This window comes from Streptomyces albireticuli (assembly GCF_021228125.1).
GTDB classification, from domain to species: Bacteria; Actinomycetota; Actinomycetes; order Streptomycetales; family Streptomycetaceae; genus Streptomyces; species Streptomyces albireticuli.
Genome location: NZ_JAJQQS010000017.1, coordinates 1 through 112,352 on the forward strand (window position 1 = coordinate 1; position 112,352 = coordinate 112,352).

Annotated in this window: 103 protein-coding genes, 1 tRNA gene and 1 pseudogene (1 of these 105 running past the window's edge); 35 read left to right on the forward strand and 70 right to left on the reverse strand. The window is 72.7% G+C overall.

What is annotated here, in order from left to right:
- Positions 1–554: 554 nt before the first annotated feature.
- Both LUZ64_RS26660 and LUZ64_RS26665 read right to left on the reverse strand, forming a co-directional pair.
- Positions 555–1,055 (reverse strand): hypothetical protein, encoded by a 501-nt coding sequence (locus LUZ64_RS26660; RefSeq protein ID WP_095578844.1) that lies wholly within the window; start codon positions 1,053–1,055, stop codon positions 555–557.
- A 43-nt stretch (positions 1,056–1,098) separates the two neighbouring features.
- The gene (locus LUZ64_RS26665; protein WP_232390363.1) at positions 1,099–1,464 is read right to left on the reverse strand and encodes an SH3 domain-containing protein; all 366 of its coding nucleotides are present in this window, start codon (positions 1,462–1,464) and stop codon (positions 1,099–1,101) included.
- Positions 1,465–1,598: 134 nt separating this feature from the next.
- Between LUZ64_RS26665 and LUZ64_RS26670 the strand changes: the two genes are divergently transcribed.
- A complete protein-coding gene (locus LUZ64_RS26670) occupies positions 1,599–3,869 on the forward strand; it encodes a serine/threonine-protein kinase (RefSeq protein WP_095578845.1) in 2,271 nt (756 codons plus the stop codon).
- 383 nt (positions 3,870–4,252) lie between these two features.
- Here the strand turns inward: LUZ64_RS26670 and ilvD are convergent, their stop codons facing one another.
- From ilvD to LUZ64_RS26690, 4 genes are all read right to left on the reverse strand, one after another.
- Complete coding sequence (gene ilvD / locus LUZ64_RS26675; protein ID WP_095578846.1) at positions 4,253–6,118, reverse strand: dihydroxy-acid dehydratase; 1,866 nt, start codon at positions 6,116–6,118, stop codon at positions 4,253–4,255.
- A 373-nt stretch (positions 6,119–6,491) separates the two neighbouring features.
- Positions 6,492–7,133, reverse strand: coding sequence for a TetR/AcrR family transcriptional regulator (locus tag LUZ64_RS26680; RefSeq protein ID WP_095579691.1), 642 nt, complete (start codon positions 7,131–7,133; stop codon positions 6,492–6,494).
- Positions 7,130–7,954, reverse strand: a complete 825-nt coding sequence (locus tag LUZ64_RS26685; RefSeq protein ID WP_211304957.1) for a sugar phosphate isomerase/epimerase family protein — start codon at positions 7,952–7,954, stop codon at positions 7,130–7,132. Before LUZ64_RS26685 ends, LUZ64_RS26680 begins: the two co-directional genes overlap by 4 nt.
- A gap of 272 nt (positions 7,955–8,226) precedes the next feature.
- A complete protein-coding gene (locus LUZ64_RS26690) occupies positions 8,227–9,159 on the reverse strand; it encodes a Ppx/GppA family phosphatase (protein WP_095579689.1) in 933 nt (310 codons plus the stop codon).
- A 99-nt stretch (positions 9,160–9,258) separates the two neighbouring features.
- Between LUZ64_RS26690 and LUZ64_RS26695 the strand changes: the two genes are divergently transcribed.
- A complete protein-coding gene (locus LUZ64_RS26695) occupies positions 9,259–10,053 on the forward strand; it encodes a DUF3109 family protein (RefSeq protein WP_372472035.1) in 795 nt (264 codons plus the stop codon).
- Positions 10,054–10,568: 515 nt separating this feature from the next.
- On the opposite strand, the gene LUZ64_RS26700 is transcribed toward LUZ64_RS26695, so the two are convergent.
- Positions 10,569–12,209 (reverse strand): BACON domain-containing protein, encoded by a 1,641-nt coding sequence (locus LUZ64_RS26700; protein WP_232390364.1) that lies wholly within the window; start codon positions 12,207–12,209, stop codon positions 10,569–10,571.
- Between the two features lie 549 nt (positions 12,210–12,758).
- Here LUZ64_RS26700 and radA point away from each other — a divergent pair.
- Together radA and disA are read left to right on the forward strand one after the other, a co-directional pair.
- Positions 12,759–14,192, forward strand: coding sequence for a DNA repair protein RadA (gene radA, locus LUZ64_RS26705; RefSeq protein ID WP_095579437.1), 1,434 nt, complete (start codon positions 12,759–12,761; stop codon positions 14,190–14,192).
- A gap of 129 nt (positions 14,193–14,321) precedes the next feature.
- The gene (disA, locus tag LUZ64_RS26710; RefSeq protein WP_095579438.1) at positions 14,322–15,452 is read left to right on the forward strand and encodes a DNA integrity scanning diadenylate cyclase DisA; all 1,131 of its coding nucleotides are present in this window, start codon (positions 14,322–14,324) and stop codon (positions 15,450–15,452) included.
- A gap of 219 nt (positions 15,453–15,671) precedes the next feature.
- Here the strand turns inward: disA and LUZ64_RS26715 are convergent, their stop codons facing one another.
- A complete protein-coding gene (locus LUZ64_RS26715; RefSeq protein ID WP_143593033.1) occupies positions 15,672–16,496 on the reverse strand; it encodes a hypothetical protein in 825 nt (274 codons plus the stop codon).
- 184 nt (positions 16,497–16,680) lie between these two features.
- Between LUZ64_RS26715 and LUZ64_RS26720 the strand changes: the two genes are divergently transcribed.
- Complete coding sequence (locus tag LUZ64_RS26720; protein ID WP_095579441.1) at positions 16,681–17,262, forward strand: phosphatase PAP2 family protein; 582 nt, start codon at positions 16,681–16,683, stop codon at positions 17,260–17,262.
- 216 nt (positions 17,263–17,478) lie between these two features.
- Here LUZ64_RS26720 and LUZ64_RS26725 read toward each other — a convergent pair whose 3' ends face one another.
- Genes LUZ64_RS26725 through LUZ64_RS26735 form a run of 3 tightly spaced genes read right to left on the reverse strand, consistent with a single transcriptional unit; the run spans position 17,479 to position 20,522 of the window.
- Complete coding sequence (locus LUZ64_RS26725) at positions 17,479–18,093, reverse strand: pyridoxamine 5'-phosphate oxidase (protein WP_232390365.1); 615 nt, start codon at positions 18,091–18,093, stop codon at positions 17,479–17,481.
- 18 nt (positions 18,094–18,111) lie between these two features.
- Positions 18,112–18,768, reverse strand: a complete 657-nt coding sequence (locus LUZ64_RS26730; protein WP_095579442.1) for a response regulator — start codon at positions 18,766–18,768, stop codon at positions 18,112–18,114.
- Positions 18,769–18,773: 5 nt separating this feature from the next.
- Positions 18,774–20,522 carry a sensor histidine kinase gene (locus LUZ64_RS26735; RefSeq protein WP_232390366.1) on the reverse strand — a complete coding sequence of 583 codons (1,749 nt, stop codon included), beginning with the start codon at positions 20,520–20,522 and terminating at the stop codon, positions 18,774–18,776.
- Positions 20,523–20,878: 356 nt separating this feature from the next.
- Between LUZ64_RS26735 and LUZ64_RS26740 the strand changes: the two genes are divergently transcribed.
- The 5 genes from LUZ64_RS26740 to cseC all read left to right on the forward strand — a co-directional run bounded on the left by LUZ64_RS26740 (position 20,879) and on the right by cseC (position 25,301).
- On the forward strand, positions 20,879–21,802 hold the full coding sequence (locus tag LUZ64_RS26740; protein WP_095579444.1) for an iron-sulfur binding domain-containing protein: 924 nt from the start codon (positions 20,879–20,881) through the stop codon (positions 21,800–21,802).
- 259 nt (positions 21,803–22,061) lie between these two features.
- Positions 22,062–22,610 carry a SigE family RNA polymerase sigma factor gene (locus LUZ64_RS26745; protein WP_087926908.1) on the forward strand — a complete coding sequence of 183 codons (549 nt, stop codon included), beginning with the start codon at positions 22,062–22,064 and terminating at the stop codon, positions 22,608–22,610.
- Positions 22,598–23,254, forward strand: a complete 657-nt coding sequence (locus LUZ64_RS26750) for an LppP/LprE family lipoprotein (RefSeq protein ID WP_232390367.1) — start codon at positions 22,598–22,600, stop codon at positions 23,252–23,254. Before LUZ64_RS26745 ends, LUZ64_RS26750 begins: the two co-directional genes overlap by 13 nt.
- 7 nt (positions 23,255–23,261) lie before the next feature.
- Complete coding sequence (gene cseB, locus LUZ64_RS26755) at positions 23,262–23,969, forward strand: two-component system response regulator CseB (RefSeq protein WP_095579445.1); 708 nt, start codon at positions 23,262–23,264, stop codon at positions 23,967–23,969.
- Positions 23,970–23,999: 30 nt separating this feature from the next.
- Entirely contained in the window at positions 24,000–25,301 is a 1,302-nt protein-coding gene (gene cseC / locus LUZ64_RS26760; protein WP_095579446.1) for a two-component system sensor histidine kinase CseC, read from the forward strand.
- Positions 25,302–25,504: 203 nt separating this feature from the next.
- Here the strand turns inward: cseC and LUZ64_RS26765 are convergent, their stop codons facing one another.
- Together LUZ64_RS26765 and LUZ64_RS26770 are read right to left on the reverse strand one after the other, a co-directional pair.
- Complete coding sequence (locus tag LUZ64_RS26765) at positions 25,505–25,966, reverse strand: VOC family protein (RefSeq protein ID WP_095579447.1); 462 nt, start codon at positions 25,964–25,966, stop codon at positions 25,505–25,507.
- Between the two features lie 178 nt (positions 25,967–26,144).
- Positions 26,145–26,876: a M23 family metallopeptidase gene (locus LUZ64_RS26770; protein WP_095579448.1), complete on the reverse strand. Its 732-nt coding sequence runs from the start codon at positions 26,874–26,876 to the stop codon at positions 26,145–26,147.
- Between the two features lie 376 nt (positions 26,877–27,252).
- Between LUZ64_RS26770 and LUZ64_RS26775 the strand changes: the two genes are divergently transcribed.
- Both LUZ64_RS26775 and LUZ64_RS26780 read left to right on the forward strand, forming a co-directional pair.
- Positions 27,253–27,606, forward strand: coding sequence for a trypco2 family protein (locus tag LUZ64_RS26775; RefSeq protein WP_095579449.1), 354 nt, complete (start codon positions 27,253–27,255; stop codon positions 27,604–27,606).
- A 68-nt stretch (positions 27,607–27,674) separates the two neighbouring features.
- Positions 27,675–30,002, forward strand: coding sequence for an NACHT domain-containing protein (locus LUZ64_RS26780; RefSeq protein ID WP_143593034.1), 2,328 nt, complete (start codon positions 27,675–27,677; stop codon positions 30,000–30,002).
- 137 nt (positions 30,003–30,139) lie between these two features.
- On the opposite strand, the gene LUZ64_RS26785 is transcribed toward LUZ64_RS26780, so the two are convergent.
- Positions 30,140–32,665, reverse strand: a complete 2,526-nt coding sequence (locus LUZ64_RS26785) for an ATP-dependent Clp protease ATP-binding subunit (RefSeq protein ID WP_087926914.1) — start codon at positions 32,663–32,665, stop codon at positions 30,140–30,142.
- 490 nt (positions 32,666–33,155) lie between these two features.
- Between LUZ64_RS26785 and LUZ64_RS26790 the strand changes: the two genes are divergently transcribed.
- Positions 33,156–33,818: an SCO3374 family protein gene (locus LUZ64_RS26790; protein WP_232390368.1), complete on the forward strand. Its 663-nt coding sequence runs from the start codon at positions 33,156–33,158 to the stop codon at positions 33,816–33,818.
- Here the strand turns inward: LUZ64_RS26790 and LUZ64_RS26795 are convergent.
- The 12 genes and pseudogenes from LUZ64_RS26795 to LUZ64_RS26850 all read right to left on the reverse strand — a co-directional run bounded on the left by LUZ64_RS26795 (position 33,749) and on the right by LUZ64_RS26850 (position 43,178).
- A complete protein-coding gene (locus LUZ64_RS26795; protein WP_087926915.1) occupies positions 33,749–34,087 on the reverse strand; it encodes a histone-like nucleoid-structuring protein Lsr2 in 339 nt (112 codons plus the stop codon). The two genes, LUZ64_RS26790 and LUZ64_RS26795, sit on opposite strands and share 70 nt — an antisense overlap.
- A gap of 172 nt (positions 34,088–34,259) precedes the next feature.
- Positions 34,260–34,778 (reverse strand): amino-acid N-acetyltransferase, encoded by a 519-nt coding sequence (locus LUZ64_RS26800; protein WP_095579451.1) that lies wholly within the window; start codon positions 34,776–34,778, stop codon positions 34,260–34,262.
- Between the two features lie 9 nt (positions 34,779–34,787).
- Positions 34,788–35,183 carry a BlaI/MecI/CopY family transcriptional regulator gene (locus tag LUZ64_RS26805; RefSeq protein ID WP_087926917.1) on the reverse strand — a complete coding sequence of 132 codons (396 nt, stop codon included), beginning with the start codon at positions 35,181–35,183 and terminating at the stop codon, positions 34,788–34,790.
- Between the two features lie 152 nt (positions 35,184–35,335).
- Complete coding sequence (locus tag LUZ64_RS26810; RefSeq protein ID WP_095579452.1) at positions 35,336–35,515, reverse strand: hypothetical protein; 180 nt, start codon at positions 35,513–35,515, stop codon at positions 35,336–35,338.
- 66 nt (positions 35,516–35,581) lie between these two features.
- Entirely contained in the window at positions 35,582–36,298 is a 717-nt protein-coding gene (locus tag LUZ64_RS26815) for a hypothetical protein (protein ID WP_095579453.1), read from the reverse strand.
- A gap of 244 nt (positions 36,299–36,542) precedes the next feature.
- Positions 36,543–37,214: a hypothetical protein gene (locus LUZ64_RS26820; protein WP_095579454.1), complete on the reverse strand. Its 672-nt coding sequence runs from the start codon at positions 37,212–37,214 to the stop codon at positions 36,543–36,545.
- Between the two features lie 109 nt (positions 37,215–37,323).
- Positions 37,324–38,121 (reverse strand): type III pantothenate kinase, encoded by a 798-nt coding sequence (locus tag LUZ64_RS26825; protein ID WP_087926920.1) that lies wholly within the window; start codon positions 38,119–38,121, stop codon positions 37,324–37,326.
- Positions 38,121–39,029 (reverse strand): carboxylating nicotinate-nucleotide diphosphorylase, encoded by a 909-nt coding sequence (nadC, locus tag LUZ64_RS26830; RefSeq protein ID WP_232390391.1) that lies wholly within the window; start codon positions 39,027–39,029, stop codon positions 38,121–38,123. Before nadC ends, LUZ64_RS26825 begins: the two co-directional genes overlap by 1 nt.
- Before the next feature lie 117 nt (positions 39,030–39,146).
- Positions 39,147–40,850: pseudogene (locus LUZ64_RS26835) on the reverse strand (L-aspartate oxidase); the annotation flags it as partial.
- Positions 40,847–41,713: a pantoate--beta-alanine ligase gene (gene panC / locus LUZ64_RS26840; RefSeq protein ID WP_095579456.1), complete on the reverse strand. Its 867-nt coding sequence runs from the start codon at positions 41,711–41,713 to the stop codon at positions 40,847–40,849. The gene panC and the pseudogene LUZ64_RS26835, both read right to left, overlap by 4 nt.
- Positions 41,710–42,630 carry a Rossmann-like and DUF2520 domain-containing protein gene (locus tag LUZ64_RS26845; protein ID WP_095579457.1) on the reverse strand — a complete coding sequence of 307 codons (921 nt, stop codon included), beginning with the start codon at positions 42,628–42,630 and terminating at the stop codon, positions 41,710–41,712. Before LUZ64_RS26845 ends, panC begins: the two co-directional genes overlap by 4 nt.
- Positions 42,631–42,797: 167 nt before the next feature.
- Positions 42,798–43,178, reverse strand: a complete 381-nt coding sequence (locus tag LUZ64_RS26850; RefSeq protein ID WP_232390369.1) for a hypothetical protein — start codon at positions 43,176–43,178, stop codon at positions 42,798–42,800.
- 99 nt (positions 43,179–43,277) lie between these two features.
- On the opposite strand from LUZ64_RS26850, the gene LUZ64_RS26855 reads away from it, so the two are divergent.
- Positions 43,278–44,360 carry a DUF5937 family protein gene (locus tag LUZ64_RS26855; RefSeq protein WP_095583302.1) on the forward strand — a complete coding sequence of 361 codons (1,083 nt, stop codon included), beginning with the start codon at positions 43,278–43,280 and terminating at the stop codon, positions 44,358–44,360.
- Between the two features lie 239 nt (positions 44,361–44,599).
- On the opposite strand, the gene LUZ64_RS26860 is transcribed toward LUZ64_RS26855, so the two are convergent.
- Positions 44,600–45,274 carry a response regulator gene (locus tag LUZ64_RS26860; protein WP_095583179.1) on the reverse strand — a complete coding sequence of 225 codons (675 nt, stop codon included), beginning with the start codon at positions 45,272–45,274 and terminating at the stop codon, positions 44,600–44,602.
- Positions 45,275–45,494: 220 nt separating this feature from the next.
- Complete coding sequence (locus LUZ64_RS26865) at positions 45,495–46,688, reverse strand: sensor histidine kinase (protein ID WP_095583185.1); 1,194 nt, start codon at positions 46,686–46,688, stop codon at positions 45,495–45,497.
- 121 nt (positions 46,689–46,809) lie between these two features.
- Between LUZ64_RS26865 and LUZ64_RS26870 the strand changes: the two genes are divergently transcribed.
- Entirely contained in the window at positions 46,810–47,826 is a 1,017-nt protein-coding gene (locus tag LUZ64_RS26870) for an SAM-dependent methyltransferase (protein ID WP_095583180.1), read from the forward strand.
- Between the two features lie 127 nt (positions 47,827–47,953).
- Entirely contained in the window at positions 47,954–49,048 is a 1,095-nt protein-coding gene (locus LUZ64_RS26875) for an NADH-quinone oxidoreductase subunit D (RefSeq protein WP_095583186.1), read from the forward strand.
- Between the two features lie 123 nt (positions 49,049–49,171).
- Here LUZ64_RS26875 and LUZ64_RS26880 read toward each other — a convergent pair whose 3' ends face one another.
- The 4 genes from LUZ64_RS26880 to LUZ64_RS26895 form a co-directional block, all read right to left on the reverse strand.
- Positions 49,172–50,326: a hypothetical protein gene (locus tag LUZ64_RS26880; RefSeq protein ID WP_308251440.1), complete on the reverse strand. Its 1,155-nt coding sequence runs from the start codon at positions 50,324–50,326 to the stop codon at positions 49,172–49,174.
- Between the two features lie 226 nt (positions 50,327–50,552).
- Positions 50,553–51,533, reverse strand: a complete 981-nt coding sequence (locus LUZ64_RS26885) for an ABC transporter substrate-binding protein (protein ID WP_095583182.1) — start codon at positions 51,531–51,533, stop codon at positions 50,553–50,555.
- Between the two features lie 52 nt (positions 51,534–51,585).
- Positions 51,586–52,299: an ABC transporter permease gene (locus tag LUZ64_RS26890; protein ID WP_095583187.1), complete on the reverse strand. Its 714-nt coding sequence runs from the start codon at positions 52,297–52,299 to the stop codon at positions 51,586–51,588.
- On the reverse strand, positions 52,299–53,024 hold the full coding sequence (locus tag LUZ64_RS26895; protein ID WP_095583183.1) for an ABC transporter permease: 726 nt from the start codon (positions 53,022–53,024) through the stop codon (positions 52,299–52,301). The genes LUZ64_RS26890 and LUZ64_RS26895 overlap by 1 nt, the downstream gene beginning before the upstream one ends.
- Before the next feature lie 128 nt (positions 53,025–53,152).
- On the opposite strand from LUZ64_RS26895, the gene LUZ64_RS26900 reads away from it, so the two are divergent.
- Positions 53,153–54,346, forward strand: coding sequence for an ABC transporter ATP-binding protein (locus LUZ64_RS26900; RefSeq protein WP_095583184.1), 1,194 nt, complete (start codon positions 53,153–53,155; stop codon positions 54,344–54,346).
- Positions 54,347–54,500: 154 nt separating this feature from the next.
- Here the strand turns inward: LUZ64_RS26900 and LUZ64_RS26905 are convergent, their stop codons facing one another.
- The 6 genes from LUZ64_RS26905 to LUZ64_RS26930 all read right to left on the reverse strand — a co-directional run bounded on the left by LUZ64_RS26905 (position 54,501) and on the right by LUZ64_RS26930 (position 59,856).
- Positions 54,501–54,995, reverse strand: a complete 495-nt coding sequence (locus LUZ64_RS26905; protein ID WP_095578765.1) for a DUF3180 domain-containing protein — start codon at positions 54,993–54,995, stop codon at positions 54,501–54,503.
- A gap of 71 nt (positions 54,996–55,066) precedes the next feature.
- Positions 55,067–55,660: a 2-amino-4-hydroxy-6-hydroxymethyldihydropteridine diphosphokinase gene (folK, locus tag LUZ64_RS26910; RefSeq protein WP_095578726.1), complete on the reverse strand. Its 594-nt coding sequence runs from the start codon at positions 55,658–55,660 to the stop codon at positions 55,067–55,069.
- Positions 55,657–56,016, reverse strand: a complete 360-nt coding sequence (gene folB, locus LUZ64_RS26915; RefSeq protein WP_087926934.1) for a dihydroneopterin aldolase — start codon at positions 56,014–56,016, stop codon at positions 55,657–55,659. The genes folK and folB overlap by 4 nt, the downstream gene beginning before the upstream one ends.
- Positions 56,017–56,456: 440 nt before the next feature.
- The gene (locus LUZ64_RS26920; RefSeq protein WP_095578727.1) at positions 56,457–56,930 is read right to left on the reverse strand and encodes a nuclear transport factor 2 family protein; all 474 of its coding nucleotides are present in this window, start codon (positions 56,928–56,930) and stop codon (positions 56,457–56,459) included.
- Positions 56,927–57,856, reverse strand: coding sequence for a dihydropteroate synthase (folP, locus tag LUZ64_RS26925; RefSeq protein ID WP_095578728.1), 930 nt, complete (start codon positions 57,854–57,856; stop codon positions 56,927–56,929). Before folP ends, LUZ64_RS26920 begins: the two co-directional genes overlap by 4 nt.
- 149 nt (positions 57,857–58,005) lie before the next feature.
- A complete protein-coding gene (locus LUZ64_RS26930; RefSeq protein WP_095578729.1) occupies positions 58,006–59,856 on the reverse strand; it encodes a phosphatidylglycerol lysyltransferase domain-containing protein in 1,851 nt (616 codons plus the stop codon).
- 169 nt (positions 59,857–60,025) lie between these two features.
- Between LUZ64_RS26930 and LUZ64_RS26935 the strand changes: the two genes are divergently transcribed.
- Positions 60,026–61,135: an alpha/beta hydrolase gene (locus tag LUZ64_RS26935; protein ID WP_095578730.1), complete on the forward strand. Its 1,110-nt coding sequence runs from the start codon at positions 60,026–60,028 to the stop codon at positions 61,133–61,135.
- A 13-nt stretch (positions 61,136–61,148) separates the two neighbouring features.
- Here LUZ64_RS26935 and folE read toward each other — a convergent pair whose 3' ends face one another.
- From folE to dacB, 6 genes are all read right to left on the reverse strand, one after another.
- On the reverse strand, positions 61,149–61,754 hold the full coding sequence (folE, locus tag LUZ64_RS26940) for a GTP cyclohydrolase I FolE (protein ID WP_095578731.1): 606 nt from the start codon (positions 61,752–61,754) through the stop codon (positions 61,149–61,151).
- 136 nt (positions 61,755–61,890) lie between these two features.
- Entirely contained in the window at positions 61,891–63,885 is a 1,995-nt protein-coding gene (gene ftsH / locus LUZ64_RS26945) for an ATP-dependent zinc metalloprotease FtsH (protein ID WP_095578732.1), read from the reverse strand.
- 261 nt (positions 63,886–64,146) lie between these two features.
- Positions 64,147–64,686 carry a hypoxanthine phosphoribosyltransferase gene (gene hpt, locus LUZ64_RS26950; protein ID WP_087930515.1) on the reverse strand — a complete coding sequence of 180 codons (540 nt, stop codon included), beginning with the start codon at positions 64,684–64,686 and terminating at the stop codon, positions 64,147–64,149.
- 92 nt (positions 64,687–64,778) lie between these two features.
- Positions 64,779–65,801 carry a tRNA lysidine(34) synthetase TilS gene (gene tilS / locus LUZ64_RS26955; protein WP_095578733.1) on the reverse strand — a complete coding sequence of 341 codons (1,023 nt, stop codon included), beginning with the start codon at positions 65,799–65,801 and terminating at the stop codon, positions 64,779–64,781.
- Positions 65,802–65,991: 190 nt separating this feature from the next.
- The gene (locus LUZ64_RS26960; RefSeq protein ID WP_095578734.1) at positions 65,992–67,143 is read right to left on the reverse strand and encodes an Rv3626c family coenzyme F420 biosynthesis-associated protein; all 1,152 of its coding nucleotides are present in this window, start codon (positions 67,141–67,143) and stop codon (positions 65,992–65,994) included.
- Positions 67,144–67,216: 73 nt separating this feature from the next.
- Positions 67,217–68,617: a D-alanyl-D-alanine carboxypeptidase/D-alanyl-D-alanine endopeptidase gene (gene dacB, locus LUZ64_RS26965; RefSeq protein ID WP_308251441.1), complete on the reverse strand. Its 1,401-nt coding sequence runs from the start codon at positions 68,615–68,617 to the stop codon at positions 67,217–67,219.
- A 152-nt stretch (positions 68,618–68,769) separates the two neighbouring features.
- Between dacB and LUZ64_RS26970 the strand changes: the two genes are divergently transcribed.
- The gene (locus LUZ64_RS26970) at positions 68,770–69,267 is read left to right on the forward strand and encodes an inorganic diphosphatase (RefSeq protein WP_095578736.1); all 498 of its coding nucleotides are present in this window, start codon (positions 68,770–68,772) and stop codon (positions 69,265–69,267) included.
- 219 nt (positions 69,268–69,486) lie between these two features.
- On the opposite strand, the gene LUZ64_RS26975 is transcribed toward LUZ64_RS26970, so the two are convergent.
- A complete protein-coding gene (locus LUZ64_RS26975; protein WP_372472030.1) occupies positions 69,487–71,166 on the reverse strand; it encodes a threonine/serine exporter family protein in 1,680 nt (559 codons plus the stop codon).
- A gap of 145 nt (positions 71,167–71,311) precedes the next feature.
- Entirely contained in the window at positions 71,312–72,004 is a 693-nt protein-coding gene (locus tag LUZ64_RS26980) for a DedA family protein (protein ID WP_095578738.1), read from the reverse strand.
- 225 nt (positions 72,005–72,229) lie between these two features.
- Here LUZ64_RS26980 and LUZ64_RS26985 point away from each other — a divergent pair, with 225 nt between their 5' ends.
- Positions 72,230–72,595, forward strand: coding sequence for a YbjQ family protein (locus LUZ64_RS26985; protein WP_087926947.1), 366 nt, complete (start codon positions 72,230–72,232; stop codon positions 72,593–72,595).
- A gap of 162 nt (positions 72,596–72,757) precedes the next feature.
- On the forward strand, positions 72,758–73,384 hold the full coding sequence (locus tag LUZ64_RS26990) for a Uma2 family endonuclease (RefSeq protein ID WP_232390371.1): 627 nt from the start codon (positions 72,758–72,760) through the stop codon (positions 73,382–73,384).
- A 165-nt stretch (positions 73,385–73,549) separates the two neighbouring features.
- Here LUZ64_RS26990 and LUZ64_RS26995 read toward each other — a convergent pair whose 3' ends face one another.
- From LUZ64_RS26995 to LUZ64_RS27010, 4 genes are all read right to left on the reverse strand, one after another.
- On the reverse strand, positions 73,550–74,146 hold the full coding sequence (locus tag LUZ64_RS26995) for a PadR family transcriptional regulator (protein ID WP_095578740.1): 597 nt from the start codon (positions 74,144–74,146) through the stop codon (positions 73,550–73,552).
- A gap of 79 nt (positions 74,147–74,225) precedes the next feature.
- On the reverse strand, positions 74,226–74,783 hold the full coding sequence (locus LUZ64_RS27000) for a DinB family protein (protein WP_095578741.1): 558 nt from the start codon (positions 74,781–74,783) through the stop codon (positions 74,226–74,228).
- 180 nt (positions 74,784–74,963) lie between these two features.
- Positions 74,964–76,421: an aldehyde dehydrogenase family protein gene (locus LUZ64_RS27005; RefSeq protein ID WP_095578742.1), complete on the reverse strand. Its 1,458-nt coding sequence runs from the start codon at positions 76,419–76,421 to the stop codon at positions 74,964–74,966.
- Positions 76,422–76,508: 87 nt separating this feature from the next.
- Complete coding sequence (locus tag LUZ64_RS27010; RefSeq protein ID WP_095578743.1) at positions 76,509–77,372, reverse strand: Sco1979 family transcriptional regulator; 864 nt, start codon at positions 77,370–77,372, stop codon at positions 76,509–76,511.
- Positions 77,373–77,685: 313 nt separating this feature from the next.
- On the opposite strand from LUZ64_RS27010, the gene LUZ64_RS27015 reads away from it, so the two are divergent.
- Positions 77,686–78,180 carry an ATP-binding protein gene (locus LUZ64_RS27015; protein ID WP_211304911.1) on the forward strand — a complete coding sequence of 165 codons (495 nt, stop codon included), beginning with the start codon at positions 77,686–77,688 and terminating at the stop codon, positions 78,178–78,180.
- Positions 78,181–78,309: 129 nt separating this feature from the next.
- Here LUZ64_RS27015 and LUZ64_RS27020 read toward each other — a convergent pair whose 3' ends face one another.
- The 5 genes from LUZ64_RS27020 to rpmG form a co-directional block, all read right to left on the reverse strand.
- Complete coding sequence (locus LUZ64_RS27020; protein ID WP_232390372.1) at positions 78,310–78,549, reverse strand: DUF397 domain-containing protein; 240 nt, start codon at positions 78,547–78,549, stop codon at positions 78,310–78,312.
- Positions 78,550–78,713: 164 nt separating this feature from the next.
- Complete coding sequence (rpsR, locus tag LUZ64_RS27025; protein WP_087926953.1) at positions 78,714–78,956, reverse strand: 30S ribosomal protein S18; 243 nt, start codon at positions 78,954–78,956, stop codon at positions 78,714–78,716.
- 12 nt (positions 78,957–78,968) lie between these two features.
- Entirely contained in the window at positions 78,969–80,183 is a 1,215-nt protein-coding gene (locus LUZ64_RS27030) for a CobW family GTP-binding protein (protein ID WP_095578745.1), read from the reverse strand.
- Positions 80,183–80,437, reverse strand: coding sequence for a type B 50S ribosomal protein L31 (locus LUZ64_RS27035; protein WP_095578746.1), 255 nt, complete (start codon positions 80,435–80,437; stop codon positions 80,183–80,185). Before LUZ64_RS27035 ends, LUZ64_RS27030 begins: the two co-directional genes overlap by 1 nt.
- 5 nt (positions 80,438–80,442) lie before the next feature.
- Positions 80,443–80,607, reverse strand: coding sequence for a 50S ribosomal protein L33 (gene rpmG, locus LUZ64_RS27040; protein WP_087926956.1), 165 nt, complete (start codon positions 80,605–80,607; stop codon positions 80,443–80,445).
- A gap of 74 nt (positions 80,608–80,681) precedes the next feature.
- On the opposite strand from rpmG, the gene rpmB reads away from it, so the two are divergent.
- A complete protein-coding gene (gene rpmB, locus LUZ64_RS27045; RefSeq protein ID WP_095578747.1) occupies positions 80,682–80,918 on the forward strand; it encodes a 50S ribosomal protein L28 in 237 nt (78 codons plus the stop codon).
- Positions 80,918–81,223 carry a 30S ribosomal protein S14 gene (gene rpsN, locus LUZ64_RS27050; protein WP_095578748.1) on the forward strand — a complete coding sequence of 102 codons (306 nt, stop codon included), beginning with the start codon at positions 80,918–80,920 and terminating at the stop codon, positions 81,221–81,223. Before rpmB ends, rpsN begins: the two co-directional genes overlap by 1 nt.
- Before the next feature lie 153 nt (positions 81,224–81,376).
- On the opposite strand, the gene LUZ64_RS27055 is transcribed toward rpsN, so the two are convergent.
- Positions 81,377–81,712, reverse strand: coding sequence for a UBP-type zinc finger domain-containing protein (locus LUZ64_RS27055; protein ID WP_095578749.1), 336 nt, complete (start codon positions 81,710–81,712; stop codon positions 81,377–81,379).
- Between the two features lie 90 nt (positions 81,713–81,802).
- On the opposite strand from LUZ64_RS27055, the gene LUZ64_RS27060 reads away from it, so the two are divergent.
- The 3 genes from LUZ64_RS27060 to LUZ64_RS27070 all read left to right on the forward strand — a co-directional run bounded on the left by LUZ64_RS27060 (position 81,803) and on the right by LUZ64_RS27070 (position 85,287).
- Entirely contained in the window at positions 81,803–83,488 is a 1,686-nt protein-coding gene (locus tag LUZ64_RS27060; RefSeq protein ID WP_095578750.1) for a bifunctional 3'-5' exonuclease/DNA polymerase, read from the forward strand.
- A gap of 190 nt (positions 83,489–83,678) precedes the next feature.
- Complete coding sequence (locus LUZ64_RS27065) at positions 83,679–84,704, forward strand: rod shape-determining protein (RefSeq protein ID WP_095578767.1); 1,026 nt, start codon at positions 83,679–83,681, stop codon at positions 84,702–84,704.
- A gap of 127 nt (positions 84,705–84,831) precedes the next feature.
- Positions 84,832–85,287 (forward strand): tellurite resistance TerB family protein, encoded by a 456-nt coding sequence (locus LUZ64_RS27070; RefSeq protein ID WP_095578751.1) that lies wholly within the window; start codon positions 84,832–84,834, stop codon positions 85,285–85,287.
- 63 nt (positions 85,288–85,350) lie between these two features.
- Here LUZ64_RS27070 and LUZ64_RS27075 read toward each other — a convergent pair whose 3' ends face one another.
- Entirely contained in the window at positions 85,351–86,448 is a 1,098-nt protein-coding gene (locus LUZ64_RS27075) for a type III polyketide synthase (RefSeq protein WP_095578752.1), read from the reverse strand.
- 10 nt (positions 86,449–86,458) lie between these two features.
- Positions 86,459–87,667 carry a cytochrome P450 gene (locus tag LUZ64_RS27080; protein ID WP_095578753.1) on the reverse strand — a complete coding sequence of 403 codons (1,209 nt, stop codon included), beginning with the start codon at positions 87,665–87,667 and terminating at the stop codon, positions 86,459–86,461.
- 425 nt (positions 87,668–88,092) lie between these two features.
- Between LUZ64_RS27080 and LUZ64_RS27085 the strand changes: the two genes are divergently transcribed.
- Genes LUZ64_RS27085 through LUZ64_RS27100 form a run of 4 tightly spaced genes read left to right on the forward strand, consistent with a single transcriptional unit; the run spans position 88,093 to position 91,023 of the window.
- A complete protein-coding gene (locus tag LUZ64_RS27085) occupies positions 88,093–88,278 on the forward strand; it encodes a hypothetical protein (RefSeq protein WP_095578754.1) in 186 nt (61 codons plus the stop codon).
- On the forward strand, positions 88,275–89,009 hold the full coding sequence (locus LUZ64_RS27090; RefSeq protein ID WP_095578755.1) for a hypothetical protein: 735 nt from the start codon (positions 88,275–88,277) through the stop codon (positions 89,007–89,009). Before LUZ64_RS27085 ends, LUZ64_RS27090 begins: the two co-directional genes overlap by 4 nt.
- Positions 89,006–89,932, forward strand: a complete 927-nt coding sequence (locus tag LUZ64_RS27095; protein ID WP_095578756.1) for a DUF6895 family protein — start codon at positions 89,006–89,008, stop codon at positions 89,930–89,932. Before LUZ64_RS27090 ends, LUZ64_RS27095 begins: the two co-directional genes overlap by 4 nt.
- Positions 89,929–91,023: a serine hydrolase domain-containing protein gene (locus LUZ64_RS27100; protein ID WP_095578757.1), complete on the forward strand. Its 1,095-nt coding sequence runs from the start codon at positions 89,929–89,931 to the stop codon at positions 91,021–91,023. Before LUZ64_RS27095 ends, LUZ64_RS27100 begins: the two co-directional genes overlap by 4 nt.
- Here the strand turns inward: LUZ64_RS27100 and LUZ64_RS27105 are convergent.
- Both LUZ64_RS27105 and LUZ64_RS27110 read right to left on the reverse strand, forming a co-directional pair.
- Positions 90,925–91,827 (reverse strand): LysR family transcriptional regulator, encoded by a 903-nt coding sequence (locus LUZ64_RS27105; protein WP_095578758.1) that lies wholly within the window; start codon positions 91,825–91,827, stop codon positions 90,925–90,927. The two genes, LUZ64_RS27100 and LUZ64_RS27105, sit on opposite strands and share 99 nt — an antisense overlap.
- A gap of 231 nt (positions 91,828–92,058) precedes the next feature.
- Positions 92,059–92,838, reverse strand: coding sequence for a thioesterase II family protein (locus LUZ64_RS27110; protein WP_095578759.1), 780 nt, complete (start codon positions 92,836–92,838; stop codon positions 92,059–92,061).
- Positions 92,839–93,041: 203 nt separating this feature from the next.
- Here LUZ64_RS27110 and LUZ64_RS27115 point away from each other — a divergent pair, with 203 nt between their 5' ends.
- The 3 genes from LUZ64_RS27115 to LUZ64_RS37270 all read left to right on the forward strand — a co-directional run bounded on the left by LUZ64_RS27115 (position 93,042) and on the right by LUZ64_RS37270 (position 95,049).
- Positions 93,042–93,899 (forward strand): metallophosphoesterase family protein, encoded by an 858-nt coding sequence (locus tag LUZ64_RS27115; RefSeq protein ID WP_095578760.1) that lies wholly within the window; start codon positions 93,042–93,044, stop codon positions 93,897–93,899.
- On the forward strand, positions 93,896–94,627 hold the full coding sequence (locus LUZ64_RS27120; protein WP_095578761.1) for a 4'-phosphopantetheinyl transferase family protein: 732 nt from the start codon (positions 93,896–93,898) through the stop codon (positions 94,625–94,627). Before LUZ64_RS27115 ends, LUZ64_RS27120 begins: the two co-directional genes overlap by 4 nt.
- 299 nt (positions 94,628–94,926) lie before the next feature.
- Complete coding sequence (locus LUZ64_RS37270) at positions 94,927–95,049, forward strand: hypothetical protein (RefSeq protein ID WP_267897154.1); 123 nt, start codon at positions 94,927–94,929, stop codon at positions 95,047–95,049.
- A 116-nt stretch (positions 95,050–95,165) separates the two neighbouring features.
- Here LUZ64_RS37270 and LUZ64_RS27125 read toward each other — a convergent pair whose 3' ends face one another.
- Both LUZ64_RS27125 and LUZ64_RS27130 read right to left on the reverse strand, forming a co-directional pair.
- The gene (locus tag LUZ64_RS27125) at positions 95,166–96,482 is read right to left on the reverse strand and encodes a sugar transferase (RefSeq protein ID WP_095578763.1); all 1,317 of its coding nucleotides are present in this window, start codon (positions 96,480–96,482) and stop codon (positions 95,166–95,168) included.
- Entirely contained in the window at positions 96,482–97,012 is a 531-nt protein-coding gene (locus LUZ64_RS27130; RefSeq protein ID WP_095578764.1) for an RNA polymerase sigma factor, read from the reverse strand. Before LUZ64_RS27130 ends, LUZ64_RS27125 begins: the two co-directional genes overlap by 1 nt.
- 631 nt (positions 97,013–97,643) lie before the next feature.
- Here LUZ64_RS27130 and LUZ64_RS27135 point away from each other — a divergent pair.
- Positions 97,644–97,958: a hypothetical protein gene (locus tag LUZ64_RS27135; RefSeq protein ID WP_232390373.1), complete on the forward strand. Its 315-nt coding sequence runs from the start codon at positions 97,644–97,646 to the stop codon at positions 97,956–97,958.
- A gap of 54 nt (positions 97,959–98,012) precedes the next feature.
- Here the strand turns inward: LUZ64_RS27135 and LUZ64_RS27140 are convergent.
- From LUZ64_RS27140 to LUZ64_RS27175, 8 genes are all read right to left on the reverse strand, one after another.
- Positions 98,013–98,086, reverse strand: a tRNA-Thr gene (locus LUZ64_RS27140).
- A 97-nt stretch (positions 98,087–98,183) separates the two neighbouring features.
- Complete coding sequence (locus LUZ64_RS27145; protein WP_095584037.1) at positions 98,184–99,878, reverse strand: alpha/beta hydrolase; 1,695 nt, start codon at positions 99,876–99,878, stop codon at positions 98,184–98,186.
- Positions 99,879–100,125: 247 nt separating this feature from the next.
- Positions 100,126–101,343 carry a DNA polymerase III subunit delta' gene (locus tag LUZ64_RS27150; RefSeq protein WP_095584036.1) on the reverse strand — a complete coding sequence of 406 codons (1,218 nt, stop codon included), beginning with the start codon at positions 101,341–101,343 and terminating at the stop codon, positions 100,126–100,128.
- Between the two features lie 203 nt (positions 101,344–101,546).
- Positions 101,547–105,239: a dTMP kinase gene (tmk, locus tag LUZ64_RS27155; RefSeq protein WP_095584035.1), complete on the reverse strand. Its 3,693-nt coding sequence runs from the start codon at positions 105,237–105,239 to the stop codon at positions 101,547–101,549.
- A 361-nt stretch (positions 105,240–105,600) separates the two neighbouring features.
- On the reverse strand, positions 105,601–108,477 hold the full coding sequence (gene topA / locus LUZ64_RS27160; RefSeq protein WP_095584034.1) for a type I DNA topoisomerase: 2,877 nt from the start codon (positions 108,475–108,477) through the stop codon (positions 105,601–105,603).
- 258 nt (positions 108,478–108,735) lie between these two features.
- Positions 108,736–110,265: a DUF7059 domain-containing protein gene (locus LUZ64_RS27165; RefSeq protein ID WP_095584033.1), complete on the reverse strand. Its 1,530-nt coding sequence runs from the start codon at positions 110,263–110,265 to the stop codon at positions 108,736–108,738.
- A gap of 176 nt (positions 110,266–110,441) precedes the next feature.
- Positions 110,442–111,014 (reverse strand): small secreted protein, encoded by a 573-nt coding sequence (locus LUZ64_RS27170; protein WP_095584032.1) that lies wholly within the window; start codon positions 111,012–111,014, stop codon positions 110,442–110,444.
- Between the two features lie 229 nt (positions 111,015–111,243).
- On the reverse strand, positions 111,244–112,352 hold the final stretch of the coding sequence (locus LUZ64_RS27175) for a sodium-translocating pyrophosphatase (protein WP_095584031.1). Its footprint extends 1,285 nt past the window's final position; 1,109 of the gene's 2,394 nt are visible here — the last part of the coding sequence; its start codon lies beyond the right edge, outside the window; the stop codon is at positions 111,244–111,246.

The window sequence follows — 112,352 nt, forward strand, 5'->3', positions numbered from 1 at the left end:
ATAGTCTGGCGTTGACTTTTGGCACGCTGTTGAGTTCTCAAGGAACGGACGCTTCCTTTGTACTCACCCTCTCGGGCTTTCCTCCGGGCGCTTCCCTTCGTTGTTTCCAACCTTACCAGATCCGTTTCCGTCTCTGGCCCCCTGCTGGAGCGGGGTCCCACCGTCTCGCTTTCGCTTTCCGGCGGTTCCGACTCTATCAGATCCTTTTCCGTTCCGTTTCCGGTCCGAATTCGTTTCCGATTCCCCGTCGGCGGGGATTTGTTTCGCGCCTTTCGGCGTGATCACTACTTTACCGGATTCCCCCGGTGGTTCCTAATCGGAACCCGGTCCCGAATTCCGGCATGCCGAAATCGATCCCGTTCAAGGGCCGTGCAGTAGAGATTGCCGCCAGTGAGGCGTGAAGTGCCGCCTCGCCGTCCTCGCGGACGCCGTGGCAACTCGGAGAACTCTACACGAGCTCCAGGGGTGCTCCGCCCCGGGTGGGCCCGGCCCCCGCCCGGTCCCCGCCCGGCCCCTGCGGGCTCTCGGCAAGCTCCCGGGCCCGGCTCCCCCGCCTAGCTCTTGCGCTTCTTCTTCCGGGCCGCCGGGTTCCCCGTACGGGTGGTGCGGCGGCGCTCGTAGCGCGCGGCGGCCTCCTCGTACTCCTCGCGGCGCAGCTTCTCGCCGGGGGCCTCGGTGAGGGTGCGGAGGGCGTACGCGAGCAGGGATCCGATGAAGCCGATCATCATCATGCTCTGTGTCGACCGCTCGGCCGCGGCGTCCGCCGGGCCGGCGGAGCGGCTGCCGAACCGCTCCCAGGTGCGGCGGAACGCCAGCGCGCTGCATACGGCGAAGGCCACGACCACGAGCATGTTGACGAGGCTGCCGACCTCGGCGACCGCCAGGCCCTCGTAGCCGAAGCGCAGGACGAACGCGCCCGCCGCCGCGGCGACCAGCGCGCCGAGGCCCGCGCCGACGCGGCGCAGCGCGTATCCACCGTCGTGGTTCACCCAGGTCGTGCCGAAGAACCTGATCGGTTCCGGCTGCGGCCCGGCCGCCTCGTGCTCATCGCTCATACGTCGATTATCGCCGTCGGCCCCGGACCGCCCCGGGCGCCGCTCAGGAACAGCGGATGGCCACGAAGCCGTCGCTGCCCGTCTTCACATACGCGTCCGACACGTACTGGCCGGGCGCGATGCTGTCCCAGACGTCGGTGGTGCCGTACGGGCCGGAGACCGTCTCGCCGCGGGTCTGGCAGCGGATCGGCACCCGGGAGTTCTCGCCGAGCACCTTGACGATCTGGCTGCCGGTGTTCGGGCCACGGCGGACGTTGACCTGGACGCCGGGCGCGACCGGGTAATAGATGGTGCCGGCGGACTGCACGGAGAGAGCCGCGGGCCGCTGAGCCCCGCCCGCACCGGCCGCCTCGGCCGCGCCGTCGGACACGCCTGACTCGCTGGACTCGTTGATCTCGCCGACGGCCATCAGGCCCTCCCCCGTACTGGTCGAATGTCATGTGCAGGCTAGCAAGGCGCGGCATGCCTCCCCGGTTTCGACAGGCCCATCGATTAGGCTCCGGAAGCCGCCGCACGCGGCCGAAAACACACGGGGGTGGGGGAATGCCGCCGCTGCGCAGGACCGGGGCGGACCCGGAAGCGGAGGATCCGGGGTACGCCGGCCAGTACCGGCTGGAAGGGCGACTCGGCTCCGGCGGCATGGGCGTGGTCCACCTGGCGCGCTCCGCTTCCGGACTGCGGCTCGCGGTCAAGGTCGTACACGCCGAATACGCGGTGGACCCCGAGTTCAGGGCGCGTTTCCGCCAGGAGGTCGCGGCCGCCCGGCTGGTCAGCGGGGCCTTCACCGCGCCCGTCGTGGACGCGGACCCGGACGGCGTACGGCCGTGGATGGCGACGCTCTACATTCCCGGTCCCACCCTTTCCGAGCGGGTCAAGCGGAGCGGTCCGCTCGGCGGGGACGAGGTACGGCGGCTGGCGGCGGGCCTGGCCGAGGCGCTGCGGGACATCCACCGGGCGGGCGTGGTGCACCGTGACCTCAAGCCGAGCAATGTGCTGCTCGCCGAGGACGGCCCGAAGGTCATCGACTTCGGCATCTCCCGCCCGTACGACAGCGAGCTGCGCACCGAGACCGGGAAGCTGATCGGCACTCCGCCGTTCATGGCCCCCGAGCAGTTCCAGCGGCCGCGCGAGGTGGGGCCCGCGGCGGACGTGTTCGCGCTGGCGTCGCTGCTGGTGCACGCGGCGACGGGACGCGGGCCGTTCGAGTCGGAGAGCCCGTACATCGTGGCGTACCAGGTGGTGCACAACGAGCCGGATCTGACCGGGGTGCCCGAGGACCTCGTTCCGCTCATCCGCGCCTGCCTGGCCAAGGACCCCGGCGAGCGGCCCACACCGGACGCGATCATGGCGCGGCTGCCGCACGCGGGCAACGGCGACGCCGGGAGTGTCAGGGGTGCCGATACGTTCCCCCACACTTCCCTGCTCTCTCCCGGCTCTCCCGCACCGCGCGACTCCGAACGCACTCACGTGCGCGCCGCCACGGCCGCCCGTCCGGACGCCGTCCCCGGGCCCGCACCGGCCACCGGCCGGTCCCGGCGCCGTCGCGCGCCCTGGATCGTCGCCGCGGCCGTGGTCCTCTCGGCCCTGGCCGGGGGCGGGTACTGGCTGCTGCGCGGGACCGACGATCCGGACCGGCCGCTCCAGACGCGGCCCACCGCGGCGGGCGCGGACTGGAAGCCGTGGGCGACGTCCGTCCCCGGGGACGCCTCGGGTGACGGCCGGGTGCGGGCCGGGTTCTGCGCCTACGGGGAGGCCGCGCTGTACTGCTCGGCGCCCGGGGTGCAGGCGGCCCGTATCGACGCGGCCGGTGGCCAGGTCGTCTGGCGGCGGCCGGTCGAGGACGGGAAGCCCGGCCGGGGCGCGGCGCCGGCCGGTACCGAGCGGTCCGGTGGGCTCGCGCCGCCCGCCCCCGTCGTGTCGGGCGGCCTGGTGCACGTGACGACGCCGGACGGCAGCCGGCTCACGGCGCTCGACCCGGCGACGGGCGAGCCGCGCTGGACGCGGAACGTCTCGGTGTACGGCGGGCGGGTCTACCACGCGGGCGACACCGTGCTCCTGGTCTCCGCGGACGGCACCGTGACCGCCGTCGACGGCGCCACGGACCGGCAGCTGTGGAGCCACCGCCTGCCCGGGCACGCCAAGCCCGTCTTCTCCTCCTACGGCGGCGGAACCGCCTACGCCGTCTCCCCGGCGGGCGCCGGCGGCGGGCACCGGACCCAGGTGCTCGCCCTCGACGCGCGGCGCGGTACGACGCTGTGGCAGCGGACGGCGGACGGGGACCTGACCACCGTCGGCGTGGGCCCGCGCGACGCGCTGTACCTGACGGCCGCCGACTCCGACAACCGTGTCTCGGCCGTCGTCCGGTACGACCCGGCCGACCGGAGCGAGCGGCGGGTCCCGCTGGGCACGCCGCTGAACGCCACGAGCGCCGTCGCGTACGGCGACGCGGTCTATCTGCTGTCCACGGACGGCGGCCTGACGGCGGTCGGGACGACCGCCGAGGCGGCGAAGGAGATGAAGGGGGCGAAGGGCCCGGGGCAGCTGTGGCGGCTGGATACGGCCGTGGCGAACGGTTCGGCGCTCGTCGCCACCGACCGGCGGCTGTACTTCTCCGCCGCCGACGGCCGGCTGCTGGCCGTGGACGCGGGCCGGGGCGCGCTGCTCGGGCAGACTGCGCCCCGCCTGACCAAGGCGGGCCGGGGCTATCTCGATCTGCTGCCGGCGCCGGTCGCGGCGGACGGGAAGGTGTTCGGGGCGGCGCCGGACGGGACCGTGTTCGCGGTGAGCGACCACGATCCGGCCGGCTGGCGCTGACCCGGCGGTGGGGCCGGAGGCCCCGTACCGCCCGGGGCTCACCCGGTCGCGACGGGAGGCCCCTGCCCGGACGGAGCGCACGCGGGTGCGCACGCGGGAGACGCACCGGCGCCCACGGCGGCCTGACCGCGCGCACGCGGGCGCGCCCACGGGAGACGCCCTCGCGGTCGGGAGCCGTGCGGACGGCTACGGGAGCCGTCCCCGCCGTCCGGAGTACAGGTGGGCCGCGGGGGGATGTCCCCGCGGCCCGAGGCTGACATCAGCGGCCCCGGCGGTCCGGTCGGCTCCGGCTCACCGGGAGGGCCCGTACGTCCCGCGGGACGTCCCGCGGGACGTACGGGGAGCGGGACCGTCGGGCCCGATCCCCGGCGCCCGTCGTCCCGTCAGCCTCCCGTCAGCCCGTCCAGACGGCTGACGTCCCGCACCGCGCCCTTGTCCGCGCTGGTCGCCATCGCCGCGTAGGCCCGCAGCGCCGCCGAGACCTTGCGGTCACGGTCGCGCGGCGCGTACCTGCCGCCGAGCGCCTCGCGGCGGGCCGCCAGCTCCTCGTCGGGGACGAGGAGCTCGATGGAGCGGGCCGGGATGTCGATACGGATCCGGTCGCCGTCGTGGACCAGCGCGATCGCGCCGCCGGAGGCCGCCTCGGGCGAGGCGTGGCCGATGGAGAGGCCCGAGGTGCCGCCGGAGAAGCGGCCGTCGGTGACCAGGGCGCAGGACTTGCCGAGGCCGCGGCCCTTGAGGAAGGACGTCGGGTAGAGCATCTCCTGCATTCCGGGGCCGCCCCTGGGGCCCTCGTAGCGGATGACGACGACGTCGCCCTCCTTGATCTCCTTGCGGAGGATCTTGTCGACGGCCTCCTCCTGCGACTCGCAGACCACGGCCGGGCCCTCGAAGGTCCAGATCGACTCGTCGACGCCGGCCGTCTTCACGACGCAGCCGTCGACCGCCAGATTGCCCTTGAGGACGGCGAGGCCGCCGTCCTTGGAATAGGCGTGGGCCGCGTCGCGGATGCAGCCTCCGGCGGCGTCCGTGTCCAGGGAGTCCCAGCGCTCGGACTGGGAGAAGGCGGTGGCGGAGCGGACGCAGCCGGGCGCCGCGTGCCACAGCTCGACGGCCTCGGCCGACGGCGAGCCGCCGCGCACGTCCCAGGTGCCGAGCCAGTCCTTGATGCCGGGCGAGTGGACGGTGTGCACGTCCTCGTTGAGCAGCCCGGCGCGGTAGAGCTCGCCGAGGATCGCGGGGATGCCGCCGGCGCGGTGCACGTCCTCCATGTAGTACGTGCCGCCGGGGGCGACGTTGGGCGCGACCTTGGCCAGGCAGGGCACCCGGCGCGAGACCGCGTCGATGTCCTTCAGGTCGTAGTCGAGACCGGCCTCCTGCGCGGCGGCGAGGAGGTGGAGGATCGTGTTGGTCGAGCCGCCCATGGCGATGTCGAGTGCCATGGCGTTGTCGAAGGCGGCGCGGGTGGCGATGTTGCGCGGCAGGACCGACGCGTCGTCCTGCTCGTAGTAGCGCTTGGTGATCTCGACGACCGTGCGGGCCGCGTTCTCGTACAGCGCCTTGCGGGCGGTGTGGGTGGCGAGGACGGAGCCGTTGCCCGGGAGGGAGAGGCCGATGGCCTCGGTCAGGCAGTTCATGGAGTTGGCCGTGAACATGCCGGAGCAGGAGCCGCAGGTCGGACAGGCGTTCTCCTCGATGCGGAGGACGTCCTCGTCCGAGACGTTCTCGTCGACCGCGTCCACGATGGCGTTGATCAGGTCGAGCTTGCGGACGGTGCCGTCGACGAGGGTGGCCTGGCCGGCCTCCATCGGGCCGCCGGAGACGAAGACGACGGGGATGTTGAGGCGCAGGGCGGCCATCAGCATGCCCGGGGTGATCTTGTCGCAGTTGGAGATGCAGATCAGGGCGTCGGCGCAGTGGGCCTCGACCATGTACTCGACGGAGTCGGCGATCAGGTCGCGGGAGGGCAGGCTGTAGAGCATGCCCGCGTGGCCCATGGCGATGCCGTCGTCGACCGCGATGGTGTTGAACTCGCGGGGCACCGCGCCCGCCGCCAGGATCGCGTCGGAGACGATCCGGCCGACCGGTGCGAGGTGGGTGTGGCCGGGGACGAACTCGGTGAAGGAGTTGGCGACCGCGATGATCGGCTTGCCGATGTCACCGCTCGCTACGCCCGAGGCCCGCATAAGGGCGCGGGCGCCCGCCATGTTGCGGCCGTGGGTGACGGTGCGGGACCTCAGCTCGGGCATCCTGCTCGACTCCTCGAAGTGTGTCGGCGCCGTGTATGGCGTCTTTCGAGCCTACGCCCGGGACTCAGGGGGTGGACGGAATTTCCGCGATGTGAGACGGGTGGGGATGGGCGGGTGCGGGTGGGTGGGTGGGGTGCCGCTGCGCGGGGCCTTTCCCCAGCCCCGCCCCTTCCCGGAACCGGAGGCTTCGCCCCCGGGCCCCCTTCCGCGCTGACGCGCGGTGTCCTCAAGCGCCGGACGGGCTGAATCCGCCCGGTTCCGGGCGACAACTCAGCCCGTCCGGCGCTTGAGGACCGGGGCCCGGGGCGGAGCCCCGGTTCGGGAAGGGGCGGGGTGGGGAACAAGGCCCCGCGCAGCGCCCCCGGCCCGCGCCCTACCGCTGCCCGGCTCCGCCCGCCCCCGCCAGATGCCGCTGCACCGCCGGTGCCACTATCGCCACGACCTCCTCCAGATCCGCCGAAGCCAGCGGCTCCACCTTGATGACGTGCCGCAGCATCGCGACCCCGACCAGATGCGCCGCCGCCAGCTCGGAGCGCAGCCGGGGGTCGGGCAGGTCGAGTTCCCCGGCGATGCGGGCCATCAGCCGGGTGGTGACGAGCTCGCGGAAGACCGTGGCGGCGGTCTCGTTGGCGACGGCGGAGCGGACGATCGCGAGGAGGGGTTCGCGGGTGGCCGGGTTCTCCCAGATGCCGAGGGTGAAGCGGGTGAGCCGCTCGCCCAGGGTGTCGCGGTCACCCTTACGGAAGATGTCGGCCGCTTCGAGCGCGGGCGCGAAGTCCGTCTCGACGGCGGCGGCGAAGATCTTCTCCTTGGGGCCGTAGTAGTGGTGGACGAGCGCCGGGTCGACGTCCGCGCCCCGGGCGATGGCGCGGATGGACGCCTTGTCGTAGCCGCGCTCGGCGAATTCCGCGCGGGCCGCCGTAAGGATGCGCTCACGGGCGCCGGGCCCTCCGGTGTCCGTACGGACGGGACGGCCGCGCTTCTTCGGGGCACCGGCGGCGGAGGCGGCGGTCATGCGCGCGGGACACCGGTCGGGGAAGCGAGGTGCAGACGGGTGAAGGCGAGGGCCTCGGCGAGGTCGGCCTCGCGCTCGGCGGAGGACATGGCGCGCCGGGTGTTGACCTCGATGACGACATGGCCGTCGAAGCCTCCGACCGCGAGGCGCTCCAGGATCTCGGCGCAGGGCTGCTTGCCCCGGCCGGGCACGAGGTGCTCGTCCTTGGCGGAGCCGTTGCCGTCGGCGAGGTGGATGTGGGCGAGCCGGTCGCCCATCCGGTCGATCATCTGGAGGGCGTCCGTGCGGGCGGTCGACGTGTGCGAGAGGTCGACGGTGAAGTGGCGGTAGTCGTCCTTGGTGACGTCCCAGTCGGGGGCGTAGGCGAGCATCTCGCGGTCGCGGTAGCGCCACGGGTACATGTTCTCGACGGCGAACCGGACGTCCGTCTCGTCGGCCATCCGCCACAGGCCCTGGACGAACTCCCGCGCGTACCCCCGCTGCCAGCGGAAGGGCGGGTGGACGACGACGGTGCTCGCGCCGAGCTTCTCGGCGGCCGCGCGGGCGCGCTGGAGCTTGACCCAGGGGTCCGTGGACCAGACCCGCTGGGTGATCAGCAGGCAGGGCGCGTGCACGGCGAGGATCGGCACCCGGTGGTAGTCGGACAGGCGGCGGAGCGCCTCGATGTCCTGGCTGACGGGGTCGGTCCACACCATGACCTCGACGCCGTCGTAACCCAGGCGCGCGGCGATCTCGAAGGCCGCCGCCGTCGACTCCGGGTAGACCGAGGCGGTGGACAGCGCGACCTTCGCATCCGGGATGCGCACCACTGGCTCTGTCACGAGGGACAGCGTACGACCGCCTTCCGCGCGGCGTGGCGGGTGGCTCCCATGTGGCGGAACCGCTACCGGTCGGCCGTAAGGCGTCTGCGAGGAGCGGTGGGAGACGGTCCGCAGGCCGGTCAGGGGCCGTCGGAGGACGACCTCGGACGCTCGTGGAGTGGCCGGAAACCGTACGGTCGCGGGCTTACGGGTCCGGGCTTACGGGTCCGGGCACGGTCCCGTACTGACGGGTCCGGGCGTACGGGTCCGGACTCACGGTCCCCGCCGTCCGGTCAGTCGGTGGGCAGGTGGTCGAGCCTGCGCAGGATGACGCCCTCGCGCAGTGCCCAGGGGCAGATGCCCAGCTCGTCGATGCCGAAGAGGTCCATCGCCGCCTCGGCGACGAGCGCGCCGGCCAGCAGCTGGGGCGCGCGGCCGGCGGACACGCCGGGCAGCGTGGTGCGCCGTTCGACGGTCATCCCGGCGAGCTTGGGCACCCACTCCTCCAGGGCCTTGCGGGTGAGCGAGCGGGTGACGTAGACGCCTTCGACGGACCGGGGGGCGCCCGCGATCCGGGCGAGCTGTTTGAAGGTCTTGGAGGTGGCCACGGTGCGGTCGGGGCCGCCGAGCCGGGCGAAGTCGCCGACGATCCGGGCGATCTGCGCCCGTACGTGCCGGCGCAGGGCCCGTATGTCGGTGGGGTCGGGCGGGTCGCCGGGGAGCCAGGCGGAGGTGAGCCGGCCGGCGCCCAGGGGCAGCGAGGCGGCCGCGTCGGGTTCCTCGTCGAGGCCGTAGGCGATCTCCAGGGAGCCGCCGCCGATGTCGAGGACGAGGAGCTTGCCCGCCGACCAGCCGAACCACCGCCGGGCGGCCAGGAACGTCAGCCGGGCCTCCTCCTCGCCGCTCAGGACGGTGAGGGTGACACCGGTCTCCTTCCGGACCCGGGCCAGCACGGTGTCCGCGTTGGACGCCTCGCGGACGGCGGAGGTGGCGAAGGGGAGGACGTCCTCGCAGCCCTTGTCCTCGGCGGCCTGGAGGGCGTCCCGGACCACGGCGACGAGGCGGTCCATGCCCACGTCGCCGATCGCGCCGCCGTCGTCGAGGAGCTCCGCGAGGCGCAATTCGGCCTTGTGGGAGTGGGCGGGCAGCGGGCAGGCCCCGGGGTGCGCGTCCACGACCAGCAGATGGACGGAATTCGAACCCACGTCAAGGACACCGAGTCTCATGGCCTGAACGCTACTGCGACGCCCGGGGGCGCATAGGCTTGAGGGGTGGCAAAGACGAAGAAGGCGAAGCCGGGCAAAAAGCGCGAGAAGGCCGTCGAGATCTCCAGGAACCAGGTCGCCGGGAAGCAGGCGTCGGCGGGCCCGGGGGTCTCCGACGAGGTCGGGCTCGACTTCGCCCGCGCCTGGGTCGAGTTCCCGGACCCCGCCGACGACGAGCAGGTCTTCCGCTGCGACCTGACCTGGCTCACGTCCCGCTGGAGCTGCGTCTTCGGCAGCGGCTGCCAGGGCATCCAGGCGGGCCGCGCCGACGACGGCTGCTGCACCCTGGGCGCGCACTTCTCGGACGAGGACGACGAGCGGCGCGTCGCGGGGTTCGTGGAGCGCCTCACGCCGGAGATGTGGCAGTTCCACGAGGTGGGTACGGACAGCGGCTGGACGCAGCTGGACGAGGACGGCGAGCGGCAGACGCGCCGCTGGCAGGGCTCGTGCATCTTCCAGAACCGGCCGGGCTTCGCGGGCGGCGCGGGCTGCTCGCTGCACATCCTGGCGCTGAAGGAGGGCCGGGAGCCGCTGGAGACGAAGCCGGACGTCTGCTGGCAGCTGCCGGTGCGCCGTACGTACGACTGGATCGACCGGCCGGACGACACGCGGATCCTCCAGGTCTCGATCGGTGAGTACGACCGCCGCGGGTGGGGTCCGGGCGGGCACGACCTGCACTGGTGGTGCACGTCCGCGACATCGGCGCACGGAGCGGGCGAGCCGGTCTACGTCACGTACCGGCCGGAGCTGACGGAGATGATGGGCAAGGAGGCGTACGCCCGCCTGGTCGAGCTCTGCGAGGAGCGGATGGCCTCGCTGCTGCCGATGGCACCGCACCCGGCGGACCCGCGCTGACGCGGTCCGGCCTCGGGCCGGCGCACGGCGGCCTTCCTTGGGCGGGCGCGGGCACACCCTCGTGGGCGGGCGCGGGCACACCCTGAACACGCCCCGACCGGAGAGGCCGCGCGCGCCGAGGCGGATCCGCGCTGACGCCACCCGGCTTCCGGCTTCCGGCTTCCGGCTTCCGGCTTCCGGCTTCCGGCGGACGCACGGCGGCTTCCCATGGGCGGGCACGGGCACGCCCTGAACCGCCCCGACCAGACGTACCGCGCGGCCGGCACGCCCCCGCGCCCGGCGGACCCGCTCTGAAGTCACCCGGCTCCCGGCGGACGCACGGCGGTGGCCCCCAGGAGCGGGCGCGGGCACGCTCTGAACCCGACCGGACGCGTGCCGCACGCACCCGGCCGGACCCGCGCTGCGGTCGCCCGCCGAGGCTACGGGCCCCCCGGCAGCGGCTCCGGCTCCGGCGCGGAGTGGGAGAGGCACCGGCCACGCCCACCGAGCCCCCGTCGACGCACCGCCGACCCCCGTCACGGGGCCGGGCTCGGCCCCGGTGCCGATGGTGCCGGGTCCGGCGGAGGTGGTGACGGTCGCGGTGGGCTCGGGGAGGGCTCCGGGGCGCTGCCCCGGCCCTCGATCGTGACCGTCGAGCCGCCCGGCGCCACGGCCACGCGGGCGCTCCAGCGGCCGGCGGGCTCGCTCGTGTGGTCGACGGTGACGACGACCGTGAGGGACTGCCCGGGGCGCAGCACGCCGCCGGTGCGGCTCAGGCGCAGCCAGGGCGCGTCGGTCGTCATCGACCACACGACCGGCTCGCCGCCGCTCGCCCTGAGGGTGATGAGTGTGGTGGTGCCGCTGGGCTGCGCCTCCAGGGTCAGCCTGCCGGGGCCCGGCACCGGCGGGGGCGGCGGGCCGCCGGGCAGGGGGGCGGTGCTCGCCCCGGCCGGTGGCGAGGCGCTGCCGGAGGGCGGGGCGGGCACCGGTCTGCCGTCCGGCCCGATCACGGAGACGGAGAGGTCGGCCGCCCGGGGCCCGGCCAGCGACAGCGAGCCGACGGTCTTCCGGGCCGGGCCCGTCCCGTCGAACGGGTACTGGGCCGTGCCGCCGGTCTCCTCGGCGGAGACCGAGGCGGGTTCCTGGCTCTCCCCCGTCTCCGGCGCCCCCCGGTAGGCGGCCCACAGGGCCAGCACCGGGGCGGCGACGACCGTCGCGACGACCGTGGTCGTGAGGGCCCTGCTGCGCAGCCGCCCGCGCCGGGCGGCCCGGTCCTTGGGGTCCTGGGGGAAGCCTCTGCGGTCGAAGCGCGGGGTGGGCGGGGCGGCGGAGCCGCGCTGCCGGTAGGCGGCCAGGGCGTCCAGCATCGCGGCGTGCACGGCGGCCACGGGCGCTTCGACGACGGGCAGGGCGGCGGACGACGCGGCCGTGCCGGGCCAGGGCTCGCCGGCGGTGGCGCGCTCGGCGGTGCGGCGGCAGTCGGCGCAGTCGTCGACGTGGCGCACGAGCTCGCGGCGGAGGGCCGCGCCCAGGAGGACCTGGGCGTCGCCGGAGAAGCGGGAGACGACCGGGCAGTGCCCCGACTCCACGACGGCCAGCGCCGTCCGGGTCCGCTCGACCTCGCAGGCCGCGCTGGAGAGCAGGCCCCGGGCGGCGTCGGGCTCCAGCCGGAGGACCGCGGCGACCTCCTGGGGCGAGAGGCCGTGCCGGACGGCCAGCTCCAGGGCCTCGCGCTGCTCCGCGGTGGTCCCGGCCGCCTCGGGCCAGGCGAGCAGGGCGAGCTCCTCGCGGCGGCCCCTGGGGGCGGCGACGGGCGCGGGGGCGTGGGCTTCGCCGGCCTTGGCGCCCTGGGCCATGAGGCGGCGCAGGCAGGCCCAGCGGGCGAGGGCGTAGAGCCAGGAGCGCCGCAGGCCGGTGTCGGTGCCGGCGCCTTCCGGGGAGCGGTCGGCGCGCCGCTCGGCGAGGGCGAGGACCTCGCCCAGGGCGGCGACGGCGGCGTCGTGCTCGCACAGCACGGACAGGCAGTAGGTGAACAGGCCGTCGACATAGGGCTCGTACGGGACAGGCGGCCGCTGGACGAGCGTTTCCTGGTCCGTGCGGGCGGCGCGCGGCGCACCGCGCTGGGCACGGTGCGCGCCGGTGGCGTGCGTAGGGTGCTCGGGCCTCCTGGTCATCATCCCGGCGACGGTAAGCGGGCCAGGGGGGCCTGCTCGCGCTGCGGACGCAGGATTAACCCGTTCGGGTGGTCTTCTCGCTCAAAAGAGGACAGGAGGACTTCATTCCGCATGTGCCGGGGCCGGACGTGGAAGCGGCCGCGCCACGAGGGCCCTGAGGAGTTGACCGGCCCGGATGCCACCGCGGCCCGCCGGGGCCACCGCGGCATGCCGGACCCCCGCGGCCCCCCACCAGGACCACCCGGGCTTTCGGGACCTCCGAGGTCCGCCGGACTGTCCCGGACCCAGCCCAGCCCAACCCAACCCCCAGCCCGTCCGATCCCACCGGACCCCCGTCAGGCCCCCGTCAGGCCCCGCCCGGGCGCCATCAGGGCTCCGGACGGTTCCCCACCGGTCCACCCGGCCCACTGGTCCACCCGGCCCGGCGGTCCGTACAGCCCGCCGGTCCGTAGGCCGCCACCGCTCCGTACAGCCCACCCGTCCCCACGTCCTACCGGTTCCGCCCGGACGCCGCGGCCGCCCGTGTCAGTGCCCACCGCTACGGTGACCCCCATGGCTGCCCGTACCCGCTCGTCCGCCAAGGACCGGCCCTCCTACCGCTGCACCGAGTGCGGCTGGACCACCGCCAAGTGGCTCGGCCGCTGTCCCGAGTGCCAGGCGTGGGGCACGGTCGAGGAGTCCGGCGCGCCCGCCGTCCGTACGACCGCGCCCGGCCGGGTCACCTCGGCCGCGCTCCCCATCGCGCAGGTGGACGGCCGGCAGGCCACCGCGCGCAGCACCGGCGTGGCCGAGCTGGACCGCGTGCTGGGCGGCGGCCTGGTGCCGGGGGCCGTCGTGCTGCTCGCGGGCGAGCCCGGTGTCGGCAAGTCCACGCTCCTGCTGGACGTCGCCGCCAAGGCCGCCTCCGACGAGCACCGCACGCTCTATGTGACGGGCGAGGAGTCCGCGAGCCAGGTCAGGATGCGCGCCGACCGCATCGGGGCGCTCTCCGACCATCTCTACCTGGCCGCCGAGACCGATCTGTCCGCCGTCCTCGGTCACCTCGACTCCGTGAAGCCGTCCCTGCTGATCATGGACTCGGTGCAGACGGTGGCCTCCCCGGAGATCGACGGCGCGCCCGGCGGCATGGCCCAGGTGCGCGAGGTCGCGGGCGCCCTTATCCGCGCCTCGAAGGAGCGCGGCATGGCCACGCTCCTCGTCGGTCACGTCACGAAGGACGGCGCCATCGCGGGCCCCCGCCTGCTGGAGCACCTGGTCGACGTGGTGCTGAGCTTCGAGGGCGACCGGCACGCCCGGCTGCGCCTGGTGCGCGGCGTGAAGAACCGCTACGGCGCGACGGACGAGGTCGGCTGCTTCGAGCTGCACGACGAGGGCATCGTCGGGCTGACGGACCCCAGCGGCCTGTTCCTGACCCGGCGCGACGAGCCGGTGCCCGGCACCTGCCTCACGGTGACCCTGGAGGGCCGCCGCCCCCTGGTGGCCGAGGTGCAGGCACTCACGGTCGACTCGCAGATCCCCTCGCCCCGCCGCACCACCTCCGGCCTGGAGACGTCCCGGGTGTCGATGATGCTCGCCGTCCTGGAGCAGCGCGGCAAGATCAGCGCTCTCGGCAAGCGCGACATCTACAGCGCGACGGTGGGCGGCGTGAAGCTGTCCGAGCCGGCGGCGGACCTGGCCGTGGCGCTCGCCCTGGCCAGCGCCGCCAGCGACACCCCGCTGCCGAAGAACCTGGTGGCCATCGGCGAGGTCGGGCTCGCGGGCGAGGTCCGGCGGGTCACCGGCGTGCAGCGGCGGCTGGCGGAGGCGGCCCGGCTGGGGTTCACGCACGCGCTGGTGCCGGGCGACCCGGGGAAGGTGCCCGGTGGGATGCGCGTCCTGGAGGTGGCCGACATAGGCGAGGCGCTTCGAGTGCTTCCCAAGCGGGTACCCCGGGAGAACCGGCGCAAAGCCGGGGCGGACGCACCGGCCGAGGAGAGCCCTCTCTGAACCGGAAGGGAGCCCTCTTTAATAGGCTGGGCGCCGGAATACGCCAGTAGACTTTGCCCTGGTCTCGCCCGTACGTACGGACAGCAGGGCGGCCTGCGGCACCGTTGACCTTGCGACCGGAGGAGTGCAGTGGCAGCCAACGACCGGGCATCGGGCCCCGGCAGGGCCGGGGGTGGCTCCGGTGGCTCCGGCGACGGGCTGATGCGCGCCTCGCTGAGCGCCGTGGCGCCCGGCACGGCCCTGCGCGACGGCCTGGAGCGCATCCTCCGCGGCAACACCGGCGGCCTCATCGTCCTGGGCATGGACAAGACCGTCGAATCCATGTGCACGGGCGGTTTCGTCCTCGACGTGGAATTCACCGCCACCCGGCTGCGCGAGCTGTGCAAGCTGGACGGCGCGCTGATCCTCGACAAGGACATCACCAAGATCGTGCGGGCGGGCGTCCAGCTCCTGCCCGACGCCTCGATCCCCACCGAGGAGACCGGCACCCGCCACCGGACGGCACAGCGCGTGTCCATCCAGTGCGGCTTCCCCGTCGTCTCGGTCAGCCAGTCGATGCGGCTGATCGCGCTCTACGTGGGCGGCGAGCGGCGCGTCCTGGAGGAGTCGGGCGCCATCCTCTCCCGCGCCAACCAGGCGCTGGCCACCCTGGAGCGCTACAAGCTCCGGCTGGACGAGGTCGCGGGCACCCTCTCCGCCCTGGAGATCGAGGACCTGGTCACCGTCCGCGACGTGACGGCCGTCTGCCAGCGCCTGGAGCTGGTCCGCCGGATCGCCACGGAGATCGCGGAGTACGTCGTCGAGCTCGGCACCGACGGCCGCCTCCTCTCCCTCCAGCTGGACGAGCTGATCGCCGGCGTCGAGCCGGAGCGCGACCTGGTCGTGCGGGACTACGTCCCCGAGCCCACCGCCAAGCGCACCCGCACGGTGGCCGAGGCACTGTCCGAGCTGGACGCCCTCACCCACCCCGAGCTGCTCGAACTGCCCATCGTGGCGCGCGCCCTGGGTTACAGCGGCTCCCCGGAGACGCTGGACTCCGCGGTCTCCCCGCGCGGGTACCGCCTGCTGGCGAAGGTGCCGCGGCTGCCCGGTGCGATCATCGACCGGCTGGTGGACCACTTCGGCGGCCTCCAGAAGCTGCTCGCCGCGAGCGTCGACGACCTCCAGACCGTCGACGGCGTGGGCGAGGCGCGTGCCCGCTCGGTCCGCGAGGGCCTCTCGCGCCTCGCGGAGTCCTCGATCCTCGAGCGGTACGTATAAGGGTTACGGCGTAAGCACTACGCGTAGCGAGGCGGGGTACGTCCGGCGAGCGGCGCGGGCGACATACGGCTGAGGCGGCCCATCGGGCCGCCTCACGTGTTTCCGGGTCGGTGCCGGTACGGCCCGGTCGTTACGGGACGGGCTGGTCAGCCCCCTGTTGTTCCCGGGATCAGGACCCGTCCGGGCCCGTCCGGACCCGTCACGCCCGTCGCCCGCCCGTCACGCCTTCTCCAGCTTGAACTCCAGCCGCTCGGTGACGCCCGCCACCTTGACCTCGACCCGGTAGGTGCCGGAGCCCGCCACGGCGTCGCCGGCCGGCGTCGCGCACTGCGGGGCGGTGCGCTTGCGGTCCCATTCCACCGTGCGCTTGGTCTCGCCCGAGCCGGGCAGCTCGACGAGCAGGGCACCGGCGCCCCGGGCGCAGTCGTCGGAGGACCAGACGTGGTCGTCACCGCTGCTGATCTTCATAAAGGCCGCGGGCGCGCCGAAGTTCACCTTGCAGGCACCGCCGCCGGTGTTCTTCACCACGATCTCGAACTTGGGCTTCTCGTCGGGGCCGTAGGCGTCCTTGACGCTGCGGACCGTCAGCCGCACCGCGCCTGACGCGCAGTCGGGCAGGGAGGAGCCGGCCGGGACCGTCCGGCCGTCGCCGCTGCCGAGGACACCGCCGCCACCGGAACCGCCCGTGCCACCGCCGCCACCGGTCCCGCCGCCGGCCGCGTGGTCACCTCCGGCACCACCGGAACCGCCGGCCCCACTGGAACCACCGGTGCCGCCGGAGCCGCCGCCCGAGTCGCCCCGTCCGCCGGGCCGTTGACTGATGTGCGGGCCCGAGGGCGTCGGGCCGGGCGTGATGGTGCTGTCGGCCGGCCCCTTGCCGTTCGAGCCCTTGCTCTGGTCGCCCCCGGAACCGCTATCACCCCCAAGGGTGACCATCCACAACACCACCAGGACGATGAGGCCGAGCAGGCCAAGCGCAACTGCCCTCCGCCGCCAGTAGATGGAGGAGGGAAGCGGCCCGATCGGATTGCGCAGTGATCCCACGCGAAGACTCTACGAGAGATCGGCCGGGGCACCAGCCCATACCCGCCGCACGGGTGCCTACTTTTCTCATGATCTGCCCGCGCGGAGGGGCCGTTCCGTTGTCGACACCTGACGAAAGTCAGGGTTGCCGTATGCCTATCGCCCGGTGTGGTGAGGAGGTGACGGTCCGTACGGTCCTGTGCCCATGGACAACGATCTCTACCTCGACATCACCGACTTCGCCCGCTCCACGCCCGGCTGGGTGCAGGACCTCGCGGAAGTGGGGACGGAGGCCGGGCTGTTGCTGCTGATGGCGGTGGCGGTCGCCGTCTGGTGGCGGGCCCGCCGGGGCGGCGCCCGCCAGGTCGCGCTGGCGCTGCTGGCACCGGTCACGACGGCGCTGGCGTACGGGATCAGCGAGGCCGTCAAGAGCGTCGTCGAGGAGGACCGGCCGTGCAGGGCGGTGGCGGGCGCGGTCGCCTCGCTCGCGCCCTGTCCGCCGCCGGGCGACTGGTCCTTCCCGAGCAACCACGCCACGCTCGCCGCGGGCCTCGCGGCCGGAGCCGCGCTGGCCCGGCGGCTGGTGGCGTGGCTGGTGCTGCCGCTGGCTCTGCTGGTCGCCTTCTCCCGCGTCTTCCTCGGTGTCCACTACCCGCACGACGTGGCCGTGGGCCTGCTGCTGGGCACGGCCGTCGCGCTGCTGGGCGCCCGGCTGCTCGTGGGACGTGGCACGGCGCTGGTCGAGCGGGCGCGCGAGGGGCGGCTGCGGGTGCTCGTACGGGCGTGAGGGCGGGGTCCGCCGGGTGCCGGCCCGGCCGGGCGGCGTGACCTGGCGGAGGGCCCGGCCGGACCGCACGACGGACTGCGGCCGGGCCCGGGGTTCCGGCGGGCGGGAGTTCTCGCCCCTTCCGGAAGGCGTGCCGCGTCGGGGGGGGGACATGGGTCCCGGCGGACGGGAGCCCGCGTCCCCGACGAGCGGCGGGCCGCGCCCGAGAGCCGCACGTCAGGGGCGGGTCCACTCCGTCTTGTGGCCGAAGCCCTGGCCGTTGTCGATCAGCCGCAGCCAGTCGGGGCGCAGTTCCCACAGGTCCGTGCGCTCCATGGCCTGGCGGAGGCGGTCGTTGCGCTCCACATAGGGGAAGCGCGTGGCGTACGCGCGCCAGCGCTCCTCACGTTCCGCGCCCTCCAGACGGCGACACGCGCCCCGGCCTTGAATGCCCGTCAGGGCGGTCCACACCTGGCCCTCCCGCTGGGCGGTGAAGGCGGCCCGGCCGTCACCGGCGAGGAGCGCGCGGCCGTGACGGGTGGTGGCCGAGGTGACGAAGAGCAGGACGGGACCCACCGGGCCCGCGCTCCCCGCCCCGCCCGCGCCACCAGGTCCGCCACGTCCGCCGCCGGATCCGCCACCGGATCCGGAGCCGGGTTCCCCGCCGGACGAGGCCACGGCTCCGGACGAGGCCACGGCACCGGCTCCCGCTTCCGCTCCGGCTCCCGCGATCGCGTAGAGCACGGCGCACGCCTGCGGCCCGTCCTCGTCCACGTAGGCCAGGGTCATGGTCGTGTGCGCGTCGAGGGCGGCGAGGATCTCACGCGGCACTCTGCTCTCCGTCTCGCTCATGGGCCCATTCCACCCCGCTCAGGCACCGGTCACCAGTCCGGCCTCGTAGGCGAGGATCGCGGCCTGCACGCGGTTCCCGACCTCCAGGTGGTCCAGGACCGCGCTGACGTACCCCTTGACCGTGCCCTCGACGAGGTGCAGGCGGCGGGCGATCGCGGCGTTGGAGAGGCCCTCGCCGAGCAGGGCGAGGACCTCGCGCTCGCGGGCGGTGAGCCCGGCGGTGCGGGCGCGGGCGGCGGTGCCGCGGGTCAGGCGCTCGCCGCCCAGCTCGGCGATGACGTGCCGGGCGACCTTCGGGGAGAGGTAGGCGCCGCCGTCCGCCACGGCGCGCACCCCGGCCATCAGCTCGTACGGATCGCCGGACTTGAGGAGGAAGCCGGTGGCGCCGCCGCCGAGGGCGCGGGAGACGTAGGCGTCCTCGGAGAAGGTGGTGAGGATCGCGACCGCCGTGCCGGGGACGGCGCGCCGGATCTCCTCGCAGGCGGCGAGGCCGTCCATGACGGGCATGCGGATGTCCAGCAGCGCCACGTCGGGGCGGTGCGCGCGGGCCGCCTCCACGGCCTGCCGGCCGTCCGCGGCCTCGGCGACCACCTCGACGGCGGGATCGGCCGCGAGGACGGCCCGTACGCCCGCCCGGATCATCGCCTCGTCGTCCGCGAGGAGAACCCTGATCACTCTGCTCACTCTTTCTTCTCCTGTTCCACAATCTCCGTCGCGCCGCCGGCCCTGGGGACGCGGTCCTTCGCCACGAGGCGGCCGTCGCGGAAGCAGAGCCGGTAGTGGTCGACGCTGACGAAGAGTTCGCCGGTGGCCCGGTAGTAGCGGCAGTCCGCCCCGGCGGGCGGTTCCGGGGCCCGGTCGGACGGCGGGTCGGTGACCCGGCGGTCCGGCAGTACGGGCGCGACGGCGGCGTACGGGGCGCCGACGCGCAGCCCGGCGTACTCGGCGGGGGTGAGCACCGAGTGCGTCTTCACGTAGGCGTACCAGCCGAAGGCGGCGGTCACGAAGACGGCGGCGCCCGCGCCGGCCACGGCGAACGGCACGACGGTCCCGCGCCGGGTGGCCCGTCGGGCGCGGGCGAAGGCGTCGAGCGGGGTGGCGTCCCGGGGGCCGCCCGCGGTCTCCCCGGACGGCGTCCCGCCGGGTGCGACCGGGTCCGCGAGCGCCCGGGCGGGCGGCGCGGGGTGGGCACCGGTGCCGTCGGGTACGGGTGGGTGTTCCCGCGGCGCGCGGGCTTCCGGGGCATGACGCCCCGGGCGACCGGCGCCCGCCGCCGCGTGCGGGAGCCTCGCGCGGACCCGGAAGCCCCCCTGGTACGGGCCCGCCGTGAAGTCGCCTCCGGCCAGGGCGACCCGCTCGCGCAGCCCGAGCAGCCCGGTGCCGCCGTGCGACGCGGGGGCGGGGTCAAGGGCGCGGTCCGGGCCCTCGCCGGGTGCCGGTCCGTTGACCACCGTCACCGCCGTCTCCCCCGGCCGCTCCTCGACGTCCACGGCCACCTCGGCGCCGGGCGCGTGCTTGGCGGCGTTGGTCAGCGCCTCCTGGACGACCCGATAGGCGGCGCGCGCCGCCATGGAGGGCGCTCCTTCCGCTTCCTCACGCGGGGCGCACAGGCGCACGTGCAGGCCCGAGGCCGACGCCCGTGCGACGAGCGCCGTGATCGTCTCGTCGGCGGGGGTGAGCGAGGGCGGCGACGGGTCGCGGAGGATGCCGATGATCTCGCGCAGCCGGTCGGTCGCGTCGGCGGCCGCCCCGCGCAGCTCGGCGGCGGCGGCCCGGTGCTCCGGGGCGAGGCCGGGCGCCACCTGGAGGGCTCCGGCGCGCAGCGCGATGAGGCTGAGCTCGTGGCCGAGCGAGTCGTGCATGTCCTGGGCGATGCGGGCGCGCTCCCGCAGCCGGGCCCGGTCGGCGACGATCTCCTGCTCGCGCTCCAGCTGCGCGGCACGGCCCCAGCCCGCGGCCACCAGCGCGCGGTCCTGGCGCCGGTAGCGGCCGACGAGCCAGGGGAAGACCGCGCCGAAGAGCAGGGTGCCGGTCAGAACCAGCCATTCGACGACGGGGTCGGCGCCCCGCAGGACGACGAGGGGCGTACCCGCCGCCGCGACGCCCGCGAAGGCGTACAGCGCCGGGCGGGGCCCGTCGGCGCGGCGGCCGAGGAGGTAGGCGAGGACAGCCAGGGCGGGCCCGTAGCCCAGCGTGAACAGGGACGGCGAGACCGCGAGTCCGAGACCGGCCACCAGCAGCAGGGCCGGGACGGGCCGGGACCGGGAGAGCGCGACGGCGAGCGCGAGCACCGCGCAGTCGGCCGTCCGCAGCCACCAGGGCCGGGGCGCGTTCAGGCCTAGCGGCCCCACGGCGAGCGCGGGCGCGGCGAGCGCCGCCCACAGCAGGACGTCGGGCAGGGTCCCGCGCGGGGTGACGGTGCGTCTCACCGGGCCGACGGTACAAGCGGACGAGGGCGCGACGCCTCTGACGAAAGTCAGGGATACGGGGGGGCGGGGGTGCGCCTGCGGCGGGCCTTTTCCCCTACCCGCCCCTTCCCGTATCCAGGGGCTTCGCCCCCGGGCCCCCTTTTCCGCGCTTCGCGCGGTGTCCTCAAGCGCCGGCGGGCCCAAAATCCGTCCGGCGCTTGAGGACACCGGGGTCCGGGGCGAAGCCCAGGTTTCGGGAAGGGGCGGGGCCGGGGGAAAGGCCCGCCGCAGGCGCACCCACCCGTTGACGAAAGTCATGCCCACGGGGCCCGGCGCGTTTCCCGCTCGTGCGCGTCCGTGTCAGGATCGGTGACGCCATGACTGCCATGACTGCACCGCCCGAGACGCCGGCCCTCCTGCACGACCCCGTCATCGACTGGTTCGGCGCCCATGCCCGTGATCTCCCCTGGCGCCGCCCGGAGGCGGGGCCGTGGGGGGTGATGGTCAGCGAGTTCATGCTCCAGCAGACGCCGGTCAGCCGGGTGCTGCCGGTGTACGAGCAGTGGCTGGCCCGCTGGCCGCGCCCGGCCGACCTGGCCGCCGAGCCGCCCGGCGAGGCGGTCCGCGCGTGGGGCCGGCTCGGGTACCCGCGGCGCGCGCTGCGGCTGCACGCCGCCGCGTCGGCCATCACGGAGCTGCACGGCGGTGACGTGCCGCACGACCACGCGCGGCTGCTGGCGCTGCCGGGCGTCGGCGAGTACACGGCGGCGGCCGTCGCGTCCTTCGCCTACGGCCAGCGGCACGCCGTCCTCGACACCAACGTGCGCCGGGTCTTCGCCCGGGCCGTGAGCGGCACCCAGTACCCGCCGAACGCGACGACCGCCGCCGAGCGGAAGCTGGCCCGCGCGCTGCTCCCCGAGAGCGAGCCGGTGGCCGCCCGCTGGGCCGCCGCGACCATGGAGCTGGGCGCGCTGGTGTGCACGGCCCGCACCCCCGACTGCGCCCGCTGCCCGATCGCCGCCCACTGCGCGTGGCGGGCGGCCGGCTCGCCGGAGCACGACGGTCCGCCGCGCCGCACCCAGAGCTACGCCGGTACGGACCGGCAGGTGCGCGGCAAGCTGCTGGCCGTGCTGCGCGAGGCGATCGACCCCGTGCCGCAGGCGGTGCTGGACACGGTGTGGAACGAGCCGGTGCAGCGGGCCCGCGCGCTGGACGGGCTGGTGGCGGACGGCCTGGTGGAGCCGCTGGCGGACGGCTGGTACCGGCTGCCGCTCAGCGTCCCGGCGCCCTCCGGCCACTGACGTCGCACACCCCCGCGCGCCCCGGTCACACACACCCGCGCCACCGCACACATCACAGTGATGAAGTGAAGGCGCGGAGCCCCCTTTGCGCCCCATTTCTTCGTCTTTAACGTTCCGCTGTTACACAACCTATGGACAGCTGTGTATCAGCCGAAGGTCTGATGCACATGGCGTCGCAACAGCGCCTCCGTAGCGTCCTACTCGTGCTGGAGGACCACCAGCGTGACGCGGGGAACGCAAGCGGAATGGAGGCTGCACGATGGCCAGCAGCGGCAAGGTTCTGGACTTCGAAGAGTACGTGCGCAACCGTCAGGACGCCCTCCTGCGCAGCGCCCGCCGTCTCGTGCCGGACCCCATCGACGCGCAGGACCTCCTCCAGACCGCGCTGGTGCGCACGTACGGCCGTTGGGACGGCATAGCGGACAAGTCGCTGGCCGACGCCTACCTCCGGCGTGTCATGATCAACACTCGTACGGAGTGGTGGCGCGCCCGCAAGCTGGACGAGGTCCCCACCGAGCAGCTCCCCGACGCGAGCGTCGAGGACGGCACGGAGCAGCACGCCGATCGCGCCCTGCTGATGGACATCCTCGGAGTCCTGGCACCCAAGCAGCGCAGCGTCGTCGTGCTGCGACACTGGGAGCAGATGAGCACCGAGGAGACCGCGGAGGCGCTCGGCATGTCGACGGGCACGGTCAAGAGCACGCTGCACAGGGCGCTCGCGCGGCTGCGGCAGGAGCTGGAGAGCCGCGATCTGGACTTCCACGCCCTGGAGCGCAACGAGCGGGGGCAGGAACGGTGCGCAGCCTGAGAAAGGCGGCTCCCGCACGGCCGGCACTGATCACCGGCGGCACGGTCACAGCGTTGGCCGCGGCCGCCGGTCTTCTGCTTGCCGGGTGCGACGCGGGCAGCGAGGGCGTCCGTAAGGAGGGCACCGCGCAGACCCAGTCGGCGGCGAAGCCCAGCCGCGTGCCCTCGTCGTCGGCCGTGCCCACGCACGAGAAGGTCGACGCCATCAAGCTGATCAAGAGTGATCCCAAGGTCAGCGATCAGGTCAAGAAGAACCTCAAGCCCTGCACGAAGAACAACTACCCCGTGGACGTGATCTACGGGCAGCTGACCGACGGTTCCCGCAACGACGTGGTGATCAACGTTATGACCTGCGCGGATTCCATCGGTGTCGGTTCCTATGTGTACCGTGCCAAGGGCGACTCGTATGTGAACGTGTTCGCGGCCGAGCAGCCGCCCGTCTACGCCGACATCGACCGCCGCGACCTCCAGGTCACCCGGGAGGTCTACGGTCCGGGTGACGCGGCGTGCTGCGCGTCGGGCAGGGATGTCATGACGTACCACTGGTCGGGGAACGAGTTCCGGGAGACCGGTCGCACCCATACCGACTTCAGCAAGGTCGGTAACAACGACAAGGAACTCCCGAGCGTGGGAACGGAGGGCTGAGAGCGGCGTGGCCGATACCCATGTGCTCTTCGTCGAGGACGACGACGTCATTCGCGAGGCGACCCAGCTGGCGCTGGAGCGCGACGGCTTCGAGGTGACCGCGGTGCCGGACGGCCTGCTGGGGCTGGAGCGGTTCCGCGCCCGTAAGCCCGACATCGCGCTCCTCGACGTCATGGTGCCCGGTCTGGACGGCGTCAGCCTGTGCCGCCGGATCCGTGACGAGTCGACCGTCCCCGTGATCATGCTGTCCGCGCGCGCGGACAGCATCGACGTCGTGCTCGGCCTGGAGGCCGGGGCCGACGACTATGTGACCAAGCCCTTCGACGGCGCCGTGCTCGTCGCCCGGATAAGAGCCGTGCTGCGCCGCTTCGGCCACGCCAGCGGCCCCAACGGCTCGACGGGCGCCGAGCAGCCGGAGCCCCTCGCGGGCGGCGTGCTGCGCTTCGGCGACCTGGAGGTCGACACGGAGGGCATGGAGGTCCGCAAGGCGGGCGAGCCCGTCGCCCTCACGCCCACCGAGATGCGGCTGCTGCTGGAGTTCTCGGCGGCGCCCGGCACCGTGCTCTCCCGCGACCGGCTGCTGGAGCGGGTCTGGGACTACGGCTGGGGCGGCGACACCCGGGTCGTGGACGTCCATGTACAGCGGCTGCGCGGCAAGATCGGCCAGGACCGGATCGAGACGGTCCGCGGCTTCGGCTACAAGCTCAGAGGCTGAGCACCCGATGGTGAACCACCGGACCCCGTCGTGGTGAAGCTCGCCCTCCGCTCGGGCCTGCGCTGGAAGGTCAGCCTGGCCATCGCCGGGGTCAGCGCGCTCGTGGCGGTCGCGCTCAGCCTCGTCGTGCACAACGCGGCGCGGCTGTCGATGCTCGACAACAGCCGGGACGTGATGGACGAGCGCGTCCAGATCGCCCAGCGGTACTACGAGAACACCGGCCGGCTGATGCTCCACGCCAAGGTCGACGACCCCACGCTGCCCCAGCAGCTGCGGGACGCCGCCGCGGTGGGGCTGCGCGCCACCTACCTCCAGGACTCCGCCGGCAACGGCACCCCGGAGGTCTGGGCCTCGGTGCCGCTGCGCAACGGCAAGATCCTCTCGATACACACCAAGTTCAAGGACCGCTTCTCGATCATCGACACCCTGGACCGGGTGCTGATCATCGGCTCGGTCTCCGTGGTGCTCGGCGGCACCGCCCTGGGCATCCTCATCGGCGGCCAGCTCTCCCGGCGGCTGCGCAAGGCCGCCACCGCCGCCCGCAAGGTCGCCGACGGCGACCCCGAGGTGCGGGTGCGCGAGGCCATCGGCGGCCGGGTGCGCGACGAGACGGACGACCTGGCGCGCGCCGTCGACGGCATGGCCGAGGCGCTCCAGGACCGGCTGGAGGCCGAGCGGCGGGTCACGGCCGACATCGCCCACGAGCTGCGCACGCCCGTCACCGGCCTGCTCACGGCCGCCGAGCTGCTGCCGCCGGGCCGCCCCACCGAGCTCGTGCGCGACCGGGCGCAGGCGATGCGCACCCTGGTCGAGGACGTCCTGGAGGTCGCCCGGCTGGACGGCTTCGCGGAGCGCGCCGAGATGCAGGACATCCGGCTCGGGGAGTTCGTGACGCGCCGGGTGCGGATCGTGGAGCCGGACGCCCGGGTCAAGGTCGTCCGCGAGGCGTACGTCTCCACCGACCCGCGCCGTCTGGAGCGGATCCTCGGCAACCTCCTCGCCAACGCCGCCAAGCACGGCCGGGGCCCCTTCGAGGTCACGGTCGAGGGGCGGGTGCTGCGCGTGCGCGACCACGGCCCGGGCTTCCCGGAGGAGCTCCTGGAGAAGGGCCCGAGCCGCTTCCGCACGGGCAGCAAGGACCGCGCGGGCAAGGGCCACGGCCTGGGTCTGACGATCGCGGCCGGCCAGGCCCGCGTCCTGGGGGCGCGCCTCACGTTCCGCAACGCGGATCCGGAGGTGGAGGGCGGTACGGGCGCGATCGCGGTGCTGTGGCTGCCGGAGTCGGCGCCGACGAGCACGGGGAGCTTCCCGATCATCCGGGTGCCGGACTGATCATCCGGGTACCGGACTGAGGGCGGCCGGGGAAACCCGGCCGGGGAGGACATCTCCCCGCGGTGGCCGGGGAATTCGAGACCCGCGCGCGCCGCCACGGGAAACGAGGCCCACGAGTCGGCCCCCGGTGATTACGGGAAGAGACGGGCGGGAAGAGACGGGCGGGAAAAGGCCCGCGCGGCGGCCACCCACCGCTCACCCGCTCACATCGGGTCGACGCATTCCCCCCAGTCCTTGGCCAGGTCCAATCGCTCACGCCGCTCGGTCAGGGAAAACCAGTTACCCGAGTCGTCCCGCAGAATCGCCTCGGTCCCATAAGGCCGTTCCTGCGGTTCCTGGAGGAATTCCACGCCCCTCCCCCGCAGCGTCTCGTAATCCCGCCGGACGTCGTCCGTGCTCAGCACCCCCGCCCCCAGCACGCCCTTGTCGATCAGCTTCCGCACGGCCTCGGCGGACTCCGGGTCCAGCCCGGGCGGGCCGGGGACCATCAGGGTGAGCTCGACGTCCGGCTGGCTCCTGGCGCCGACCGTCAGCCAGCGCATGCCCTCGTCGCCCCCCACGGTCATGTCGGTGCGGACCTCCAGACCGAGCTTCTCGGTGTAGAACTCCTTCGCCCGGTCCTGGTCGAGGACCCAGACGGTGGTGATGGCGATGCCCTTGATCATGGCGTGCTCCCGGGGTGCGTACGGCCGGGCGTTCGTACCGCCTCACGACCACCGTAGGCACGGCCCGCGCCGCCCGCCCCCCCGGGAACGACCGGGCCGGGAACGACGAAACCGGCGCACCGCGCGGAGGCGGTGCGCCGGCTCGTGACCGACCGGTGCGCTTCGGGTGCGCTACGGGTCAGAGGGTCTCGCCGTGGGCCTTCAGGAAGCCGACCGGCTCGACGGCGGTGCCGTAGTTCGGGGTCGTACGGATCTCGAAGTGCAGGTGGGGGCCGGAAGAGTTGCCGGTGGAGCCCGACAGGCCGATCTCCTGGCCGGTGGTCACGGTCTGGCCGACCGAGACCTTCACCAGCGAGAGGTGCGCGTACTGCGAGTACGTGTTGTCGTCGTGCTTGATCACGATGGCGTTGCCGTACGCGGGACCGTCGCCGCCACCGTTGGGGCCGGCCTTCACGACCGTACCGCCGTGCACGGCCTTCACGGACGTACCGGTGTTCACGACCAGGTCCTGGCCGCTGTGCTTGCTGGCCCACATGGCGCCGGACTTACCGAAGGGCTGGCCGACCTGGTAGCCCTCGACGGGCGAGACCCAGGCGTCCGCACGCTTGCGGCTGGCCTCGGCGGCGCCGCGGGCGTCCGCGGCACGCTTCTCGGCGTCCTTCTTGGCCTGCTCCTGCGCGGCCTTGTCCTTGGCCGCGGCCTTCAGCTGCGTCTCGCCCTGCGCGTGCAGGACGTCGTCCAGGGCCGCGACGGACGCGAAGGCCGGGAGCTGCGCCTGCGAGGTGGTGTCGGCCGCCAGCGCCACACCGGTTCCGAGCGCGAGCGAGGCTCCGAGGCCGGCGGCCACGACGGCGGCACGGTTGCGGAGAACGGACGTGCCGGAATTACGGAAAGCGGCGAGCTTCGACATAAACAAATACCTCCAGGCAGGAATGGGTCCCGGCTGCGAACTTCACGAACCGGGATCGCCCTACCTTGGTAACCCGCATTCGCCGCCCTGCCAAGGACGGCCTCTACTAGCGAATGCAGTAGAGGGGAGGGGGTGGGCGGAGCCCTGTCCGGGACGGGTTCCGGGCCCGATATGCGGGTTCCCGGAGGCTTTTGCAAGACCATTTGGCAGGCCATTGTTCTGCTATTCGCCGTAGTATGTGACCCACGCCCTATGGGCCGTATCACCGCGAATGGACTTTCGGCCTTCCCCGTTCCGGGACCAAAGGCCCGCCCCCGGCGGTACGCTCCCGGCAGCAGACGTACGGACGCGCGCACACAGCCGGGGGGCCACCGCGATGGGCAACGATTCCCGCTTCTCCCACCTTGAGGACGTCGAGCTGGCGGACGCCGTACAGGCGGTCCGGGAGGGCCTCACGACGGCCGCGGCACGCGGTCAGGGCGAGGAGATCGTCTTCGACGTCGGCGAGATCTCCATGGAGTTCACCGTCGAGATCCGCCGGGACGCGACGGGCAAGGGCGGGGTGAAGGCCTGGGTGATCAGCGCGGACGCCGAGGCGTCCCGCGGCTCCACCCGGACCCACCGGGTCGCCTTCACCCTCACCCCGAAGGACGCCCGCACGGGCGGCGGCGTGCGCGTGGGGAACGAGCGCCCGGGCGGCGTCTCGCGGTTCGGCTCCACGGGGCGGTGATCCCGTCCGGGGACGGCCCGGGGCCCGCGCGGCCCGCGCCGTCGGTGGCGGACCGCCTGGTGGCCGTCATGGCCGGCGCACAGGGCAGTGGGGTGCTCCTGACCCCGACGCTCGTGCTGACCAGCGCGCACGTCCTGGACGCCGGCTCGGGCGAGGGCGGCGCCGGCGGTCGGGGGCCGCACGCGCTCGCCCTCGGCGGGCACCTGTCCGACCCGGTGCCCTGCGAGGTGGTGTGGAAGGGGGAGACCGGCGCCCGCGACGCCGCCCTGCTGCTCGCCGAGCGTCCGCTGGTGCACGCGGCACGGCTGGGCCCCTTGCGCTGGGGCGTCTGCGTCACGTGGAAGCCGATGACCGGCTGCCAGGCGATGGGGTTCCCACAGGTGCAGCGCTCCCCCGACGGCAGCCTGGAGGCGGTGCAGGTGCCGGGCACGCTGACCCCGCTTTCGGGGAGCCTGCGCAGACGGTACGTCCTGCGCACGGACCACCACCCGCCCGTCGGCGGATCCGGCGGCTCCCCCTGGGCCGGCCTGTCCGGAGGGCCGGTACTCGCCGGGCAGGTGCTGATCGGCATCGTCAGCGAGGACCCGCCCGGCTGGGACCACTCGGCCGTCGACGCCGTACCACTGATCCAGATCGTCAGCAGCGCCGACTTCTGGTCCGCACTCCGGAAGCACTGGCCGGAGGCCCCTTCCCTCCTGGTGGAGGAGGTGTTCTCGGCCCACCCCGACGACCTCGCCTACGAGGCGGCCTACGCGAAGGCGGTCAAGGCCGCGTACAGCCGACTGGAGATCTTCGGCCTGGACGACCTGGGCTCCGGGGACAACACCTGGGACCTGGACACCGCCTACCTCAGCCTGGAGGCGCGGGCGCCCGGACAGGCCCCCGGGCCCGCCCGGGCCGGGGCGCAGCGTGTGGAGGACCTCCTCGGATCGCGCCCGCGGACCGTCCTGCGCGGCGAGGCGGGCGCGGGCAAGACCACGCTGGTGTGGTGGCTGGCCTCGCACGCGGCGTGCCACACGCTGCCGAGGAAGCTGGGCGCCCTGAACGGCCTGGTCCCGTTCGTGGTCCCGCTGCGCAGTCTGGCGGCTCAGGGCATCACCAGTCCCACCCCGTCCCAGCTGTCCACGATCGCCCGGCTGCCGGTGGACGCGCCGCCGCCGGGCTGGGCGGGCCGGGTGCTGGAATCCGGGCGCGCGCTGCTGCTCGTCGACGGCCTGGACGAGCTCCCCCGTGAGGACCGCGCCCCCGCCCGCCGATGGCTGGCCGAGCTCCTCCGGCTGCACCCCGCCACGCGCTGTCTGGTCACGGTGCGCCCGCTCGCCGTCGACCACGCGTGGCTGGAGGCCGAGGGCTTCGAGGAACTCCGGCTGCTGCCCATGAGCGACACGGACATCCAGTCGTTCGTGGCGGCGTGGCACGCGGCGGCCCGGCTGGAGTGCGAGGGCTACGCGGACGGGGAGCGGGCGAGACGGCAGCGGGAGCTGCTGGTGGAGCTGGAGGGCAATCTGACCCAGGAGTTCCGGCGTACGGCGGGCCTGCGGGACCTGGCCCGTACGCCGCTCCTGTGCGCGGTCGTCTGCGCCCTCCACCGGCGCCGGAGCGGCCTGCTGCCCCGTACCCGCTGGGAGCTCTACCGGGCGGCGCTCACCATGCTGCTCGGCGGCCGGGACGCCCACCGCCGCATCCACAGGCCCGAGGGCATGGAGCTGGAACCGGACGACGGCCGGCAGCTGCTCCAGCGCGTCGCCGTCTGGCTGGTCCGCAACGGCCGCGTGGAGCTCTCCCGGGAGCAGGCGGTGCGCCAGATCGCGCTCGCGATGCGGGGCCTGCGCCGGGTGCGGGACCAGGGCACGCCCGAGGAGGTCCTGACCCACCTCCTCAACCGCAGCGGGCTGCTCCAGGAGCGCACGAGGGACTCCGTGCAGTTCATCCACCGCACGTTCCAGGACTATCTGGCGGCGAAGGAGTTCCAGGACAGCGACTGCCTGGACGAGCTGCTGAGCCACGCGGCGGAGGAGCCCTGGCAGGACGTGATCAGGCTGGTGATCGGGCACTGCGGGAGGGCGGAGGAGCGGCGGGTCCTGGAGGGGGTGGCCGCCGCGGCGGACGCGGCGGCGGGGGTCGGTGCCGGGGAGGACGAGTGGGCGCTCCGGGCGCTTTCCGGGAATTGCGCGGCCGACGCGGCCTACCTGGACGACGATCTGCACGACAGGGTGTGGGGCGGAATCAAGGAGACCGCGGTCCGGCTCGCGTCGCCGGAAGCCGCCAGGCACCCGTCGGGCAATCTGAAGGAAGCGCTCACGAACATGCCGTGTCCGAGTGACTTCTCGGCCAGGGAAAAGGAACTCCTGATGACGCTGATCAGCCTCCGGGCGAACGGCTCCCCTCTGGTCTGACGGGTCGGAACGGTCAGGCTGGTCCGGCGGGCTGTCACGCCTGACCGGTCCGACGGAAAAGGCCGGCCCCGGAACCGGCGAACGGTTCCGGGGCCGGCCCCGGATCCCCTTGCGGGGATCCGGCTACCGCTTGTTTCTCAGGCGTCCTTCGAGAGGTTCGGGCCCGCGCCACCGGCGGTGGACTCGATCGGCGGGGTGTCCGGCAGCGCCGACTTCTCCTCGCCGCGGAAGGTGAACTTCTTCTCCTCACCCTCGCCCTCGATGCCCACGACCACGATGTGGCCCGAGCGCAGCTCACCGAAGAGGATCTTCTCCGAGAGGATGTCCTCGATCTCGCGCTGGATCGTGCGGCGCAGCGGGCGGGCGCCCAGGATCGGGTCGTAGCCACGCTTGGCGAGGAGCGACTTGGCCTCCGAGCTCAGCTCGATGCCCATGTCGCGGTCCTTCAGCCGCTCGTCCACCTTGGCGATCATGAGGTCGACGATCTGGATGATGTCTTCCTCGGTGAGCTGGTGGAAGACGACCGTGTCGTCGACGCGGTTGAGGAACTCGGGGCGGAAGTGCTGCTTGAGCTCTTCGTTGACCTTGGCCTTCATCCGCTCGTACCCGGTCTTGACGTCGCCCTGGGCGGCGAAGCCCAGGTTGAAGCCCTTGGAGATGTCCCGGGTGCCGAGGTTGGTCGTCATGATGATGACGGTGTTCTTGAAGTCGACGACCCGGCCCTGGGAGTCGGTCAGGCGACCGTCCTCCAGGATCTGGAGCAGCGAGTTGAAGATGTCCGGGTGGGCCTTCTCGACCTCGTCGAAGAGGACGACGGAGAACGGCTTGCGGCGCACCTTCTCGGTGAGCTGGCCGCCCTCTTCGTAGCCCACGTATCCGGGCGGGGAGCCGAAGAGGCGCGAGACGGTGTGCTTCTCGCTGAACTCCGACATGTCGAGGGAGATCAGGGCGTCCTCGTCGCCGAAGAGGAATTCGGCGAGCGTCTTGGACAGCTCCGTCTTACCGACACCGGACGGGCCGGCGAAGATGAAGGAGCCGCCGGGGCGCTTCGGGTCCTTGAGGCCCGCACGCGTGCGCCGGATGGCCTGGGAGAGCGCCTTGATGGCGTCCTTCTGGCCGATGACGCGCTTGTGCAGCTCGTCCTCCATGCGCAGCAGGCGGGAGGACTCCTCCTCCGTCAGCTTGAAGACCGGGATGCCGGTGGCCGTCGCGAGGACCTCGGCGATCAGGTCGCCGTCGACCTCGGCGACGACGTCCATGTCGCCGGCCTTCCACTCCTTCTCGCGCTTCGCCTTGGCGGCGAGGAGCTGCTTCTCCTTGTCGCGCAGCGAGGCGGCCTTCTCGAAGTCCTGCGAGTCGATCGCGGACTCCTTGTCCCGGCGCACGTCGGCGATCTTCTCGTCGAACTCGCGGAGGTCCGGCGGCGCGGTCATCCGGCGGATGCGCATCCGGGAGCCGGCCTCGTCGATCAGGTCGATCGCCTTGTCCGGCAGGAAGCGGTCGGAGATGTAGCGGTCGGCCAGCTGGGCGGCCTGGACCAGGGCCTCGTCCGTGATGGAGACGCGGTGGTGCGCCTCGTAACGGTCGCGGAGACCCTTGAGGATCTCGATGGTGTGCGGCAGCGAGGGCTCGGCGACCTGGATGGGCTGGAAGCGGCGCTCGAGGGCGGCGTCCTTCTCCAGGTGCTTGCGGTACTCGTCCAGCGTGGTGGCGCCGATGGTCTGGAGCTCGCCCCGGGCCAGCATGGGCTTGAGGATGCTCGCGGCGTCGATCGCGCCCTCGGCGGCGCCCGCACCCACCAGGGTGTGGAGCTCGTCGATGAACAGGATGATGTCGCCGCGGGTGCGGATCTCCTTGAGGACCTTCTTCAGGCGCTCCTCGAAGTCACCGCGGTAGCGGGAGCCGGCGACCAGGGCGCCGAGGTCGAGGGTGTAGAGGTGCTTGTCCTTGAGGGTCTCGGGCACCTCGCCCTTGACGATGGCCTGGGCCAGTCCCTCGACGACGGCGGTCTTGCCGACGCCGGGCTCGCCGATGAGGACCGGGTTGTTCTTGGTACGGCGGGACAGCACCTGCATGACCCGCTCGATCTCCTTCTCGCGCCCGATGACCGGGTCGAGCTTGGATTCGCGGGCGGCCTGCGTGAGGTTGCGGCCGAACTGGTCCAGGACGAGCGAGGTCGAGGGGGTGCCCTCGGCCGGGCCGCCGGCGGTGGCGGCCTCCTTGCCCTGGTAGCCGGAGAGCAGCTGGATGACCTGCTGCCGCACCCGGTTCAGATCGGCGCCCAGCTTCACGAGGACCTGGGCGGCGACGCCCTCGCCCTCGCGGATCAGGCCGAGCAGGATGTGCTCCGTACCGATGTAGTTGTGGCCGAGCTGGAGGGCCTCGCGGAGCGACAGCTCCAGGACCTTCTTGGCACGGGGAGTGAAGGGAATGTGCCCGGACGGGGCCTGCTGGCCCTGACCGATGATCTCCTCCACCTGCTGGCGGACCGCCTCGAGCGAAATCCCGAGGCTCTCCAGGGCCTTAGCGGCGACACCCTCACCCTCATGGATCAGGCCCAGGAGAATGTGCTCGGTGCCGATGTAGTTGTGGTTGAGCATCCGGGCTTCTTCCTGAGCCAGGACGACAACCCGCCGCGCGCGGTCGGTGAACCTCTCGAACATCGTTAATCGCTCCTCAGAGCGGTCAGGCAGTTAGGGGTCGGTCCCCTCCCTGTCCTTCCGCATGCTAGTCCCGTGGGACGGGACAGCTCATTCCAACTGCCGACATCCGTCCGGATCACCCCCGCGGTGGCGGGAGAAACCTGCTGCCGAACAGCCGACAACTCCTCCAACCCGATGGTGGGAGACGATGTTCCCGCAGGCCAGGGATATACGCCCACCACCACTACGCCCATGGCGAACGCCCGCTCGGCCCGACACGCCCGCCCGCGGCCCGGGTGGTGCGCTCCGCGCGCTGCTATACCGCCTCTTCCCACTGGGAATGTCCTACCCGCAAGCATTGACAATCCATGCGGCGCGAACACCCTCCATCCGCTACGGGCGAACACCCCCGCGCCACCTGGAGCCCCCGCGCGCCCCTCACTCCTTATACGGAGCGTGCCCAACTATCAACCCTGCGTAACCTCTTGAGAGTTTCACAGTTGCACCGCGTATGACCGCAACCCTCCCGGGCCCCTGTGTTCCCCCGTGTCCATGGTGCCAGGCGCGCCGGTGGTACGAGCACGGGCTGCGGTGGCCCACCGCGGGGGTGTGCTCCCAGGCGCCCCTGACCCTGCTCACCGGGGCGCGGTTCGACGCCCTGGACCTACCCGTGGACGCCGGCTTCGCGGTGCTGCGGCGCGTCGGGCGGACCGGACCGGTCGCGCTCGACGGTCGGGCGCGCAGGCTGCGCTTCCTGATCGCCGCGGGCAGCGCGGACGAGCTGCCCGGGCTGCTCGACTGGCTGGAGTGGGGCGGGGTGGCCCTGGATCTGACCGCTCTGGGTGCGGGCGGCCGGATCGTCGCGCCGGTGCCGCGCTCCACAGGGGACCGCGGGCGCCTCGGGGCGCTCGGCGCGGGGAGGGCCGTATGGGTACGGCCTCCCGAGCCGGGGCGCGAGGTCGAGCCGACACTTCCGGTGACCGGACTCGGGGGCGAGGGGGGCGCCCCCGATCTCGTACGGCTCGTGAGCGCGGCGGCGACGGAATGCCACCGGGCCCGTTTGCTGCGCGCCGGGGAGGCGCGCACACGCCGGCCGACGGGAGATCAGCCGTTGGCCTTCTCGTACGCCTCACGGATGTCGGCGGGGACACGGCCGCGGTCGTTGACGTTGTAGCCGTTCTTCTTGGCCCACGCGCGGATCTTCGCGGTGTCGGGGCTGCCACCCGTGGCGCCGGCGCGCACCTTGCTCCGGCCGGCCGCGGCGCGGCCACCCGTGCGACGGCCGCTCTTGGTGTACGGCTCCAGCAGGCCGCGCAGCTTGTCGGCGTTGGCCGTCGTGAGGTCGATCTCGTAGGTCTTGCCGTCGAGCGCGAACGTCACGGTCTCGTCCGCCTCGCCACCGTCGAGGTCATCGACAAGAAGGACCTGAACCTTCTGTGCCACGGGGAATCCTTTCAGTGGAAAATGGGATTACGGAGGAATAGCAAACCGCCTTTGCCGGAAAAACACAAACCCCCCGGGAAGGTTCAGCCCGCCTTCCGCGTGGGAACCATCCCTTCCGGAGGCATGTGATAGGGGCGCGATTCGGACATAGGGACCGCGATAGGGGTCGCGATCACAGATGCAGAAGCATCCGGCTGTTGCCAAGGGTGTTCGGCTTCACCCGTTCGAGACCCAGGAACTCGGCAACGCCCTCGTCATAGGAACGCAGCAGCTCGCTGTAGACATCACCGTCCACCGGCGTCTCACCGATCTCCACGAAGCCGTGCTTCGCGAAGAAGTCCACTTCGAAGGTGAGGCAGAAAATGCGCCGGACACCCAGCCAGCGCGCGGTCTGGAGCAGCTTGTCCAGTACCGAGTGACCGACGCCCGTCCCCCGGGCGGCCGGGTCGACGGCGAGAGTGCGTACCTCCGCGAGGTCTTCCCACATCACATGGAGTGCGCCGCAGGCGATGACGGTGCCGTCCGCGTCCCGCTCCGCCACCCAGAACTCCTGGATGTCCTCGTAAAGCGTGACGGTGGCTTTGTCGAGGAGGATGCGCTCGCGAACGTACGTGTTGAGGATGCGGCGGAGCGCGGGAACATCGCTGGTCCGAGCGCGGCGGACGGTGACGACATTAGATAGTGCGGGCATGGCGGGACGCTATCGTCCCGGAGGGCCCCCCGGCTCGCCGGGCCCGTCGAGTTGCACCACCCGGATCGCGTCGCGCAGGGCTTCGCGTTGTTCGGCCGACATCATCCCGAAGAAGGCCACGAGAGCGGCCGCGGGGTTGTCGCTGAGGGACCACGCTTCGTTCATCAGTGCGGCCGAGTAGGCGGCCCGGTTGGAGACCGCCTCATATCGATAGGCGCGGCCTTCCGCTTCCCGGCGCAGCCAGCCCTTCTGATACAGGTTGTCCATTACGGTCATCACGGTCGTGTACGCGATGGACCGTTCCTGTTGAAGGTCTTCCAGCACTTCTCGAACAGTGACCGGCCGGTTCCAGTCCCACACGCGCGTCATGACGGCGTCTTCCAGATCACCCAGGCGTCGAACCACACGCGAATAATAGTGGGAGATGTCTAGAATGCCGGTTTATCGGGGCGGCATAGTGGCAGCAAAAAAGGGCGCACGGCCGAGAATTGCGCTCTCGGTCCGTACGCCCTGGGGACGTACCGCGCCCTCATGGCCGCGCGCGTCCCGGCGACACCTCAGGCTTCGCCAGCCTTGGCGGGCTGTCCGGCACTCTCGGCGCGGGCGAGGGCGGCGTCGACGAAGGCGTCTTCCTTGCCCTTGTTCGCGCCACCCTGACTCTTGACGATCGTCACGACCAGGGCGGTGAATGCGACCGCCATCACCACGGGCGGCACCAGTGCGGCGACATAATCCATGGCCGTCGGCTCCTTCTGGGTCGGTATTGCACGGCTTGTGAGCGACCCGTCCAGATTACGCGCGCGTCAGGCGGGTCTGGCCTCGGGTCCCCGCACCGCGCCGGGCGGCGTCGGCTTGCGCCGGGGCGGGAACACCTCGCCCGGAGTGGGCACGGGACGTCCCGGGGTTCCCGGCCCTTTCGGGGCCTTCGGATCCGGCTTCGGGGCCGCCGGGTCCGGCCCGGGGGCGGGTTTCGGCTTCGGGTCCGGGCCGGCGGCCCCGGGGGCGGCCGACGCGCGGCCGCCGGGCAGGGCCAGCAGCCGGCCACGACCCGCCAGGGCCCCGTCGTGGGCGCTCCCGCGGTCCGCGAGACGGATCCGTACGTCCTGCTCGGCCAGGCGCTCGCAGCGGGCCAGCAGGGCGCGGCGGCGGCCCGCCTCCTCCCGGCCCGCGGGCGCCGCGCACAGACGGCGGAGGGCGGCCAGGTCGTCCGCTCCGGGCCGGTAGCCCGCCGCGAGGGCGTCCTGGAGGCGCTCCGCGTAGCCGGTGACGGCGCCGGGCAGGGCGGCGCGGTAGCGGGCGAGGTCGGCGAGGAGGAAGGCGCGCAGCCTGCCGCCCTCGCGGGCGGCCTCGTCCACGGCCTCCGCGAGCCGGAGGCACTCGCGCACCTCTTCGTCGCGCTCGGGGCCGGGGCGGCGGGGGACGGACTCGGGGTGAAGGGCGATGGCGAGGGCTCGGCGCAGCACGCGCAGTTCGTCCGCGCTGAACGCCATGCCGCCGCGGGATCCATAGGGCGTAGGCATGGGCTGACTTTAAGTGCTAAGCCGACAAATTTCGCTGAGCTGCCATTTCCGGGCGTGGCATCACCGGGAAAGCGGGCGGGGCGGCACCGGAAAGGGGGCATGACCGCACCGGAAAGGGGGTGCGGTCGCGGCGGAGGGGCGCGCGGGCCGGCACCCGAGGAGGGCGTGGCCGCGGCGGAGGGGCGCGCGGGCCGGCACCCGAAGAGGGCGTGACCGCGGTGGCAAGGGGCGCGTGGGCGGCCGGTCAGCGCTGTTTGCGGCGGACCCCCAGGGCGATGGCGCCCGCCGAGAGGGCGGTGCCGGAGGTGGTGGCGAGCAGCAGGGTCCCGTTGGTGTCGGGTTCGACGGGGGCCAGGGGAGCACGGTCCACGACCTCCACGCGGATCGGCGCGGTGTCGTTGTCCGGGTCCGGGTCGGGGGCGTCCGAGCCGTCGTGGTCGAGGACGCGCACCCGGCCCTCGGCGCCTTCGACCTTCTTGTCGATGCGGACCCGGAAGCGGAGCGTCTCGCGGTCGCCGGCCGGGAAGTCGTCAGCAATCACGCAGCGGTAGCGGACGGGGCCGGGCGAGGGCGTCGCGACGCAGGGCTGTCTGCCGTCGGCGCCCGGCGGGGGCGTCGCGATGACCGTGGTGCCCTCGGGGGCCGTCACCTCGTACGCGCCCGCGCCGTGGCCGCCGTGCCGACCGGCCGGGCCGGGGCCGCCGTTCCTGACGCCCAGCTCGACCTCGACGGTCTGGCCCACCCGGCCCACGACGGGCTGGGCGACGGCCTGGTAATCGGCGCGCGGCGGCGCGCCGGCCCATGCCGGGGCGGCGGCCAGGACCAGCCCGGCCGCTCCCGACGCGGCGATGGAGACCGCCGACCGCACCGTCCGTCTTCTGCCCATGAACCCCACGCCCATCATGTACACGATCATGCTCCGCAGCTGACAGGACAGTGGGAGCGGGGGGTTGGTTGCGTCCGGGCCCGGCGAATTCCCGGGCCCCCGGGCGAGCGGTGTGCCGGCCGGGGCCCGCCGGGACCCGTCAGGACCGGGCGACGTTGCGCTCGTAGACCAGGCGCAGGCCGATGAGCGTGAGCCACGGCTCGTGTTCGTCGATCACCGATGCCTCGCCGAGGACCAGCGGCGACAGCCCGCCGGTGGCGATGACCGTGACGTCGTCGGGGTCGTCGGCGAGCTCGCGCGCCATGCGGTTGACGACGCCGTCGACCTGGCCCGCGAAGCCGTAGAGGATGCCGGACTGCATGGCCTCGACGGTGTTCTTGCCGATGACGCTGCGCGGGCGGGCCAGCTCGATCTTGCGGAGCTGGGCGCCCTTGACGCCCAGTGCCTCCACGGAGATCTCGATGCCCGGGGCGATCACCCCGCCCGCGTACTCGCCACGGGCGCTGACGGCGTCGAAGGTCGTGGCCGTGCCGAAGTCGACGACGACGCACGGGCCGCCGTAGAGCTCGACGGCCGCGACGGCGTTGACGATGCGGTCGGCGCCGACCTCCTTGGGGTTGTCCATGAGGATCGGCACGCCGGTCTTGACGCCCGGCTCGACCAGGACCGCGGGGACGTCGCCGTAGTAGCGGCGGGTGACCTCGCGGAGCTCGTGCAGGACGGAGGGGACCGTGGAGCAGATGGCGATGCCGTCGATGCCGTCACCCAGCTCCTCGCCGAGCAGCGGATGCATGCCCATCAGGCCCTGGAGCAGGACGGCCAGCTCGTCGGCGGTGCGGCGGGCGTCGGTGGACACCCGCCAGTGCTCGACGATGTCCTCGCCGTCGAACAGGCCGAGGACGGTGTGGGTGTTGCCGACATCGATGGTGAGCAGCATCAGGCCCCCTCCTCCCGGAGGTCCAGGCCGATGTCGAGGATCGGGGAGGAGTGGGTGAGCGCGCCGACCGCGAGGTAGTCGACGCCGGCCTCGGCGTAGGCGCGGGCGTTGACCAGGGTCAGGCGGCCGGAGGACTCCAGCATCGCGCGGCCCGCGACGAGCTCGACGGCCTCGCGGGTCTGCTCGGGGGTGAAGTTGTCGAGCAGGATCAGGTCGGCGCCCTCGGCGAGCACCGGCGGGATCTGGTCGAGCCGGTCCACCTCGACCTCGACGGGGACGTCCGGGAACCGGGCGCGGACGGCCCGGAACGCCTCGGCGACCCCGCCCGCGGCGACGACGTGGTTGTCCTTGATGAGCGCGGCGTCCGACAGGGACATCCGGTGGTTGACGCCGCCGCCGCAGCGCACGGCGTACTTCTCCAGGGCGCGCAGGCCGACCGTGGTCTTGCGGGTGTCGCGGACGGCGGCCTTGGTGCCCTTGAGGATGTCGCTCCACTCACGGGTGGCGGTGGCGATGCCGGAGAGGTGGCAGAGGATGTTGAGGGCGCTGCGCTCGGCCGTGAGCAGGTCACGGGTGAGGGTCCGCACGGACAGCAGCTTCTGGCCGGCCGTCACACGGTCGCCGTCCTCGACGTGCCGCTCAACCTCGAACTCGTCGGTACAGACGACGGAGAGGATCGCCTCGGCGATGCGCAGTCCGGCGACGGTGCCGTCCTCGCGGGCGGTGAAGTCGGCGGTGGCGACGGCGTCCCCGGGGATGGTGGCGACGGTGGTGACGTCCTCGCCGCCGTCGAGGTCCTCCTCGATCGCGAGGTGGGCGAGATCCTCGATCTGGAGGGGGTTCAGGCCCGCCTCGGTGAGGAGCGCGGCGAGGGCGGGGTCGAGCCCGCACTCCGTCTCGCCCTCCATGAAGATCTCGCCGCAGCCGCAGCCGTCACCGCAGCCACCGGCGGTGGCCACGACGGGTTCTTCTCCGGGCAGGGCGATCCGGTGCAGGGCGAGGTCTTCGGGGGTGCTCACGCTGGTCTCCTTGGGGGCGGAGGGGATGACGGGCGGGAATGCGGCCGAGTCCGTGCGGGAGACGGCGAGCGTGCGGTCCGGGCGGAGGGTCACCCGGAGGTGGTGGCGCCAGGCGGTGTCGTCGCGCTCTGGGCGGTCCTCGCGCCAGTGGCAGCCGCGGGTCTCCTCGCGGCGCAGGGCGGCGGCGACCAGGACACGGGCGACGAGGAGGAGGTTGGTGGCCTCCCAGCTCTCGGTGCCGGGCGCTTCCAGGGTGCTCGCCCGCTCGGTGTCGATGCGGTCCAGCTCGGCGGCGGCGCGGCGGAGGCTCGCGGCCGAGCGCAGGACGCCGGCACCGGCCGTCATGGCGCGCTGGATCTCCAGGCGCGCCTTGGGCGGTACGAGGAATCCGGCCGTCTCCCACGGGGCGGGGGTGCCGGGCAGCTCGTCCTCGGCGGGCACGGGCGGGCGACCGGGCGCGTGCCGGAGGGAGGCGATGTCCGCCGCGATGCGCTCGGCGAAGACCAGGCCCTCCAGCAGGGAGTTCGAGGCGAGCCGGTTCGCGCCGTGGACGCCGGTGCAGGCGACCTCGCCGCAGGCGTAGAGGCCCTCGATGGTGGTGCGGCCGCGCAGGTCCGTGCGGACGCCGCCGGAGGCGTAGTGGGCGGCGGGCGCGACGGGGACAGGCTCCGTCACGGGGTCGATGCCGTGGGCGCGGCAGGCGGCGAGGATGGTGGGGAAGCGGCTCGCCCACATCTCGGCGCCGAAGTGCCGGCCGTCGAGGTACATGTGCTCGGTGCCGGTCTCCCGCATCCGCCGCATGATGCCCTTGGCGACGATGTCGCGGGGGGCGAGCTCGGCGAGCTCGTGGGCGCCGACCATGAAGCGGTGGCCGTCGGCGTCGACGAGGTGGGCGCCCTCGCCGCGGACCGCCTCGGAGACCAGGGGCTGCTGGCCCTCGGCGTCGGGGCCGAGCCACAGGACGGTGGGGTGGAACTGGACGAACTCCAGGTCGGAGACCTCCGCCCCGGCGCGCAGGGCGAGGGCGACGCCGTCGCCGGTGGAGACGGCGGGGTTGGTGGTCGCGGAGAAGACCTGGCCCATGCCGCCGGTGGCCAGGACGACGGCCTCGGCGTGGACGGCGCCGACGCCGTCGACCTTGCCCTCGCCCATGACGTGCAGGGTGACGCCGGCGGCGCGGCCCTCGTCGTCCTTGAGGAGGTCGAGGACGAGGGCGTGCTCGATGGTCTCGATGCTGGCGGCGCGGACGGCCTCCACGAGGGCGCGGGAGATCTCGGCGCCGGTGGCGTCGCCGCCGGCGTGGGCGATCCGGCGGCGGTGGTGACCGCCCTCGCGGGTCAGCAGGATCTCGCCGCTGTCGGCGTCGGTGTCGAAGTGCGCGCCGGTGGCGATGAGCCGGCGCACGGCGTCGGGGCCCTCGGTGACCAGGGTGCGGACGGCCTCCTCGGAGCAGAGGCCGGCGCCGGCGACGAGGGTGTCGTCGAGGTGCTGCTCGGGGGTGTCGCCCTCGCCGAGCGCCGCCGCTATGCCGCCCTGGGCCCAGCGGGTGGAGCCGTCGTCCAGACGGGCCTTGGTGACGACGGTGACCTTACGGCCGGCGGCGGCGCAGCGCAGCGCGACGGTCAGGCCGGCGACGCCGGAGCCGATGACGACGACGTCGGCCCGGGTCGCCCAGCCGGGGTGCGGCGCGTGCAGGCGTATCCCGGTCATCGCGGGCCTCCGAGCGTCAGGGGGATGTTGTCGATGAGGCGGGTGGTGCCCACCCGGGCGGCGACCGCGAGGACGGCCTCGCCGGTGTGGTCGTCGGGGACCTCGGTGAAGTCGGCGGGGTCGACGAGGGCCACGTAGTCGAGGACGAGCGGGGGCTCCATCGCCGCGGCGGCGTCGAGGACCGCCCGGGCGGAGCGGCGGACGGGACCGGCGCCGAGCTCCTCCGCCGTCGCGGCCGTGAGCAGGGCGCGGGAGATCTCCAGCGCGGTGGCCCGGTCGGCCTCGGAGAGATAGCGGTTGCGGCTGGAGAGGGCGATGTTGTCGCCCTGCCGGACGGTGGGGACGCCGACGATCTCGACCGGGAAGTTGAGGTCGCGGACCATGCGGCGGATCAGCGCGAGCTGCTGGGCGTCCTTCTGCCCGAAGAGCGCGACGTCCGGCAGGGAGAGGTGGAGGAGCTTGGCGACGACGGTGAGCACGCCGTCGAAGTGGCCGGGGCGGGAGGCGCCTTCGAAGCGCTCGCCCATGGGCCCGGCGGTGATCCGGACCTGGGGCTCGCCGCCGGGGTAGACCTCGTCGACGGACGGGGCGAAGACGGCGTCGGCGCCGGCCGCCCCGGCCAGCTCGACATCGGCTTCGAGGGTGCGCGGATAGCGGTCGAGGTCCTCGCCGGCGCCGAACTGGAGCGGATTGACGAAGACCGTGACGACGACCTGGCCCTCGGGCCCGACCAGCCCGCGGGCGGTGCGGATCAGGGTGGCGTGGCCCTCGTGGAGGGCGCCCATCGTCATCACGACGGCCCGCCGTCCTTCGCGCGGCAGGGCGTGGAGCTCCTCCGCGGTGCGCGGCAGCTGGGTGATCATGCGATGTCTCCGTCCGCGAGGACGCCGAGGAGGTCCTCCGCCAGTTCGGGCTTGAGCAGGCCGTGCGCGAGGGCGCGGTCCGCGGTCGTACGGGCCATGGCCAGGTATCCGGCGACGGCCTGGGGGGCGTGGGCGCGCAGCTCCTCGATGTGCGCGGCCACGGTGCCGGCGTCGCCGCGCGCCACCGGTCCGGTGAGGGCGGCGTCACCGGCGCGCAGGACGTTGTCGAGCGCGGCGCCGAGGAGGGGGCCGAGCATGCGGTCGGGGGCCGAGACCCCGGCGGTCCGCAGCAGCTCCATGGCCTGGGCGACCAGGGTGACCAGGTGGTTGGAGCTCATGGCGAGGGCCGCGTGGTAGAGCGGACGGGCTTCCTCCGCGACCCACTCGGGCTCGCCGCCCATCTCGATGACCAGGGCCTCCGCGGCGAGCCGCAGCTGGTCGGGGGCGGTGACGCCGAAGGAGCAGCCGGCCAGCCGCTCGACGTCGACCGGGGTGCCGGTGAAGGTCATGGCCGGGTGCAGGGCGAGCGGCAGGGCGCCGGCCCGGCGCGCCGGATCGAGGACGGCCGTGCCGTGGCGGCCGGAGGTGTGCACGAGGAGCTGGCCGGGGCGGACGGCGCCGGTCTCGGCGAGCCCCGCGACGAGGCCGGGCAGGACGTCGTCGGGGACGGTGAGGAGGACCAGCTCGGCACGGGCGAGCACTTCGGCGGGCGGGACGAGCGGGACGTCCGGGAGCAGGGCGGCGGCCCGGCGCACGGAGGCGTCCGAGACTCCGGAGGCGGCGACCGGACGGTGCCCGGCCAGCTTGAGAGCGGCGGCGAGCGAGGGGCCGACACGGCCCGCGCCGACGACACCGACGGTGAGCCTGGCGGGTCGGTCCTGGGGGCTCGGGTGCTCCGGGAGGGGATGTGCGTTCACGCGGCGACGGCCTTCCGTTCCAGTCCGCGGGGGGTACCGGACGATTCCCTCGTCATGCTACGCGAGTGGAAGGGGACCGCTTCTGGGCGTCCCCAGCCCTGTGGAAAACCCTGGGCCGGGATCCGGGGCCCGCCTGTGGACAACCCGGGGGCGGCCCGCCGGACGCGTCATGCTCGACGCATGGGCGGGGTCGAGCACGTCGGGATCGGGGCGGTGGGCCGCCGCGGGGTCCGCCGCGGGGTCGACTGCCGGGGCGCGGGAGTCGCCGTCGCCGGGGCGGTGGGAGCGGCGGGGGTACGGGCGGTGGAGGTACGGACGGTGGGGGTACGAGTGGCGGGGGTACGGGCGGCGGGCCACAGGAAGGCGAGGAGCGCGCGCCGGCGGGCCCGGCGCTCGGCGGCCCGCCGGTCGACGACGGCCCGGAACTCCCGCCGGGTGCGTACCTCACGGGCGAGGGCCCGCTCCCCCGTGCCCGGGGCGGGCGGGGCCGGGTCCCCGTGCTGTGCGGCGCGGTAGAGGTCGAGGAGGTGCTGCTGTGCGGCGTCCATGCGACCCACCTTGCGCCGCCTTCGCGCCGACCGCCCCGTCGATTGACGAGGACCGTCAAATGACGTCCCTACCTGCGGAAAGGCAGCGAGGATGAGGCCATGAGCGTGGACATCGACATCACCGGCCTGCCGCACGAGCGCGTCGGCTTCCACCTGTCGCCGCTGGCCGAGCTGGGAGCGATGCTGCACGCGCTGTCCGAGCCGGCCCACCACCCCGGGCTGCACGGCTGGGCCACGGCCACCGCCTCCGCCCTCAGACCTGACCTCGCCGACCGGCTGACCGAGGCCGACTTCCTGTGGCGCTCGATGCGCTCGGACATCCTGCTGCCCGCCGTCCCCCGGGCCACGCTCGCCGAGGAGCTGGACGACCTCGACCTGATGGACGACGACACCTTCGTCTCCGCCGCCTTCGAGATCACCTGCTCGGCCGACTACGGCTGGCCCACCGCCTCGCCGCTGGTCGATCCCCGGCAGCGGGCGCGGGTCCGGGAGCTGTCAGCCGCGCGGGGGCCGCGCCAGGCCGAGTTCACCGAGCGGATGCTGAAGGACCCGGCGGCGCTGCGGGCCTGGCTGCGCCGCCTCTTCGAGGACTGCGAGGAGGCGTTCTTCGCCGACAACTGGCAGCGCGTCCGGGTACAGCTCGCCGCCGACGCCCGCCACAAGGCCGATCTGCTGCGCCGTAAGGGGCTCGCCGAGGCCCTCACGGCCGTCTCCCCCGCCGTGTCGCTCACCGAGGACGGCTCCCGCATCGTCATCGACAAGCTGGCCAACGGCCGGACCAAGGCCTACGGCGACTCGGTGACGTTCCTGCCGACGGCCTTCGGCTGGCCGCACCTGCTCCTCGTCTACCGCCCCGGCTGGCGGCCGGTGGTGCAGTATCCGATCACCACGGCCGACCTCCCCCAGGTGAGCGCCCCGCGACAGGTCCAGCAGCGCCTGGAGGCGCTCGCCCACCCGGTGCGGATGCGGCTGTGCCGCACCCTGGCCCGCGGCCCGCACACCACGGGCGAGCTGGCCGCCGCCTACGACCTGACGCCGCCGGAGGTGTCCCGGCACATAGCCGTGCTGAAGAAGGCGGGGCTGCTGAGCACGCGGCGGCGGGGGCGGTACGTGCTGCACCAGCTGGATCTGACGGTGGTGGCGCGGATCGGGAGCGACTTCCTGGAGACGGTGCTGCGGTGAGCGGGGCGGGCGGGGCGGGGGCCTGGGGTGGCCGCTGCGCGGGGCTTTGTCCCCTACCCGCCCCTTCCCTCTGCATCCGATGTGCGGCTCCGCCGCGTGGCGGGGGCAAGCCCCCGGGCCCCCTTTTCCGCGCTTCGCGCGGTGTCCTCAAGCGCCGGACGGGCTGATTTTCAGCCCGTCCGGCGCTTGAGGACATTCGGGAAGGGGCGGGGCTGGGGAAAGACCGCCGGAGGCACCTACTACCCCGCCCCGCCCCCCGCCCGCACCAGCCCGCTCTCGTACGCGAGGACAACCACCTGCACCCGGTCCCGCAGCCCCAACTTCGTGAGGATCCGCCCGACGTGCGTCTTGACCGTGGCCTCCGACAGCACCAGCCGGGCCGCGATCTCACCGTTGGACAGGCCCTGCGCGACCAGCAGCATGACCTCGCGCTCGCGCCCGGTGAGCCGGGCCAACTCGGCGCTCGCCGGTTCCTTCGTGGTGCTGGGCAGCATGGGGGTGAAACGATCCAGCAGGCGGCGCGTCGTGCTGGGCGCCACCACCGCGTCGCCGCTGTGGACGGCCCGGATCGCGCCCAGCAGCTCGGCCGGGGGCACGTCCTTGAGCATGAAGCCGCTGGCCCCGACCTTCAGCGCGGAGAAGGCGTACTCGTCGAGGTCGAAGGTGGTCAGGATCAGCACCTTCGGGGCACCCTCCTGGAGACAGATGCGGCGGGTCGCCTCCACCCCGTCCAGCCTGGGCATGCGCACGTCCATCAGGACGACGTCCACCTCCGTACCGGCCAGCACCTCCAGGGCCTCCGCGCCGTCCCCGGCCTCGGCGACGACCTCCATGTCCGGCTGGGCGGCCAGCACCATGCGGAATCCGGTGCGCAGAAGCACCTGGTCGTCGACGAGCATCACGCGGATCGACATGCGGTCGTCCCTCTCTAGCGGTCGGATCATGTTCCGGCGGTCGGATCGTGGCTGTTCGGATCGTGGCTGTTCGGATCGGATCGTAGGCGGTCGTCGGGTCGATGGAGCGGAACGGTCCGCTCAGTAGGACGGAAAGGAGTCCGGGCAGGGACCGGGCAGCGGACCGCCGGGGGGCGGCACGGCGCCCGGATCAGCCGGGGGAGGCGGCAAAGCGCCCTTATCAGCGGCCTCCCGGCTTGATCGGCAGCAGCACGCTGATCCGGAAGCCGCCCCCGGGCCGCGGCCCCGCGTCCAGCGTGCCGCCGACCATCCCGACGCGCTCGCGCATGCCGATCAGGCCGTGGCCCATGCCGTCCGCGCCGCCCGACTCGTACAGCTCGTGCTGCGCTCCCCGGCCGTCGTCCTCGACCAGCAGGCCCAGCCCGTCGTCGAAGAACGTCAGCCGGACACTGGCCCCGGCGTCCGGCCCACCGTGCTTGCGGGTGTTGGTGAGGGCCTCCTGCACGATGCGGTACGCGGTCAGCTCCACACCGCTCGGCAGCGGCCGGGGCGCGCCCTCCACCTGGAAGTCGACCGGCAGCCCGGCCCCGCGCACCTCCTCCACCAGGTCACCGATCTGCTCCACGTCGGGCTGCGGGACGTACTCGCCGCCCTCGCCGCCCTCCTCGGTGCGCAGCACCCCCAGCAGCCGGCGCATCTCGGCCAGCGCCTGGCGGCCCGTGCCGGAGATCGTCTCCAGCGCCTGCTTGGCCTGCTCGGGCGAGGCGTCCAGGACGTACGCGGCGCCGTCCGCCTGCACCACCATCACCGAGACGTTGTGCGCGACGACGTCGTGCAGCTCCCGCGCGATGCGCGCCCGCTCCGCCGTCACCGCCATCCGCGCCTGCTGCTCGCGCTCCTTCTCCAAGCGGCCGGCCCGCTCCTCCAGCTGCGCCCAGTACGCGCGGCGGGTGCGCATCGAGTCGCCGAGGACCCAGGCCAGCACGAACGGGACGGTCATGAAGACCGTGCCGATGATGTGCTGGTTGACCCCTTGGTCGGGGGAGCTCCAGCGGAGGTTGGCGATCAGCGGGGCGAGCAGCCCGCCGACCAGGGCGAACCGGGAGGCCCAGCGGACCGTCCCGGACGCGACGGTGTAGATGATCACCAGCATCGCGAAGTCGGCCAGCTGCTGCGGGGTGTCGGTGACGAGCTGCGCCACCCCTGCCGCCGTCGCCAGCAGCAGCATCTTCACCGGAGCGCGCCGCCGCAGGGCGACCACCAGGCACAGCACCGCCGCGATCCCCACGGCCGCGAGGGCGTTTCTGTCGCTCTCCTCGGCGGTCACCAGGGCGCTGATGCCGAACAGCAACACGGCCCAGAAGCTGTCCACACCCGTCGGGTGCCTGCGGAGGAAGTCGTAGAGGCGCTGCACGTCACCCAGCGTAGGCACGTCGCGTACGTGCTGGGGTCAATCGGACGATCGATCCGGCGACGCCCCGCCTACTCCCCAAGGTGGAGGCGGTGTGCCCACGAAGGGCGCATAGCGTGTGCGTATGGCAAGCGGAACAAGAACGTGGCGGGCCGCCGCCGAGGCCGCGCTGTACGGCCCGAACGGCTTCTACCGGCGCCCCGAGGGCCCCGCCGGGCACTTCCGTACCTCTGTGCACGCCTCCCCGCTGTACGCCGGGGCCGTCGCCGGGCTGCTGAGCCGGGTCGACGACGCGCTCGGGCACCCGGCGGAGCTGGCGTTCACCGACGTCGGCGCGGGCCGGGGCGAGCTGCTGACCGGAGTGCTGGCCGCCGTCCCGGCCGGGCTGGCCGCGCGGCTGCGCCCGTACGCCGTGGAACGGGCGGCGCGCCCGCCGGGCCTGGACGCGCGCATCACCTGGCTGGGTGACGTCCCGGACGGCGTCGAGGGGCTGCTCTTCGCCAACGAGTGGCTCGACAACGTCCCGGTGGACGTCGCCGAGGCCGACGCGGAGGGCACCGCCCGCCAGGTGCTCGTACAGGAGGACGGCGAGGAGCTGCTCGGCGACCCGGTGTCCGGCGCGGACGCCGAGTGGCTCGCCCGCTGGTGGCCGCTGGAGGGCGCGCCCCCCGGCAGCCGCGCCGAGATCGGCCGGCCGCGGGACGCCGCCTGGGCGCGGGCCGTGGGCAGCCTGCGGGCCGGGCTGGCCGTCGCCGTCGACTACGCGCACCGGCGCGACGCCCGGCCGCCCTTCGGGACGCTCACCGGATTCCGCGAGGGCCGCGAGGTGCGGCCGGTGCCGGACGGCTCGTGCGACATCACCGCCCATGTCGCCCTGGACGCGTGCGCCCGCCCCGGCGGCTCCCTGCTCACCCAGCGCGTGGCGCTGCGCGCGCTCGGCGTCGACGGCGCCCGCCCGCCGCTGTCCCTGGCCTCCTCGGACCCGGCCGCGTACGTCCGGGCCCTGGGGGCGGCCGGCGAGGCGGCGGAGCTGACGGCCCCGGCGGGGCTGGGCGGCTTCGGCTGGCTGCTCCAGCCGGTCGGCGGCGCCTGCGCGGACCTGCTGCGGACCGGCGGCGGCCACCCCGCGGCGGAGGGCTGACAAACTACTCCCCATGGCCCCTCCTCCTCCTGGTCCTCCTGGTTCTCCTGGTTCCACCGGTACCCCCGGCTCCACGGGTCTCTCCGAGACGACCGTCGGTGTGGGCGGCGCCGCGGAGAGCACCGACATGGTGCTCAACATCGGGCCGCAGCACCCGTCCACGCACGGCGTGCTGCGGCTGCGGCTCGTGCTGGACGGCGAGCGGATCCAGCGCGCCGAGCCGGTCGTCGGCTATATGCACCGCGGCGCGGAGAAGCTCTTCGAGGCGCGCGACTACCGGCAGATCATCATGCTGGCCAACCGCCACGACTGGCTGTCGGCGTTCTCCAACGAGCTGGGCGTCGTCCTCGCCGTGGAGCGGATGCTCGGCATGGAGGTGCCGGAGCGCGCCGTGTGGACGCGGACGCTGCTGGCCGAGCTCAACCGTGTGCTCAACCATCTGATGTTCCTCGGCTCCTACCCCCTGGAGCTGGGCGGCATCACCCCCGTCTTCCACGCGTTCCACGAGCGCGAGGAGCTCCAGACGGTGATGGAGGAGGTCTCCGGCGGCCGGATGCACTACATGTTCAACCGCGTCGGCGGCCTGAAGGAGGACCTGCCGGCCGGCTGGCTCGGCCGGGCCCGGCACGCGGTGGCCCAGGTCCGCTCCCGGATGGACGTCTACGACCGGCTGGTCCTCGGCAACGAGATCTTCCGGGGCCGTACCCGCGGCGTCGGCGTGCTGTCGCGCGACGCCGTGCACGCGTACGGGGTCAGCGGGCCCATCGCCCGCGCGTCCGGCGTCGACTTCGACCTCCGCCGCGACGAGCCGTACCTCGCGTACGGGGAGCTCCAGGACACCCTGAGGGTCGTCACCCGCGAGGAAGGCGACTGCCTGGCCCGCTTCGAGTGCCTGCTGGAGCAGACGCACAACTCCCTGGAGCTGGCGGAGGCGTGCCTGGACCGGATCGGGGAGCTCGCGCCGGGCCCGATCAACCAGCGGCTGCCGAAGGTGCTGAAGGCGCCGGAGGGCGCGACGTACGCGTGGACCGAGAACCCGCTGGGGCTCAACGGCTACTACCTGGTCTCCAAGGGCGACAAGACGCCGTACCGGCTGAAGCTTCGGTCGGCCTCGTTCAACAACATCCAGGCGCTGACCGAGCTGCTGCCGGGGACGCTGGTCGCGGACATGGTGGCGATCCTGGGCTCGCTGTTCTTCGTCGTCGGCGACATCGACAAGTGATCTGCCGACGAGAGATTTACCGGTAGACGGTCTGAGGCCCGTCGACGGGCTCCCGGAACGACGACGGCCCCCGGCGGAGATCCGCCGGGGGCCGTCCGGGCGCGGGCCGCGCGCGGGGCTCCGTCAGGAGATGGCGGTGCGCAGCTCCGCGATGTCTATCTGCTCGGTCTCGTCGTGCGCCGTCAGGTCGATGACGTCGCCCTCGGCCTCGGTGTCGGCACCGGCCTCGACCTCGGCGAGGGCCTCCTCGCCGACGACGTCCGCGAGGTCGGTCTCCTCGACGGGACGCGGGGGCAGGGGCTGCTGTGTGCCGAAGAAGTCGAAGCCGCCCTGGGCGCGGGACGCGCGGCGCCGCGCGGCGGGCTGCTGCGGCACGGCGGCCTTCGGGCCGGCCGGGACCGCGGCGGGGCCGACGGCCTTGGGCGCCTTGTCGGTCGCGATCGCGCTGTCCGTCGCGGACGTCCTGTCCTTCGCGGACGTCTTGCCGGCATCCGCCGACTTGCCGGCCTCCGCCGTCCCGTCCGTCCCGGACGCCTCGCCGGTACCGGACGTCTTCTGCGTCACCACCGGCTTCGCGGCGTCCGCCGCCGGGGTCTCGACGGCGGCGTCGGCGGTCGCGTCGGTGACGGCGGCGGTCGCGTCGGTGACGGCGGCGGTCGCGTCGGTGACGGCGGCGGCCCGCGCGGCCCCGGACGGGCGGAAGGTGTCCGGCGCCGCGGTGGCCGCGCCGTCGGTCGCGACGGTGCCCTCGCCGTCCTCGCCCGCCTCCTCCGCGGCTTCCGCATCGGCCTCCGCCTGCTGGAGCGCGGCGTTGCGCTCCAAGTCGCGAAGGGCCTCGGCGGCCTTGCGGTAGGCGGCCGCGGCGACGATCGAGCCGGGCGTGCCCGCGGGCGCGGTGGACTCCAGGGCCCTCGCGGGGCGGGGCACGGAGCCCCGCGCGACCCGGCGGCCCTCCAGAGCGCTGGCCCGCTCGGTCTCGGCCGTGGCGTAACGGCGCAGCAGATCGGCGTGTTCGGTACGGAGCCGGGCGAGCTCGGCGCGCTTGCCGCGCAGCTTGCCCTCCAGCTTGGCCCGGATCGCGCGGGCCTCCTCCAGCTCCGACTCGAGCTCGGCTATGCGCTCCTCGGTCTTCCACTCGTCCCGCACCCGGGCGGCGGTGAGCTGGGCGACCCGCTTTCCGGCGGAGCGGTCCCAACGGCGCATCAGCACGGCGCCGACCACCGCGGCGGCGGCAGCCGCCGCGGCGAGGCCCCGGATGACGACCGTTTCACCTACCACCCAGGCACCGGCGGCGCAGGCGACCGATGTCGCGGCGACCGACGATGGGGGAAGAAGCCTGTGCAGGGGCGGCGAATGGCGGTGGCGTCCTCGTGGCATGGCCTGAAACTTACCGTGCGTCGCCTCGGGAGTGTGACTCCACCACCAAACTCTTCCCTTGATCTTACTTCTCCCCTACGCCGCTACCCCTCCGCTTCCCCTGCTTCCTCTGCTTCCACTTCTTCCTCTACTTCGTCAACAGCCCCTTGTCCTTGAGGTATCCGGCGGCGACATCCGCGGGCTTGAGCCGTCGCGCGTCCACCTTCTTGTTGAGTTCCGTGAGATCTTCCGTGGTCAACACCCTGGTGAGCTTGGCGAGAGCGTCCGTGATCTTCTGCGAACCCGCCTTCTTCGCATTCACCACGGGCAGTACGTTGTCGGAGTTCTGGAGCTTCTTGTCGTCCTCCAGCAGGACGAGGCCGAACTGTTCGAGCGTCGCGTCCGTGGTCGTGGTCAGCAGCAGCTGGTCCTTGCCCTGCTTGACCGCCTGCTTGGCCTGCGTGCTGCCGACCTCCAGCGGGTCGATGCCGGTGACGTCGATGCCGTAGGTCTTCTCCAGACCGGGCTGGCAGAAGGGCCGCTCAGGGCATTCGTCACCCGCCGCGAGCTTGATCCGCTCCTTCGACTTTCCAAGATCGGAAAGGGTCTTGAGCTGGTGTTTCTCCGCGAACTCCTTGGTCACGGCGAAGGCGTTCTGATCGACGGCGCGACCGGGGTCGAGCACCTTGAGACCGCGCGGCTCGGCGAGTTTCCGGAGCGCCTTCACCGTGGCGCCGGCGTCGGCGGAGGCGACCGGCGGCGCGTCCTTGCCGTTCTGCTTCTTGTTCAGGAATTCGGCGAGCGTGGCGGCATACTCCGGGACGACATCGATCTCGCCCTTCTCCAGTGCCGGTTCATACAGCTCACGGGCGTCCACAGTCTTGATCGACACCGAATATCCGGCGTCCTTCAACAGGCCCGCGTATATCTCCGCGAGCACCTTGGACTCGGTGAAGGAGGCCGATCCGATCACCAGCGAACCCTCGCCCGGCTTCGCCGAGCCGCCACCGCCACCGGACTTCTCCAGGCTGTCGCCGCCGCAGGCGGCGAGGCCCGCGGTCAGGACGGCGACGGCACCGGCCGCCAGGAGGGCGCGGCCGGTCCGCGCGCGACGCGGGGTCCTGCTCATGGGAACTCCGTTCATTTCGGTGGCACGTCCGGCGGTCCGGGGCGCCCCTTGATCAGACGTCGGAAACAGGGGTGGGCGCCACTTTTCCCGCCGTCCGCCCCGAACGGCGGCGCACCGGGTCCAGCAGCCGCGCCAGCAGGACGAAGACGCCCTCCACCAGCAGCGCGAACACGGCCACCAGCAGCGCCCCGGCCACCACCTGCGCCGTGTCGGTGAGCCGGAAGCCGGCCGTGATGACCCGGCCGAGGCCACCGCCGCCGGCCAGCGCGGCGAGCGTGGCCGTGGCCACGATCTGCACCGCGGCGGACCGCACACCGGTCATGATCAGCGGGAAGGCGAGCGGGAGCTCCACCCGGGCGACCACCTGAGGGCCGGTCATCCCCATACCCCGCGCCGCCTCGACCATGTCCCGGTCGACCTCGCGCATGCCCACATAGGCGTTGGTCAGCACGGGCGGGATGGCGAAGAGCACCAGCGCTATGACGGTGGGCCAGGAGCCGTACTGCCCCAGCGGGCTCAGCAGCAACAGCACGAGCACCGCGAACGTGGGCACCGCGCGGCCGACGTTGGAGAGGTTCACCGCCAGCGCGCCGCCCCGCCCCAGGTGGCCGAGGACCACGGCGACGGGCAGCGCCACCGCGCAGGAGATCAGCAGGCTCACGGCCGTCAGATAGAGGTGCTGGTCGAGGCGGTGCCACACACCGTCCCCACCGGTCCAGTGGGAGCCGGTGGCCAGCCATGTCCACGTCCGCTCGATGACGTCCATCAGGCCACCGCCTGCCCGGCCGGGCTCTTCGCCGCTCCCGCGCGCGGCGCGCGCTTGCGCCGGGTCCGCGTCCACGGCGTCAGGAGCCGCTGGACGAGCAGCAGAACGAGGTCGGCGACGACCGCCAGGAGCACGCACAGCACGGAGGCCGTGAGCACCTGCGCCTTGAAATAGCTGCGCAGGCCGCTCAGGACGAGATTGCCCAGGCCGCCATAGCCGATGATGGCACCGATGGTGGTGAGCGAGACGGTGGAGACCGTGGCGATCCGCAGACCCGCCATCAGAGCGGGCAGCGCCAGCGGGAGTTCGACCCCGAAGAGCAGCCGCACCAGCCCGTAACCCATGCCCCGGGCCGCCTCCCGGGCCTCCTCGGGCACCGCGGCCAGGCCGGCCAGGATGTTCCGCACGAGGATGGTGAGGGAATACAGCACCAGGCCCGTGACCACGACGGACACCGACAGGCCGAGGACCGGCACCAGCAGCGAGAACATGGCGAGGGACGGGATCGCGTAGAACACCGTGGTCAGTCCGAGCACCGGGCCGCGCACGCTCCGCCGGGCGCGGGCCAGCAGCGCCAGCGGGAACGCGACGAGCAGCCCGATCGCGACCGACGCGAGCGTGATGCCGATGTGCTGGAGCGTGGCATCGACCAGCTCCTGGCCACGACTGCTCAGATACTCGCCGCAGATCCAGTCGTTGTCGACCAGACAACTCCGCTCCGCCATACGCTCTCACCTCCCCCTGGGCATTGACCGTCGGTTACTGGCGACCCTAACCCCGGGCACTGACATTCGAGTCCGTCGCCACACAACGGCAACAATGTCCGCAGGCAGAACGGCAAGAATGGGGAACCATGATCCGCTTCGAGCACGTCACCAAGCGCTACGCCGACGGCACCACCGCCGTCGACGACCTGTCCTTCGAAGTGGCGGAGGGCGAGCTGGTCACGCTCGTCGGGCCCTCGGGCTGCGGCAAGACCACCACGATGAAGATGGTCAACCGGCTGATCGAGCCCACCGACGGCCGGATCTTCCTCGACGGCGAGGACATCGCCACGGTCGACCCCGTCGAGCTGCGCCGCCGCATCGGCTACGTCATCCAGCAGGTCGGCCTCTTCCCGCACAAGACAGTGCTCGACAACACCGCGACCGTCCCGCACCTGCTGGGATGGCAGCGGAAGAAGGCCCGCGCCCGCGCGGCCGAGCTCCTCGACCTCGTCGGACTCGACCCCTCCGTCTACGGCGACCGCTACCCCGACCAGCTCTCCGGCGGGCAGCGCCAGCGCGTCGGGGTGGCCCGGGCGCTGGCCGCCGACCCGCCCGTACTGCTGATGGACGAGCCCTTCGGCGCGGTCGACCCGGTGGTCCGCGAGCGCCTCCAGAACGAATTCCTGCGGCTCCAGTCCCAGGTCCGCAAGACCGTCCTCTTCGTCACGCACGACATCGAGGAGGCCGTCCGCCTCGGGGACCGCATCGCGGTCTACGGAGAGGGCCGCATCGAGCAGTTCGACCCGCCGGCGGCGGTGCTGGGCTCCCCGGCCACGCCGTACGTCGCCGACTTCGTCGGTGCGGACCGGGGCCTGAAGCGGCTCTCGGTCACGTCCATCGAGCCCGGTGACCTCGAACAGCCCCCGGTCGTCCACCTCGACGACACCGTGGGCCGCGCCGCGGCCCGGCTCGCCGCGGAGGGCGCCCGCTGGGCCGTCGTGCTGGACGACGCCGAGCACCTCCACGGCTGGGTCTCCGCGGACGCCCTCACCGGCGCGGGCACCGCGCGCGGCCCGCGGAAGGGCGAGGCGACGGTCCGCGACCACGCCCGCCACATGGACGCCTGGCTGCCGGTGGGCGCCTCGCTCAAGCAGGCGTTCAGCACCATGCTCCAGCACGACGCGGGCTGGATCGCCGTCCTCGACGGAGCCGACGCGGACCACTTCCTGGGCGTCCTCACCCCGGCACGCCTGCACGAGGCGCTGCGGCGGTCGACGGCCGCGGACGCGGTGGGGGCCGCGCGGGGGGAGGTTCGGGTGGAGACGGTCGCGGACGTGTAGGAGCGCGTGGGGCGGGTGGGGGTGCGGGGGTGCGCCTGCGGCGGGGCTTTTTCCCCTACCCGCCCCTTCCCGAATGTCCTCAAACGCCGGACGGGCTGGAAAATCCAGCCCGTCCGGCGTTTGAGGACCGGGGTCCGGGGCGGAGCCCCGGGCGCTAAGCCGCTGCCGCGCCCCGGCCGCCGTGGTTCTCGTCCTCGTCCTCGGGCAGCTTGCACACGCGCTCCAGGAAGAACGCGGCGGCGACCACACAGGCGCCCGCCAGCACCGACGCCCCGGCGTAGATCACCTGGTCACGGCGGACCGTGGTGTCCACCCCGTCGATGAGCAGGAAGACGCCGACCCCGCCGTACATCCCCGCGACCAGCGAAGCGACCAGCGCGCTCGCCTGGCCGAAGACGACCGCGCGGGCGGCCAGCAGCGGGTCGACGCCCTTCGCGCCGGGGCGGCGCTCCCGCTGGGCGCGCAGCCGGGCGCGCAGCGGGAAGGCCGTGGCCACGAGGACCGCGGCGATGACCGCGAGCACGATGGGCGCCGCCACCGGCACGCTCGGCAGCGTGCCGAGGGAGTCCCACAGCCGGGCGCCCGCCCAGGACACGATCCCGGCCGCGGCGAACAGTCCGACCAGCACCCCGATCCGAAGTTGCTTCACCGAGCCGTCGCCCCTCGTCTCATCCGTCCGTCGGCGCACCGGGGCGCGCCGGAATTCCATGGGACCAACGCCTACTCCGGGAGCCGGAGTTCCAGGTCCACCCGCGGAGCCACGCTGTCGAGACCCACCTCGGCCAGCAGTTCGACGACCGCGCCCCGGCCCGGGACCACGGCCTCCGGGTCCACGTCGTGCCACGGCGCCAGCACGAAGGCGCGCTCGTGCGCCCGCGGGTGCGGCAGGGTCAGCACCGGGTCGTCCGAGACCACGTCCTGATAGGCGACGATGTCGACGTCGAGCGTGCGGGGCCCCCAGCGCTCGTCCCGCACCCGCTCGAAGGCCTCCTCGATCGCGTGCCCGCGCTCCAGCAGCGAGTCCGGCGGGAGGGTCGTCTTCACCAGCACCACGGCGTTGAAGTAGGAAGGCTGGGTGCCCGGCTCGACGCCCCACGGCTCCGTCTCGTAGACCGGGGACACGGCCTTGACCCGCAGGCCGGGCGTGTCCTCCAGCGCGTCGATGGCGCCCTGGAGGGTCTCCAGGCGGTTGCCGAGATTGCTGCCCAGGGAGATCACGGCCCGTTTGGGGTTACTCAGGGTCACATCCGCCGCGTCCACCTGCGCCACCACGGAGGCGGGCACCGGCTGCACGGTCGGGTCGCTGCTGCTCATACTCGGCTCCGGGTAATAGTGATCGTCACATCGTCGAAAGGCACGGTGATCGGGGCGTCGGGCTTGTGCACGACCACCTCGACCTCCCGCACCGCGTCGTGCTTCAGACACTGCTCGGCGATCCGCTCGGCGAGGGTCTCGATCAGGTCGACGGGCTCGCCCTGGACGATGTCGACGACCTCCTCCGCCACGATGCCGTAGTGCACGGTCTTCGCGAGGTCGTCGTCGGCCGCGGCGGGCCGGGTGTCCAGACTCAGCACCAGGTCCACGATGAAGGTCTGGCCCTCCTCGCGCTCCCGGGGGAACACCCCGTGGTGCCCGCGAGCCTTCAAGCCGCGCAGCGCGACACGATCCACACGAATCACTCCTGCTGGTCGTCGGTATGGCGAGTGCGTTCCGGCCCGGCCGGCGCGTCGCCCGTCCCCCGCCGTCGGCCGGGGTGCCCACTTCGAATCTACCTGCGAGCGCCGACACCGCTCGCACATGGACGCCGGGGGCGCTGGAGATATCTGGCGACATCGGAGACGTTTACGGATATTCGGTGACAGCTCGGGCGTCTGGGGCAAGGAAACTCACGCGGCGGGTAGGGGCGGGGATTTTGGCCGCGCATACCCACCGGACGGCGGGTTACGCCCGGGCCTGGACGGTGATTTTTCCCCTACCCGCCCCTTCCCGAACCGGGGGCGAGCCCCCGGGCCCCCGGTGCCGCGCTGACGCGCGGTGTCCTCAATCGCCGGACGGGCTGAAACAAGGAGCGTGGTAGGGAAAAAGCCCGCCGCAGGCGCGCCACCCCGGCCTACGCCCCCTCGTCCTCCCCCTCCTCCGGCCCGTCCTCGTCCTCCCGGCCCGCGAGCACCGGCGAGCCGTGGTGCGACCACACCTTCCACTCCTCGCCGACCCGCCGGAAGACGTTCGTCGCCACGACCAGCTGGCCCACCAGCGGCCCCAGCTCCCCCTCCGACTCCGCCGGGCCGCCGCTGAGGATGTTCTCCGTGCACGTCACCAGCGCCGTGTCACCGGTGACGGCAACCTCGACGTCCGTCAGGAAGAACTGGATGTAGTCCGTGCTCGCCATGATCAGCGCATACGAACGGAGCACCTCGCTCCGTCCGCGCAGCACCGGCCAACCGGGGTGCACGCACGACACCACGACGTCCGGATCGTCCAGCCACAGCTCCCCCATGGCCGACGTGTCGCCGCGCTCCACCGCCTCGTAGAGGGCGGTGTTCGCCAGCTCGACCCGCTCGCTGTCCGTACGAGCGGCACTCACACGGCCTCCCCGGCGCCGGAGGCGCCCTCGGTGCCCGTCCGCGCCGCGGCACCGGCCGCCTGTGCCGCCGCCTCCTCCACGGCCCGCACCACCCGCACCGCGTCCGCGCTCGCCCGGACCTCGTGCACCCGGACGGCCCAGGCGCCCTCGCGGGCCGCGATCGTCGATACGGCCGCCGTCGCCGCGTCCCGCTCCCGGGCCGGCGGCGGGCTGCCCTCGGGCCCGGCCAGCACCCGGCCCAGGAACCGCTTGCGGGACGCCGCCACCAGCATCGGGCGCTCCAGCTCACGGCCCAGCCGGTCCAGCCCGGCGACCAGCGCCAGGTCGTGGTCGGCGTTCTTCGCGAAGCCGAGGCCCGGGTCGACCACCAGCCGGTCCGGGGACACCCCGCCGTCGACCACCGCGTCCAGCCGCTGCCGCAGCTCGTCGAGGACCTCGCCGACCACGTCCCCGTAGACCGCCCGGCTGTTCATGTCTGCGCTGAACCCGCGCCAGTGCATCACCACGAACGGCACCCCGGCCGTGGCCACCACCGGCACCATCGCCGGGTCCGCCAGCCCCCCGCTGACATCGTTGACCAGCACCGCGCCGGCCTCGACCGCCGCTTCCGCGACCGCGGCGCGCATGGTGTCCACGGAGACCACCACGCCCTCGCCCGCCAGCCCCCGGACCACCGGGATCACCCGGCGCAGCTCCTCGCGCTCGTCCACCCGTGGTGCGCCCGGCCGGGTGGACTCGCCGCCCACGTCGACCAGGTCGGCGCCCTGGGCCACCAGGTCCAGACCTCGCTTGACCGCCACCTCGGTGTCGAACCAGCGACCGCCGTCGGAGAACGAATCGGGCGTGACATTGACCACGCCCATCACCGCACAGCGGTCCCACTCCGGCAGACCGACGGGCCCGAATCGACCGCGCAACGTACTCATGCCGACAAGCCTAGGGCGTGCCGCCAAGGGCGCGCCGCCCGCCCGGAGGCCGGATCCGGCCGCGGCGGGCGCACGGGCCCGAAAACGCCGAAGGCCCCGGCCGCGGCGCCTGGGGCGCTCGGGGCGGGGCCTTCGGACCGCTGCGGCGGTCAGGCCGCGCGGGTGACCTCCGAGGCGGAGACGGCGTCCTCGTCGTGCACGGACGCCTTGGGCTCGGCCGGGCGGCGGCGCAGCAGGCGCGGCAGCTCCAGGAAGCCCTCGGCCTGCATCATCGCGAAGCCGATGCGCGGCAGGTCACGGCTGTTCGGGAAGACCACGAAGCGCGGCTCCCAGCGCGGCCGGAACTTCTCGTTGAACTTGTAGAGCGACTCGATCTGGAACCAGCGCGAGAGGAAGACCAGCACGGTGCGCTGGATCCGGACGACCGGGCCGGCGCCCAGCTTGCCGCCGCGCTCCAGGGCGGAGCGGAAGAACGCGAAGTTCAGCGACAGGCGCTTGATCTTCAGGTCCGGCGCGGCCTGGAGGAACGCGACGATCAGGAGCTCGTTCATGCCCGGGTCCGCGCTGCGGTCGCGGCGCATCAGCTCCAGCGAGCTGCCGTCCGGGCCCCACGGCACGTAGTGCTGCATCGCGCGGAGGTCGCCGAACGGGCAGTCCTCGCCCTCCTCCGGGTCCTTGTGGGCGGTCGCGATGATGGCGTCCAGGTCCTTGGGGTCGCCGATGCGGCCCAGGGCCATGGAGAAGCCGCGCTCGTCCTCGGTGTCGCGCCAGGCGTTGGCGGCCTTCTGGACGGCCTCCAGCTCCTCGGGGCCCAGGTCGCCGACGCGGCGCACCTTGGTGCTGTAGCCGTTGCGCTCGATGCGCTTGACCATCTGGCGGACGTTGCGCATGGAGCGGCCGGTGAGGGAGAAGTCGGCGACGTCGACGATGGCCTCGTCGCCCATCTCCAGGGCGTCCAGACCGGTCTCACGGGTCCAGACCTCGCCACCGGTCTCGCTGCAGCCGGCGACCGCCGGGGTCCAGGAGTGGCGCTTGGCGAGCTCCATGAACTTCTCGATGGCGCCGGGCCACGCCTCGACGTCGCCGATCGGGTCACCGCTGGCGAGCATCACGCCGGAGACGACGCGGTAGGAGACGGCGGCCTTGCCCGAGGGCGAGAAGACGACGCTCTTGTCACGGCGCAGCGCGAAGTGGCCGAGCGAGTCGCGGGCGCCGTGCTTGTCGAGCAGCTCGCGCAGCCGGTCCTCGTCCTCCTCGGTGAGGACCGCGGCCGGGTAGGCCGGGCGGAAGGCGAGGAAGGCGGTGGTGGCCACGGTCAGCAGACCGAGGGCGCCCAGGGAGTAGCCGACGGTGTAGTCGACGCCGCCGGTGTAGCGGATCGATCCCTCGAAGCCGAAGAGGCCCCAGATCACGTGCTCGATCTGCTCCAGGACCGGCGGGTCGCCGATCATCTGCTTCGGGTGCGAGCCGACGATCACCCAGCCGAGGCCGAAGCTGGCCGCGCCCATGAGGACGAAGTTGGCCAGCGCCTTCCAGCGGCTGCGCGGGTCGGGCAGCGCGAAGAACGCCTTCCGGTGCCAGATCAGGTAGGCGAAGACCAGCAGGGAGAAGGCGACGCCGGGGTACGAGTGGCGGTAGATCAGCTGGGCGGCCGCGCCTATGGGCAGCAGCACGACGGCGGCGAGCCAGGCCTGCTGCTTGGCCCGCTTGAGGCCGTGGGCCAGCATCAGGAGCAGGATGCCGACGATGATCGAGCCGGCGGCCGCCAGCTGGGTCACCGAACCGGGCAGGACCTCGGCGAAGCTGTGGACACGGCTCCAGCGCCACCGGGGGACGACCCCGGCCAGGATGTCGAGCAGGCCGATGACGGCCGCGACCGTACCCACGACCGCGGGCACGTGCTCAGGCCGTGGCCCCTTGAGGATGCGCGCAAGCCTCGACAGTCGCTTGGTCCCCTCGGGAACCCCATCGGACTTTTTGCCATCTACCCTGACAGACATCTCTTCCCGTCGTCCTGTCGAGTGGTCCTGCGCCATCTGGCGGCAGCGCCCGGACAATGTGCGCCCTGTAGGACGACGGTTTCGGGGTTGAGGTTCCGCCGGGGGCCGAGCCCGGAAAGAAGTAACCATTCCGCGACCCCCTGCCGGGTCGCTCGGCAGAAAGCACCTCATGGGTCTCACCAGCATGGCGGTTCTGCTGCTTGCCATAGCGGCGGCGGTAGTGCTCTTCGCTCTGACCATTTGGCTCTGGCCCCGCCTGGGCAAGAAGAGTATCGGATCCGTCCTCGGACGGATCGGCATGATGTTCGCCACCCAGCTCACGCTGTTCGCGGCGATCGGTCTCTGGGCCAACCAGTCCTTCGGCTTCTACGGCTCCTGGGCGGATCTCTTCGGCCAGGTGAAGTCCGAGGGCGTCGTCGTCGACCACAGCGCCAGCGGCAAGCGGGTGCAGGTCGTGAGCACCCAGGCGGTGAAGGTCCCGCGCGGCGATGTGCCCCGGGTCGGCGGCAAGATCGAGAAGATCATGGTCGCGGGCGTCGAATCGAAGATCAACGGCCCGGCGTACGTCTACCTGCCCCCGGAGTACTTCCAGCCGGAGTACGCGCAGAAGAACTTTCCCGCCTCCGTCGTGCTGACCGGCTTCCCGGGCACCTCCGAGGCCCTGATCAAGGGCCTGGACTACCCGGTGCGCGCGCACAAGCTCGCCAAGGCCAAGAAGATGCAGCCGACCATCCTGGTGATGCTGCGCCCGTCCGTCGTGGGCCAGCGCGACACCGAGTGCATCGACATACCCAACGGCCCCCAGGCCGAGACCTTCTTCGCCAAGGACATCCGCAAGGCGATATCCCAGCGCTACCGCGTCGGTGACAAGGCCGAGAACTGGGGCATCATCGGCAACTCGACCGGCGGCTACTGCGCACTCAAGATCGCCATGCGCCACCCGGACGCCTACGGCGCCGCGGCCTCGCTCTCCGGCTACTACAAGGCCCTGCAGGACCCCACGACCGGTTCCCTCTTCGGCGGCAGCAAGAAGCTGGAGAACGAGAACGACGTGATGTGGCGCCTCAAGCACGAGAAGACCCCGCCCATCTCGGTGCTGGTGACCAGCAGCAAGCAGGGCGAGCACAACTACAAGGACACCTTGAAGTTCATCGAGGAGGCCAAGGGCTCGGCCCGGGTCTCCTCGATCATCCTCGACAGCGGCGGCCACAACTTCAACACGTGGCGCCGTGAGCTGAACCCCACCCTCCAGTGGATGGGCAGCCGCCTGAGCGCGTAAGGCGCCGGCCCGCTCAGCGGGCCATGATCAGGCTCATCGCCTCGGCCCGGGTGGCGGGGTCACGCAGCTGGCCCCGCACCGCCGACGTCAGCGTCTTGGCACCGGGCTTACGGATACCGCGCATGGACATGCACATGTGCTCGCACTCGACGACCACGACGACGCCGCGCGGCTCCAGTATCTCCATCAGCGAATCGGCGATCTGCGTCGTGAGCCGCTCCTGCACCTGCGGGCGCCGGGCGAAGACGTCGACCAGCCGGGCCAGCTTCGACAGGCCCGTGATCTTCCCGCTCGTCGCCGGGATGTAGCCGACGTGCGCCACACCGTGGAAGGGCACCAGGTGGTGCTCACAGGTGCTGTACACCTCGATGTCGCGGACGAGCACCATCTCGTCGTGGCCGAGGTCGAACGTGGTGGTCAGCACGTCCTCCGGCTCCTGCCACAGGCCCGCGAATATCTCCTTGTACGCCCGTGCCACCCGCGCGGGCGTCTCGCGCAGGCCCTCGCGGTCCGGGTCCTCGCCGACTGCGATCAGGAGCTCGCGCACGGCGTTCTCGGCACGCTTCTCGTCGAATTCACCGATGGAGTTCTCGGCGTCCAGCGTCACCGGGTCGGTCATGGGGTTGCCTCGTTCTCTCGTACGTACAGCCGGCAGCGGCCGGACATGCGGAATGCCGCGCCCCCAAGGCTAATAACCTGGGGGGCGCGGCATCCATTCCGGTCCCCTACGGGGGCCCGGATCGAGCGTGGGGTGCTCAGGCCTCCGGCCGCGAGTCGTCGGGAAGGTCGACGGACTCGACGGTCTGGCCGCCGTTGCTCGGCGCGAGCTCCTTGGGGGAGAGCACCGGCGGGCGGGTGGACGGCGTACGGCGCGAGGAACCGGTCCACGCCGGGCGGGCCGGGCGCTTCACGATGTGCTTGAAGATCTCGGCGATCTCCTCCTTGTTCAGCGTCTCCTTCTCCAGGAGGGCCAGAACCAGGTTGTCGAGGACGTCGCGGTTCTCGACGAGGATCTCCCACGCCTCGTTGTGCGCGGTCTCGATGAGCTTCTTGACCTCTTCGTCGACCAGGCCCGCGACCTCTTCGGAGTAGTCGCGCTGGTGCGACATCTCGCGGCCCAGGAACGGCTCGCTGTTGTCCGAGCCGAACTTGATCGCGCCGAGCCGCTCGGTCATGCCGTACTGCGTGACCATCGCGCGGGCCGTGGCGGTGGCCTTCTCGATGTCGTTGGCCGCACCGGTGGTCGGGTCGTGGAAGACGAGCTCCTCGGCCGCGCGCCCGCCCAGCATGTACGCCAGCTGGTCGAGCATCTCGTTGCGCGTGGTGGAGTACTTGTCCTCGTCGGGCAGGACCATGGTGTAGCCGAGCGCGCGACCGCGGGACAGGATCGTGATCTTGTGGACCGGGTCGGAGTTCGGCGAGGCCGCCGCGACCAGGGCGTGACCGCCCTCGTGGTACGCGGTGATCTTCTTTTCCTTGTCGCTCATGATCCGGGTCCGCTTCTGCGGGCCGGCCACGACGCGGTCGATCGCCTCGTCCAGGGAGTGGTTGTCGATCAGCTTCTTGTCACTGCGGGCCGTGAGCAGCGCGGCCTCGTTCAGCACGTTGGAGAGATCGGCACCGGTGAAGCCGGGGGTGCGGCGGGCGACGGCCGAGAGGTCGACGTCCGGGGCGACCGGCTTGCCCTTCTGGTGGACCTTGAGGATCTCCAGACGGCCCTGCATGTCCGGACGGTCGACCGCGATCTGCCGGTCGAAACGGCCCGGGCGCAGCAGCGCGGGGTCGAGGATGTCCGGGCGGTTGGTGGCGGCGATCAGGATGACGCCGCCCTTGACGTCAAAGCCGTCCATCTCGACCAGGAGCTGGTTGAGGGTCTGCTCGCGCTCGTCGTGACCGCCGCCGAGGCCCGCGCCGCGGTGCCGGCCGACGGCGTCGATCTCGTCGACGAAGACGATGGCCGGGGCGTTCGCCTTGGCCTGCTCGAAGAGGTCACGGACGCGCGAGGCGCCGACACCCACGAACATCTCGACGAAGTCGGAGCCGGAGATCGAGTAGAAGGGCACGCCCGCCTCGCCGGCGACGGCGCGCGCGAGCAGGGTCTTGCCCGTACCGGGCGGGCCGTAGAGCAGCACACCCTTGGGGATCTTGGCGCCGACGGCCTGGAACTTCGCCGGCTCCTGGAGGAACTCCTTGATCTCGTGGAGCTCCTCGACCGCCTCGTCCGACCCGGCCACGTCGGCGAAGGTCGTCTTGGGGGTGTCCTTGGTGATCAGCTTGGCCTTGGACTTCCCGAAGTTCATGACCCGGGAGCCGCCGCCCTGCATCTGGTTCATCAGGAACAGGAAGACCACGACGATGAGGACGAACGGCAGCAACGAGAGCAGCACCCCGATGAAGGGGTTCTGCTTGGACGTCGAGACGTTGTAGCCCTCCGGGATCATGTTCTTCTCGGAGTTGGCCTGCAGGGTCTTGGCCAGGTCGACGCCCTGGACGTCGATGTAGTTGGCCTGGACCTTACTGCTGCCCTTGACCTTCTGGCCGTCCTTGAGCTCAACCTTGATCTTGTTCTCGTCGCCGGTCGTCAGCTCGGCCGATTTCACCTGGTCCTTGGCGATCGCCTGCACGACCTGGCTGGTGTCCACCGACTTGTAGCCGCCGGACGAGCCGACGACCTGCATCAACACGACCACGGCGAGGACGGCCAGCACGATCCACATGACCGGCCCACGGAAGTAGCGCTTCACGTCCATCCATACGGGGCGCGGGCGCCCCGTCCCTCCTGCCACAGTGAGGCACGGCTGCCCCTCGGGGGGTGCCTGTGCGTACGGTGTTCTGCTCGACCTTGCGGTGCTCGAAAACAGAATGCTTGAAAAGACTGACCTTCGGACGGTACCCCAGCATTGTCACCCGACGCTGCCGCAGACGGTCAACCAACCCGCCTTCCCATGCTCCAACGGCGGAAACCGCTGTTCGGTTCCCGCCCGTCGGAGGGCCCGTCCGGGCCGTGGACCCTAGCCGCCGTAGACGTGCGGCGCGAGCGTGCCCACGAAGGGCAGGTTGCGGTACTTCTCGGCGAAGTCCAGGCCGTAGCCGACCACGAACTCGTTGGGGATGTCGAAGCCGACCCACTTCACGTCGATCGCGACCTTGGCCGCCTCCGGCTTGCGCAGGAGCGTCACGACGTTGAGGGAGGCGGGCTCGCGCGAGCCCAGGTTCGACAGCAGCCACGAGAGGGTGAGGCCGGAGTCGATGATGTCCTCGACGATCAGGACGTGCTTGCCCTTGATGTCGGTGTCGAGGTCCTTGAGGATGCGCACCACCCCGGAGGACTGGGTGCCCGCGCCGTACGACGACACCGCCATCCAGTCCATCGTGAGGGGGGTGGACAGCGCACGCGCCAGGTCCGCCATCACCATCACGGCGCCCTTCAGGACACCGACGATGAGCAGGTCCTTGCCCGCGTACTCCGCGTCGATCTTCGCGGCCAGCTCCGCCAGCTTCGCGTCGATCTCTTCCTTGGTGATGAGCACCGACTTGAGGTCGGTGCCCATGTCCTTGTCGTCCACCCGCGTCACTCTCGTTTGGTTACGGCTCATCCGGCGTTGATTCGGGACGAGCCGCGACCTATCCGCACTCGTTCGAATCAGCCCTGCCGGAGCACCAGTCTGCCACCCTGCCTGCGGACCGCGACCCGCCCGGGGAGGTTGATGGCTCCTTGGCCGCGCCAACCGGTGATCAGCCGGTCGACCTCTTCGATGTGCCGGGCGAAGAGCGAACCGGCGGGGGAGCCCGCCGAGATGGCCGCGCGGCGCAGCACCCGGCGGCGGACCGCGGGGGGCAGCGCGAAGAGCTTCGCGGCCTCCAGGGCCCCGGTGTCGTCGCGCACGGACGGCTCCACGGCGGCCGCCCAGCCGTCGAGGGCGTCCGCGTCGTCGCGGGAGAGCTGGGCCGTGCGGGCGAGGGCCTCGACGACGCCCTTGCCGAGGGCCTTCTCCAGGACGGGGAGCGCTTCGTGGCGGACCCGGGAGCGGGTGTAGGCCGGGTCGGCGTTGTGCGGGTCGTCCCAGACGGGCAGGGACTGCACCATGCAGGCCTTGCGGGCGGTCTGGCGGTCCAGGCCCAGGAAGGGCCTGCGGTAGCGGCCGTCGACGCCGGAGGCCACGGCCATGCCGGAGAGCGAGCGGATGCCGGAGCCGCGGGCGAGGCCGAGGAGGACCGTCTCGGCCTGGTCGTCCCGGGTGTGGCCGAGGAGGACCGCGGCGGCGCCGTGACGCTCGGCGGCGGCGTCCAGCGCGGCGTAGCGGGCGTCGCGGGCGGCGGCCTCGGGGCCGCCGTCCCGGCCGACCGTCACCGTGACGGCCTCGACGGGGTCGAGGTCGAAGGCGGCCAGCCGGCTGACGACCTCGGCGGCGCGGACGTCGGAGCCGTGCTGGAGGCCGTGGTCGACGGTGACCCCGCCGGCCCGGATGCCGAGCCTGGGGGCCTCGAAGGCCAGGGCGGAGGCCAGCGCCATGGAGTCGGCGCCGCCGGAGCAGGCCACCAGGACCAGCGGCGGCCGGTCCGAGGAAGCGGGGGGAACGGATGCGGGCGAGGTGGGGGTGAGGACGTCGTGGAGTACGCGGCGGACCGCCAGGCGTATCGCGGCGACCGCGGGATGTGGACCCATGTCCGTGTGTCCAATCGTTCCATATGGAGATCGTTCGGAGCTGCTCGAGCTTCGATGGCCTCAGTCACGCTGTGTGCGTCGATGGTGACAGAAGCGAGCCATTACCCGAGCATCGCACGCCCACCCCTGGCTCACGGTCCCTCGGAAGGGTGATTACGGAGGCGTTCTACCCGGAGGAGGAGCTTCCGCTTCACTGCTCCGACCTGCCGTGCACCCTCGTGACCCAGTCCGCCGGTTTGGCGATCTCCGCCTTGGTCGGGAGTGTGTTCGGGGAGGTCCACACCCGGTTGAAGCCGTCCATGCCCACCGCGTCCACGACCGCGCGGACGAAGCGCTCACCGTCACGGTACTGCCGCAGCTTGGCGTCCAGGCCCAGCAGCCTGCGCAGCGCCGCGTCCAGCCGGCCCGCGCCGTTCGCCCGCCGCTGCTGGAACTTCTCCCGGATCTCGGCGACCGAGGGCACCACCCGCGGGCCCACGCCGTCCATCACGTAGTCGGCGTGCCCCTCCAGCAGGGACATCACCGCCGTCAGCCGGCCGAGGATCTCCCGCTGGGCGGGCGTCTGGACCAGGTCGACGATGCTCCGGCCGCCCCGCTCCTCCGCCGCCTCGCCCTCGTCGGCCCGCCCGCCCGCCAGCGACTGCGCGGCCTCGCGGATCCGCTCCAGCAGCGTCGCCGGGTCGACCTCGGTCTCGCCGAGGAACGCCTGGATCTCGCTCTCGATGTGGTCGCGCAGCCAGGGCACGGCCGTGAACTGCGTCCGGTGCGTCTCCTCGTGCAGGCACACCCACAGCCGGAAGTCGTGCGGATCCACCTCCAGCTCGCGCTCGACATGGACGATGTTCGGCGCGACGAGCAGCAGACGGCCGCCGTTCGCCGCGCCCGGCAGATCGCCCGTGGCGGGCGCGAACGTCTCGTACTGGCCCAGCACGCGGGAGGCGAGGAACGACAGCAGCATGCCCAGCTCCACACCGGTCACCTTGCCGCCGACCGCGCCCAGCACCGCGCCGCCGGGCACATTGCCCCGGCGGTCCTGCATCTTCTCCAGCAGCGGGCCGAGGACGGCCCGGAAACCGGCGACGTTCGCCTTGATCCACCCGGCCCGGTCCACCACCAGCACCGGGGTGTCGTGCACCGCCGGTCCGTCCGGGTTCCCCGGCGGCGGCGCCATCCGGGTGAACGCCCGGACGTGCTCCTCCGACGTCTTCGCGTGCCGCCGCAGCTCGGCGACGACCTCCCGCGCCTCGTCGCGACCGACTTCCGGCCCCGGCCGTACGAGCCGGGTCGCGGTCGCCACCGCGAGCTTCCAGTCGACCATCTCCGCACCACCGATGCTCGTCATGGCTTCACGGTACGTGCACCGCTCCGCTCGGGGTAGCGCGGTCCCGCGGGCTGTGGACAACCGCCGGAACGGGTCAGCTCCGGCAGCCGCAGTCCGCCACCTTGGCGGCCAGCCGGTCCAGAGCCCGCTGCGCGGCGTCCGCGTCCTCGGTCCCGGAGGCCATGAACGCGAACGTCACGACCCGGCCCTCGGCGTCGACCACGGTCCCGGCCAGCGTGTTCACCCCCCTCAGCGTGCCGGTCTTGGCCCGGACGAGGCCGCGGCCCGCCGCCTCGTCCGCGTACCGGCCGCGCAGGGTGCCGCTGAAGCCCGCCACCGGCAGACCGGTGAGGACCGGGCGCAGCCCGGGGCGGCCGGGCTCGGCGGCCCGTACGAGCAGCCGGGCAAGGAGGTCCGCGGAGATCTGGTCGGCGCGGTCCAGGCCGCTGCCGTCGGCGATCCGGGCGCCGGGGAGCCCCAGCGCGTCCAGCCGCGCGGTGACCGCCCTGGCGGCGCCCTCGAAGCTCGCCTCCTGCCCCGAGGCGAGCGCGGTCTGCCGGGCCAGCGCCTCGGCGATGTCGTTGTCGCTGTTGGTGAGGGTCCGCTCGACGAGCGCGGCCACGGTCGGTGAGGACACCGCGGCGAGGCGCTCCGCCTTGTCCCCGGCGCGGCGGGGCGTCACGTCGCCGTCCGTCGCGACGCCCTCGTCGCGCAGCAGGCCGGCGAACTTCTTCGCCGCGTCGGCGGCCGGGTCCGCGGAGCGCTCGGCCGGGCCGCGGTCGGAGTCGTCGAGGCGGCCCTCGTCGACCATCAGGGCGCTGACGGGCGCGATGTTCTCGTCGGGGCCCATGGGGTGGAGGGCGGGGCCGGAGTAACGGGAGGTGTCGTAGCCGACCTCGACCCGGTCCTTGCCGCGCGCCTTGAGCGCCCGGGCGGTGCTCCGGGCCAGCTCCTTCAGGCTCGCGGGCCGCTGCGGCCCGGAGGCCGCGTCGTCGCGCGCCGTGAGCGTGGGGTCTCCCCCGCCGACGAGCACGATCCGGTCGCCGCCGTCGGCCACCACGGTCGTGTCGACGCGGTGGTCCTGGCCCAGGGCCGAGAGCGCCGCGGCGGCGGTGGCCAGCTTGATCGTGGAGGCGGGGGTCCGGGCGGTGCCCTCGTCGGAGCCGTAGAGGCGCTTGCCGGTGGCGGCGTCGTAGACGGCGGCGGAGCGCCGGTCGCCCAGCGCGGGGTCCTTCAGCAGCGGTTCAAGGGCGGCGGCGAGGCCGTCCGGGGCGGCCTCGCGGGCGGCGCCGCGCTCGCCGGCGCCCACCAGGACGGGGGGCGCGGCGGAGCGGCCGGGCCGCCGGGTCTCCTCGCGGTCGGCCGACCGGTCCGTACCCGCCGCCGCCCGCTCCCGCTCGGCGACGCGCCGGCCGCCCTCCCACGGGCCCGCGACGCCCACGGCGCCACCGGCCGCCACCAAACCGGCCAGGGCGGAAACCGCGACGAATCGCACTGTCCGGCGTTGTACAGGCGGGGCTTCACGCCACCACCCGATCTGCCACGACCTGGCCTCAGGCACGTCGGACCAGCCCCTTTCGCCACCACACACCCGCGTGAGAGACACTTAACCACCAGACGTATGTGTTGATCATGGAGGAGCCACCCGTGGAGTTCGACGTCACCATCGAGATCCCGAAGGGTTCGCGGAACAAGTACGAGGTGGACCACGAGACGGGTCGCATCCGCCTGGACCGTCGACTCTTCACCTCGACCAGCTACCCGGCCGACTACGGCTTCGTCGAGAACACCCTCGGCGAGGACGGCGACCCGCTGGACGCCCTCGTCATCCTGGACGAGCCGACCTTCCCGGGCTGCCTCATCAAGTGCCGCGCCATCGGCATGTTCCGCATGACGGACGAGGCCGGCGGCGACGACAAGCTGCTGTGCGTCCCGGCGAGCGACCCGCGCGTGGAGCACCTGCGCGACATCCACCACGTGTCGGAGTTCGACCGCCTGGAGATCCAGCACTTCTTCGAGGTCTACAAGGACCTGGAGCCGGGCAAGTCCGTCGAAGGCGCGGACTGGGTCGGTCGCGCGGAGGCCGAGGCGGAGATCGAGGCGTCCTACAAGCGCCTCGAGGCCGCCGGTGGCGCCCACCACTGAGCCTGACGGCTCTTGTTCGACGGGCAGGCCCCGTGCGGCACGGCCGTACGGGGCCCCGCCCCTCGAACGTCTCCCGGACCGGCCGCGTTTCCGCCCGGTCCGGCGGGTAGGACCGCCCCGGGCTCCCGTCTCCAGGGACGGGCGTCTCCAGGGACGGGCTGGAGCCCGCCGCGGGGCACAGCGGCTCCGCGCGCCCGGCGCACCGCCGGACCCGCGAGGTCAGAACCCCCGCGTCCGCTTCGCCGCGCGACGCGTACCCGCGCCTCCCGGCACCCTGATGAACAGCCGGGCCGCCTCGGATCCCAGGTTTACCCCGATCGCGATCGCCAGCGCGAGGGCCGCCGCCTTCGTGAGGCTGGAGATGCCCGCGTTCATCTCGTTCTTCGCGAAGTTCAGCAGCGCGAAGTACGTGGCGCTACCGGGCAGCAGCGGCCCGATCGCCGCCGTGACGTACGGCAGCGCGGACGCGTACCGGTAGCGGGAGAGCAGCTGGCCGAAGAGGCCGACGAGCCCGGCGGCGATGGCCGTGGCGGGCACGGGGTCGACCCCGGCGGTGTCCGCGAGCGCCGCGTAGATCACCCAGGCGACGCCGCCGTTGAGCGTCGCGGCCAGCACCGTGCTCCGCTCCTGCTGGAGCAGCACGGCGAAGGCGAAGACCAGCAGCATCGCCGCGATGATCTGGAGGACCGGCCGTTCCTGCCGCTCCAGGGCCGCCTCCGGGTTGAGGGTGCCGCCGCCGATGCGCACGCCCCCGTAGAGGACGATCAGCACGCCGCAGACGATGCCGGCGATGAGATAGCCGACTTCCAGCAGCCGGGCCGCCGCGGTGATGTAGTAGCCGGTCAGGCCGTCCTGCACGCCCGCCACCAGCGCCCGCCCGGGGATCAGCGCGAACAGACCGCCGGTGATCACCGCGGACGCCTGGACGTGCGCGTGGCTGGCGCTGAGCGCCACGCCCATCGCGGCGGGCGGCATCGCGGCGGCCACGAACTGGTAGAACTCCGGCAGCCCGCGCCCCGAGGCCAGCCAGGCCAGCCGGTCGCCGCACATCGCGCCCACGGCGGCCGCCAGGAAGACCACGACCCCACCGCCGACGAGCATGCTCGCCGCGCCGGCGAGCAGCCCGGAGGCGGCGGTCAGCGCCCAGCCGGGGTACGGGTGGCGGTTGCGGCGTATCTCGGCGAGACGGCCGTACGCCTCCTCCAGGGTCAGGCCCCGGGAGGTGATGTCGTGGACGAGCCGGAAGACGGCCGAGAGCCGGGTGTAGTCGGTGCCGCGCCGGCGGACCGTGCGGTTGGCGGTGACGGGGTCGTCGACGAGGGACGGCTGGTAGCTGACGGTCAGCAGGGTGAAGGTGACGGTCGGCTCGCAGCGGTCGAGCCCGTAGGCGTGCGCGACGCCGAACATGGCCGCCTCGACGTCCTCGGCGCCCTCGCCGCCCGCGAGCAGCAGCTCGCCGATGCGCAGAGTGAGGTCGAGCACGCGCGGGACGGGCGGCCCGGGCTCGTCCTGCTTCTCGGCCCGCTCGGGGGCGGGCCGCTCGCCGACCGGCATCCGCAGCATCGTGCGCATCCGGTCCTGCCAGGGCGCCTCCTTGGTCAGGCTGACCCTGGGTATGCCGTGCGGCGGGGTGAAGGCGGGGTAGACGGCCTGGGGGGCGACGGGGACGGAGGTGCCCGGCGGGAGCGTGAAGGCCGAGCCCTCCGGTTCGGCGCCGGACTCCGGGGCGATGCCCTCGGGGACGGCGAACTCGGAGGTCGGGTGGTCGTCCTCGGGCGGCGGCGGGAGCGGGACCCCGAGCGGTGGGGTGAAGGCGCTGTGCGCCTCGTCGGACTGCGGCTTCCGGTCCTCGGCCTGCTCCGCGTCCGCGGCCCTGCCGCCCCTCTTGCGATCCGCCACCACGCGCTCCTCTTACGCCTCCTGCCGCCCTGCTATGGCCACCATGCCTGATCAGTGGCCCGTGTGCCCAGCGTGGTCCTGGGCACACTCCGGACGGCGGTGAGACGGTGGCGCGAGGGGCCCGCGGTGGCCGTGGGGCGGCGGCTCAGCGCTTGGCGTGACGCCCGCGCTGGACCGGCGGGCGGCCGTCGTGACCGCCCTGGGCGGCCGGTGCCTTCTTGCTCTTGGAGCGGGCCCGCAGCAGCTCGATGGCGACGGGCACCACCGAGATCAGCACGATGGCGACGAGGATCAGCTCGATGTGCTTGTTGACGAACTCGACCTTGCCGAGGGCGGCGCCCAGCAGCGTCACACCGGCGCCCCAGAGGACACCGCCGATGATGTTGAAGATCAGGAACGAGCGGTAGTTCATCCGGCTCACGCCGGCGATGATCGGCGTGAAGGTGCGGATGATCGGCACGAAACGGGCCAGGACCAGCGACTTCGGCCCGTACTTCTCGAAGAACTCGTGCGCCTTCTCGACGTTCTCCTGCTTGAAGAGGCGGGAGTCCGGGCGCTTGAAGAGCGCGGGTCCGACCTTACGGCCGAAGAGATAGCCGGCCTGGTCTCCCAGGATGGCGGCGAGCACGACCAGCGTGGCGACGAGCCACAGCGGCTTGTCGATCTGGTTGGTGGTGACCAGCAGGCCGGTGGTGAAGAGCAGCGAGTCGCCCGGCAGGAAGAAGCCGATCAGGAGGCCGGACTCCGCGAAGACGATGGCCAGGACGCCGATCAGACCGAATTGCTCGATCAGATAGTTCGCGTCCAGCCACTGCGGGCCGAGCGCGAGGGTGGTCATGGGGGTCACGGGTAGGTGGCTCCTGAGTCGTGGGCGCAGGCTCGTGCGAGGCCCGCGGGCACAGGCGGGATGGGGTGGTGTGCGGCCCCAAGTTATCAACGTGTCCGCCGTGCCCCTGGTTCCAGAGCCCCTCTCACTTCGAACTCGCGTTCCCACTCAACCGGCGCAGCCCCGCATGCGTCCGGGACAACAAGCGACAAAACTGCACACACGGAGGTGGATGCGATGGGCATCGAGGAGTACGGCGGCGGCCAGTCCCAGTCGGATGTAATCGTGGTCACGACCAACGACGTACCGGGCTTCCGGGTCGACAGGGTGATCGGCGAGGTCTTCGGGCTGACCGTGCGCTCCCGGCACGTCGGCAGCCAGATCGGGGCGGGGCTGAAGTCGCTCATCGGCGGCGAGCTCAAGGGCCTGACCAAGACGCTGGTCGAGACCCGCAACCAGGCGATGGAGCGCCTGGTCGAGCAGGCGAAGGCGCGCGGCGCCAACGCGGTCCTGATGTTCCGCTTCGACGTGACGGAGGCGGCGGACGTGGGCACGGAGGTCTGCGCCTACGGCACGGCCGTGGTGATCTCGCCCCGGGCGTGACGGGGGCGGTGGGGCGGGCAGGGACCTCCTGGCCCACCCCACCGCTGTGTGAGCACATGTTCTATGACTGCGGAGGGGAGAAACGGTGCGCCATCACCTCTACGAGTGCCGCTATCGTCCCTTCCGGGACATGTGTCCACGACCTCGTACACCATCCCGTCCATGGGAGCAGTGATGGCCGCAGAAGCCAGGCAGCAGCAGGGGGAGCAGGCCACTCCGGACAACTGGCTGTACCCGCCGGAGGACGGCTGGACGTACGACCAGGTGAAGGAGCTGGTCCTGCCTTTCGACTGGGAACTACTGGGCGGGAAGATCGTGGTACGAGGAGCGACCAAGTGGTGGCACAACCGTGTGCGGGACGAGCTGTACTTCCGGTTGCGGAGCAGCCTGCGTGAGCCGTTCACGGTCAATTGCGAGCAGGCGGTCGCGCTCGACGACCGCAACGTCCCGAAGCCCGACGTCGTGGTCTTCGACAAACGCGGGCTCGACATCCACACAGTGGACTGCATCCCCGGGGAGAAGACCGCCCTCGCCATCGAGGTCGTCTCCCCCGGCTCGCGCCTCGAAGACCGGTTCTTGAAGCCCGCCCTGTACGCCGAGGCCGGAATTGCCCACTACTGGCGCGTCGAACGTGGCGAGGACGACCTACCCGTGGTCCACGAGTTCTGGCGACACCACGAGTCCGGCGTCTACGCCCCCAGCCCCGACCGCCCCACCCACACCGGCACGCTCAAGACGGACGTGCCCTTCCCCGTGGTGATCGATCTCCGCGGTCTCATCGAGGTCTGAGCGAAGCGCGCGCCGGACCGGGTGGCGGGCATCCGGCCTGGCGCCGCACAAGGGCGTGGCACCCAGGAGCGTGACCGGTCGGCACGGGGAGCGGGGCATCTCGGTCCACAGGTACAGGCTCGTCCGCCCCCGGCGTCTCGCGGCACATCGCCGAGACGGGTGGGTTCAACCGCCGGACGCACCGGATTCCCGGTCCCCTCCCGGCTCCTCCCCCGCCATCACGTACGCCCCGGCCCTCAGCCGGCCGATCAGCCCCAGGGACCACGCCTCCCCGCTCTCCGCGGTGTGCACCCACATCCCCATGATCTCGCCGATGTGCCCCCAGTCCTCCCCTTCCGAGGGGGTCCAGTGACGGCGGATCTCCTCGCGCCAGGCGCGCAGCGCCTCGACGCGCCGCTCCAGCAGGGCGACGGCCTCCGCGCGCGGCAGGTCGACGAGGAAGCCGACGCCCGCCGTAAGGACGTCGACCTTCTGGTCGTGGGAGGAGAGGGCTTCCCGCAGCAGCCGGAAGTACTCGGCCTCGCCCTCGGCCGTCAGCTCGTACTCCGTGCGCGGCGGGCCGCCGGCCTCGCTCGGGGCGACGTCGTGGGCGATCAGCAGTCCCTGCTTCGCCATGGTCTTGAGCGCGTGGTAGATCGAGCCGGGCTTGGCGTTGGACCACTCGTGCGCGCCCCAGTCCTCCAGGTCGTTGCGCACCTGGTAGCCGTGCGTCCGCCCGTGCCGCCGCACCGCCCCCAGCACCAGCAGCCGGATCGCCGACATCGTCTCCCCAATCCACCGCTCCGCCCGCTCTTCCGCGGCCCAGACTAGGCGGCGGGCGAGCCGGTGGCGGGGGCGAACGTCACTCCGCGCGCTCCGGCCCCTCGGCCCCGGCCTCCGCCACGAGCGTGAACGCCGTCTTCCCGTCGAGGGACTCGCGGATGATGTCCGCGTGCCCGGCGTGCCGGGCGATCTCCTCGACCAGGTGCGCCAGCAGCCAGCGCATCGACACCCGGGTGGACGGCGGGAACCAGGGGGCGTCGGGCAGCGGGAAGGTGTCGTCGAGGCTCGGGACCGCGCGGATGAACCGCTCGGTGCCGGCGGCGACACGGTCCCAGTAGGCGAGCATGCCGGCGACGCTCTCGTCCTCAAGGATCCGGAAGCTGTCTCCCCAGTTCGACGGGTCGCGGGGGATCTCGGGGGCCACGCCCTGGGCCCGCCGCACCCAGGTGTCCTCGGTCTCCGCGACGTGCTTGAGGAGGCCGCCGAGGGTCAGCTCGCTGGCGGTCGTCCGCCGCGCCGCCTGCTCGTCGGTCAGGCCCAGCAGCGCCCGGCGCAGCCCGCCGCGCTGGGCCTCCACGAAGGCCAGCAGCGTGCCGCGCTCGTCGTAGGGATCCTTCTCGATCACGTGCGTCACCATGGGGTCCGCCTTTCGTCGTACGTCGGCCTCGTGGACCACAGGCTAGGACCCGATGAGGACAGTTCCCGTCCTATATGCGGGCTGACGCGCCCTCAAGCATCCGGTCTTCCCTCCGGATTCTCCCTCCGGAACCGGTGATGCCCGAGGACGACGCCGCCCGGAACGGGGCCCGCAAGGCGATCAGAAGGGGAATCTGCTGCGCCCGTGCTGGATGGATATCCACTTGGTGGTGGTGAAGGCGTCGACCATCGACTCGCCGTTGAGCCGCCCCACACCCGAGTGCTTCTCACCGCCGAAGGGCACGATCGCCTCGTCGTGCACGGTGCTGTCGTTGACGTGGATCATGCCGGTCTCGATGCGCTTGGCGACCCGGACGCCGCGCTCGACGTCCCCCGTGTGGACGGCGCCGCTCAGCCCGTACGGGGTGGCGTTGGCGATCCGGACGGCCTCCTCCTCCCCGTCGAAGGGGACGATCAGGGCGACCGGGCCGAAGATCTCCTGACACAGGACCGGCGAGTCGGCCGGCAGACCGGTCAGGATCGTGGGCTCGACGAGCGTGCCGTCCGTGCCGCCCCTCAGCAGCGCGGTGGCACCGTCGGCGAGGGTCTGCTCGACCAGCGCGTTGATGGCCTCGGCCTGGCCGGCGTGGATCAGCGGGCCGATGTGGGTGGCCGGGTCCCCCGGGTCACCGACCTTGAGGGTCCTGACCTTGGCGACGAACTTCTCGGTGAACTCCCGTTCCACCGACCGGTCCACCAGCACCCGGTTGGCCGCCATGCAGACCTGGCCCTGGTGGATGAAGCGGCTGAAGACGGCCGCGTCGACGGCGTAGTCGATGTCGGCGTCGTCCAGGACGATCAGGGCGCTGTTGCCGCCGAGTTCGAGGATGACGCGCTTGAAGTGGGACGCCGCGACGGTCGCCACATGGCGGCCGACCTTGTCGGAGCCGGTGAAGGAGATCACCTTCGGCACCGGGTGCTCGATCAGCGCGTCGCCGATCTCCGCGATGTCGGTGACGACGACGTTGAGCACCCCGGCGGGCAGCCCGGCCTCCTCGAAGACCTTCGCGACCAGGCCGCCGCCGCATATCGGCGTGTTCTGGTGCGGCTTGAGGACGACGGCGTTGCCCAGCGCGAGCGCCGGGGCGACGGACTTCACGGAGAGCAGGAACGGGAAGTTGAACGGGCTGATCACCCCCACGACCCCGACCGGCAGCCGGTAGAGACGGTTCTCCTTGGTGTCGTCCGGCGAGGGCAGGATACGGCCCTCGGCGCGCAGCGCCAGATGCAGCGCCTCGCGCAGGAACTCCCGGACCAGGTGCAGCTCGAAGGCCGCCTTGACGGCCGTACCGCCGCACTCCGCCGTGATCGCGGCGGACAGCTCCGCCTCCCGGTCGTCGACGACGCGCAGCGCCCGCTCGAAGACGAGCCGCCGGGTGTACGGGCTGGTGGCGCCCCACTCCCGCTGGGCCCGCTCGGCGGCGCGGTACGCCTGGTCGATCTCGGTCACCCCGGCCACGGTGATGGAGGCGAGCTTCTCCCCGTCGTAGGGGTTGAAGTCCACGATGTCCCAGGAGCCGGTGCCGGCCCGCCATTCGCCGTCGATGTACTGGAAAGCCAATTCGTCGAAGTAGGACATGCGCCATCCCTGCCTGGAGATTACGGGGGCGCCCGGGGCGCCCGAACCGGTATGCGACTCCTGATGGGACGTCATCGTACTGATGTGTCAGACGAGTTGAAGAAGGCGCCTCAGCAAGTCCCGCGTGGCGGCGGGCGGAAGGCTGTCCTCGTGCAGCCGCTCCATCGCCTTTCCGTACTGCGCCACCTCGTCGGGCTTGTCCAGATACAGCGCACTGGTGAGCTGCTCCAGATACACCACGTCGGAGAGGTCCGACTCGGGGAAGCGCAGCATCGTGAAGGCGCCGCTCTCCCCTGCGTGCCCGCCGTGCGCGAAGGGCATCACCTGGAGCGTGACATTGGCCTGCTCGGAGATGTCGATCAGGTGCTCCAGCTGCCCGCGCATCACGTCCCGGCCGCCGTACGGGCGGTGCAGCGCGGCCTCGTCGAGGACCGCGTGGAAGTGCGGGGCGCGCTCCGAGAACAGCAGCTTCTGGCGCTCCATGCGCAGCGACACCCGGCGCTCGACCTCGGCCTCCTCGGCCGTGGGCTGGCCGCGCACCACGACGGCCTGGGCGTAGCCCTCGGTCTGGAGCAGGCCGTGCACGAACTGCACCTCGTAGATGTTGATGTGCGAGGCGGCGCCCTCCAGGCCGACGTAGGTCTGGAACCAGCCGGGCAGGACGTCGCCGTAGCTGTGCCACCAGCCGGCGACGTTGGCCTCACGGGCCAGGCCCAGCAGCGCCTCGCGCTCCTGCTCGTCCGTCACGCCGTAGAGCGTGAGCAGGTCCTCGACGTCCCGCGCCTTGAAGCTCACCCTCCCCAGCTCCATACGGCTGATCTTCGACTCGGACGCCCGGATCGAGTAGCCGGCCGCCTCGCGGGTGATGCCCCTCGACTCCCTCAGCCTCCTGAGCTGGGAGCCCAGGAGTATGCGGCGCACCACAGAACCGCTCGACTCGCTCGTGGCCATCTCTGCGACTCCTCCTCTTCCGGTTCCTGTACCGGTCGTGCCGCTTCCGCACCCTTCCGGGGCGACCCCCGCTACCCCCGGCCGTGAAGTCTGCCATCTTCGGGCTCCGTTGAGTGTGCATCCGATTACCCAGCCGTGTGCAGTTCGGACAACGTACGCAGGAGGGCGTAGGAAGAATTACTCCCTAACGGGATCGTGCGCCCCCAAAACCCCCACGTGCACGTGCATCTGCCCTTGCATCCGCCCCCTCCATTGGGAACCATGGGGGACGCACACGTGCGTGTCACGTCCACGATTGCCAGGAGTGCCTCGGATGGGTACCGAAGGATCGACCGTGCTCTCACCTCTGTGGCGAGGGCTGCCACCGATCGCCCCCTCGGCCGTATCCAACTCGGCCGCCTGTGCACTTCCTCCCCGCTTCGAGGCGGTCCGGACCGCCCGGCGGTTCACCAGGTCCACACTTCAGCAGTGGGATCTCCCGGGGCTCTTCGACGATGTCGCGCTCGTGGTCTCGGAATTGGTCACCAACTCCATGCGGTACGCCCTTCCCGCCGACCCCATGGGCACGGCCGGCGAGGCTCCGGTGCGGCTGCACCTGATGCGCTGGACGTCGCGGCTGGTGTGCGCCGTGCGGGACCCCAGCGAGGAGAGCCCGGTCGCGGGGGAGGCCGACGCCGGGGCCGAGTGCGGGCGCGGGCTGTTCCTGGTGGAGTCCTTCAGCGACACCTGGGGCTGGCACCCGCTGGCGGGGGCACTGCGCGGCAAGGTCGTATGGGCGCTCTTCCGCCTGCCGGACGCCCTGGACTGACGGCGGGTCCGGGACCGACAGCGGGTCCGACGCCGGTTCCCCCGGGAATCGGCCGGAACAGGACGATCGGCTTCCCGTCTCGCCGGGTCGCTCTCCCGCCCGGGGCCCGGCCCACGCCGGGCCGGCGGCTCAGTCGGTCACCAGATAGTCGAACTCGCCGTCCTTGATCCCCAGCAGCATCGCCTCGATCTCCGCCGGGGTGTAGACGAGGGCCGGGCCCTCCGGATGGCGGGAATTGCGCACGGCGACCCCGCCGCCCGGCAGCTTCGCGAACTCCACGCACGAGCCCTGCGAGTTCGAGTGCCGGCTCTTCCGCCAGACGACGCCGTCGAGGTCCGCGGCAGCCATGCCGTTGTACGCGTGAGGCACAGGACTCTCCCGGAGCATTGCAGGGGGCACCCCGGCACGAATGGTGGGGATGACAACTACTCCGGATCATAGCCGCGTTCATGTGCTTCTGCATGGGCGAATGCACGTGCACTTTCGGTGTCGCCGCCACTACTTCCCGGCGCCGCTACCGGAGGACTTCACATCTACTTCCCGTTGCCCGAATAGGGCAGGAGCGCCATCTCCCGGGCATTCTTGATCGCACGTGCCAGCTGTCGCTGCTGCTGGGCGGTGACCCTGGTCACCCGGCGGCTACGGATCTTCCCGCGGTCCGAAATGAACTTCCGCAGCAGATCGGTGTCTTTGTAGTCGATGTAGGTGATGCCCGCGGTTTCCAGGGGATTCGGGCGGGGCTTGAGGTTCTTGCGGTGTTCGGGGCGGCGGGGCACGGAGAAGTCCTTTCAGGAAACGGGATCGAGAAGTGTGTCGAAAGCGGTGGAGAGCAGCCGCCAGGCGTCCGGGCCCGCCTCGTATTCGGCGTCGGTCAGCAGACACGACTCCAGCAGCGCGCACAGGCCGTCGCGGTCGAGCCCGGGCGAGGTGAAGGTGAGGTGCTGCGTCCGGTCGCCGTGCTCGGGGTGCCAGTCCAGCGAGGCGGCCACCCGGCGGGAGGCGGGAACCATCTCCCAGGCGGCGTCCGGCAGGGCGGCCAGCCAGGGCCCGGCGCCCTCGACGCACAGGGCGCCGCCGGCCGCGTCCCAGGCGAGCAGGGTGTCCGGCCGGTCGGCGAGCCAGAACCGGCCCCGGCTGCGGGCGGCGGCGCAGGTGAGGTCCTCCAGCGCCGCGTACAGCCGCCCGGGGTGGAAGGGGCGGCGCTCCTTCCATACGAGCGTGGTGACGCCGTCCGCGTCGGCCTCCTGCGGCAGCAGGGCGCAGGCGGGGTGCTGCCGGTCGGCGGCCGCCTCCACGTCGAACCCGGCGACGGCCGCGGCGGCGAGGTCGACGGATTCGGCGGGGATCCTGCGCGCGGTGGGGACGAGTTGGTCGAGCAGGGCGAAGTCGACGGCGTCGGCGGGCTCGACGGGGGTGCCGAAGGCGGTGGGCTCCTCGTCGGACGGGGCACCGGGCCGCGTGGTGGCGGTGTCCGTCACCAGCGCGAGCACGTTCGCGTACTCCAGCTGACGGGCGAAGGTGTCCGCGACCGTCCGCCGGTCGGTGGCGGCGGCCTGGAGACCGGCCTCGGCGAGGTCGTCGCCGCAGCCGAGGGCGGGCAGCACCAGGGCGGGGTCCACGGCCGTGACGACCCCGGTGAGCCGTACGCGCTCGCCGCCGTGGGCGGCCACGACCTCGGCCATGGCCTTCGGCTCGACGGAGTCCCACAGCTCGACCACGGCGAGCCGGCACCCGCCGCCGACGGCGAGCCGCTCCAGCTCGGGCACCAGATCCTCGCGCAGGGCGCAGCAGGCGCAGTCGTCGACCAGCGGCGCCTCCCCCTCGTCGAGGGTGCCGGAGCGGTCCCTTACGGTCCGGTGAACCGTTCCGGCGGCCGCGGCCGACAGGTCGTGGTGGAGGGCGACGCTGCCCGGCACCGTGTGCAGCAGCCGGTCGACCGCGGTGCGGCGGGCGTCCGCGTGCAGACCGCCCACCAGCACCACGGACAGCGGGTCGGCCGACATCAGCGGTCCCCGCGCCCGCCGTAGCGGCGCTCGAAGCGCTCGACGCGGCCGGCGGTGTCCAGGACGCGGGCCGTGCCCGTGTAGAAGGGGTGGCTCGCCGAGGAGATCTCGACGTCGACGACGGGGTAGGTGTTGCCGTCCTCCCACTCGACGGTCTTGTCACTGGTGGCCGTGGAGCGGGTGAGGAAGGCGAAGTTCGCGGCGCGGTCACGGAAGACGACCGGGCCGTAGGGCGGGTGGATGCCGGGCTGCATCGTGCTCAGCGCTCCTCTCGGAAGGTGACGTGACGGCCGGCGACCGGGTCGTACTTGCGCAGTTCCATGCGGTCGGGGTCGTTACGGCGGTTCTTACGGGTGACGTAGGTGTAGCCGGTCCCCGCGGTGGACCGGAGCTTGATGACGGGGCGTAGCTCGTTGCGGGCCATGCGGGCTACTATACAGAAATGGTTTCCATTTTCATTAGGCTCGTGAGGGCCGCCCCGGATCCGGAGGTCTGACCATGTCCGCCCACTGCCAACTCACCGGCCGCAAGCCCGGCTTCGGCAACACCATCTCCCACTCCCACCGGCGCACCTCCCGCCGCTTCGACCCCAACATCCAGCGCAAGCGCTACTGGCTCGCGAGCGAGGGCCGCCATGTGCGGCTGACGCTCAGCGCGAAGGGGATCAAGACGGTCGACGCGATCGGCGTCGAGGCGGCCGTGGCCCGCATCCGGGCCCGAGGGGGGAAGGTCTGATGGCGAAGAAGAGCAAGATCGCGAAGAACGAGCAGCGGCGGCTGACGGTCGCCCGCTACGCGGCCCGCCGGGCGCTGCTGAAGGCGGTCGTCCGCGATCCGCGGGCCCCGGAGGAGGAGCGCCTGGCCGCCGGGCGCGAGCTGCGGCGCCAGCCGCGTGACGCGAGCGCGACGCGGATCCGCAACCGGGACGCGGTGGACGGCCGCCCCCGCGGCTACTTCCGCGCCTTCGGGCTGTCCCGCGTCAACCTCCGCGAACAGGCCCACGCGGGCCACCTGCCGGGGGTCCGCAAGTCGAGCTGGTAGCCCTCGAAGGGCCGGACGGGCCTCGAAGGGCCGGACGGGCTGTTCTTCGGCCCGTCCGGCCCTTGAGGACACCGCGCGTCAGCGCGGAACGGAGGCCCGAGGCCCCGGTTCCGGGAAGGGGCGGGGTGGGCAGGGGAAAACTCCCGCCCACCCCTACCGCGTCGGCAGCAGCAGCAACTGATCCGCGTAACACCAGGCCCAGTCCTCCCCCGGCTCGAACGACCGCGCGAGATCATGCCCGGACTCCGCACGCGCGTGACCCGCCGCGTGCCGGTTCGGCGAACTGTCGCAGCAGCCGATGTGCCCACAGGTCAGGCACTCGCGCAGATGGACCCAGGTGCCGCCGGTGCGCAGGCAGTCCTCACAGCCCTCCGTCGTGCTCGGCGCCACCTCGCGGGCCTCGCCCAGGTGGGCGCAGGCACGCTCCGTGGGCCGGCCCTCGACGTCGGCGGTGACCTGCCAGGCCGGTCGGCCGGTCGGCTCGCTCATACCTTTCACCCTAGGCCGGACGGCGGCATCGCGCGCGGCGGAAACCGAGGTCAGGGGCCGTTGTCAGACCCCGCTGGCAGACTCACGGACATGAGGTGGGCGGTGGCGGAGACGGACGACGGGGGTGTCCGTCTCCGCCCCGTCGACCCCTCGGGAGCACCGGCCGGGCCGGTGGAGTCCGCGCCCGGCCTGGCCGAGGCCGTGCGATCCCGGCCCGAGGCCGAGCGGTGGGTGTGGCGGTCCACCGCGGAGGCGTATCCCCGGCTGCTCGCGGCCGGGATCCGGGTCGACCGCTGTCATGACGTGGAGGCCGCCGAGGCGCTGCTCATGGGCCACGCCGAGGGCCAGTCCGGTCAGCCCCGCTCGCTCCCCGCGGCATGGGCACGGCTGCGCGGCCTGCCCGTGCCCGCCGATCCGCCCGCGCGGGCGCCCGGGGGCCAGCCTTCCCTCTTCGAGCCCGGCCCGGTGCCGCTCCCGGCCGGCACGGACCCCCTGGAGGCCCTGGTCACGGTGCACGCCGACCAGCTGGCCCGCGCGGACGCCACCGAGCACCCCGGCCGGATGCGGCTGCTGACGGCCCTCGAATCGGCGGGGACGCTGGTGGCGGCCGAGATGAACCGCGCGGGCCTGCCCTGGCGGGCCGACGTGCACCACGAGCTGCTCACCGAGCTGCTCGGCGAGCGCTATCCGGGCGGCCTGGAGCCCCGGCGGCTGGCGGAGCTGGCCGAGGAGGTCTCGCAGGCCTTCGGCGGGGACGTGCGCGTACGGCCCGACCTGGCGGCCGACATCGTCAGGGCCTTCGCCCGGGAGGGCATCCGGATCTCCTCCACCCGCGCCTGGGAGCTCGAGCGGCTCGACCACCCCGCCGTGGAGCCCCTGCTGCGCTACAAGAAGCTGTACCGCCTGCACACCGCGCACGGCTGGTCCTGGCTCCAGACCTGGGTGCGGGAGGGCCGGTTCCGCCCCGGGTTCGTCCCGGCCGGCTCGGTCACCGGCCGCTGGACCACCAACGGCGGCGGTGCCCTCCAGATCCCCCGGGTGGTCCGGCGCGCGGTGGTCGCCGACCCCGGCTGGCGGCTCGTCGTCGCCGACGCCGACCAGATGGAGCCGAGGATCCTCGCCGCCGTCTCCCGGGACCCCGGCCTGATGGAGGTCGCGGCCGACGACCGCGATCTCTACACCACCCTGTCCGACCGGGCCTTCTCGGGCGACCGCGAGCACGCCAAGCTCGCGCTGCTCGGCGCGGTCTACGGCCAGACCTCGGGCGACGGCCTGAAGAACCTCGCCGACCTGCGGCGCCGCTTCCCCGCCGCCGTCGCCCTGGTCGACGAGGCGGCCCGCGCGGGCGAGGAGGGCAGACTCGTCCGGACCTGGCTCGGCCGCACCTGCCCGCCCGCCTCCACCGCCACGCCCGACGAGGCGGGCATCCCCCAGGAGGAGGACACCACCGACGACCCGCGGGCCCACGGCGGCGGCGCCGCGAGCCGCGCCCGGGGCCGCTTCACCCGGAATTTCGTCGTCCAGGGCAGCGCCGCCGACTGGGCGCTGGCGATGCTCGCCGCGCTTCGCCAGGAGCTCGCCGGGCTCCGCGCCGAGCTGGTCTTCTTCCAGCACGACGAGGTGATCGTGCACTGCCCCGAGGAGGAGGCACCCGCCGTGACCACCGCCGTCCGCACCGCCTCCGAGCGCGCCGGCCTGGTCTGCTTCGGTGACGTCCCGGTCCGTTTCCCCTTCACCACGGCCGTCGTGGAGTGCTACGCCGACGCCAAGGGCTGAGCGCCCCGGCCCGCCCCGGCGGACGCCCCCCGGCCGGGCGCGCGCCGACTCGCGCTGACGGCACGTCACTGCCCCTCCCCCATGCGGCCCAGTTCAGCGGGCAGCGACACGCCGGGCCGCGCAGGATTGCCGGTGGGTCGTCGACACCCGGACGGCCCGTTCCGCCGGCCCCCGGGGAGGACCCGTCGTGCTGTCCTACAGTCTTGACCAGCTGCGCCGTTGCACCGTCGCCGTCGACCTCGGGGCCGCGCGGACTCGCGTCTACGTCAGGGACACCGGGCTGATCGTGGACGAGCCCAGCATCGCGGCCGTCAACACCCGCACGGGCTCGCTGATCGCGGTCGGGGCCATGGCCCAGGGCATGGCGGGGCGAACACCCCACCACATCCAGGTCGTGCGCCCCATCTCCGGCGGCACCGTCGTCGATATCGAGATGGCCCAGCGCATGCTGCGCTTCCTCGTCCATCACAAGATCCGGAGGGCCTGGCGGCGCGGGCCGCTGCTGCGCGCGGCCGTCTGCCTGCCGCACGACGCCGAGCCGATCGCCCAGCGCGCGGCCATCGAGACCCTGACGGGGCTGGGCGCGCGGCGCGTCGAGCTCGTCGACACCCTCGTCGCGGCGGCCGTCGGCTGCGGGCTGCCCGTGGAGCAGCCCGAGGCGACGATGATCGTGGTGTGCGGGGCGGCGTCCACACAGGTGGCGGTCCTGTCCCTGGGCGCGATCGTGGCGGCGGAGAAGGTGCTGGTGGGCGGTGACGCGATCGACTACGCCGTGGTCCAGCACCTGCGGAGCCGGCACGAGCTGATGCTGCCGACGCAGGGGCTGCACCCGCTGCACCTGGCGCTGTCGGCGGATCCGATGGAGGAGGGCGCGGAGGTCCGCGGCCGTGACGTGGCCACCGGGCTGTCCCGTACGGTCATGGTGAGCACCGCCCAGGTCCGCGAGGCCATCCAGACCCCGCTGACGGGCGTGATCGACGCGATCGGGCGCGTGCTGCGCGCCTGCCAGCCGGATCTGGTGGCGGACCTCGTGGAGCGCGGGGTGATGCTCGCGGGCGGCAGCGCGGTGCTGCCGGGCCTGGACCGCATGATCGCGGATGCCACGGGGATGACGGTCCGCATAGCGGAGAACCCGGACGTGTGCGCCGTGGTCGGCCTGGGCGCGATATTGGAGGGCAAGATCCGCCCGCTGCACCTGGAGCAGCTGCGCACCTGAGGTCGGCCATCTCCCCCTCCCTGCCCCTCTCCTGAAGACTCGTCACCACCTTTTTGCCCCATTGGGAACTTCTTTACCGCTCGGAACGGTTCTATCTGTGCACCCCTGATTACGAGGAGATACACAGATGGCGCTCTGGGACCGGCTCAAGGACTCCGCGGTGACGATGCAGGGTCAGCTGGTGGCGAAGAAGAACGACCTGAAGAGCGGCGCATTCCGTGACGCGAGCATGGCGATATGCGCGCTGGTGGCCGCTGCCGACGGTTCGATCGACGCTTCGGAGCGGCGGCGCGTCGCCTCGCTGATCGCCACCAACGACGTGCTGCAGAACTTCCCCGCCGACGACCTTCAGGCACGGTTCAACGACTACTGCCAGAAGCTGTCGACGGATTTCGACTTCGGCAAGGTCAGCATTCTTCAGACCATCGGCAAGGTGCAGAAGAAGCCCACCGAGGCGCGTGCGGTCATTCAGATCGGCATTGTGATCGGCGGTGCCGACGGCGACTTCGACAAGACGGAGCAGGCCGTGGTCCGCGAGGCGTGCTTCGCCGTGGGCATCGACCCGGCGGAGTTCGACCTCTAGACACCCCCGGCGCTTCCGGCAGGTGAAGCGCGGGCCACCCTTACGGTGGTCCGCGCTTTTCCGTCAGGCCGGGAGCCCCACCGTGCGCAGGCCCTCGCGGCCGGTGGCCCGGCCGGGCTCGGTCCAGGTACCCAGGGCGATCTCGGCCGTGATGCCCGGCCCGAAGCCGGCGATGACGCCGCGCGCCGCGTCCTCGGCCCCGCCGTCCAGGAACAGCCGCTCCAGCGCGTCGAAGATGACCGCGCTGGCGATGTTGCCGCGCTCGGTGAGCGTGGCCCTGCTGTAACGGAACATCTCCGGCGGCAGGTCCAGGTACTTGCACAGGTCGTCCAGGATCCTGGGGCCGCCGGCGTGGACGATGTAGAAGTCCAGCCCGGAGACGTCCCAGTCGTGGGGCTCGGCCATCGCGCGCATGGCCGGGGCGAGCATGGCCATCGTGCCGGGCACCCGTTTGTCCAGCATGAAGTGGAATCCGGTGTCCCGGACGCCGTACGAGATCCACTCCTCGGTGTCGGGCACCAGGTGCGAGCCGTTCTGCTCCAGCCGGACCCCGACACCACCCTCGCCCCGCACCACGGCGCAGGCGATGGCGTCACCGAAGAGGCCGTTGGAGAGGAGATTGCCGACGCCCAGGTCCGTGGGCTGGTAGCAGAGCGAGCAGAACTCGCAGGCCACGATCAGCACATTCGCGCCGGGGTAGGCGTTGCAGAAGTCATGGGCGCGGTTGAGCGCCGCGCCGCCGGCGGCACAGCCGAGCTGGGCGATCGGCAACTGCCGGGTCTCGGACCGGAAGTCCATCGTGTTGATGAGCCAGGCGGTCATCGACGGCATCATGAAGCCCGTGCACGAGACATAGGCGATCATGTCGATGTCGCGGGCGGTGAGCTCGGCGTGGTCCAGCGCCCGGAGGATCACCTCGGGGACGCGCGCCTTGGCCTCGATCTCGTAGCGGGCGTTGCGGGCGGTGAAGCCGGGGTGCTTGAGGGTGTCCTCGATGGGCTGCACCAGATGCCGGGTCTGCACACCCGTGTTGGCGATCAGGCGCAGCGCGAGCGGAAGCTGCGGATGGTCGGCGTGCAGGGTGCGGGCGAGCTCCAGGGTCTGCTCCCGGGTGATGATGTGCTCGGGGACCGCGATGGCCGGTCTGCACAGAGTTGCCATGTCGCACTCCTTACCAGGCGACCGGCAGGGTGAGCGGATAGCGCCAGATCGAGTTGGTGTTCCACCGCACCTCCTCCACCGGTACGGCGAGCCGCAGTTCAGGGAATCGGTGGAGCAGGGAGCCGATGGAGACCTGGAGCACCATGCGGGCCAGATGGGACCCGAGGCAGTGGTGGCTGCCGTACCCGAAGGCCATGTGGGGCAGGGGCTCGGCGCGCTCGAAGTCGAGGTCGTCCGGGCGCTCGTAGGCGAGCTCGTCGCGGTTGGCCGTCAGATACGACACGTGCACCGTGTCGCCGGCCTTCACGGTGACGCCGTCGAAGTCGACGTCCTCCAGGGCCACCCGGGGGATGCCGACCCCCTGGCGGAAGGGGATGTAGCGCAGCAGCTCCTCGATGGCCCGCGGCAGCAGTTCGGGGCGGGCGCGCAGCTGGGCGAGGTGGTCCGGGTACGTCAGCAGGGTGTAGACGATGTTGCTGATGTCGTACGTGGTGGTGTCGTGGCCGGTGACGACCAGCAGCATGGCCAGCACCGACAGCTCGGCCGGCTCCAGCGCCTCGTCGCCGATGCGAGCGGTGGCGAGCGCGCTGATCAGGTCCTCGCCGGGGTTCCGGCGCCGCTCGGCGGTCAGCTCGTCGAAATAGCCGCGCAGCCCGGCCTTGGCCTCCGCCGCGGACTCCTTGTCGGCGACGCTCATGGACATCATCGCCATGGCCCAGCGGCGCAGCTGCGGGCGGTCCGCCTCGGGGACGTCCAGCAGCTCGCTGATCGTCATCAGCGGGATGCGGCCCGCCAGGTGCTCGGCCACGTCGGCGGGCGAGCCGTGCTCGGCCATCTCGTCCAGCAGAGCGTCGGTGGTGCGCTGCGTCCAGGGGCGGAGCGCCTCGACCTTCGGGGTGGTGAAGGCCTTGATGATCAGCTTCCGGACCCGGTTGAGCGCGGGCGGGTCCATGAGGTTGATCGCCTCGGACTGGGCGATGGGGGCGGGGGTGATCCGCGGGAAGTCCTGGCCGATCAGCGCGGCCCGGCTGAAGCGCCGGTCCGACGTCACCGTCTGGACGTCCGCGTAGCGCGTGACGAGCCAGCAGTCGCCCTTGCCGTACGGCATGAGGACGCGGGTGACGGGCGCCTCGGTGCGCATCCGGGTCATGAACGGATCGGGCTCCAGGGCCTCGTCATGTCGGAAGGGACACGTTCGAACGGAGTCCGAAGTGGTCATCGCAGCACTCCCTCAAGCCCAGGGCCCCGCCGATGGCGTGCCAGCCTATTTTCTGACCATGCCGCAACTTCCGGCGCGCCACACACAAGCATTCACAGTTCACCCAAATGATGGATTTTCCAGCGAATCGCCCGTCACATCCCGCTCCTAGACCCCTTTTCCCCCTTTAATTTCCCATCCTCCCGGGCCGCCCGCTCAGTCCGCCGCCACCTCGCGCCCACCGCTCCGGCCGCACGCCCCGCGCCTTCGCCGCCGCCCGCGCCCCTTGCCGCCCCACCGCGCTCGAACATCCCGCCTCACCCCGCCGCCCACGGACGCCCGCGTCGCCCGGCCGCCTCCTTCGAGCTGCGCGCCCCCGGAGCCGAACCTAGACTCAAATCCGGCATCACCGCACAAGTGATGACATTTCCCCTCAAGGAGGCGTGATGCTCGCTCAAAAGACGGTCCGGATCGTCGCGACCCCGGCCGAGGCGTCAGCGGTCGGCTCGATGATGGTGGAGCCCGAAGCCACCGTCAGCGACCCGCCACTCCCCGCCCCGGAGGCAGCGGGCTTCATCCTCGCGCTGCTCCTCATGTCCCCCAAGGAGCCGAAGGAGCCGAAGGGCAAGTGACCACCCGGGCGGACTTCGCCGCGGCCACAGACGAACTCGCGAACCGTGTCCTCGGCGCCCTGCGGGGCGCCGGGGGCACGGCTCTCGTCGCCCGGCACATCGACAGCGCGCCCGACACCCTGGCGGCCCTCGCCGCCGTAAGGGTCCTGGGCGCGGACACCTTCTCCCCCCACCTGCTCGCCGGCACCCCCTTCCACGCCGACGACGCCGCGGCCGTGGCCCGGTCCCTCGACGCCTTCCCGACGCCGGCGGCCGGGCCTTCGGCGCGCCCGGAGGAACGGACCGTCGCCTGGCGCGACTGGGCGACCGCCCAACTCCTCGCCCGTTTCGGCGAGAACGGCGCACCACCGGCGGCGGCGGAACCGCCGGGCGCCGCCGACGACCTCGCCGACACCACCGACTGGCAGGGCTGGTCCGTAAGGATGGCCCAACTCGCCACCCTGGCCACCCCCGGCCTCGACGGCCCGGTCCACGAAACGGCCCGCCGCGCGGCGCTTCCGCTCGCCCGCGGCGTCACCCGCTCGGTCCTGCGCCGCGACTTCCCCACCGCCGTAAGGCTCGTCCGATGGCTGGCCTGGCTCGGCCACGAAGGCGTCGACCTGCCGCTGGACCCGGCGCCCGTCCACGAACACGTCCGCCTGCTGGGCGGCGCGAGCCCCCGCACGGCCCTGGACCTGGCCGTCACGGACCACCTGCTCACCGCGCGACCCCCGGAGGCGGTACGGACATGACGGTTCCCGAGCCGGTGGCCGCGGCCGCCCGGAGCATGGCCGACCGCGCCCTGTCCTGGCTGCACGCCAACCGCGCCCTCGGCGCCCTGCCGCCCGGCACCACCGAGGAGCTCGCCGACCCCGACAGCGTCTACAAACCCCTGGGCGAGACCACCCTCGCGGCCTCGCTGCTCCTGCGCGACGGCGTGGCCGGCCCCGGCCAACTCGCGGCGGCCCAGAGCCTGATGGACTTCACCTGGGACCAGTTCCGCCAGGGCGACATGCTCTACGAGCGCCAGCTCCGCCACACCCTGATGACCGACCCGCTGGAGGTCTACGCCCCCTTCGTCCGCTGCGGCTACCGCCACGCGGACCTGGACCGGCTGCTGGCACACCGCGCGCGGCTGCGCTCGGTGGACGGCGTGGAGCTGCTGCCCAACCGCCGGCTCGCCGCCGCCAACGCCGCCCGCGTCGTCGGCCTCGACCGGGAACCCGGCGGCGGGCCGGACTGGGACGCGCTGGCCCGCGCCACCTGGCTCGGGGCCCGCCCCGAGCCCTGGGCCATCAACTGGATCACCGCCTACGCGATGACCCACACGGTCTTCCACCTCACCGACTGGGGCCGCCTGCCGCACGGCATGCCGCCCGACCTCACCGCGTACGTACGGACGTGGCTGCCGGTGTGGATCGACATCTGGCGCGAGGTCCAGCAGTGGGACCTGGTCGTCGAACTCCTCATCGTCGGCGCCTCCCTGGACGAGCCGTACTGCCGGCCGGAGGACTGGGAGGCCGTCGCGGCCCTCCAGCACGAGGACGGCCTCGTACCGCGCGACGGCGACCCGGTCGACGACGACCCGCGGGAACGGTTCACGGACCACCAGCACACCGTCGTCGTCACCGCCGTCGCGGGCTCCGTCGCCCTCGCGCGGGCGGCGGGCCGGTGACGTCCCCGCCGCTGGAGTCCTTCCTGGCCCCCCTGCTCGCCGCCGCCCGCGGCGCGGACGCCGTGGCCGTGGCGGCCGTACGCGGCGGCGAGCGGCTGGTGGCCCGGCGGGGGTCCGCCGGGCCGGGCACCCGCTTCGAGACCGGCTCCCTCACCAAGACGTACACGGCCCTGCTGCTCGCCGAGCTCGCCGCCCGCGGCGAGGTCCGCTACGACGACCCCGTCGACCGCTATCTGCCCCGGCGGGTCCCCGGCCCGTCGATCACCCTGCTGCACCTGGCCACCCACACCTCGGGCCTGCCCCGGCTGCCACCGGGCCTGGTCACCCGCTCGGCGCGGCACGCCTGGTTCAGCAACCCCTACGCGGGCTTCTCCGCCGCCGACCTCATGGCCGCGCTGCCCCGCACCCGGCTGCACCACGCGCCCGGCACCCACGTGCGCTACTCCAACTTCGGCGCCGGCCTGCTGGGCCACGCACTGGCCCGGGCGGCGGGGGGCTCCGGCGACGACTACGCCGGACTGCTCGCCGCGCGCGTGCTCGTACCGCTCGGACTCACGGACACCGACTGCGACCCCCTGCGGCCCCAGGCGACCGGCCACTGGCACGGGCGGCCCCGGCCGCCCTGGCTCATCCCCGCGCTGCCCGCCGCCGGGGCCCTGCGCACCAGCGGCCGGGACCTGCTCCGGCTGCTGTCGGCGCTGCTCACCCCGCCCACCACGGGCCCGCCGAGCCTGCGGACCGCGCTCCGGGACGTCCAGCGGCCACGGCTGGCGCTGCCCCGCACGGGACACCGCCTCTGCCTGATCTGGAACCTGCGCCCCCGCGCGGGCCGCCCGCTGTTCCACCACTCGGGCGGCACCCGTGGCTTCACCGCCTTCGCGGGCTTCCTGCCCGGCTCCGGCACCGCCGTCGCGGCCCTCGCCAACACCTCGCCGACACCGCTGGCCCCCTTCGTCCAGGCGGCCTACGGGACACTGTGCGCCCTGGACGCCTCAGTCCCCGGCGACGTGACGGACGACCGTGTCGGCGAACTGCCGGGCGGCGGGCGAGAGGGCCGACCACTGACGGGCGGCCCAGCCCACGTCCAGTGACGGGATCCCGCCGACCGGGATCAGCCGGACGTTGTCGGCACACTGACCGACCAGCCCCGGCACCGCGGGTATCAGCGCGTGCCCCAGGCCCATCTCGGCGAGCAGCAGCGCGGTGTCCCAGTCGGTCGCCCGGGTGGTGGTGGCGCGGGGCGGGAGGCCGTGCGCGCCCAGGTAGTCCTCGACCTGGCGGCCCGAACTCGTGCCCGTCGGCGGCCGTATGAGCCGGGTGCGGGCCAGGTCCTCCGCCGCCAGGGCCGTCTCCCCCGCGAGCGGGTCCTCGGCGCGTACGGCCAGCACCCACTCCAGGCTGATGACAGGCCGCTGCTCGACCCCCTGGGTGCCGGCCGCCTCCGCGGTGATCGTCACCCAGGCCAGGTCGACGGCGCCGGTCCGGAGCGCCTCCAGACAGCGGTGGCTGGAGCGCTCCGTGTGGAACTCCAGCCCGACTTCGGGGTAATCACGGCAGAACTCCTTTATCGCCGCGCCCAGGAAGTTGCGGATGGTCGTGGCCCCCGTGGCGATGACGACGCCACCCCCCTGCCCGGTCCGCAGCTCCTCCAGCGCCCGCAGCCCCTCGCCCAGCGCGGTCAGCCCGTCGGAGGCCGCGCGCTGGAGAATCCGGCCCGCCTCGGTCGGTGCCACGCCTCTGGATTGACGCTCCATCAGCGTGAGCCCCACCTCCTTCTCCAGTCGGCGGACGTGCTGACTGACGGCCGACTGGCTGCAGTTCATCTCCCGGGCCACGGCACTGAGGTTGCGGGCCTCGCACACCATGACGAACACCTTCAGGTCATCAAGCGTCACCCGCCCAACATACAAGTCATACCTTGGGGAGTTCGAGCCTCCTCATAGGATTGACTTGGCTGCCGGGCGGCCGCATGATCTCCATGAACGGCGGCAACCTGTCCGCGGCCTCACTCAGCACAACGCGCCGGAACTGAGCATGCGCAGCACCGGTCACTGTCGTCGCCGCGGACGGGTGTCGACCACCGCCGCCCGCCGCCCGCGCCGCGACCGCCCGAGGCCCACCGGAGGTCACCGGGAACCGGAGCCGGCCTTCGCGCCCAGCAGCTCCGCCAGCGTCTGCTGCACGACCTCCGTCTCCTGCTCCCGCAGGTAGAAGTGACCGCCGGAGAACGTCCGCACCTCCACCGGCCCCCGCGTCGTGTGCCGGGCCCACCCGGTCAGCTTGTCCCCCTCGGTCAGGGCGGTCTCGCCGTCCCCGGCCAGGGCCGTCAGCGGCACGGGCAGCGGCGCGTGGCCACGCCACTCGTACTCCTCCAGCACCGTGTAGTCGGCGCGCAGCCCCGCCGTCGCCATCGCCCGCAGCTCGGGGTGTTCCAGGACCTCCGGCGGGATGCCGTTGTGCCGCCCGTTCACCGCCGACAGCAGCTCGTCGTCCGGCAGGCGGTGCACACCGGTGCGGTTCCGGGGCACGTCGGGCGCCGGGCCGCTGGAGACGACGAGCCGCTCCGGCAGCCGCCGCCCCGCGTCCCGGAGCGCGCACGTCAGCTCGTACGCGACGAGCGACCCCATGCTGTGCCCGAAGAAGGCGTACGGGCCGGTGAACTCCTCCTCCAGCAGCGCCCCGACCAGCGCGTCCATGGAGGTCACCGCGGGCTCGCCGAAGCGGGTGGCCCGGCCCGGCAGCTGGATCGCGTACACCCGCACACCCGGCATCCGCCTGCCCCAGCGCAGGTACTCGGCGGCCGACCCCCCGGCGTGCGGGAAGCAGTACAGCCGCAGCGGGGCCTCCTCCGCGGCCCCTCCGACGATCCACCGGGACGCCGGAGCGACGCGCCCTTGCTGATTCATGCCTTCTCCTGTCCACCCGTGCCGAACGCCCCCGTCCGGGCGCGCGTCGACACTACTGACCGGCCGCACCCGGGAACGTGGCGTAGACAACTACCGGACCGTGACACCGCTTACAGCGTGCGGCGGCCGCCATGTCGCGGGGCTTCCTAGGGGTTTCACCGCGCGTGTGATCGTATATAGGTACGGACTGGGGAGGACGTCAGATGCCCAACGGGAAACTGCTCGCGATCAGCGATCTGCATGTCGTCTACAAAGACAACCGCGAACTCGTCGAGACGCTGCGACCGGAATCCGAGGACGACTGGCTGATCGTCGCCGGCGACGTCGCCGAGCAGTACGCGGACATCGAGTGGGCGCTGAGCCTGCTCAGCCGGCGCTTCGCCAAGGTGATCTGGGCACCGGGCAACCACGAGCTGTGGACCCACCCGAAGGACCCGGTCGACCTGCGCGGCGAGAAGCGCTACCTGCACCTGGTGGAGCTCTGCCGGAGCCTCGGCATCGACACGCCCGAGGACCCGTACCCGGTCTGGCAGGACGAGGGCGGCCCGGTGGCCGTGGCCCCGCTGTTCGTCCTCTACGACTACTCGTTCCGGGTACCGGGCGCGCACACCAAGGAGGAGTCGCTGCGCCTGGCCTACGAGGCTGGCATCGTCTGCACGGACGAGCACTTCCTCTTCCCGGACCCCTACCCGACGCGGGACGACTGGTGCCGTGCCCGGGTCGAGCTCACCGAGCGCCGCCTGGCCGCCGTGGACCCCGCCCACCGCACGGTCCTCGTCAACCACTTCCCGCTGGTACGCGAACCCACCCGGATCCTGCGCTACCCGGACTTCGCCCAGTGGTGCGGCACCGAGCTGACAGCCGACTGGCACGTGCGCTTCCGCGCCGCCGCCGCGGTCTACGGCCATCTGCACATCCCCCGCGTCACCTGGCACGACGGCGTCCGCTTCGAGGAGGTGTCGGTCGGCTACCCGCGCGAGTGGCGGCCCCGGCCGCCACGCCGCCCGCTGCGCCAGATCCTGCCCCGCCCGGTCGGCGAGACCCCGGGAGCGGCACGATGATCGAGCGGATCCTGCCCGGCCCCGTGGTCACTGAGGAGACCTTCGCCGATCCCGCGGGGGCGGCCGACGCCCTCTTCCCCGAGGAGGCCGCGGTCGTGGCGCGCGCGGTGCCCAAGCGGCAGCGCGAGTTCACGACCGTACGGCTGTGCGCGCGCAAGGCGCTCGGCCGGCTGGGGCACCCGCCCGCCCCGCTGCTGCCCAGCCGGCGCGGCGCGCCGCAGTGGCCGGCCGGGGTGGTGGGCAGCATGACCCACTGCGAGGGCTACCGCGCGGCCGTGGTGGCCCGGGCGGCCGACGCCACCTCGATCGGCATAGACGCCGAGCCCAACGGCCCTTTGCCGGAAGGGGTGCTGGAGAGCATCGCCCTGCCGGCCGAGCGCGCCTGGGTGCGCGCCCTGGCCGCCCGGCGGCCCGAGGTGAGCTGGGACCGGCTGCTGTTCAGCGCCAAGGAGAGCGTCTTCAAGACGTGGTACCCGCTCACCGGCCGGGAACTGGACTTCGTGGAGGCGGAGCTGGAGGCCGACCCGGACGCCGGGACGTTCTCCGCCCGGCTCCTGGTCCCCGGGCCGGTGGTCGGCGGCCGCCGCCTCGACGGTTTCACGGGCCGCTGGCTCGCCGACCGGGGGCTGGTCGTCACGGCGATCGCTCTGGAGGCGTCACCGGCGCCGTCCGACGGGAGCGGTGGCGCGGGCGGGGGTCTTCCGGGGGCTTCGGCGCATACGGCGTAGGCGCGGGGCCTTTCCCCTCTCCGACTTCTCGGCTTTCGGTCTTCCCAAGGTGAGGCCGGCCGCTCCGGGCACTTCCCGCCCCCTCGCTCGGGGGGGCGCTCGGAGACGGCGGCGGGGTCGCACGTATCCGCCGGCTCGCGGCACTCACCTACGAAAAGGGAAACGAGGAGGCCCGGGCCGGCCAGGGCCCGGGCCCCCCGACGGAAAGGCTGTTCATGGGAATGAACCGGCATGGTGCGACCGGAAAGTCCACTCCCTCGAAAATCACCCCCACTTCGGTCGGCGCGACCTTCGGATCCGTGACCGTGGGCATCAGCAGTGCCTACGTGGCCACCGGATCCGTACTGATCACGTGTGTCGCCGGCGGCCTCGGACTGGCCGTCGTGGCGCTGCTCATGGCGGTGTTCCTCATCGCACGCTGACCCGCGCTCTCCTCGGGGGGATCGTCTACGGGGCCCCGTAGACGATCCCCCGCCGGGGATCCGGGTCGCTCCTCGGCCGACCGTCCTCCGAAATCGATTCCTCCAAAGTCCATTTCTCACTGCCAGACCGTGAGACTGACGAGGCAGCGCTTCTCCAGCGGCTCCCGGAGCGGCTGGGGAGTGGCGGCGGCGGGCTCGGCGACCGCCGCCGCCGTTCCGCTCGCGGCTTCCTCCTGGTCACCCGCGGAGTACGCGGTGAAGGAATTGGAGCTGAAGAGCATTCCGCAGATGAGCCGGAAGGTGCCCCAGGCGGAGAGGGAATCGTAGAAACCCCGGTCGACCATGACGCGTTGCGGTACGACGACGTCCAGATAGTGCCGCCAGGCGTCGGACCCGGGCTCCAGGTCATCGTCGGGCCCCACGTATCCGTCCCAGAGGGGGCCCGCGATTCCCGGCCGGTAGGAGAACACCCAGCGGCATTGCCCCGGGTACGAGGCGGCCATCGCCGGATGCTCGGCCGGCGGGCCCAGCAGGGTGACGTCACCCCGGAAGAGGTTCCACAGCCGGGGCAGTGTCTCCAGCCCGAGCTCCTCCAGGAACTCCCCCACTTTCGTCTGCCGCCCGGCCGCGTCCCGGGTCCGGAAGTCGTACAGCTGGAAGACCCGGCCGGCCGCCCCGACCCTGGGATGGCGCACGAGGGCCGGGCCGTGCGAGGTGAGGCGGATCCACAGCGACACGGACGCCAGCATGGGCAGCGAGATCCACAGCAGGGCGGCGCCGACGACGACGTCCAGGGCGCGCCGGCTCCTGCTCATCGGCGCCGGTGGATCGGCGACCTCGACGGCCTGGGGCCGTAGCCGCGCCAGGGCGTCGGGCTGGAGGCCGCCCGGCCGGTGCTCGCGGAGGTCCCGTAGATGGATGGCCGTGAACAGGGCGGTCGAGACGATCACGCCGAAGCCCACGGACTGGAGGAGCGTCTGGACCCAGCGGGGCACGCCGTTGTCCGGTAGCGAGACCAGCGCCAGGGCGAGGGCCACGACCAGCAGGAAGCCCATCCCGAAACGGCACCACCAACGGCGCCGGCGGCGGCCGCCGCGCACGGCCGCCGCCCCGGGATCGTCGCTGTCCGGATCCGCTGCCCGGCCGCCTGACAGGGCGGCCAGGCTCAGGAACTCCTGAAGACCGGCACTGCCCGCCGGGTGGCCACGGACCACGGCCCGGCGGGCAGCCTCGATCTTGATCTCGATGAGCTTGCGCTCCACCGACTCCTCAGGGATTTCCGTCGCGAGCCCGGCGTCGAAGGCATCCTTGAACTCCCTCAGCCGCCTGTCGGCCGCCGCGTTGTCCGGACTGCATACCAGGGCATGCCCATTGATCGCGGTCATAAGATCATTGATCGTCTCGACGATACCTTCGTCGCCATGTGCGCTCATTACTCCTCCTCACCGTACCTATCAGCTGTGGCGCGGCTCTCCTGAAGAATCCGGTAGAGATTTTCTCTCGCCGATCGCAGATTGGACCGTACCGTCGCCGCGATATCACCCGTGATCTCAGCGATCTCGGAAGGACTGAATCCGTCGTACGTGTAAGCAATGACCTGACGCTGCTTATAACCGAGGTTGCTCATCAGCGCGAGGACTTCCTCCTCCTCGTGGCGCGAGGGGGAGTCGGGTCCGGGCGACGCCTCACCGACCGCCCAGCCGCCCCTGACGGCCCGGGCCGGCGCGTCCAGATCACGGGCGGCGGACCGGAGGTAGTGCCGCTCGGCGGTCTTGCGCACCCACGCGAGCGGGTGCTCGATCCCGGTCCAGCATTCCAGCGCCTTGATCATCGCGGCCGAAGCGGAATCCTCCGCTTCCTCCCGGGTGGCGCCGATGAACCGGAGAAAGCCGATCAGCTTCCGGTAGTCCGACCGGAAGAAAGCGTCGAAATCATTCCCGTCGGGGCCCCTGCGATGCTGCACGAGATATCCCTCCTCAATTCTCAGCCGCTGCTGATGCAGGGGAGTGACATGAGGAAGGGCAATCGTGTGATGCGACCCGGGACCATATCCACTACGTCGCATAAATCTACGATCGGATCGGAACCCTGCCGGGAATCGCCCCGAACGCCCCGTCAATACGTTCGAACTTCGCCGGATCGCACAGATCTCCACGCCCGCCGGCACAGGCGACCGCCCCCGAGGCCGTCCGCACATGACCTTCCTCTCCGGAGCAGCAACCACCACAGCGAGGGCGACCGAGGGCACGACCCACCGGGGAACCCCCGTCCCCCGACGGCCACTGCCCGCCGCCTTCACAGCTGAGTGCCCCGACCCCCCACCAACGTGCAACGCGCCCGGACCCTTTTTCCCCGACCCCGGGGGGTTACGCCTGACGGACGCCGACCAGCGCCTCACGAGGCCCACGAAGGAGCCGCGACAGAACGCCCCGTCCCACCCACCACCGCGACGGAACGCCCCCGCCCCCGCATCAGACCTGGTCAGCCCAAAATCCGTCGATCACTCGTCACGGTGGTCCACTCATCGGCAAAGAACCCCGGCCCGGCACCGGCAGTTGCCGATCTCGACAACCACTCCGCCGAAAGAGGCCCATATGAGCAACCCTTCTTCCTCGGCGCACGACGAGCCGGCAGTCGCCGTCGCACCAGCCGCCACGCCGCGAGCGCCGGTCGAACCCACGCCCCAAGTCCCCGACCAGGAACCCGAGCGCCGCCCCCTCGGCGTCCTCGCCTTCGTCTGCGGCGCTGTCACGGTGCTCGTCACCGCCGCCTTCTTCCCCAGCCTCCCCCACGTCATCGACTGGGGTGCCGTCCTCACCGCCCTCGCCGTCGGTCTCCTCGCGCGTCGGACATGGCGGACCCGGGCCGCGAAGAAGCGAGCGGGCAGGGAGCAGCCGACCGGGGCCTAGGCCCGGAAACACAAAGAAGGCCAGGTCACCCGGAGGTGACCTGGCCTTTCCCTGAGCCGCCTTCGGGATTCGAACCCGAGACCTACGCATTACGAGTGCGTTGCTCTGGCCAACTGAGCTAAGGCGGCAAGCTGCGGGGGCCGGATCGGCATCAGCAGCGGGGCCAAGTTTACACAGTTTCCGGGGGTGCTCCGCACACGGCGGCCGAGGGGGTGGATCCGCAGGTCAGGTGCACTTCTGGGAGGCGGGGGGCGTGGTGGTGGTGAGGAGGTAGCCGTTGACCGCGTTGTCGATGCAGGCGCTGCCCCGGGTGTAGGCGGTGTGGCCGTCGCCGTCGTAGGTCAGGAGGCGGCCCGAGGAGAGCTGGGAGGCCAGGGCGCGGGCCCAGGGGTAGGGCGTGGCCGGGTCGCGGGTGGTGCCGACGACGAGGATGGGGTCGGCGCCGTGAGCGGGAATGAGGTGGGGGCGCCCGGTGGCCGGTACGGTCCAGTATCCGCAGGTCAGGGCCGCCCAGGCGAGGCTCGCACCGAAGACCGGGGACGCCTTCTCGAAGGCCGGGAGGGCGTCGCGGACCTCGCCCGGACTGCGGAAGGCCGGGGGCAGGTCCAGGCAGTTCACGGCGGCGTTGGCGTACATGAGATTGGCGTAGGCGCCGTTGCCCTCGCGCTCGAAATAGGCGTCCGAGAGCCTCAGCAGCGGGGCTCCGTCGCCGTGCGCCGCCGCCCGGATCGCCGAGCGCAGCAGGCCCCAGGCCGCCTCGTCGTACATGGCGGAGATCACACCCGTGGTGGCGAGGCTCTCGGTGAGCTTGCGCGGCTTGGCCGCCGGCAGCGGGTGGGCGTCGATCTGCTTGAAGAGGGCGGCGAGGCGGTCGCCCGCGGCCCGCGCCGTGGTGGTGCCCAGCGGGCAGTCCTTGTGCCTGGCGCAGTCCTCCGCGAAGGCCGTGAAGGCCGTCTGGAAGCCCGCGGTCTGATCGCGGTTGACCCGCTCCGAATCCAGCGACGGGTCGAGCGCGCCGTCGAGGACGAGACGGCCGACGCGCGCCGGGAAGAGCCCGGCGTACGTGGCGCCGAGGAACGTGCCGTACGAGGCGCCGACGTACGTCAGCTTCTCGTCGCCCAGGACCGCGCGCAGGACGTCCATGTCCCGCGCGGCCTCGACCGTCGACACATGGCCGAGCAGCTTGCCCGAGCGGGCCTCGCAGCCCTCCGCGAACTTGATGTAGGCGTCGACCAGTTCGCCGGTCTCCCCGGCGTCGTCCGGCGTCTGGTCGACCTGGGTGTAGGCGTCCATCTCCGCGTCGGACAGGCAGACGATCGGCTCGCTGCCGGCCACACCGCGCGGGTCCATCCCGACCATGTCGTACCGAGCGCGGACCGGGGCGGGATAGCCGAGGGCCGCGTACCGCTGGAGGTAGCCGACCGCCGAGCCGCCCGGGCCGCCCGGGTTGACCAGCAGCGAGCCGAGGCGCTTGCCGGGCCCCGTCGCCTTCTTGCGGGACACCGCGAGCTTGACGTCATCCGCCGCCCGCGGGCTGTCGTAGTCCAGCGGGGCGATCAGCGTCGCACACTCGAAACCGCTCGTACCGCACGGCCGCCAGGTCAGTTTCTGCGCGTAGTACGGGCGGAGGCCCGACGGCACCTCGGCCGGCAGCGGGGCCAGGGGACGGCCGGGCGCGGAGGCGGAGGGCCCGGTGGCGTACGTGGTGGCCGACCCGGCGTACGAGGCCCCGGCCCCCACGTACGGCGCACCGCGCCCCGCCTGCGCCGCGTCGCTCCACGCCACCCCCTCGCCCCGGCCCTTCGACGGCACCGCCGCCGACGCCCTCGGCGACGAACCTCCCATGGCGGCGCCGGAGAGCAGCAGCGCCGCGGTCGCGGCGACGGCGCCGGAGGTGCGGAGCAGACGGCTGGTGTCCATCGGCTGGTCCCTCTACGTGGAGTGGACGGGCAGAAATGTGCGAGTGCGCGGAGAACAGGGCGAAACACCGAGGCACACACCGAGACCGACCCCATGACCACTTTCGTCACACGGAGTTACGGAGAATCGGGTTGCCTGGACGGAGCGTATCCGCAGGGGTACGTCCCATGGCCAGCCGGAGAGCCGCATTGGGCTCGTTCGAGTGAGAAGGCGTAACCGTAGGCGACTTGGCGCGTACGGCCTCCCGTCACCCGGCCCGGAGCGCCACCGTCATCGCCTCGACCGCGAGCAGCGGCGCCACGTTCCGGTCGAGGGCGCGGCGGCACTCGATGATCGCCTCGATGCGGCGCAGGGTCTGCTCGGGTCTCGATCCCGAGGCGACGCGCCGGAGGGCGTCCCCGACGTCCACGTTGGCGATCGCGACCGGCGAGCCGAGCTGCATCGCGAGGACGTCGCGGTAGAAGCCCGTCAGGTCGACGAGCGCGAGGTCGAGGCTGTCGCGCTGGGTGCGGGTGCCGCGGCGCTTCTGGCGGTCCTGGAGGTCCTTCATGACGCCCGCGGTGCCGCGCGGCAGGCGCCCGCCCGTACCGGCGGCCGCGCCCAGCGCCGCGCGCAGCTCCTCGGTCTCCTTGGTGTCGACCTCCTCCGCGACCTGCTTGGCGTCCTCGGCCGCCGCGTCGATGAGCTCCTGGGCGCCCTTCAGGCAGCCGCCGATGTCGTCGACCCGCAGCGGCAGCTTGAGGACGGCCGCGCGGCGGGCACGGGCGCGCTCGTCGGTGGCGAGGCGGCGGGCCCGGCCGATGTGGCCCTGGGTGGCGCGAGCCGACTGTGCGGCGAGCTCCGGCTCGATGCCGTCGCGGCGCGTGAGCAGATCCGCGACGGCCTCGACGGGCGGCGTCCGCAGCGTGAGGTGCCGGCAGCGGGAGCGGATCGTGGGCAGGACGTCCTCCAGCGAGGGCGCGCACAGCAGCCACACGGTGCGCGGCGCGGGCTCCTCCACGGCCTTGAGGAGGACGTTCCCCGCGCCTTCGGTCAGACGGTCCGCGTCCTCCAGGACGATCACCTGCCAGCGGCCGCCCGCCGGGGACAGCTGGGAGCGGCGGACCAGGTCGCGGGTCTCCTTCACACCGATCGACAGCTGGTCCGTGCGGACGATCTCGACATCGGCGTGCGTGCCCACGAGCGAGGTGTGGCAGCCGTCGCAGAAGCCGCAGCCGGGCATGCCGCCATGGGCGCGGTCGGGGCTGACGCACTGGAGCGCGGCGGCGAACGCGCGGGCCGCCGTCGCCCGGCCGGAGCCGGGGGGGCCCGTGAACAGCCACGCGTGCGTCATCGAACCGCCGGCGGCGGGCACGCCGCCCTCCGGGGACGCGGCACCGGTCACCAGCGCGTCCGCGTCCCGCGCGGCAGCGGAGAGCTGCTCCGTCACCCGGTCCTGGCCGACCAGGTCGTCCCACACCGCCATGGCTGTCCTCCGCCCTGTTCGTCCTGCGGTTACCCATTGTCGGCCACGGCACTGACACCGCGGACCGTGAACGGGATATCGAGGGGGAGAAACGGCGACGCGGTACGGGCCCGCCTCGGGCCCGTACCGCGCTCGTTCGACCGCCCGCCCGTCCGCCCGTCCGTCCGCTCGTGCGACCGTCCGCCCGTGCGACCGTCCGCCCGTCAGCCGTCGCGGCGCTTGCCCCGGCGGCCGGGGTGGTCCTCGTCGTCGTGACGGTCGCGGTCGTGACGGTCTCGGGGGCCGAGGAGCTCGTCCGCGAGGGTCGGGGCGTCGTCGGACGAGGCGCCCTCCACCCAGCCGGGGCGGCGGCGCGGCCGCGCGCCGGGGGCCGCCCCGCCCTCGTTCAGCTGCGGCAGCTCACGCGTGACCTCACTGTCGGACGCCCCCGAAGAGCCCGCCGGGCCGGAGCCCTCCGAGCCCTCGGCCGCGGGGTCCTCCGGCCGGAAGAGCCACGTGGGCACCCGGTCCGTCGGGTCCTCCGGACGGTCGACGTGACCGGGACCGGTGGTCCTTACGGGCGGAAGCACCGCCGTCTCGTCCGCGGCCCCGGCCGGGGCCGCGGTGTCGCCCTCGGGGCGTACCGGCGGAAGCACCGCGGTCTCCTCCGCGTCACCCGACGCGGCGGGCGCCGCCGGCGCCGGGCGGGCGGGCGGCTGCGGCAGTACGGCCGTCTCCTCGGAGTCCGAGGCGCCCCGCGCGGCCGTAAGGTCCGAGGCCCCGCCGGAAGCACCGGAAGCACGCGAAGCGCCCGAGGCACCGGACGCGCCCCCGCCGGACTTCTCCGGCTCCGTCCCCCACGTCACCCGCTGCTGCGGCGTCGTGTCGCGCACCGGCGGCAGCACCGCCGTCTCCTCCTCCGCGGCCGGACGGGCGGCGGCGGTACGCGGGTCGACGCGCGGCCGCTCGACGGTCGGCGTCAGGTCCGCCGTGCGCGGGTCGGTCCGCCCGACGACGGGTCGGCGGACCGTCCGCGTCGCCTCGGAGTCGTCGCCCGCGGCCTGCGCGGCGGAAGCTCTGCCCTTACCGGCGGAGGCCGCACCGACAGAGGCCGCACCGGCAGAGGCTCCACCAGCAGAGGCTCCACCAGCAGAGGCTCCAGCAGCAGAAGATCCGTCGCCGACGGAACCCTTACCGGCAGAGGCTTCGTCCGCGGCGGCGAAAGCTTCGTCCTTACGGAGCGAGGGCCGCTCGACGGTCGGCGCCTCACCGGCGAGGGAAGCGTCCTTACGGAGCGAAGGCCGCTCGACAGTCGGCGCCTCGTCGGCGGTGGAAGCCGCGGCCGCCTCGGCCGCCGCGACCCGCGCCTGCTCCGCCCGCAGCAGTGCCTCCTCCGCCTTGCGCTGCTTCTCCAGCCGGCGCTCCGCGGCCTCCGCGCGCAGCCGGGCCTCCTCCTCGGCCCGCTTGCGCAGCCGCTCCTGCTCGGCGGCCCGGGCGCGCTCCTCGGCCTCGCGGCGCCTGCGCTCCTCCTCCGCCAGGCGGCGGGCCTCCTCGGCGCGCTGCCGGGCCTCCTCCGCGAGGCGCTCCTCCTCGCGCTTGCGGGCCTCCTCCAGCTCGCGCCGGCGGCGTTCCTCCTCCTCGGCGCGCAGCTTGGCGAGCTGGGCCTGGCGCTCGCGCTCCAGCCGCTCCTCCTCCGCCTTGCGCGCGGCCTCCTCCTCGGCCTTGCGGCGGGCCTCCTCCTCCGCGGCCTTACGGGCCTGCTCGCGGCGCTCGATCTCGGCGGCGGAGAGCGGGAGGAGCTGGTCGAGTCGGTGGCGTACGACCGTGGAGACGGCCTCCGGCTCCTGGCCGGCGTCCACGACGAGGTAGCGGGAGGGGTCCGCCGCGGCCAGGGTCAGGAAACCGGTCCGCACCCGCTGGTGGAACTCGGCCGGCTCGGACTCGAGCCGGTCGGGCGCCTCGGTGAAACGTTCTCGCGCGGTCTCGGGCGAGACGTCGAGCAGCACCGTCAGGTGCGGGACGAGACCGTCCGTGGCCCAGCGCGAGATCCGGGCGATCTCCGTCGGCGAGAGGTCGCGGCCGGCGCCCTGGTAGGCGACGGACGAGTCGATGTAGCGGTCGGTGATGACGACGGCGCCGCGCTCCAGGGCGGGCCGCACCACGGACTCGACGTGGTGGGCGCGGTCGGCCGCGTACAGCAGCGCCTCGGCCCGGTCGGACAGGCCGGCGGAGCCGACGTCGAGGAGGATGGCGCGCAACCGCTTGCCGATGGCCGTCGCGCCGGGCTCGCGGGTGACCACGACCTCGTGGCCCTTGGCGCGGATCCAGTCGGCGACGGCCTGGACCTGGGTGGACTTGCCGGCGCCGTCGCCGCCCTCGAAGGCGATGAAGAAGCCGCTGCCGGAGGGGGCCTGGGCGGGGTCACCGCCGCGCAGCACGTCCATCAGGTCGCGGCGGAACGGTACGCCGTGACGGTCGTCGGTCTTGCCGAGGACGATCGCGGCGACGGGCAGCAGCAGCGCGCCGACGAGCATCAGCGTGAAGGCCGCCCCGCCGTGCGCGAAGACGAAGCTGCCGCTCTCCACCCGGTGCGGCCCGATGGCCGCGGCGAGCAGGGGCGCCGCCACGGCGCCCAGCGCGGCGCTGACACGGACGACGGCGTGCAGGTGGTCGGTCGTCCGCGCGCGGCGGCTCTCCTCGGTCTCCTGGTCGAGCAGGGAGTGCCCGGTGTTGGCGACGATGCCCGCGCAGACGCCGGCGGCGAGGACGAGCAGCAGGACCGTGGTCGGGTCCGGCACCAGGCCGGCGGCCAGCAGCGCGAGGCCGGCCAGGGCGAGCGCCAGGGCGAGCAGACGGCGGCGGGAGAAGCCCGGCAGCACCTTCCGCGCCGTACGGATGCCGATGACCGGGCCACCGGAGAGGGCGAGCACCAGCAGCCCGAAGGCCACCGGGCCGCCTCCGAGGTCGACGGCCTGGAGCGCGGCGACGCCGACGGACGCGGCGACCGCTCCGGCGACGGCCGCGCAGGACAGGACGAGCACCGGGATCGCGCCCGTACGGCCCGCGTCAGGGGTTCCCTGGAGGCCCTTGGGGCGGCGCAGGCCCTCCAGGGGCGAGCGGACGCGCGGGGACTGCGTACCCGGGAAGGTGAGGAAGTAGATGACCGCGGCCGAGGTCGCGAACAGCCCGGCGGCGAGGTACGCGCCCAGGGCCGCCTGGTGCGCGTGGAACCAGTCGATCCCGGAGCCGAGCACATTGCTGACGAGCGTGATGGCGACGAGCGCGGCGGCGGCCACGGGCAGCGCCACGAAGTTCGTCCGCAGCGAGAGGCGGCGCAGCGCGTCGTAGTGGTCCGGGAGGGGGCGTACGGCCGCGCCCTCGGCGGGCGGGGCGGGCAGCAGCGTGGGCGCCGCGCCCTCCTTGGCGACGGTCCACATGCGCTCGGCGACGCCCACGACGAAGGCCGACACGAGCAGCAGGGCGAGCGCCTTGCCCTCGGTCCAGTCGATCCACAGGGGGGCTACGGCCAGCAGGGCGAGCCGTACGCCGTCCGCGCCGATCATCGTCCAGCGCCGGTCGAGGGGCCCGGCCGGCGCGATGAGCGAGGAGACCGGGCCGAGCAGGGCGGCGCCGAAGAGCAGGGTCGCGAGCAGGCGCGCGCCGAGGACCGCGGCCACCGCCGTCGCGGCACCGCGGTATCCGCCTCCGAAGGCCCCCGTCACGACCGACGCCTGGAGCGCCAGCAGGAGGAGGACGAGGAGGGCGAGGGAATCCCCGATGCCGCCGACGAACTGGGCGCTCCACAGCCGCCGGAGCGGAGGGATGCGCAACAGGGCCCGTACGGCGCGCTCGCGGGAATCCGCGGCTAGGGCGCCGGATGTGGTGGTTTCCACCGATGGCTGCTCGGCTCGCGTCATCCTGCCAGCCTATCCGGAGTGTCCGGACCTCAACCGCCACGCCGAACATCTGATCGACCTACGGAGTGGTCGTCCCACCGCCGAAAGCGCTGCTCACGCGGCTTCTCCGGCACCGGCGACGCGGAGCCGGGGCGGGGCGGGTCGAGCTGGGTCGGGTCGGCCGCACGGGAACGGCGCGGCAACGGCGCGGCAACGACAGAGGGCGGTGAACCGGATTCCGGTTCACCGCCCTCGCTCGCGTCGCCGCCCACTCGCGTCGCCCACGAATGCCCACAGACACCCGCGGACGCCCGCGACACCGAAACCGACGCCGAAGACCCCCGGCCACGGTCCCCTCGGGTCCCGGGCCGCCCCCGGCGCGCTACTCGGCCGGGGCCGCGGCGGCGGAGGCGGTGGCGGTCTTCTTCGCCGCCGTCTTCTTGGCCGTCGTCTTCTTCGCGGTGGTCGTCTTCTTGGCCGTCGTGGTCTTCTTGGCGGCCGTCTTCTTCGCCGCCGTCTTGGTGGCGGTCTTCTTGGCCGTGGCCTTCTTCGCCGTCGCCTTCTTCGCGGGAGCCTTCTTGGCCGTCTTCTTGGCCGGCCCCTTGGCGCGCTTCTCGGCGAGCAGCTCGTAGCCGCGCTCCGGCGTGATCGTCTCGACGTCGTCGTCACGGCGCAGCGTGGCGTTGGTCTCGCCGTCGGTCACGTACGGGCCGAAGCGGCCGTCCTTGACCACGACCGGGCGCTCGCTGACCGGGTCGGTGCCGAGCTCCTTCAGCGGCGGCTTGGCCGCGGCGCGGCCCCGCTGCTTCGGCTGGGCGTAGATCGCGAGGGCCTCGTCGAGGGTGATCGTGAAGAGCTGGTCCTCGGTCTCCAGGGAGCGCGAGTCCGTGCCCTTCTTCAGATACGGGCCGTAGCGGCCGTTCTGCGCGGTGATCTCCACGCCCTCGGCGTCCGCGCCGACGACGCGTGGCAGCGACATCAGCTTGAGGGCGTCGTCCAGGGTGACCGTGTCCAGGGACATGGTCTTGAAGAGCGAGGCGGTGCGCGGCTTCACGGCGTTCTTGCCGGTCTTCGGCGTGCCCTCGGGCAGCACCTCGGTGACGTACGGGCCGTAGCGGCCGTCGCGGGCGATGACCGGGTTGCCGCTGACCGGGTCCGTGCCCAGCTCGAAGTCGCCGCTCGGCTTGGCGAGCAGCTCCTCGGCGTACGCGACGGTCAGCTCGTCGGGCGCCAGATCCTCCGGGACGTCCGCGCGCTGGTGGCCCTCGGCGTCCTTCTCGCCGCGCTCGACGTACGGGCCGTAGCGGCCGACGCGCAGCACGATGCCGTCGCCCACCGGGAACGAGGACACCTCGCGGGCGTCGATCGCGCCGAGGTCGGTGACGAGCTCCTTGAGGCCGCCGAGGTGGTCGCCGTCGCCGTTCCCGGCGTCGGCGGCGGAGCCCTCGGGGCCGTCCGCGGAACCGAAGTAGAAGCGGCGCAGCCACGGCACGGCCTGGGCCTCGCCACGGGCGATGCGGTCGAGGTCCTCCTCCATGGAGGCGGTGAAGTCGTAGTCGACCAGCCGGCCGAAGTGCTTCTCCAGGAGGTTCACGACCGCGAAGGACAGGAAGGACGGGACGAGCGCCGTGCCCTTCTTGAAGACGTAGCCGCGGTCGAGGATGGTGCCGATGATCGACGCGTACGTCGACGGGCGGCCGATCTCCCGCTCCTCCAGCTCCTTGACCAGCGAGGCCTCGGTGTAGCGGGCCGGCGGCTTGGTGGCGTGACCGTCGGCGGTGATCTCCTCGGCGGTCAGCGGGTCGCCCTCGGTGACCTGCGGAAGGCGGCGCTCGCGGTCGTCGAGCTCGGCGTTCGGGTCGTCGGCGCCCTCCACGTAGGCCTTCATGAAGCCGTGGAAGGTGATCGTCTTGCCGGAGGCGCTGAACTCGGCGTCCCGGCCGTCGCTCGCCCGGCCGGCGATCTTGACGGTGACGGAGTTGCCGGTCGCGTCCTTCATCTGGGAGGCGACGGTCCGCTTCCAGATCAGCTCGTAGAGCCGGAACTGGTCCCCGGTCAGACCGGTCTCGGCGGGCGTGCGGAAACGATCACCCGAAGGGCGGATCGCCTCGTGCGCCTCCTGGGCGTTCTTGACCTTGCCGGCGTACGTGCGCGGCTTCTCGGGCAGATAGTCGGCGCCGTAGAGCTGGGTGACCTGCGCCCGGGCGGCCTGGACGGCCGTCTCGGACAGCGTGGTGGAGTCCGTACGCATATAGGTGATGAAGCCGTTCTCGTACAGCTTCTGGGCCACCTGCATGGTCGCCTTCGCACCGAAGCCCAGCTTGCGCGAGGCCTCCTGCTGGAGCGTGGTCGTCCGGAACGGCGCGTACGGCGAGCGGCGGTACGGCTTGGACTCGACGGACCGCACCGCGAACGCCGAGTCGGCGAGGGCGGCGGCGAGCGCCCGGGCGTTCGCCTCGTCCAGGTGCAGCACGGCCGAGCCGTCCTTGAGCACACCGGTCGAGCCGAAGTCGCGGCCCTGCGCCACGCGACGGCCGTCGACGGCCGTCAGACGGGCGGCGAGGGTGCCGGGGTCACTGGCGTCGCCACCGCGGCCGGTGGCGAAGGTGCCGGTGAGGTCCCAGTACTCGGCGGAGCGGAAGGCGATGCGCTCGCGCTCCCGCTCGACGACGAGGCGCGTGGCGACGGACTGCACCCGGCCGGCCGACAGCCGGGGCATGACCTTCTTCCACAGCACCGGCGAGACCTCGTAGCCGTAGAGGCGGTCGAGGATGCGGCGGGTCTCCTGGGCGTCGACGAGCTTCTTGTTCAGCTCGCGCGGGTTGGCGACGGCCTCCCGGATCGCGTCCTTGGTGATCTCGTGGAAGACCATCCGGCGGACCGGGACCTTGGGCTTGAGGACTTCCTGGAGGTGCCACGCGATGGCCTCGCCCTCGCGGTCCTCATCGGTGGCGAGGAAGAGCTCGTCGGATTCGGCCAGCAGCTCCTTGAGCTTCTTGACCTGGTCCTTCTTGTCGTGATTGACGACATAGATGGGCTGGAAGTCGGCATCGACGTTCACGCCGAGGCGGGCCCACGGCTCGCCCTTGTACTTGGCCGGGACCTCGGCGGCCCCGTTCGGCAGGTCACGGATGTGCCCGACGCTCGCCTCGACGACGTATCCGGGGCCGAGGTAGCCCTTGATCGTCTTCGCCTTGGCAGGCGACTCGACGATGACGAGTCGGCGGCCGCCCTGTGCGGTCTCGCTGGTCGGGGACAACTTCGCTCTTCTTCCGGTCGGCACTCGGTGTAGGCGCTGCGGTGACGCTGCGGAGTGTGACGGTACATCCCGCCCCCGTGTCAAACGGAAAAAGCCCGCAACGCCACTCGAACGGTAACCCGACAAGCGTCCTGTCTGCCGCCCGGACCGGCACACCACCGGAGTGAAGGAGCCGCCGGGGCGCGGCGCGGCCCGTCCCGGACCGCGCGCGCCGGTTGACGTGAACCCGCCCCTTGCCGGATCCCGTCCCAGCCGCTCTCAGTCCGCCACGGGGATCAGGAATCCCTGCTCGACGAGGAGCCGGATCGACTCCGGCGTACGGTCGCGCAGCAGCACCGGATCCTGTCCCACCAGCTGCGCGATGGCGTCGAGGATGCGGCCCGCGCTGAGAGAGCCGTCACACACCCCGGCGAAGCCCGCGCCGACCGTGTCCACCTTGGTGGCCCGCCGCATTCCGCGGTTCTGGCGCAGGACGACGTGCTCCGGATCCTCCGCGCCGGGCAGTCCGACCTGCTCCTGGACGACCTCGTCGGCGAGCCGGAAGCGGGCGGCGAGGAGGGACGCGTCGTCGTGGGCGCGCAGGAAGTCCTGTCGCTCGAAATGGGCCCGAACGGATGCACCGAGGGGCTGCTCGACCGGGTGCGGCCACTCCTCCGCGATGACGGAGGGACGGTCGGAGCCCGATTTACGCAGCGTGATCCAGCCAAATCCGACGGCCTTGGTCTTCCGTGTCTCGAACTCGTCCAGCCACGCGTCGTAGCGGGCCGCGTACGCGGCGGGATCGGTCCGGTGGTCGCCCCCGTCGCGGAGCCACAGCTCGGCGTACTGCGCGACGTCCTGCACCTCGCGCTGGACGATCCAGGCGTCGCAGCCGCGCGGCACCCAGGAGGCGAGCCGGTCCCGCCAGTCCTCGCCCTCGACGTGCTGCCAGTTGGCGAGCAGCTGGCAGTGGCCGCCGTCGTTGAGCCGGTCCGCCGCCTGCTGGACGATCGTCCGGCACAGGTCGTCGCCGCCCATGCCGCCGTCGCGGTAGGTCAGCCGCGCGCCGGGGGAGATGACGAAGGGCGGGTTGGAGACGATCAGGTCGTACGTGTCCCGGGCGACCGGCTCGAAGAGCGAGCCCTCGCGCAGATCGGCCTCGGGCGCGCCGGAGAGGGCCAGCGTGAGGCGCGCGAAATGCAGGGCGCGCGGGTTGAGGTCGGTGGCGGTGACGTGGGTGGCGTGCCGGCTCGCGTGCAGCGCCTGGATGCCGGAGCCGGTGCCGAGGTCGAGAGCACGGGCCACGGGCGTACGGATGGTGATCCCCGCGAGCGTGGTGGACGCGCCGCCCACACCGAGGACGAGCTGGGAGCGGTCCACGCCCGACGGGCCGCCGGAGCCCCCGGCGATCCCGCCGGCGCCGCCGACCGCGCAGCCCAGGTCGGAGACGATCCACCAGTCCTCGCCCTCGGGACCGCCGTACGGGCGCACGTCGACCGTGGCCCGTACGTCCCCGCCGTCCCGGACCAGCCAGCCGTCCGCGAGGCAGTCGTCCACCGGCAGCGCCGCGGCGGCCCTGGCCTCGCCGACCGGCAGCTGGAGCAGGAAGAGGCGCACCAGCGTCTCCAGCGGGCCGTCACCACGGGTGGCGCGCAGCGCGGGGACGGTCTCGCTGCGGGCGAGCGCGGCGTAGGCGGGGGCGCCCAGCAGGTCGAGGAGGCCGTCGGCGGTGAAGGCCGCGGTCAGCAGGGATTCACGCAGCCGGGCGGTGCGCGCGCGGTCGGTGGCGGAGGGAAGGAGCGTACTCACGGCTCCATTGTCGGGGGCGCCGCGGACAAAAGACGAAAGCCCGGCGCCACGCCCCTCGCGGGGGGCGCGGCGCCGGGCACAGGGGGGCGCGGCGTTCCGGCGTCGTGGCCGCCGGTGCGGCGCCGGGCCTACTTCTCGTCCGGCCTACTTCTCGCCCGGCCCACTTCTCGTCCGGCTTACTTCTTGCTCGGCGTGGCCGAGGCCGAGATCTTCTGGCAGCCGGGCTGCTTCGCCATGGCCTTGCCGACATCGCCGGACTGCAGCTTCTTGAGGGCCTCGTCGCTCTGGCCGCTCAGCTTGCCGATGTCCCCGCCGATGGCCTTGAGGCCCTCCCCGAACTTCGCCTTGTCGCCGGTGTCGAGGCCGTCGATCCGCTTCTTCAGGCCGATGTACGCCCCGGAGAGGTCGTTGAGGGCCTTCACGGCGTTCTTCTGGCTGGTCTCACCGTCCTTGACGGGCGGCGCTCCGGCGTTCTCCACGCTGGTGGCCAGGGCCTTGTACGCGTCGGCGTTGGCCTGGAAGGCGGCGGAGTCGGTCTGCTGGACCTTCTTCGAGTCCTCCTCCGTCTGGACGCCCGCGATGGAGTGGTTGGCGTCCTGGATCTTCTTCACTTGGGGCTGCATCTGGTCGCAGACCTTCTTGGACCAGTCGTCGAGCTTCTTGTTGCCTTCGTCGTCGCCGCCGCAGCCCGTCAGCGCCAGGACAAGTGCCGCACCGCCGGACAGTGCAGCCACAAGCTTCTTGTTCACCGGATCGGTCCCTTCAATGGCTCTCGGCCCCGGAACTTACACGTCCAGACCGGGTCACCCGAGAGCCGAGCACCCCTTACGCCCCCTTTTAAAGCCATTTGCACCAAGACGGTCGTGGCGTTCGCCGCACCTGATCCCCATGTGCGCCGACGGCGCGCGCGGGTGGGCGGTGCGCCCGCGCGCACTGCCCACCCGCGCTCCTGACGTTCGCTCAGCACGCCTGCGCCGGTTAGGACACCACCGCCGGATCGGCGGGCCGGGGCGCCTTCTCGGCGTTCCCGTCGTCGCCGTCGACGGCGACGCCCCGGCGCTTGGAGACGTAGACCGCGCCTACGATGACGACAATGGCCAGGACCGCGATGCCGATCCTCAGCCCCCTGTTGGCGTCGTCCCCGTAGGAGAACTTGACGACCGCCGGCGCGATCAGGAGTGCCACCAGGTTCATCACCTTGAGCAGCGGGTTGATCGCGGGCCCCGCGGTGTCCTTGAACGGGTCGCCGACCGTGTCGCCGATGACGGTGGCGGCGTGCGCCTCACTGCCTTTGCCGCCGTGGTGCCCGTCCTCCACCAGCTTCTTGGCGTTGTCCCAGGCGCCTCCGGAATTGGCCAGGAAGACCGCCATCAGGGTGCCGCAGCCGATCGCGCCCGCCAGGTACGAGCCGAGGGCGCCGACACCGAGCGAGAAGCCGACCGCGATCGGCGCCATGACCGCGAGCAGGCCGGGCGTGGCGAGTTCGCGCAGCGCGTCCTTGGTGCAGATGTCCACCACCCGCCCGTACTCCGGCTTTTCGGTGTAATCCATGATCCCGGGGTGCTCGCGGAACTGCCGGCGCACCTCGTAGACCACCGCGCCCGCCGAGCGGGAGACGGCGTTGATCGCCAGCCCCGAGAAGAGGAAGACGACGGCCGCGCCGAGGACCAGCCCCACCAGGTTGTTGGGCTGCGAGATGTCCAGGCTGAGCCCCAGCTCCCCGGACTTGGCGTGCACGTCCCGCACGGCCGTGGCGATGGCGTCGCGGTACGAGCCGAACAGCGCCGCCGCGGCCAGTACGGCCGTGGCGATGGCTATGCCCTTGGTGATGGCCTTGGTGGTGTTGCCGACGGCGTCCAGGTCGGTGAGCACCTGGGCGCCCGCCCCCTCGACGTCGCCGGACATCTCGGCGATGCCCTGGGCGTTGTCGGAGACCGGGCCGAAGGTGTCCATGGCGACGATGACGCCGACGGTGGTCAGCAGGCCCGTGCCGGCGAGGGCGACGGCGAAGAGCGCGAGCATGATCGAAGTGCCGCCGAGGAGGAACGCGCCGTAGACACCGAGGCCGATCAGCACGGCGGAGTAGA

What these genes read in the sequence shown, in the direction of transcription:
- LUZ64_RS26660 (WP_095578844.1), bottom strand. Translation starts at nt 1,055, where the DNA reads ATGAGCGATGAGCACGAGGCGGCCGGGCCGCAGCCGGAACCGATCAGG.
- LUZ64_RS26665 (WP_232390363.1), bottom strand. Translation starts at nt 1,464, where the DNA reads ATGGCCGTCGGCGAGATCAACGAGTCCAGCGAGTCAGGCGTGTCCGAC.
- LUZ64_RS26670 (WP_095578845.1), top strand. Translation starts at nt 1,599, where the DNA reads ATGCCGCCGCTGCGCAGGACCGGGGCGGACCCGGAAGCGGAGGATCCG.
- ilvD (WP_095578846.1), bottom strand. Translation starts at nt 6,118, where the DNA reads ATGCCCGAGCTGAGGTCCCGCACCGTCACCCACGGCCGCAACATGGCG.
- LUZ64_RS26680 (WP_095579691.1), bottom strand. Translation starts at nt 7,133, where the DNA reads ATGACCGCCGCCTCCGCCGCCGGTGCCCCGAAGAAGCGCGGCCGTCCC.
- LUZ64_RS26690 (WP_095579689.1), bottom strand. Translation starts at nt 9,159, where the DNA reads ATGAGACTCGGTGTCCTTGACGTGGGTTCGAATTCCGTCCATCTGCTG.
- LUZ64_RS26700 (WP_232390364.1), bottom strand. Translation starts at nt 12,209, where the DNA reads ATGATGACCAGGAGGCCCGAGCACCCTACGCACGCCACCGGCGCGCAC.
- radA (WP_095579437.1), top strand. Translation starts at nt 12,759, where the DNA reads ATGGCTGCCCGTACCCGCTCGTCCGCCAAGGACCGGCCCTCCTACCGC.
- LUZ64_RS26720 (WP_095579441.1), top strand. Translation starts at nt 16,681, where the DNA reads ATGGACAACGATCTCTACCTCGACATCACCGACTTCGCCCGCTCCACG.
- LUZ64_RS26725 (WP_232390365.1), bottom strand. Translation starts at nt 18,093, where the DNA reads ATGAGCGAGACGGAGAGCAGAGTGCCGCGTGAGATCCTCGCCGCCCTC.
- LUZ64_RS26740 (WP_095579444.1), top strand. Translation starts at nt 20,879, where the DNA reads ATGACTGCCATGACTGCACCGCCCGAGACGCCGGCCCTCCTGCACGAC.
- LUZ64_RS26745 (WP_087926908.1), top strand. Translation starts at nt 22,062, where the DNA reads ATGGCCAGCAGCGGCAAGGTTCTGGACTTCGAAGAGTACGTGCGCAAC.
- LUZ64_RS26765 (WP_095579447.1), bottom strand. Translation starts at nt 25,966, where the DNA reads ATGATCAAGGGCATCGCCATCACCACCGTCTGGGTCCTCGACCAGGAC.
- LUZ64_RS26770 (WP_095579448.1), bottom strand. Translation starts at nt 26,876, where the DNA reads ATGTCGAAGCTCGCCGCTTTCCGTAATTCCGGCACGTCCGTTCTCCGC.
- LUZ64_RS26775 (WP_095579449.1), top strand. Translation starts at nt 27,253, where the DNA reads ATGGGCAACGATTCCCGCTTCTCCCACCTTGAGGACGTCGAGCTGGCG.
- LUZ64_RS26780 (WP_143593034.1), top strand. Translation starts at nt 27,675, where the DNA reads ATGGCCGGCGCACAGGGCAGTGGGGTGCTCCTGACCCCGACGCTCGTG.
- LUZ64_RS26785 (WP_087926914.1), bottom strand. Translation starts at nt 32,665, where the DNA reads ATGTTCGAGAGGTTCACCGACCGCGCGCGGCGGGTTGTCGTCCTGGCT.
- LUZ64_RS26790 (WP_232390368.1), top strand. Translation starts at nt 33,156, where the DNA reads ATGACCGCAACCCTCCCGGGCCCCTGTGTTCCCCCGTGTCCATGGTGC.
- LUZ64_RS26800 (WP_095579451.1), bottom strand. Translation starts at nt 34,778, where the DNA reads ATGCCCGCACTATCTAATGTCGTCACCGTCCGCCGCGCTCGGACCAGC.
- LUZ64_RS26810 (WP_095579452.1), bottom strand. Translation starts at nt 35,515, where the DNA reads ATGGATTATGTCGCCGCACTGGTGCCGCCCGTGGTGATGGCGGTCGCA.
- LUZ64_RS26815 (WP_095579453.1), bottom strand. Translation starts at nt 36,298, where the DNA reads ATGCCTACGCCCTATGGATCCCGCGGCGGCATGGCGTTCAGCGCGGAC.
- LUZ64_RS26820 (WP_095579454.1), bottom strand. Translation starts at nt 37,214, where the DNA reads ATGATCGTGTACATGATGGGCGTGGGGTTCATGGGCAGAAGACGGACG.
- LUZ64_RS26825 (WP_087926920.1), bottom strand. Translation starts at nt 38,121, where the DNA reads ATGCTGCTCACCATCGATGTCGGCAACACCCACACCGTCCTCGGCCTG.
- nadC (WP_232390391.1), bottom strand. Translation starts at nt 39,029, where the DNA reads ATGGAGGGCGAGACGGAGTGCGGGCTCGACCCCGCCCTCGCCGCGCTC.
- panC (WP_095579456.1), bottom strand. Translation starts at nt 41,713, where the DNA reads ATGATCACCCAGCTGCCGCGCACCGCGGAGGAGCTCCACGCCCTGCCG.
- LUZ64_RS26850 (WP_232390369.1), bottom strand. Translation starts at nt 43,178, where the DNA reads ATGGACGCCGCACAGCAGCACCTCCTCGACCTCTACCGCGCCGCACAG.
- LUZ64_RS26855 (WP_095583302.1), top strand. Translation starts at nt 43,278, where the DNA reads ATGAGCGTGGACATCGACATCACCGGCCTGCCGCACGAGCGCGTCGGC.
- LUZ64_RS26860 (WP_095583179.1), bottom strand. Translation starts at nt 45,274, where the DNA reads ATGTCGATCCGCGTGATGCTCGTCGACGACCAGGTGCTTCTGCGCACC.
- LUZ64_RS26870 (WP_095583180.1), top strand. Translation starts at nt 46,810, where the DNA reads ATGGCAAGCGGAACAAGAACGTGGCGGGCCGCCGCCGAGGCCGCGCTG.
- LUZ64_RS26875 (WP_095583186.1), top strand. Translation starts at nt 47,954, where the DNA reads ATGGTGCTCAACATCGGGCCGCAGCACCCGTCCACGCACGGCGTGCTG.
- LUZ64_RS26885 (WP_095583182.1), bottom strand. Translation starts at nt 51,533, where the DNA reads ATGAGCAGGACCCCGCGTCGCGCGCGGACCGGCCGCGCCCTCCTGGCG.
- LUZ64_RS26890 (WP_095583187.1), bottom strand. Translation starts at nt 52,299, where the DNA reads ATGGACGTCATCGAGCGGACGTGGACATGGCTGGCCACCGGCTCCCAC.
- LUZ64_RS26895 (WP_095583183.1), bottom strand. Translation starts at nt 53,024, where the DNA reads ATGGCGGAGCGGAGTTGTCTGGTCGACAACGACTGGATCTGCGGCGAG.
- LUZ64_RS26900 (WP_095583184.1), top strand. Translation starts at nt 53,153, where the DNA reads ATGATCCGCTTCGAGCACGTCACCAAGCGCTACGCCGACGGCACCACC.
- folK (WP_095578726.1), bottom strand. Translation starts at nt 55,660, where the DNA reads ATGAGCAGCAGCGACCCGACCGTGCAGCCGGTGCCCGCCTCCGTGGTG.
- folP (WP_095578728.1), bottom strand. Translation starts at nt 57,856, where the DNA reads ATGAGTACGTTGCGCGGTCGATTCGGGCCCGTCGGTCTGCCGGAGTGG.
- LUZ64_RS26930 (WP_095578729.1), bottom strand. Translation starts at nt 59,856, where the DNA reads ATGTCTGTCAGGGTAGATGGCAAAAAGTCCGATGGGGTTCCCGAGGGG.
- LUZ64_RS26935 (WP_095578730.1), top strand. Translation starts at nt 60,026, where the DNA reads ATGGGTCTCACCAGCATGGCGGTTCTGCTGCTTGCCATAGCGGCGGCG.
- folE (WP_095578731.1), bottom strand. Translation starts at nt 61,754, where the DNA reads ATGACCGACCCGGTGACGCTGGACGCCGAGAACTCCATCGGTGAATTC.
- ftsH (WP_095578732.1), bottom strand. Translation starts at nt 63,885, where the DNA reads ATGGACGTGAAGCGCTACTTCCGTGGGCCGGTCATGTGGATCGTGCTG.
- hpt (WP_087930515.1), bottom strand. Translation starts at nt 64,686, where the DNA reads ATGGGCACCGACCTCAAGTCGGTGCTCATCACCAAGGAAGAGATCGAC.
- tilS (WP_095578733.1), bottom strand. Translation starts at nt 65,801, where the DNA reads ATGGGTCCACATCCCGCGGTCGCCGCGATACGCCTGGCGGTCCGCCGC.
- LUZ64_RS26960 (WP_095578734.1), bottom strand. Translation starts at nt 67,143, where the DNA reads ATGACGAGCATCGGTGGTGCGGAGATGGTCGACTGGAAGCTCGCGGTG.
- LUZ64_RS26980 (WP_095578738.1), bottom strand. Translation starts at nt 72,004, where the DNA reads ATGACCACCCTCGCGCTCGGCCCGCAGTGGCTGGACGCGAACTATCTG.
- LUZ64_RS26985 (WP_087926947.1), top strand. Translation starts at nt 72,230, where the DNA reads ATGGGCATCGAGGAGTACGGCGGCGGCCAGTCCCAGTCGGATGTAATC.
- LUZ64_RS26990 (WP_232390371.1), top strand. Translation starts at nt 72,758, where the DNA reads ATGGGAGCAGTGATGGCCGCAGAAGCCAGGCAGCAGCAGGGGGAGCAG.
- LUZ64_RS26995 (WP_095578740.1), bottom strand. Translation starts at nt 74,146, where the DNA reads ATGTCGGCGATCCGGCTGCTGGTGCTGGGGGCGGTGCGGCGGCACGGG.
- LUZ64_RS27000 (WP_095578741.1), bottom strand. Translation starts at nt 74,783, where the DNA reads ATGGTGACGCACGTGATCGAGAAGGATCCCTACGACGAGCGCGGCACG.
- LUZ64_RS27005 (WP_095578742.1), bottom strand. Translation starts at nt 76,421, where the DNA reads ATGTCCTACTTCGACGAATTGGCTTTCCAGTACATCGACGGCGAATGG.
- LUZ64_RS27010 (WP_095578743.1), bottom strand. Translation starts at nt 77,372, where the DNA reads ATGGCCACGAGCGAGTCGAGCGGTTCTGTGGTGCGCCGCATACTCCTG.
- LUZ64_RS27015 (WP_211304911.1), top strand. Translation starts at nt 77,686, where the DNA reads ATGGGTACCGAAGGATCGACCGTGCTCTCACCTCTGTGGCGAGGGCTG.
- LUZ64_RS27030 (WP_095578745.1), bottom strand. Translation starts at nt 80,183, where the DNA reads ATGTCGGCCGACCCGCTGTCCGTGGTGCTGGTGGGCGGTCTGCACGCG.
- LUZ64_RS27035 (WP_095578746.1), bottom strand. Translation starts at nt 80,437, where the DNA reads ATGCAGCCCGGCATCCACCCGCCCTACGGCCCGGTCGTCTTCCGTGAC.
- rpmG (WP_087926956.1), bottom strand. Translation starts at nt 80,607, where the DNA reads ATGGCCCGCAACGAGCTACGCCCCGTCATCAAGCTCCGGTCCACCGCG.
- rpmB (WP_095578747.1), top strand. Translation starts at nt 80,682, where the DNA reads ATGTCCGCCCACTGCCAACTCACCGGCCGCAAGCCCGGCTTCGGCAAC.
- rpsN (WP_095578748.1), top strand. Translation starts at nt 80,918, where the DNA reads ATGGCGAAGAAGAGCAAGATCGCGAAGAACGAGCAGCGGCGGCTGACG.
- LUZ64_RS27055 (WP_095578749.1), bottom strand. Translation starts at nt 81,712, where the DNA reads ATGAGCGAGCCGACCGGCCGACCGGCCTGGCAGGTCACCGCCGACGTC.
- LUZ64_RS27060 (WP_095578750.1), top strand. Translation starts at nt 81,803, where the DNA reads ATGAGGTGGGCGGTGGCGGAGACGGACGACGGGGGTGTCCGTCTCCGC.
- LUZ64_RS27070 (WP_095578751.1), top strand. Translation starts at nt 84,832, where the DNA reads ATGGCGCTCTGGGACCGGCTCAAGGACTCCGCGGTGACGATGCAGGGT.
- LUZ64_RS27075 (WP_095578752.1), bottom strand. Translation starts at nt 86,448, where the DNA reads ATGGCAACTCTGTGCAGACCGGCCATCGCGGTCCCCGAGCACATCATC.
- LUZ64_RS27080 (WP_095578753.1), bottom strand. Translation starts at nt 87,667, where the DNA reads ATGACCACTTCGGACTCCGTTCGAACGTGTCCCTTCCGACATGACGAG.
- LUZ64_RS27085 (WP_095578754.1), top strand. Translation starts at nt 88,093, where the DNA reads ATGCTCGCTCAAAAGACGGTCCGGATCGTCGCGACCCCGGCCGAGGCG.
- LUZ64_RS27095 (WP_095578756.1), top strand. Translation starts at nt 89,006, where the DNA reads ATGACGGTTCCCGAGCCGGTGGCCGCGGCCGCCCGGAGCATGGCCGAC.
- LUZ64_RS27110 (WP_095578759.1), bottom strand. Translation starts at nt 92,838, where the DNA reads ATGAATCAGCAAGGGCGCGTCGCTCCGGCGTCCCGGTGGATCGTCGGA.
- LUZ64_RS27115 (WP_095578760.1), top strand. Translation starts at nt 93,042, where the DNA reads ATGCCCAACGGGAAACTGCTCGCGATCAGCGATCTGCATGTCGTCTAC.
- LUZ64_RS27120 (WP_095578761.1), top strand. Translation starts at nt 93,896, where the DNA reads ATGATCGAGCGGATCCTGCCCGGCCCCGTGGTCACTGAGGAGACCTTC.
- LUZ64_RS27125 (WP_095578763.1), bottom strand. Translation starts at nt 96,482, where the DNA reads ATGAGCGCACATGGCGACGAAGGTATCGTCGAGACGATCAATGATCTT.
- LUZ64_RS27135 (WP_232390373.1), top strand. Translation starts at nt 97,644, where the DNA reads ATGAGCAACCCTTCTTCCTCGGCGCACGACGAGCCGGCAGTCGCCGTC.
- LUZ64_RS27145 (WP_095584037.1), bottom strand. Translation starts at nt 99,878, where the DNA reads ATGGACACCAGCCGTCTGCTCCGCACCTCCGGCGCCGTCGCCGCGACC.
- LUZ64_RS27150 (WP_095584036.1), bottom strand. Translation starts at nt 101,343, where the DNA reads ATGGCGGTGTGGGACGACCTGGTCGGCCAGGACCGGGTGACGGAGCAG.
- tmk (WP_095584035.1), bottom strand. Translation starts at nt 105,239, where the DNA reads ATGACGCGAGCCGAGCAGCCATCGGTGGAAACCACCACATCCGGCGCC.